The following is a 91,377-nucleotide window of genomic DNA, read 5'->3' as shown; positions in this document are numbered from 1 at the left end:
TACCCGTTATCCGTTCGCATCTACGAAGTGTTTACCACAGAGACAGGTGCAGAAGGTAAACGTCTGCTTGGCGTATTCAAGCAATAATCCGACTTTATATTTCATTTCCGGCGAAAGGCGGCCTTCTACAGGCCGCCTTTCGTCTTGCTGTGTACGCCCAGCATGGGCGTCATCTCTAGGGTGAAAGTCCCGAACGGGGGCTGGCGAGCGCCTACCGTAGCTGAGGGCAAGGGTGTCCGCCGCGAGGCGGAATCTGAAGGAAGCCGGAGGCTTGTCCCAGGCTTCTTTTTCCCGCAGGGTAAGATGCGGTTTAAGCAACGGAAAATGGGGATCGTACCTTCTGCGGTAAAGGTCCGCGAATTCACGGATTTCGGTTGACGGAAAGACGGCATGCCATAGAACATATCAATCCCACCTTTGCTTACATTATAATGGCTTCCGGTCCATCTATCCAAAAGAAAAATGGAAAATAACAGAAATAGCAGTTCGTCCACACCAGCATTCAAACGTTTACATAATATGATACGGACATCCTATTGGAGAAAAGGAGGCTATTGCCATGAGACGTCAGGTACACAGCAAGGAAGTCAAAGCCGCGGTATATCAGAAGCTGGAAGAACGCGGAGTCACTATTGAAGACATCGCTCTGATCGTCAGGGAAATCCAGCTGTCTTATGATCCCGGCTTAACGCTGCAGACGTGTATAGAGTCCGTTCATGCGGTTTTGCAAAAGCGGGAGCTGCAGCATGCCGTCTTGGTGGGCATTGAGCTGGACGTACTGGCGGAGAAAGGGCTGCTGAGCGAGCCGCTTCTATCCATTATTTTATCCGACGACGGACTGTTCGGCTGTGATGAAACGCTTGCGATTGGCTCGGTGTTCGGCTACGGGAGCATCGCTTTCACCACCTTCGGGCACCTGGATAAGCATAAAGTCGGAATCATCCGGAATCTCGATATCAAAGCGGGCTTTGGCGTTCATACCTTTCTCGACGATCTTGTGGCCAGCATAGCCGCATCCGCTTCCAGCAGGATCGCTCATCATAAGCGTGATGACGATGAACGGGAAATGGTTGTTCATGACCCTGGCACCGATTCGGAAGAGCAGGTCAGCTAACTACATGTCTTGCATCGCGCCTCATTATACTTGTTATATTTTGGAGAGGCTTCCTTAAAATAAGGCAACTTATTTTGGTTAAGCTATTAACAGAACTTTATTTTTCATCTACATCAAGCGGAGTGAGGACAATGAACTGGATTTATTGGGTGAAATTGTACGACAGTAAATTTCAGGCCGGCTGCTTGGCCAAGCGGATGGAAGAAGACTGGTGGATCTACGGTTATGAATGTCCTTCGGAGGTAGAGGTGTTTCGATCCAAAAAAGGGCGTTTTGGCGTAAGGTATATGGTATAATTTTATGCTTGACTTCAACGATTTATTTGGTGTATATTTAATTTTGTCGCTGTCGTAAGCGAAACAATAGCGCGGGGTGGAGCAGCCCGGTAGCTCGTCGGGCTCATAACCCGAAGGCCGCAGGTTCAAATCCTGCCCCCGCAACCAAATACACCAGGGCCCTTAGCTCAGTTGGTTAGAGCGGTCGGCTCATAACCGATTGGTCGGGGGTTCGAGTCCCTCAGGGCCCACCAAATAAGATCTTGCCGGAGTGGCGGAATTGGCAGACGCACAGGACTTAAAATCCTGCGGTAGGTGACTACCGTACCGGTTCGAGTCCGGTCTTCGGCAGTTCTTACAACGATTTTTATAAAGGGTTTTGCTTGGCAATCGCCAAAGCAAAACCCTTTATTCGTATTTTTTTACTATAGGCGAGTGTTTTTTCATTCCCTCGTTCATATACTTATATAATCACATGAAAGAGGAGGGGTTCCATGCCTTCGATTATTTTGGCGCCCATTAAAGTGACTGGTAACGCTGGCGAGCTGGTATTTGGCGATGTCCTGCAAATTACGCCTAAAAGCACATCCAAAGCGAACGCAGGGGCTGGAGGCAGCAATACTGGTGATTTCAGCGCTACGTTTACGCTGATCAGTTTCACGAATACGATCGATCCCGATGTAGCCGATTCGAATAATGCGGGAAACAATTAGGCCGCATATCGTGCCGGCGATGCAGCGTTAGTCCGATGCGCATCTCTCCGTACTGAACGAAAACGGACGGGATGCGCTGATTTGTATTTTACGTAAACCGGATATCGATTTCCTGGTAAGGGTTCTCCGCACTTTGCTTTCGTATGTGGAGCTGCAGAATGCCGTTTCGATAGACCGCTTTACAGCTTTCGGGAACCACCAGACTGGCCAATCGGATGGTCTGCGTTTTGTTGTCCGGCAGCCCCTCCAGGCGAACTTGGTTCAGGTTCAGCTTAACCCTCAGCTTGCGTGCTTGCGCTTTATCCGGGACATGGACTTTCACAATAACATTGTTGTGAGTATCAAAAATCTCGGTATGAAAATGATGCTTGAGTGAAGGGGAATCCATATTCGGCATCGCTTGCTTCATGACGTTCTTTACATAATTTTCAACCCATGCCATAGGTTCACTCTCCTTCCCCGGGTTCATGGGTCCTGTAAAAGGCAGCTTCCCGCCAAAAAATTGCTCGAAATTTTTCCAATTTATATCGAAGAAATTGTTGTTATTTTTGTTTTCGTCCATGATCATCCACTCTCCTTACTGCTTCAGTATATGAATGTGAAACGCAAAGGATAACCTTGATAACGAAGCAAAACACATACTTTCTGGGATCAGAACATATAATGAATCAAATCCATAACGGGTAAGGTGTTGCTGCCATGCCGGCCATCGTGGGTGCAATTAAGATTGTGAGTGTAGGTACAGGCTCCGTAGTGCACATCGGCGACGCGATCCAATTGGCTCCCAAGACGATAGCCAAAACCTTTGCAGGGGCAGGTTCTTTTAATACCGGCGAAAATGTAAGAACCTACAATGTAGTCAGTTCGACCAATACTTATGATAATGACGTATTCGATTCCAACATTTCCTCGGCGGATAAGGCAGGTGTCGTCTAATTCTATGCAGCTGACCATTCATCAGAATATCGTCATACACCAGCTCAGAATCGGCGCGGTGACGAATTCGTCCGTAGTTCAGATCGGAACAGCCGGAACGATTCGCGCCTTGGCGAATTTGTATAATACGGGAGGGTTTACCGGACCTGCTCCTGAATTGGGAGGGACGTTTGCGGTTCCGTCCGCCGTACCTTTTGTGCCTCTTCCTGCACCTTCCCGTTAACGGAGGAATATTCGATGAATTCATCCTACCCTGAGTCTTACTTTCATCAGTTAAACGAGTATTTGAGGTGGCAAACCGAACGCATCCGGAATTTGGAGGGACGTATCGAACTCATTGAACGAGAACTGGATTCGCTAAAGGGGCAGCGAGGGGTGACTATCGAAAGGATTGAATACAAATTCGACCAATTAAAAGTGGAAACATTGGAAGGCACATTAAATGTAGGCTTGTCCCCGACAGGCTTAGGGGCTCAATCATTGGATGACGCCACGGCAGGAGGGCAGGCCATCGGAACCAATACAGCCCGATCGGAATCCTTTGCCCGCATTCAGAAACAGGTCTATGATTATTTGCGGCGATCCTGCCCTGAGGAGCTGGCCGACCTTGAAGCCATGTATGGGGTGGAGTTCGGTCAGGACTTTTCGGATTTTGTCATCGGAGATTTAAAAGGGCAAGCCGCACAGAGGATCGAGTATTATTTGGATTCGATGGTAGACCCGAAGCAGGCGGTGCTTACGATGGAGCAGGAGCAGATCATTACGGATAAAGTCATTGGAGATATCCGTTTGGCGATGAAGCAGTATGTAATGAAAATGAATCAAGAGGGGGGCGCTGCGAATGATTCTAAAGGTGGAAAATAAGGCGCTTAACGTCGGGAATGTGAAGGTGACCGCTGTTGCCAGTTCGTCCGTTTTTCTCATAGGCGATACGCAGGTCATCTATTTGTCCAGTGTGTTCGATACCCCGCCGGAGTCGCTGATTATCGGGCCTCTCGAACCGCTGCCTCTGGAGGAATGAGCATGGCGCTCCCGGTCAGGACCTCGGTGGTAAACCGGGTCATGATTTATAATATCGGTTATGCTTCCGCCTTGAATGCAGGGGATCTGGGAGACTTCTCGCCGGTAACTCTCGCTTTAGCGGTTCATCGGGAGATTCCTGCGTATCACGGGAAGGAAGGCAATCTCAAAGCGTACCCGATTTTCTCGGCGCCTCTCCCGGTACCGAGACAAGCGCGTGAAGTTCATATGTCCACACATCAGGTTTCAGGTGCTATACATGTCAATAATGTGGAGGTGCTGGCCATTTCCACATCCTCTTTAGTCCAGATTGGATCGATTATATCGATCCGCTCGGAATCCCGAATCAAGCATATCCGGCAGCTGCTCCGCGGCTTACGGCCAAAGTAGACATTTGAGACCCGGGAACGGGTCTTTGTTTTTTGTTTTTGTAATGTTTCAGAACAAGCGGGAAGATGAAACTACCAAACAGCATATGGCCGCGGACTCATAAATGGCGTGAACAGCATCGCCGGTACTCCAGCCTAATGTTGATTTATGATATAATAGATGGGAATAGGATGAATGAAGAGAGGAGCGGAATAACTTGGCAGGCAGAAAGGTAGAACATGTCGGTGTCATGGTAAAGGACATCGATACTTCGGTTCGATTCTATAAAGAAGTGGTCGGATTAGAGTTGAAAGATAAGCTGGATCATTCGAATGGAGTGATCAAGCTTGCTTTCCTCGGCTTCGGACAGGCTGGCGAAACGGAGCTGGAACTGATTCAAGGCTATAACGACGGGCTTCCGCAGGAGGGCAAGGTGCATCACCTTGCATTCACGGTCGATGACATTGAAGAAGAGTGGGCCCGGATTAGCCGGATGGACGTTGAGCTCATCGATCAAGAAATTACGACACTGCCTAACGGTTCAAGATATTTCTTCTTCTACGGACCGGATGGAGAATGGATCGAATTCTTTCAATCCACCCGCTCGAGTTGATGCATGAAGAACGACAACGCTGCCGTTCAAGAGAGAATAAATTGCTTTTTGTGTAAATACTTTTATGTGACATGGGACCCGGGCTTTCCCAGAGGCTGCCGATTCTACGGATTCAAGACGAACGACCTGCCTTCGGCATTGGTAAAGCGATCCTCAGGAAAGCCGTGCATGGCGTTTGAGAAAAAAACTAAAAGCTAGGTGAACAACGTTATGCTGTTCAGCAAGAGTCAAAAAAAACTGATACTGGAGATTCTGCTTAAAGAAAGGCGCCGGTTATTTTCCAAACACAAGGGTGAACTCCTCGATCAAACGATCGATGATTTATCTCAGATGGTACGCAACGAAAATATCAACATAACCGAACCGAAAGATAGCTCCATCGATTGGAGTTCAAGGAATGGGAAACGGAAATAGCAGGTTTCATGTCCATAAGGCATCCCGTAAGGGGCGCCTTATTTTGTAAACCAACGGATGACCATCATGCCGAGCGATAAGACGACACTGATCACAATACACGTAACTATCGGAAAATAAAATTTTACATTCTCTTTCTCCACGACAATGTCGCCCGGAAGCCGGCCAAGATTCAAAAATTTTCCGCCTACGGACCACAGGAGTCCGACGACGATCATAACCACTCCGCCCCAGATCAACAGCTTGGGAATCGAATCCATACTTGCCGCTCCTTATTTTGTAATCAGCTTTAACTGCACCGCTTGTTCTTCTGTTAAAATGAACTCTTCATTAGGCAAAAAATCCTCATCCTTGTCTCTGCCGAAAAGCTTGAGCAGTTCAATCCATACTCCCTTTTCCATCGCCTCGGATGCAGAAATCACAATTTTCATAGAAATTGCCTCCTGTAAGGGTTATATGCTTTATTTTACACGAAAAGGGTTGTTGAAAACACCACTTTTTTGGATGCGGAACCTTCGTCGGATGTCTCCCGTCTACTCTATTAGGAACGTACTGGCGCTTGAAAAGAAGAGGAGAACGATATGAAAAGACAGATGTATAAAATGTTCATATATCTATTGCCCTTGCTATGGTTAGGGATGTCCTATGTAAAGCCATCCTTGGCCTGTGCATGTGCCGGGGAGGATCCGCAGCCAACCCTTTCCGACTGGCTGTATGTATCGGCAGGCGTTGTATGCTTTGCCGGGCTGGTGATCTTGACTATCGTACTAACCGTACGGGTATGGATGAATCACAATACAAAAGACGGGAAAGCTCCCGTCAACGAATGAGTGCTTGCCTGGCTTAGGCTGTCACTGATTTTTGCAATTCCTCCGGTTCGGGGACAGCCTTGCATATTCCGGCGCTGTACATAGTAGAATTAATGTAATGAAAGCCGGTCTTAAAAATTATTTCATTCTTTGTTGACAAGGGAGGATGCACCTTATTACATGCAATGCAATAGTACATAAATGATCTCCTTTCGCGTCGATGTGACAATTATAGACATATTATATGCCCAAAATTGTGATTTAAGACACATTTTTTTTATAGATTTTTCTAAATTTTTTTCATATTTAAATGGAACGATAGAAAGGCGAGCGGAAGAAAAAAAGTGCTGTCTAAAAAGTGTTGACTTTTACTCATGAGATTGGTATTATATACGCAGAAATAATATTTGATGTTATGACTTGTTAGCTCAGCTGGGAGAGCACCATCTTGACAGGGTGGGGGTCAGTGGTTCGAGCCCACTACAGGTCATCCCAAAATGTCCTTGATATTCAAGGGCTTTTTTATTTTGTGATAATTTATAATGTGGTTTCATAGAGGAGCTACTTGGATAATTGGTTAAATAACCCGAATCCAGAGCTACGGCTTCGACTTTAAAGCCGAAACGCTTTACCTGTCGGTCCAATCGTTCAACGTAAGCAGTGCATGTACATCCGTAATGATGTTGTAGTTCATATCGACGGTACGATGGTCTAAATAATAAAATCCTTCGGGCTTTCCTTCTCTAACCATATAGCCACTTTCGGGATCTGTCTTGCTCACTTTAATTTCCTTATGCTCGATCACTTCCTCTCTTGGTTTTAGAGCTTTTTCCATGATTCTTGCGATCCTCCTCCACCGCGTCGTTGAGTTCCTCTATGTAATCCTTCGTGTTTTGCAGCACCTGTTGTTTCGTGAACTTGTGTTTGTTGGCGTTGGCTTTAATATGCGTGGAGTCTGAGATGAGAACCCTACCTCCGACCATTCGATGTTGAACGGCTTGAAGGACGATTTCATCGAACACCTCTTGGAAGATCGCTGTATCCTTGAACCGTTTGCGTCGGTTCCAACTAATGGTTGTGTGGTCTGGAACGCGATCTGTTGTAACCGTCAAGACCTTTTGAACAATTTTCGCTAATTAGTTTTGAACACTACCAAGAAACCAACGATACGCTTGGTTTGAATATCTTGTTCTAAGCGCCGCTCCGAACGATTGCCGTAAAAGTAGCCGAGAAAGATCATCTTAAAGAGGATCACAGGAACAATGGCCGGTCTCCCGTTATCTTCGCAGTACAGAGGCTTTACTTTTTCTCTAATGAATTCAAAGCTGATGTATTTGTCGATCTTGCGAAGCATGTGATCTTGAGGAACGAGATCTTCGATAGATACAAATTCATAGGATTTTGTTTACCGTTATTAGAACGAAGCATGCTCTTCACCGTCTAGTTCATGTGTTACCTATATTAAATTTTTTTAGTATAAAGAAAGCTATCGAGACTTTCTCGACAGCCTGAAAATGAGGAATCAAGTTTTTTTGCTTTTTATGTACTTTTCATAAGACGTCCAAATGGCAATTGGTGCCGAAAAGAACATTTCCCGAATGCGTCCGCAGTTTCCTTCTGCATGTACGGTGTAATGTGAGCATACCAGTCCAACATCTTCACGCTTGACCATCCATACGCTCAGCTATCCGTTTATGGTTTTCTCTCATCTTTAGCGACATAACAACATGTCTACCCTCACGCTTGTTGATGAAGAAATTCGGTAATAAATTGATAATAATTTGATCATAATTAGATAACAAATTGATATAAAATTTTCAACTCGGTGTTAAAATGGATTGAGAATCTCTAGATGTAATATGACAAGGGGGATTTTCAATTGGCTCGGAGCAGCGTTATGACTAAGATAAAAGAGTGGTTTGTAGAATGGTTTATAGGTAAGAAACCTGACACCGACAAGGAAAACATGATAATTTGTAAAGCTTGCGGCGGTACTGGCGCATTAGACGTTTTTATTAATTGCGATGAATGTGAAGGAAAGGGTTATACCTTGATGACACGGCAACAGTGATGGATTTCACCATTGGGAGATTTATAGGGATATTATTAAGACTCAACCCCGAGCCGATCCGGGGTATTTTTTATGCCCGGAAAAAGGGCGAAGAGTGGTCTTCTGCAAAGATTCGTACAAACGGTGTCTAGTCTATAACCATGAAAGGAAAAAATTAGTGGAAAATCGACGCGGATTCCTATAAAATTTACTTTATATAGATAATCATAGGTTGAGGCGGTGGGAGTATGCCAGCTATCGGAAGTATTTACCCTAAAAAAGAAAATATCTTTAGCAGTAAAAAATCCCTAAAATCATTGCCAGTGTTGATTGTCAGGCTAATGAAGGGATTTTTATTTAGGAAAAAAACGGAACAATGCGGTGAATTTCTGCGTGTAGCGGGGAAAGTAAAAGTATCGGCAAGGAAAAATTCTAAGCTGATTTTAGGTGATAATGTACTGCTATACCATAATGTAGGTTTTTACCTAGATACCGACCACGCCGTTATTTCAATTGGGGACCGTACTTATATTAATCGCAGAACAGAAATTATGTGTAAGGACAATGTTACAATAGGTAGCGATTGTGCGATTTCGTGGGATGTTACTATAATGGACACGGATTATCATTCAATTGAAGGGAATAGTGATACAGCGTCTGTAACTATTGGAAATAAGGTTTGGATTGGATGTAAAGCAACCATCTTAAAGGGAGTAACTATTGGTGACGGGGCGGTTATTGCAGCCGGAGCACTGGTTACAAGAGATGTTCCTCCAAATTCCGTTGTAGCTGAGTTCCTGCGAAAGTAGTCAAAAGCAGTATACACTGGTTGTAAGACTACTTAATGATCCACACGAAACCCGTGTGCAATCTTTAACTAATAAAGTCCATAGGCTTAATAATAAGAACACCTGCTCGGAGTTAACGGGCGGGTGTTCTTATTTATTTCGGAGGTGCAGCGGTGGTTGCAAGATCATACCTCTTCGAAAAGTTTTGACAAATCAAGTTTTTTTTGCTTAAAAGACCCGCTTGCTCCTCAATCATCAATCAGAAAGAGAGGGAGAATCCCCCTTAGGAAAATTCCCCATCCATTTACCCTTTTAACGAAAGCAGCCATTCGGCATAACAAGGACTACAGAGGATTTCAAATCGTTCTTCAGTGCCGTTTTTATTATATACTGTAATACTGTGTGCAGTTTCTGCTTCCTTATTACAATAACAACAGTTGTACGACATTGAATCACACCTCTTCCTTGGTTTTAGGGCATAAGTATTATTCCCATGGATGAAGCATTTATAAATGTTATCTTCACCTAAGCCAAGTACAACATGTCAACCCTCTAACGCATGGTTAACCATGCTCCGATCTACCCCGTCATCTGCCGTAAACCCTGGGATTTTATATGAATGATAAGAGGACGGCCATCTTATAGGTCTTTTGAATATGACAAAAGTCCTTAAATTATCCGATTAATCGACATGAAAAGAAAAATATGGTACTATAGAATCAATGATTAATGAGATTGAAGGTGGAACGATGGGACTATTTATTTGGGATGTTATAGGGATCATCTTGTTTATTGGTGTCATCGGATTATGTATCAAACAGCTCACCATGACAAAATAGGGAGCTTATGCAGAAAGGCATGAGAAACATTTAAGCTGCTTTAAGGGCAGAGACAAATCGATGGATAAAAGATCAATTTCGAATTTTGATCATAACTCGGCGAATAGGGTAAAAAAAGTTCAACCGCTCAATCATCATTTCGTTGAGGCGGTTGAACTTTTTTCATTTAAATCTCAATTTCTCCGGTTGTCCGTAACAAAGAAAGGGTGAGTTCGTCACCTTCCTGCTCCAAATCTATTTTGCTGATGTTATCGTGTGTCTTCGTAATGAGGTCCGGATGTCCATCTGTCTCTTTGTCCGTTTTATCATTCGCAAGATTTTGCGCTCCTTTGAGGACATTCCGGTTCTTGACGCGCCACTCATGCCATTGAAGCTTACTTATCCAATCAAGCGTCTATGATTAGCGAAGCGCTTGCACTGTATTCCGCCGACAAATCTAAAATTCCATAAAGAGCTCGTTGAGGCGTCGGAACAGGTTTATACCAAATTATACGCCAGAGTTCCGGACTCCAAAGAATGGATTGATCACATGAAAGAACATTTTGCCAAATAAGAATGGAAAAGAAGGACCGCCTGCCTGGGAACATGAGGAGGCGGTTCTTCCGCTTGTAGGTTGTAAAATATACCAGACGGGCGGTCTTGTCCGCCAAGCTCCGGTTAAGCAGGTTGGCAAGGAATGTGGTACAATGGAAGCCGGCAAGTTAAGCTTGCGGGCCTTTGCTGTTTCATGCCGTCATTTTTCATGCATAAATTATTTTCCTTGGTAAACACTTACCGGAAAAACATTGAAAAAAAGGCGGTTGTGGCGATGGTATCCAAGAAAGCGCGACAGGTTGTTTACATACTTTTTATTGTGACAATATTTATTACGGGAGGTTGTACGAACAGGCAAACCGAGCATATCGGACTTCAAGAGCCTGCGCCAACCGGCCATACGGCTACCATGTATGTAGCCAACGTATCGACCTTGTCCAATGTCCCGGTATACAGGGAAAGCGGCGGGCTGGTCTGGGTGCCGCTGGAGGAAACGGCGAAATCGATGAATTATGATCTGCATTACGCCAACGGTTGTTTCGCCATGGGCGGCACGGATGCGGCTTATTCCGTCAACATGAACCAAACCCGGGCCATGGCAGGTGATATGCCCGTCGAACTGCCGCAGGCCCCCAAATATATTGATCATAAACCGCATCTAACTACACAGGCGTTGTCCGCGCTGTTCGGAGTCCCGGTGAACTGGAACGGGGAACGGTCGCAGGTTATTTTCTCCCCGATCGATGATCGACGGCTGTCCGACCGGCAAAACAGATTCCCATTGGAGCAATCTGAAACGGAAACCCTACGAGCAGCAGGAATCTCGGTGAACAAAAATGACTTGATCCGCTTTGCCGAAGGGTTGGTAGGAACGCCCTATCAATTTGCTGCCGGACCTTACGAAAGTACACATACATTCGATTGCTCTTCCTTCGTCCAGTATGTGTACGGCCACTTCGGAATCAAGCTTCCCAGGTCTTCACGTGCTCAGGCGGAGGTTGGTCAAAGCGTATCCGTAAATCAGCTGCAGCCCGGGGATCTCCTGTTCTTTTATACCCCTGGCCGGTTTGCCAGCAACCAAACGGTAGGTCATGTGGGAATCTATGCGGGTAACGGACAAATCATTCATACCTACGGCGATCCGGGGGTTACGTTAACGGAATTTGATACATACTGGAGAAATCGTTTTTTGTTTGCCAAGCGTGTTGTTTAACTAGATTAGCTTGGGAACGGTTGAAGGGGGACAAGATGAAGATCTGGATGAAGGTGAAGTTAGCCGACACCATCAAATCCTATTCTAAGCATCCGGATTATGATTACAAATGCAGCATAGATGTTTTGGCGTGGGATTCCATGATCGAGGAAGGCCGCAGCGAGCATGAGAATCCAGGCAGACCCGATGAGCGCGGGGAAGTTGTATCGGTCATTATAGGCATTGTCAAGGGGGAACATGCGGAGATCAGGGTGCAGTATGAGCAGGAGGATTATGAGGCGCATAAAACCAATTTACTTATACAAAGAGCGGTGAAGGAAGGCATGAAGCTGATCAAAGAAAAGCTGGATGCTTATTTAGGATATGAGCCGTTAAATCGATGAAATATGGCGGGGCCGCGGCGGCAAAAAAAATGCGCATAAAGATTTTCGGTTTGGACATCATACTATTAACGGTGACAAGAGAGGTGTGGTTCCGTTGGGCGATCTAACGAGCAATACCGTGGAAGTTGTTGTTGAATCGAGATAGAAGCGGAGGTGTGTGCCAAAGACACGTTACTGTAGTACACGTACTGCAAGATGTGAATGAGGTGTAAAACCCGAGCTAATGGAAAGATTCAAGGCAAATACCAAACACTCACCGTTGAAAAGGACTCCGAAAGGGGTCCTTTTTCTATTTTGTGCTGCCTTAAGGTCTCCTTCTTTTTCCTGCTTATTCAATGAATTTTCCATGATAAAATGGATTCGGGTGATGCATATGCTGATTAGTCCTATGCTCCTTGAGTCTCAAGACAATCCTTTCTCAGACCCGGCTTTTATATTCGAACCGAAAATGGATGGGCACCGGCTAATCTTGATCAAGAAGGGTGATGAAACACGGCTGTTTACAAGAGAGCAGACGGAATGTACACGCCAGTATCCCGAACTTCATGATGTTCCTGTGGAAGGTGACGTTATTCTTGATGGCGAGGTCTGCTGTATTGATCCGGATACGGGAGCTTCGGATTTCGAGCTTGTCATGGAACGTTTGCAGTTAACAAAGCGGGAGAAAATCCACTTTTTTGCCAAGCAGCGTCCGGTGCATTATGTGGTCTGGGATATCCTTCAACATAAAGGCCGCGACTTGCGCAATCTTTCATTAATGAAAAGAAGGTCTATCCTTGAATCCGTTATGGTGACAAATGAGCGTTTTCACATCATACTTCAAGTAAATGAAAGAGGCGAGGAGCTTTACAATCTGTTGGTTGAACAATCCATGCAGGGGATGGTTGCCAAGAAAAAAGACAGTCCGTACGTTTCCAGGCGCTCTCATGACTGGTTAAAGATCATGAATTACAAGTACGAGGATGTGTGGATTACAGGGTATCGAAAAGAGGGCATTGGCTGGTTGGCAGAGGTGGAAGATCATGGGCGGAAGCGGCCGGTCGGGATGATTGAATCCGATATATCCCCGCTGCAGAAGAAGGAGTTTTATGATGTCACTCAACAGCTGATTACAGGTGAGGACAATCAATTTGTATATATTCAACCTTTGATCAAGGCCAAAGTAAAATTTTACCATTGGACTCGCCACGGTTTTTTAAGGAAGCCTTCCTTGGTTGAATTAAAATTTTAATGTTCTTTTCATCTGTTTTAAAGATTACTTTCATGATCACCGGCCATAATGAATAACGTACCCCATCTTTTTATATACATTTTTTGAATCCCCGCTTCGCAGCCATCGACGATGCGGGGAATTTTTTGTATGAAGGGAAAATTCATTCACACGCTATACCGTCGCCATCCCTGTCCAAACCGCTGCGGTAGCCGGGGTCTCCGCGGTGAAGAGGAGCTTTGCCCGCAGCCTGGACTTCAGCGCATTTGCCGTAGTAGACCTCCTCATTCCGGGATGGCTGGGGCTCGGACGAGATCTGTGCCTTGTTGTCATCGTACCCATGATCCGAGGCATAGTCTTCGATGCTCCAGATCCCGAGCCTGGCCTTCTGGGCTTTCTTCTGGATTTCCCTGAAGCGGTCCACATATTTGACATCCGGAGGAAAAACCGAGACTCTGGCTAATCCTTTTTCAAGGAGCACCTCATTGAACATTTGATCGTCTACATATACGTAGGCCAGAATGCGTCCGTACCGGTCCCGCTGGGAAACATCGCGTTCCAGCTTGACCTCCTTGCCTTCCAGCGTTTTTTTGGCGAGTGCGGAGGCTTCGGGCCCGAACGGCTGCACTGGCTTGTTCGGATGGACGGTTTCGGGCGTATCTACCAGAATCATTCGGACCGTTTCTTCTTTACCCTCCAATTCAACTTTGATCGTATCGCCGTCGACGACCCCGGTCACTTTGGCGGTGAAGAATATCTTGTTCTCTGCTGGCGAGGCGGGAGTTGAGGCGGCTTGTAAATTGCCGCACCCTGAAATTATAATCGCAGCTGCTAATACCATGGCTGAAATTCCGGACCATTTTTTCAATTCAAGCTCCTCCTTAAAAACAAAAAACGAAATAGGCAAAGCCCCTCAGGTACTACCTCAAGGGGCTTTACCGCGTTTACGGTCATGTTAAAATTACCACGAATAACCATACAGGTCAATAAACTGATCAAAGACAGTCACCTATCAGTTCCTTTTACAATATTCTAAGGTTATAAACAGTGAAGAGGTGAACCTGATGGCTGTTGTTAAAGCTAGGGATCAAGATATTGCGCTCCTTGCAAGATTACTTCGTGCCGAAGCGGAAGGGGAGGGCGAGCAGGGCATGCTGCTGGTCGGCAACGTAGGGATTAACCGCATCCGCGCGAATTGTTCCGATTTTATCGGGATCCGCACCATTCCGCAAATGATATATCAACCTCACGCTTTTGAAGCCGTACTTCACGGGTATTTTTATCAAAATGCCAGGGAGCGGGAAAAACGTTTGGCCCGAAGATCGGTGAACGGGGAACGGCATTGGCCGGCAAAGTTCAGCTTGTGGTATTTCAGACCGCCCGGAGACTGTCCTCCGACATGGTATAATCAGCCTTTTGCAGGACGCTACAAGAATCATTGCTTCTATGAACCGACAGCAGAAGAATGTGAAAATGTATACAATACGTATTAAATCGATCGATAAGCTTATGTGGATTTGGAGCCGGCGTGCTTCTTTTTATGGGGGACAAAGCTCTCCAGCAACTTATTGCTGGAGAGCAATAATCAAATTGGCAGAGTTATCTTTTGCGTCTCTTTGCGTTGGCGATGGCTGCCCCTGCTCCATAAGGTCCGCAAGGAACGTGAGATGATATTGGTCCCACATTTCTTTCAATATAAGTGTGAACATGTTTAAAGACGGGGACACAGTGATGACGATTGATCACTTCAATAGGATGAATGACCTGAACAAGCTGCGGATGGTAAAAATCTCTAAAGATTTGAGTGGGTCTTTGGACAATGGGATCTGCTGGCGGGCAGCATTTACCTGGATGAGTCAATTGATATCCCTCCTTATCTGTTTGCAAACAGTATACGTAACATAGGGGGATATCGATTGTTCGTTCGCCTTGATTTTATGTTTTTTTTTGGGAAACAAGTATAGGTGCTGGTCTATTTTCCCCAAGTTTCATGATAAATGAGGTCCTTGAGGGATTTTCGTTTTTCCCAGTTTGCGGATTCCAAAATAGGCATGGACGGATATTGATCGGTATATCCAATCGAAATCAATGCGATCGGATCGATATGAGGCGGAATGTTCAGGATGTCGCGGACATCATTCTTTTTATAAAAGCTGACCCACCCCATGGCCAAACCTTCGGCACAAGCGGCCAGCCACATATTTTGAATAGCACAGGCTGTAGACATGATATCGGTTTCGGGAATCGAATTGCGTCCCAATACGTGTGATCCGCCGCGTGTGGGATCGCACGTAATGCAGATCGTGACAGGAGCCTCCTTGATTCCTTCGATTTTGAGACTCAGAAAGTGGTCCTGCCGATTCTCCTCGTAATGGATGGCTAATGCGCGTCTTTCTTTATCCGCCGCCCAAGCCAACCGCTCTTTAACCTCTTTGGAGGTTACCACAATAAAATTCCAAGGCTGCATGAATCCTACCGAAGGACCATGATGTGCTGCATCCAGTAGCCTCATGATGATTTCATCGGGTACCGGATCGGAAAGAAATGTGCGAATATCCCTTCGGGTATAGATAATCTTGTATAAAGCTTCTTTTTCGAATTCAGTAAACATCTCGCTCACCCCGTTCTGGAGGAATCGTTTTTTTCTCGCTGTTTTATCATATTAGCAAGAAAACGTCTTCATTGTAAATCGGCAGATGGGTCGTGTTCTTTTGCCGGAATACCATGTGTTTCCGACAAGGCTTATGCTATAATGACAACAGAAGACAAGCTTTTAGAAAGAGGGATTTCATGAGAAATGTACCTGGGATGATGCAGCTGCCTTTCGGGGTTCCGCAAGAGCAGGGAGCGGGCATTGGAACATTGGATTGGGGCGAGCAAGAGTGGGGAACTCACCGTTATCATGTGCGGAGATTAATCCGTGAGTCCGTTCAGCTGCTTGCGAAGCCGGAGAAGGCGGCAGTGCTTGGAGCGGGTAATCACGGCGATGTGGATCTCCCGGGTCTGGCCGTTCATTTTCAGCAGGTGACTGTGCTGGATACGGAAGACAATATGCTGGAAGAATGGCTCAAAGAGACGGGAGGGCTTGCGCTAAGCCGTCTGAAATCGCTCACCAGAGTCGATTATACTTGCTTGGATCACATCTCGTTTTACGAAAAATTTGAGGAAATGCTCATGAATGGGGATTCCGGTACGGAAATTGCGGACTACCTTCGGGATTGTGTATTCGAGGTACGGCGTTACGAGGCACTGCCTCATTTAAATAACACCTTCTCACTTGTCGTATCCTCCGGCGTTCATACCCAGTTGTTTTATATAGACGCGCTAACACAGCTTTACAGCCATTTGGAACGCTACGCGGAGCAGGACATTCGTCAAATCATTGAGGCGCTCGGTTACTTGCGCAACAGCTTGATATCCGATTATAACCGGCTGCTTCTCTCCCTGGTGAAACCGGATGGAAGAGTGGCGGTGTGGACAGATATGATTTTGCTGGATGAGGACAAGAAGTGGATTGCCGAGGAGTTAAGCCAGCCTCGGGGGGATCGGGAGCGGGCAAGGTTCCTGTTCGAGGCGTTTGGAAAATACGGGATGGAAACAGCCGTTATCGGATTGAAGGACCTTTATGACCGGATGCGTCCCGAGCAGCTGCTGTTTCGAAGCTGGGTATGGCATACGGAAACCGGAAAAACGTATATCGTTGCCGGAATGTCAGGCCATCCCCGTTCATAAGCGCTTAAATTCGAGAAGCTCCTCTTCCGTACAAAAGCTGCATCCGGGGAGAACCGTTTTGTTTCGCAGCTTGACGGCCATTTGGTTCAGTACGCCGGTCAGGGCAGCGATATCCGCTTCATTCCATGAGAATTGAATGCTGTATTCATCATGCTCTTCTTCCGATCTCATGCTGCGAACGATGGTGCCGACCGGTTTGAATTCTTTGTGCATGACGGTAAATTTCAGCTCGACGAGAAGGTTGTCGTCATCCGGCAGCGGAGTTGCGGTGCTGAAGCGGGCCCCGCCTGCGCTCAGGTCCAGCAGCGCGGCTTTGACGATTCTGTATTCAGGCATGAGGTCCTTGTAATCTATCATTTTTAATTCGGCGCACAGCGGATGCTGAAACGGTAAACGAAAAAAATGCCGCCTGTTCGCGTTGCTCATTTAACTACGCCCTTTACATAAATATATGCATACCTTATTCTCCCTTACTATACCGTAAGGGGTTTGTCCGAGGCAACAAGCACCGGCAGCCAAAAAACCGCTTTTCAATAAAGCCGCAATATTTTATAAAGGGAATATGGAGCGCCAATATCGAATAAATAAGGACATTGGCGCTAAACTAAATCGATTAAGGGGTTCAGACACACTATGAAAAAGCTGTATAGCCAAATGACGCCCGAGGAACTCCAAACGGAGATGAAACTGCTTCAAGAAGAGATGCAGCGGGCTGAATTTCCGAGCCAGCGTTCGGTGTTGGAGCGCAAGTATTATGCGGCCAAGGCATATACGCTGAATCCGGCCGATTTCCCGCCCGGATTATATAAAGTAGACGGCGAACAACTGCCGTTCGAGGTACATTATGTGAATGGGATTATGGCCTGGGGAACATTGGGGCAAGAACCCGACGCCAGCTTCCCGATTTCCATGCTGACCCGTTTTTCCTGAAATGCCGTTTACTTCAGGAACGATGAGGAAAAATCACCCTCACGGGTATGGAAACCAGCTGACGGCTGGATGTTCGGTTGGTTCGGCTGCACCATAGTGACTGGAAGCGCCGGTTGGATGGAGGCGGGGTTCAAGCTCATACGAAAATTTTTGTCCGGTTTGGCTGAATCTGCCGTTCAGCAGCTTCCGCGGCTGTAGCCGTTGGAAGGGTGATGGTGAATTTGGTTCCCATATTCGGTACGCTTTCCACTTCGATCGTTCCCTCGTGATCCTGTACGATCTTGTGGCAGATCGACAGCCCAAGTCCGGTTCCGGACTCTTTGGTTGTGTAAAAGGGGATGAAAATCTGATCAAGCTCCGACTCGGGGATGCCTTTGCCCGTATCGGTTACCTCAATGACGGCGTTATTGTTCTGCAGATAAAGATGAATATATACCGTACCTTGCTCAGGCATAGCCTCGAGGGCATTTTTGACCAAGTTCAGCAGCAGCTGCAGCATCTTGTCCTGATCCATAAACATGCAAACTCCGTGGCCTTCATCCTTAAAGCCGATTTGATGGCCCAAACGGGTGATTTCCGAATCAAGCAATGAAATGACGCGGCTAATGCAGCTTTCAATCGTTTGGATTTTATAATGGGTGACATGCGGCTTGGAGAATTGCAAAAATTCGGCGGTCAGCATGCTCATCCGGTTAATTTCATCCATAATCAGGTCATACCAAGGCTCGATATTGTAATTCCCCGCTCTGGACAGCTGCAAAAATCCTTTGACCGTCGTCAGCGGATTGCGTATTTCGTGCGCCATGCCAGAAGCCAGCTCGCCAACTACGCGAAGCTTCTCGGAACGCAGCATGTGCTCCTCCCGCTTCAGCCAGCTTTCCCGCTTCATCATATACAAATTATGTTCGGCTACAAGAATCAGATCGTCTTTGTTCAGTCCGTCTTCAGGATAACTGGCGATACCGAAATTGATTTCGATGCCCGTGAGCTTGGGAAATTCGGAAGCAAGCAGTTGGGTGATCGTATGTATCGTTTTCTTCGGGTCGCTTGCCGTAACCACGATGGCGAATTCATCGCCGCCGTAACGGGCAATCAGGGAAGCGTCAGGGAACATAATACGGAGCAGTTCGGCCGCTTGCTTCAATATTTTGTTGACGCCCTGAAAGCCGTTCGTCGTATTCAGTGACTTTAAATTTTTGCAATCAATCAGAACCAGAATGCTGCTTTCTTTCTGTTCCACAAAAATTCCCATCTGCCGGTGAAATTCCTGAAAGTTGTATAGACCCGTTAGTAAATCGTGGGTGCTCAGGTGCTTTTTTTCATTTGTCAACAACTGCTTCTGCTGCTCGATGGCATACATATATTTCCGGAACAGATAAGCCATGAGTATGCAGCTTGCCGCGGTGAAGACGATGTCGGTTACTGTATATATCGTTACCGTGCTGTAGGTCAGTACGGCAAGGGAATAGGCTGTCATCATCCCTAAATTATAGGATAGCGCCAATGTAAGAGAAGGCGTCTTGTAAAAAATGATGCCCATATGCAGCAAATACAGCGGCAAGATCCAATGGGTTGCGCTGAAGATATGGAGCACAATCAGCAGTACCAGTTGAACGGCATGAGGTACGGGAATGATTTTGCGGGCCGCATGGGACAGCATATAAATGAAAGTTATGCCAATGAGTAAAAGAGGGCTTTCAGTTTGCTGGAAATATAGGGAGGAAGCGCAGATAAAACCAGCATAAATGACGAAGACTGTGCTACCGTTCATAATGAAACTCCAACTCCCGACTAAATCAATTGATAATATATGGATTCTGTATTTGTAAAGTAATTCCTGCCGGGTCACTATCTTTTTTTAAGCGCTTCATTTTACTTGGTTCGTCATCGTTTGATTTTTTGGGGAGATAAATCAAAAATAAGCCGGACGGAAAACCGTGCCGGCTTATTACGGGTTAGCATCAGAACCCGGGAAGGTTATCGAGATTATTGGACGGATCGCCGTCCGCATTGGAGCGCAGATGTTCATCCCCGTCCCGTCCGCGGAACACGTTGACATTCTCCAGCTGGCCGTCTTTGGCAAGCTGTTGAGCCTCCAGGTAATCCACCACTTCGCCGTTAGACAGCTTCAGGTCTACAATATCGCCGTCGCCGTTCTTGCGTACGGCAACGACGTGCCGCTTGTTTTGACTCATCGTTGATCGCCTCCTTGTTCATAGCATGCTCAGGAAGGAGGCAAATGATGCCTGCCGTTATCCGAGCACCTCGGCAATCCGGCTGTAGGCCCAATCCAGATCGGATTTGGCGATGGTGAGCGGGGGAGCCAGGCGAATGACGTTTTCATGCGTCTCCTTGCATAATAAACCTTTGTTTTTCAACTGCTCGCAATAAGCTCTGGCCGGTACGGCCAGCTCCACACCGATGAACAAACCGCGCCCGCGGATGTCGCGGATCAGCGGATTGGTTAGCTGGCGGAGAAGGCCGAGAAAGTAGTCTCCGAGCTCCAGGGAGCGTTCGGCCAGCTTCTCGTCCTGCACGACCTGTATGGCGGCTGTCGCCACGGCGCAGGCGAGCGGGTTGCCTCCGAAGGTCGAGCCGTGCGACCCCGGCTCGAACACCTCCAGCACCTCGCGGTCTGCCGCTACGGCGGAGATGGGCAGGACGCCTCCTCCCAGCGCCTTGCCGAGGATGTAGGCATCCGGCTCCACGGATTCCGCATCGCAGGCGAAGCGGTACCCCGTTCGTCCAAAGCCGGTCTGAATTTCGTCGGCGATAAGCAGTACGCGCCGCTGCTTGCAAATGGCTGCGGCCTGCTGCAGGTAGCCGGCAGGAGGGAGCACGATGCCGCCCTCCCCCTGAATCGGCTCGACAAGGAAGGCGGCCGTTCGCGGGGTGATGGCGCGTTCCAAGGCCCCCGCATCGCCGTAGGGGATGACGACAAACCCGGGGGTGAAGGGCCCGAAGCCGCGTTTGTACTCCGGATTCGAGGAGAAAGAGGTAACGGTTACCGTTCTGCCGTGAAAGTTGCCTTCGCAAACGATGATTTCCGCCTGGTCCTCGGGGACGTTTTTACGAAAGTAAGCCCAGCGGCGGGCTGCCTTGATCGCCGTTTCCACCGCCTCGGCCCCGGTGTTCATCGGCAGGATCATCGGCTTGCCGGTATAATCGGACAAGCGCTCATAGAACCCGCCCTGCCGCTCGTTGTGAAACGCGCGCGAGGTCAGGGTAACGGAGTCCGCCTGATCCTTCAGCGCGCGGATGATACGGGGATGGCGGTGCCCCTGATTGAGCGCCGAGTAGCCGCTCAGCATATCGAGGTATTTCCTGCCCTCCGGGTCATAAACCCATACCCCCTCCGCTTTGGAAATGACCACGGGAAGCGGCTGATAATTCCGCGCCCCGAACCGGTTCGTGCGGCGAATGATATCTTCCGATGTCGGTTTCATGGTGTTCCCTCCTATAAAATACGCTGCCCCAGCAGAGAAGAAATCAGCTCTGCGGCCAGCCTTGCCGTTTGGTTATCGCGTTCCAGCGCCGGATTGACCTCTACCATCTCCGCCGATAGCACGCTTCCGGCTTCGTACAGCAGCTCCAGCGCCAAATGCGCTTCGCGGTAGCTGATTCCGCCTTTGACCGGCGTTCCCGTTCCCGGAGCCTCCAGCGGATCGAGGCTGTCGATATCGAAGCTGACGTGCAGGCCGTCCGTACCCGCGGTTGCTATACGCACCGCTTCCTCCGTGACCCTGGCGATTCCCATCCGGTCGATCTCATGCATGGTGAAGCAGGTAATGCCTTCAGCGCGAATCAGCTCCTTTTCTCCGGGATCCAGCTGCCTGGCCCCGATAATGACCGTATGCTGCGGCCGGATTTTGGGAAGAAAGCCGCCGATCCGTGTCAGCCGATGATGTCCTATGCCAAGCGACGCCGCAAGGGACATGCCGTGAATGTTGCCGGAAGGACTGGTGTCCGGCGTATTCAAATCCGCATGTGCGTCAAACCAGATGACGCCGATGCTTCTATAATGCTGCGCAAGTCCAGCCAGCGTGCCGATGGCGATGCTGTGGTCCCCGCCCAGCACCAGCGGGAAGCGTCCGCGTTCCAGCACGTCCTTTATTTGTACAGCGAGCGCTTCATTCACCTTTACCGCTTCATTCAGGTGCCTGGGCTCCGCCTGCGGCACGAAGACGCCGCTCTCCTTGGCGGTTGACGGGGCAGGGACCGGATCCGGAAGCTCGCAGGAATAGCCCAGCTGCCGCAGCTTCCGTTCCAGGCCGGCCTGAAGGATCGCATCCGGACCTCTCCTTACGCCTTTGCGCCCGGCACCCAAGTCGAACGGCACCCGCAGGATGGATAATTCCGGTTTGCCTCTCATAAATGGATACCTCCTATCCGTTCTGGCGTGGTGCTGACGGGCGGTCCCGCCAATTTTTCAATACAAACCACAGATTGGCCGGGCGTTCCGCCATGCGCCGGACGAAATACGGGTACCACATCCGTCCGTAAGGTACGTAACAGCGCACCTTGTAGCCCTCCCGGGCAAGCTGCTCCTGCAGCGGCACACGCACGCCGTACAGCATCTGGAATTCATACCTGCTTGCCGGTATCCCGTTTCTCCTCGCGTAGGTTTTCGTCCAGGCGATGATTTGTTCGTCGTGGGTCGCAACGGCAGTGTAGACGCCGGCATCCAAACGGACCCGAATCAGCCGCTTCATGTTGGCATTTACGTCGTCCATGCTCCGGTAAGTGAGATGCCCCAGTTCACGATAGGCGCCCTTGACCAGCCGCAGATTGACCTTCGCCTTGGTTAACTGCCTGACGTCCAGCCTGCTCCGGTATAAGTAGGCTTGTATAACGGTGCCGACGCGGGTTAAGCCTTCGGCATGAAGGCGGTGCACCATGGCTATAGTATCGTCGGTATATGGTGAATTTTCCATGTCGATGCGTACGAAGTTTGTGAGCTGTTGTGCTTTTTCAACGATATCCCGGATATGGGCGTAGCAGGCCGCCGGGTCTAAAGCCAATCCCATCTGGGTCGGCTTCAAAGAGACGTTTGAATCCAATGCGTCGTGGTGAATCCTCTCAAGCAGCGTGATATACTCTCTTTTAAACCGGTCCGCCTCCGCTAAATCGCGAATGCTCTCGCCAAGCAGGTCCAAGGTGGCGGAGATTCCCTTGGCATTCAAACGCCGAATTTGCAGCAGCGCCTCATCGGCTGTTTCTCCTGCGACGAACCGGCTTGCCCCGAGCTTCATCCCGTACCGGTGAGCCATCTTCCCGACGACCCGGTTTCCGGCGAGCGCAAGCAGAGCAGAACGGAACAGTCTGGTACCGATATCCAAACATGAACACCCTCTTTCCGATTTGCTTCTTGTACGCGGCGCGGCGGCATATATTATGTAGCAGAAGGGCAGCAGCGTTGGGCGTTGGATCTGTGAAGCCGGCGCCGCCGGCTCCGTGCTAATCCATTTTATTCGGCAAGCTCCCGAAATGAGACTTGAAATGAAGATGAGCTTTTCCGTAACATGGTAATTCTGAAGAGGAGGGATGATCATGGTAGAGCCTTTTTGCAACGAACCGTTCACGGATTTTAGCCAATCCGGGAACAGAGAGGCATTCGCAGCAGCGCTGAAGAAGGTACAAGCGCAGCTCGGCCAAGAATACGGGCTGCTGATCGGCGGTGAGAAGCTGATGACGGCCCGGAAGGCCGTTTCCGTCAATCCTGCCGATCCGAAGCAGGTGATCGGAACGGTGAGCCAGGCGGACACCGCGTTGGCAGATCGGGCGATCCGTGCGGCAGCGCGCGCGTTTACGTTCTGGAAATCGGTGCCTCCGGCGGGGCGGGCGCGTCTTTTATACAAAATCGCCGCGAACCTGCGCCGCCGTAAAGCCGAGTTTTCCGCCTGGATGGTGGTGGAAGCGGGGAAAAGCTGGGCGGAGGCGGATGCCGATACCGCAGAAGCGATCGATTTTCTCGAGTTTTACGGCAGGGAAACGGAACGTTTGGCGCAGCGGCAGCCGCTTACGCGAATACCGGGCGAGGACAACGAGCTTACCTATATTCCGCTGGGTGTCGGCGTAATCATACCTCCATGGAATTTTCCGTTAGCCATTATGGCGGGATTGACATCGGCAGCCGTGGCGGCCGGCAATACGGTGGTGCTGAAACCGGCCAGCGCGACACCGGTTGTGGCTGCCAAGTTTATGGAGCTGCTTCAATTGGCCGGCCTGCCGGATGGAGTGGTCAACTTCCTGCCGGGTTCCGGACAGGAGGTGGGCGATTACTTGGTGGAGCATCCGCTGACCCGCTTTATCAGCTTTACGGGATCCCGCGAGGTAGGGCTGCGGATCAACGAGCTGGCGGCCAAAACCGCACCCGGCCAGCGCTGGATCAAGCGCGTAGTCGCCGAAATGGGCGGCAAGGATGCGATTATCGTCGACAGCGACAGTGACCTGGAGCTGGCGGCGGAGGCCATTACAGCGTCCGCCTTCGGGTTTGCCGGGCAAAAGTGCTCTGCCTGCTCCCGCGCCATCGTACATGAGAGCGTATATGACGATGTGCTTCGCAGGGTGGCAGAACGCGTAAGCCGTCTGCGTGTGGGTGATCCGTCCGATCCTGAGATTGACGTGGGGCCGGTGATCGACGCCAAGGCTCACCTTAAAATTCTCGAATATCTGGAAATTGGAAGCACGGAAGGCAGGGTAGTTTGCGGAGGCGGAGCGGGAGATGCCAAGGGATATTATATCGAGCCGACAGTAATTGCCGATGTCGACGTCAAGGCGCGGATCGCGCAAGAGGAAATTTTCGGACCGGTGGTTGCGTTTATCAAAGCGGCCTCGTTTGACCAGGCGCTCGAACTGGCCAATGATTCGGAGTACGGGCTGACCGGAGCCGTTATTTCAAGAAATAGGGCTCATTTGGAGAAGGCCCGTACTGAGTTTCATGTCGGCAATCTGTATTTCAACCGCAAATGCACGGGAGCGCTGGTGGGAGTTCATCCGTTCGGCGGCTTCAACATGTCGGGAACGGATTCGAAAGCGGGGGGACGCGATTATCTGCTTCAGTTTACCCAAGCCAAGGTCGTCTCCGAACGCTTCTGACGGGAGGGGATCTGCGACAAAACCTGACCCCGGGGGTCAGGTTTTGGAATGCACCCGTTAAGTAAGCTGCGTCCATGGCGCGGTGCAAAGAATATGCTTACGACGGTAATGGATACGTTTTGAACTGTTCTATGAAGGTCATGCGGCCCGTTTTGCCGATAAATTCAGACATGTTGTCTCCGTAGTGCATAAGCAGCACTTTTTCCTGCACTTCCTCGGGCAGAGTAAGCAGCTCGTCAAGGCAAGCGTGTACGGTACCGGGACAGAACAATTGACAGTCATGCAGAATGACTTCGCAGCCTTGTTCATGCAATCCGGTCAGCAGCGTCTTGCTAAACCTCATGTCTGCGCTGTAAAACACCTTGCCGTTGAGCAGAAAGGAGTAGCTCGCTTTACCGGGGATATGATCGGTAGGCAGCAGCTCTACGGTCAGTTTCGGATGGATGGAAGTCGGCGTTCGTTCCGCCAAAGCAGCGACTTCGAAATAATCGTTCAAGCCGACAAGGCCCTCCGCCTTATTCTCAAGTCCTCCCCGAAGCGTATGCTCCCACAAGACGGCTTCCAGCGGAGCCGGGACGAGCAGCTTGATTTTACGTTTGAATACATACCTGTACTGAAAAGCAAGTTCTTCGAGCCCGCCTACATGATCCGCATGGATATGTGAGATGAGCACCGCATCGATCCGGTCGAGCGGAATGCCGAGCTCGTACAATGCTCTGGGAGCGGTAATTCCGCAGTCGATTAATAACGTGAAGCCGTCGGCATGAATCAATGCGTTGTTGTTGTAAAAGTTTTTGGCAAATGCGCTTCCCGTACCGATCATTTGAATTTGCAGGCTCATTCGCGATCCTCCACTCGCCTATGGCATACCAGCCGAATATTATTTAATCTACCATGTTTTTTATGAAGGATTCAAGAACATTTTGACAGGTTTTGGATCAGGAAAGAATGGGGGGATAAGGATTGAAAAACGAACATATGTTCTATATAATGAGGTAAAGATCATGAAATTTCGGGTGGGCGAATATGCGGAATAGTGCGATAGAGCTGTGGATTCATCAATATATAGTGACTTTGCATCTGCTTAAAGCGCTGGAGCTGGACCGCAAATACGCCGGAGCGATGAAGCTGTCCCGGATTTGGAACGGATTGTTCGAACGGCTGTCCATTCGGGTGGAGAGGGAGCACGTCGGCATAAAACAGCGGCTGCGCAAGAGCGGATGCCGCATCGTGCTTGAAGAAATCACGCCGGAGCGGAATTATCACGTCATGTACGTGTATCAGGGCTACGAATTTCACTGCTCGATCATGCCGGCCGTGCTCAGGGGCAAGTGTGAAGAGAAGCTGCAGGAACTGCTGGAAGCAAAGGAGTAGGCCCCGCAGACAGCACGGGGAAGACCGGGGAATTTCCCGGGCAAGCGCACGAAACGTCACAGCTCGTCAAAAAGACGGGACATCATTCGACATTCATGTTCGCGTCCTTATTGGCATATTTTGTATAATTAATCAGTGAATACCTTTATAAATAACTAGATATAGATTTTTTTTCAAAAAAGTTTGGGCTTTTCCCACAAACACCGCAACTCTTGCGAACCATCGGAGTATAAGATAACATACCAAGAACACGATGGAGGTTGCTTGAAATGAAGGTGCCGCGATTGCTGACGTTGATGCTGTCGCTTTCCCTCTTCGGGACGACAGGGGTCTACGCCAGTTCCATGTGGGGCGAGTTTGAAGGTTATGTGAAAGCCAAAGTGCTGATTAACAATGCGGAAAGACCGTTCAAGGACGGCGAGACACCCGCTTTTTTGATTAAAGGAAGCACCGTGCTTCCCGTTCGTGCCCTGTCCGAATCTCTGCAAGCTCTGGTCAAATGGGATGACGCCTCGAAGACCGTATCCATTTACAAGCCGAATGTACACATGTTTGTAGCGAAGAAAGTCAATGACGATTATTCCATTAATCAGCCGTTTGGCGGAGTCAAAAAGGGAGACCGGCTGGACTTTGCGGTATTTGCTCAAGTGGACAGCCTGACCATACCGATCCACTCCTTTAAGATTTCCATCATATCGCCTAGCGGCGAGGAAGTGGCGGTTCATGAGAAGGTCGTCGGCGGTCAAAGGGAAAGCTTCTGGTATCCGTGGCCGTTTAACGTATCGTTTAATGAAGCCGGCAAATATGTAGTGAAATTTTCCATTAAAGATAGCGAAACGGGCAGTTATACCGTAGTCTCGGAGAAACTGATCGTTTCCGGAGAGTAGAACCGAATGAGGATGGCGCTAAACGCCGTCCTTTTTGCTTTTTTAGGGGCTGTTGCGAAGCCTGTTTTGGCGGGCCGGATTTTTGTGCGGAGCCCCGGGCTGTACACGGTAAAGAAATCCGATGATGAGGTTTTCCTTTCATTGACTTGGGACCATGGGCGTGATACGATACGAGGGAACAATATTACTTATTATGACGAAACGAGGTTTTCCCATGAGCGAACATATTCATGACGCTTCCTGCGACCATGATCATGAGGATGATATTTTTATAGTAACCGATGAAAATGGCGTTGAACACGAGATGGTTATGGTATACACCTTTGAAGCAAACGATCGGGCCTATGCAGTGCTTCTTGACCGGAATGATGTAGAGGCTGACGGTGTTATTTTCCGCATTGAAGAAGAAAACGATGAAGCCTTCCTGGCCAGCATTGAGGACGAGGAAGAGTGGGATCGCGTTGTTCAGATTTACAACGAGATCGTGGAAGAACAGCAAGAGCAGTCATAACATCCAAAGCAAAGAACCCTTCTTGAAGGCAAGAAGGGTTCTTTGCTTGAACACGGACATGCAAGAAAAAAGCAGCCTGTCTGTTACCTGCATCATCATAAGTACGTCATTTGCCGGGAAAGATCATGCCCTATTTCCGCGGATTGAAGTACATGACGCGCCCGTTGAATAAATGAAGCTCGGCTTTCCACAGCTTGGCCAAATATTTGCAAAACTCATTGCCCTTTGCTTTATCCCCATGTGTACAGTCATCCGGCAGGACGACCTGAACATAATGGCGCTCTGTACCGGCCTGTGTTTCGGAACCGACACCCATGACGATATATTTGTAGAGGGGGTTTTTTCCTTTTAAATAAAACCATTGGCCCTCCGCCTCGGGCTTCGTTTCCAGCGTATACGGAAACCCTGCATCATCGTACTCCCATTCGAGCTGACGGCCTGTAAGGGCCAGCTGATCCCGGTAATGCATCAGCTGATTCTTCAGTTCATCCAGCGTTAACGAGGAAACGGCGGACCCTTCGACGAACTTAATATAAGCGCTTTGCGCCATGATGAATGCACCTGCCTACATAATGAACTGGAAAGGTTTTCTTGTATCAAGCACCATGACCATCATAGCATTAAGAAAAACCAAATACAATACTGCTTAAGGCTTTTGCGGACAGCTGAGCAGACAGCAGGAAAAGGGGATACCTATGAACCAAAGCGGATTGTTCAGCGATTATTTGCTGGTTACGGATATGGACGGGACGCTGCTGAACAGCGAAAAGGACATTAGCCCGGAGAATCTAGCCGCAATCGAGCGGTTTACGCAGCACGGCGGACGGTTTACCCTGGCAACGGGGCGCATAGCGTCTTCCGTCAGGCGCTATGTCAACCGGCTGCCGGTCAACGCTCCGGTCATTCTTAGCAACGGTGCCGTCATCTATGATTACGAACGTGAGAAATCGCTGTGGGTGAGGACGCTGCCTGCATCCTGCAGAAATGTGCTGAAGCGGGTCTTGGAACGGTTTCCGGAGCTGGGCGTTGAAATATACGCCAGGGACGGTCATGCGCCCTATATTTTGCAGGACAACGATACCACGGAGCGCCACCGGCGGATTGAGGGGTTTGCCCTGCAGACGATTCGGTTAACTGATGCACTGTCTGAGCCTTGGATCAAAATACTGTTCGCCTGGGAACCGGCATGGCTGGATGAAGTCGCTGCGGCCGTGAACGAGCTTACAGGGGATGCGGAGGTTGTCTGGGTCCGGTCGGACGATAAATACCTGGAGATGCTGCCGCAGGGGGCGACCAAGGGTCATGCGCTGGAGCAGCTCAGTAGGCAAGTCGGTGTTCCGATGGAGCGCTGTGTGGCGATGGGGGATCATCTGAACGATCTGGAGATGATCCGGCGGGCCGGCATCGGCATCGCCGTTGCCAACGCTCATCCGAAGCTGCTGCAGTCTGCCGTCCATTCCTGCAAGCATCATAACGAGCATGCGGTAGCCGACGTCATTGCCTGGCTGGAGGAGCGGATAAAGCAAAGAGGATGGTAAAACAGAGCAAGGCCAGCCCCAATACGGGGCGGCCATGCGGTACGTGGTTAAAAAATCGCCGGTGTTTCCACGATAACTTTGATATTTTCGATGCTGCGGTCCTCGGGTCCTTTCACAGGCAGACCGACTTCGATATGCTCCGTAATATAGTCGATCAGATCCTGGGAGATGACTTCTCCCGGCAGGAGAATCGGAATGCCCGGCGGGTACACGTAAATGAATTCCGCGATGATGCGGTCCGCCGATTCCTTGAACGGGATAATTTCGGTATCCCCGTAGAAAGCGTCGCGCGGAGACAAGCTCAGCTGCGGTATTTTCGGTATTTTGATCACCAGCTCATTCGCTTGGCGGATCGAGTAGTTCTCTTGAGAGAGTCTGCGCAGCGCGGTGAGAAGAATGTCGATGTTCTCGCGCGTATCCCCGGGGGTGACCAGGCACAAAATGTTATACATATCGCTAAGCTCGACTTCAATATTGTACTGCTCCCGGAGCCAATTTTCCGCATCGTACCCGGTAATGCCCAGATGACGCACATGGATGCTGATCTTCGTCGGGTCGTAATCGTACGTCGCTTCCTTGCCCAGAATCTCTTCTCCAAAGCAGTAAAGCCCCGGTATGCGGTTGATTTCCTCCCGAGCGTAGGAAGCCAGCTCGAGGGCCCGGTCGGCCAGCTCTTTGCCGTTCAAAGCCAAGTAGCGCCTTGCGCAGTCGAGAGAACCCAGCAAAATGTACGAGGTGGAAGTGGTCGTCAGCATACTGATAATCGTCTTGGCGCGCATGATGTTGACCCGGCCTTCACGGATATTAAGCACGGAGCTTTGCGTCATCGAGCCGCCTAGCTTGTGGACGCTCGTCGCGGCCATGTCCGCGCCTGCCTGCATAGCCGACATCGGCAGCCTGTCGCTAAAATGGATCAACACGCCATGGGCCTCGTCCACCAGCACCGGAATGTTATAGCTGTGAACGACGTCCACGATTTCTTTCAGATTGGCGCACACCCCGTAATATGTCGGATTGATGATCAGCACCGCTTTGGCATCGGGATGAATTTCAAGCGCGCGCCGTACCGACTTGGTCGTTACGCCGTGATCGATCCCCAAGGATTCGTCGCGCACCGGCTTCAGGAACACAGGCTTCGCCCCGGCGAAAATAATCGCTGCCAGCACCGATTTGTGCACGTTGCGCGGCACAATGATTTTGTCTCCTTCCGAGCAAACGGTCAAGATCATCGTCATGATGGCGCCGCTTGTTCCCTGGACGGAGAAAAAGGTGTGATCGGCTCCGAACGCTTCCGCAGCGAGCTTCTGCGACTCTTCAATGACGCCGGTGGGCTGATGCAAATCGTCGAGTGGAGCTATATTAATCAGGTCGATGGACAACGCGTTATCGCCGATAAACTCCCGGAATTCCGGGTCCATCCCGACCCCTTTCTTATGTCCTGGAATATGAAACTGCACCGGATTACGGCCGGCATGCTCCTTCAATGCGGTAAACAAGGGAGTTTTCGTTTGATCCACAGCTTATCCCTTCCCTTCTTGATCGAATTATCATAAACAAAGCGAAAAATAAACAAACAAAATGAGTATAGCAAAATGCGACAAGGATGCAAGCGGTTTTTACGAGCAATTCGGAATTTATCTCGACAAAATCTTCGGGACCTTGATAGTTTGATAATTTTGCAGGTAATTTAACCGGGGGGTTTGTCTATTTTGTTAATCTTGCCCGGGTTCGTTTCCATCGACAAATAAGATGTGGTACGATAAAGAAAGAAAACTAATGCAATCGGGAGGAACCCATTACCACATGAACAAACAGCTCGCCATCATCATGGTGCTGCTGATGACGATTTTTATCGGCTTCGGTATCATCATTCCTGTACTTCCCAACGCCGTGACGGGATCGGGAGCGGAGAATTTTCATTTGGGTATGCTGCTTTCGGTTTACTCATTGGCGTCTTTCCTGATGTCCCCGGTATGGGGAGGGCTGTCCGACCGGGTCGGCCGGCGTCCGCTCATCATGATCGGCGCACTCGGATTCAGTATCAGCTTCTTGCTTTTTGGACTTGCATTGGAAAGCCTTTGGCTTATGTACGTTTCCCGCATATTGGGAGGATTGTTTTCCGGAGCGGCCACCGCTTGCGCCGTCGCTTACGTTGCCGATGTCACATCGGACGAGGACCGGACCAAAGGCATGGGTCTTGTAGGCATGTCGATCGGTTTGGGCTTTATTTTCGGACCTGCGCTCGGAGGCATACTTAGTCAATGGGGGATTCAAGTACCGTTCTTCGCTGCCGCCGCGCTGGCTTTGGGCACCTTCGTGTTCGCCTACTTCAAGCTGCCGGAATCGTTGACGGAGGAAAAGCGCAGCAAACCGCAGGAAGCCAGGGCTTCCCGTTGGAGCGCGTTTGTAGGATCGCTCAAATATTTGTATATCCTATCGTTTTTCGTATCATTCTCGCTCGCGGGACTGGAAGCGACGTTGCTTTTGTTCCAGAGAGATCAGATCGGCGCGACGCCGGCACAGCTGGGGATTATGTTTGCGGTCAGCGGCATTGTCGGAGCCTTGATTCAAGGCGGTGTCGTACGGCGTCTCATCAAAAAAGGACAGGAGGCCCGTGTGGTCGGAATCGGCCTTGTGCTTTCGGCGCTAGGTTTCGTACTCATTTTATTCTCGTCGAACCTGCTTACGGCTTCGATCTATTTGAGCGTCTTTGCCGCGGGGAACGCGCTGATCCGCCCGTGCGTCACTTCGCTCATTACACAGAAGACCCCGGTCGGGCAGGGCGTAGCGTCCGGCTTAAGCTCGTCGATGGACAGCCTGGGACGCATCTCGGGCCCGCTGTTGGGAGCGGGAATCTATGATTACAGCAACACTTTGCCGTTCCTTACCGGAGCTCTGCTGTCTGTAGGGGCGCTCTATTTGCTGTACCGCTTCATCGTGTTGGACCGAAACGGCACCCGGGCATCCGCCCAACCGCTTTAACCGACCCAATAAGCCGCCGCATCGAATGTTTCGCAGCGGCGGCTTATTTTTTTCGCGTACGGAGTAGTGAAGAGGATAAGATGCAAATCAGCCATGAAATACATAAAAAGACGGGGAGAACCCCGTCTTTTTATGATGGATTACACGTTATTCTGTCTTTTTGTCGCCGACAGCATGCTTGCGATCAACCATTTTCTCGATCCACGGCGTCATCTCGTCCTTGATTTTGCCGATCAGCTGCTCCTTGGTTATGCCCTTGCTCTGAGCGATCTCCGCCAACGATTTGCCGGCTTTAAGCTGCGCCTTTAACTCGTCCTCGGAAATGCCGAGAATGCCGGCCAGCTTGTCCTTGGCAGGCAATATCATATGATGCTTGCCGCCGTGCATTCGAAACTTTCCTTCGCCATTCAGCTTATGGTTCACCATAAATTTCAGGTGTTCTCCCATTTTTTGTTTCAGCTTCTCCGCTTTTTCCGCGGTTAGCTTGCCGGAAGCAAGGGCCTCATCGATTTTTTTCGTCCGTTCGGCCTGAAGCTTGGCGATCAGGTCGGCTTCGCTGATCTTTTTCTCCGCTGCAAGCTGCGCCAGCGTCTTGTCCTTCAGCGACTGCTTCAGCGTCTCCTTGTCCATACCGAGAATGGCCGCGGCTTCCTCAAAGATCGGCATCGATTTACTATGTATGCCGCGTGCTTGACCGCCTTTGTTAGCCCATTTTTTATCTTCCGCCGGTTTGTCGGTACTGCCCTGCGATTGGACGGCCGCATCGGGAGTCTCCGCCCGAACGGATTGCTTTGTGCCATAGAGCGCTCCCCCGCAGAGTACCAAGGCAAGCGTCAGGGAGGAGACGATCATTTTTTTGGCGTAAGTCTGCTTCATAGCTACATACCCTCCTTAAGTAGGTTTCGGTTTTCACCAGCTATAGGATATGCAAACAAGGTTAACCTTAGTTTAAAGCAAGCTTAGGCGGAAATTAATTTTGAATGCCTAGGGATAAATGATATAAGGGCAGCAGTTGATCAAAGGTTTCGTTGGCGAGCGCTGTGAACTTCTCCCCGTCTTGCAAAACAGGGTCGTTCTTCATGATATTGCGCCCGATCAGCAGCTCTGCCTTTTTCACGTCGCGAAACCGTTCAAGCCCTTGCTTCCATTGGGCCTCGTCCAGATCGGACAGCTTCAGCGCATCTTTTTTCATGTGATCGAACGAAAGCAGCATATCCGCCGGCAAACGCCGTTTGATATCGGAGGCCTGCTTCAGAAACTTCCCGGCAATCTCCCCTTTGTTCGGAAGCTCGTATATGAATGCAAGCCAGATGAAAACCCGGTCGTCGAACAGGCCGATCTGAAAATGCGGATGCTGCTTATAGCCGCGTTTATTATTGGCTACAGCCATCCATGTGTCTACCGGCGGATTCACTTTCCTGCGGGCATGCTTTGCAATATGAAGGAACATCTCCAGTCCCGAACGGACGGAAAGAGATGGTAACAGATCATCGCCGAGCGCTTGAAATTTGGGCTGGATGCGGGTTTGAATAGCTTTCATTCTTTCTTCCAGCCCGTCAATCGTAAACGTATCGAAATCCTCCTGGTGAAACCCCTTGAACGTGGTCATGCCGTTTCCCTCCATGCTTCCTTTTTCTCCAAACAATATATCATAATCGAGGGCAGAAGGCCACGAAACGACAGCAGGAATCGACGGTTATCGCCATTTGTATGAAGCAATGGATGGTATAATGCAACGAGGATGTATTGTAAATATTTCAAAATACATGAAAGCATAGAAGTGGGCGAGGACTTATGGGGCTTTTTATTGTGATTGTTTTAGTCATTGGTTTTGCAGGTATGATTAGTAACCAATATTCCATGTTGAGAAGAATGGAACGGATGGAAGAGGTTCTACGCGAGATAAACGATAAGTTGAAAAAATAGAGTTTTCTTAACCTTTCCCCTCAGTTCAATAAATTGCTCCGTCATTCAAACACATTTGTGAGCAGAAATGATTTACAAGAAAGGGGAATTTGCAGTTTAATGAAGAAGAAGACCTTAGCATATGAACTTGGGAGGAAAAGATCATGAACATTGACTTGACAGGGAAAATCGCTTTGGTTACAGGTTCTAATGTGGGGATTGGCCGCGCTATTGCCATTGCATTAGCCGAAAGCGGTGCGAAGGTAGGTGTCAATTGCTTGCGCAGCGTGGACCAGGGAGAAGAAACGGTGGCAGCCATACGCGCCGCCGGAGGAGAAGCGGTGCTGGTTCAGGCGGATGTGACCGATCTGGCGCAAATCGACCGCTTAGTAAGCGAGGTCGAACGGGCGTTTGGAGGATCGATTGACATATTGGTGAATAACGCAGGCCACTTGGTGCAGCGCGTGGACAATGCCGGGATGACCGAAGAGATTTACGAGAAAATCATGAACGTAAATCTGAAAAGTACAGTATTCATGTGTAAACGGGTTCTTGCCGGCATGAAAGCGAAGGGAGCGGGACGGATCATCAACATGACATCCATTGCCGCGCATAACGGCGGCGGACCGGGGGCAAGCCTGTATGCGGCCAGCAAAGCAGCGATCATGGCCTATTCCAAAGGCTTGGCAAAAGAAGTGGCTTTCAGCGGAATTACGGTCAATAATGTATCTCCCGGGTTTATCGGAAATACGAGGTTTCATGATACCTTTACCACGGATGAAGCGCGTAAGGCTACAGTGGCCGGAATTCCGCTAAAGCGTGAAGGGACGCCTGAGGATGTCGCCGGCGCCGTACTGTATCTCGTTTCGGACTTGGCTTCCTATGTGACGGGAGAGACGATCGAAATCAACGGCGGGCTGCTTATGAGATGATGTAATGTGAGGCAGGTCCCTTTGCCGCCGAGCGCGGAATGAAGCGAAAGCGTATTCACATATGGCGCAAAAAAATAACGGAGCCGCGCAGCTCCGTTTTTCATTTTATTTTACTTGCCCTGCTTTACTTCATCCAATAAAGAGAGGTCGAGGAATTGGCTCAAGTCGAGCTCTTCTTTCTTAACATCCTTAATGTAGCCGGCATTGATGGAGACGGATGCCATTTCTTCAATCGCTTCCTTGCTCACATCTGTCGTCAGGTTCAGGTGGGAGAGCGCCGCCTTGATCAGGTTTACGTCCATCCCTTTGCCGCTGAGCTCCTTCAACCGGTTATTGATCAGCTCATACGATTTGTCGGGATTGTTCTTTATAAATTCAATCGCTTCAGCGTTGGCCTTGACCGCTTGCTTCGCCATTTCCCGGTTTTCTTTCAGGAATTTATCGCTCGCGACGAGAATGGTGAGCGGATAGTTCCCGTTGTTCGGTGGAATTTGGTCCCAAGGCACAATGACCTTGCCGATGCCTTCCTGTTCCATTTGCGTTCCCCACGGCTCAGGAATCAGCGTAGCTTCAATTTCCTTTTGGCGCATGGCGATGAGCGTGTCTGCCGGAGCCCGGGCGATAATTTGCACGCCGGATGTATCCGTCGTTACTTTCAAGCCGTTCTGCTCGAGCAAAAGACGCAGCGAAATTTCGTTCGTACTGCCCTTGGTCGGAATGGCCACAGTCTTGCCGACCAAATCCTTCACGCTGTTGATACCGGAATCTTTACCTGCTACAAGTACTGCGCCTCCGTTGTTGGAACCGGAGATGACGCGGAAATTTTTACTTTTGATATACTGGTTTGTTGCAGGACCCGGGCCTACGAAGCCGAGATCGATTTGATCCGTTGCCAATGCGGTGGAGAAGTCGGAACCGTTGTCGAAAGCCTGAACCTCGATTTTGACGTTATCTCCCCAGTACTTTTGGAACAACCCCTGCTCCAGGGCGATATAGCCCGGGGCATGCGTCACGTTCTTGAAAATGCCGAGACGAACCGTCTTGGCCGCGGCAGCGTCGTTTCCGGCATTATTCGGCGCTTCTGTTTTACCGCCGCATGCCGTTAGTGCCAGCACGCCGGACAGCGCTAATGCGAGTAGTGCGGATTTTTTTTTCATCTGTAAACCCTCTCCTTTTTGGTTGTGTGACCGGATCGATAAGATCCTTATTTTTTGGTGCTGATCAGGCCATAACGGACCAGCAGCTTATCCTCCAGACGCTTGAAGCAGAAATGGTCGGATATCGTACCCAGCACAGCGATGATAATGACGATGCAAAGCATCAGCGCCGTATCCGCCAGATTGCGTCCGTCCTGAAGCAGTTGGCCAAGCCCCACGCCTTTGGCGATCAATTCGCCGGCAACCAGCGCCCGCCAGGCAAACGCCCAGGCAACGCGCACACCAGTCATCATATGGGGGAAAGCGGCGGGGACCATCACCTGATAGAACATCCGCAGTCCATTCCCGGTGCCCATCGTTTGCGCTGCCTTAATATAAAGGGTCGGAATGTTCTTGATCCCGGTCCGGCTCGCCATGGCCATGGTCCAGGTCGCCCCGAGCGTGGTGATAAAGATTACGGCAAAATCGCTCATGCCAAACCAGATAATCGCAAACGGGAGCCAGGCGATGCTCGGAATCGTCTGCAGCGCAACGACCAGAAAGCCGATCGTATCGTCAATAAGACGATAGCGCGCGAACAAAAAGCCGAGCACCGTGCCGACCACGATCGCCAGAATAAAGGCCATCAGAAGTCTCTTCAAACTTTGATAGGTAGCCTCCAGCAGCTGTCCGTGAACCAGCCCGTCATAGAATGCCTGGAAGGTCTGAAGCACGGAAGGGAACTTCCAGCCCCAGTCGAAAATTCTATATCCCGCTTCCCATGCTATCAGCAGAAGAATCAGAAAGAGGCTTCTTCTTAATGCTGTACTCATCGCCCATCTCCTCCTTTACCACTTTTTCAAGTTCATCGGCCAACGCTTCCATAACGCTGGCTTCTACGTGGTGCAAGACGGAATCGGAGTAATCCCGGGGACGAGCCGCCCTCACGGCGAACTCTTTCTTAATCGTGCCCGGTCGGGTCGACATGACGAGCACACGGTCCGAGAGGACAACCGCTTCCCGGATATTATGCGTAATAAACAGAATGGTCTTGCGCGTGCGCATCCAGATTTCTTCTAATTCTTTATGCAAAATCAGTCGGGTCTGCTCGTCCAGCGCCGCGAAAGGCTCGTCCATCAATAAAATTTCAGGGTCCATAGCCAGCGCGCGGGCTATGGCCGCCCGCTGCTTCATACCTCCGGAGAGCTCATGGGGATAACGGTCGGCAAACTTGCTGAGGTGTACCGCTTTAATCTGCTCCATTGCCAAAGCTTCGCGTTCTTTTTTTCCTATGCCTTTTTGTTTTAAACCGAAGGCTACGTTATCGAGAACCGTCAGCCATGGAAACAGCGCATGTTCCTGAAACACAACGACGCGGTCGGGCCCCGGCGTACTGCACGGTTTTCCATTCACGGTAATCGTCCCTTGCTCGGCTTGCTCCAGTCCGGCAACGAGATTCAACAAGGTCGATTTGCCGCAGCCGGAAGGTCCGAGCAGCGAAACGAATTCGCCTTTGTTGATCGTGAGCGATACATTGTCTATGGCCGTAAAGGTGCCTCCCGTGCGCTGATGAAACGTTTTGCTGACGTTTTTGATTTCAATCAACGTGGTCACTCTCCTTGATATGCGAACAATCATACCAACTAATTTTATAGGAATTAAAAGTCTTGTCAACACCATTTTTTGCAGGATTTCGACAGAAATATGTCGTATTGTATATAAGTATGTCCATTATTTTCCTTATGAATAGAAAGGTTTGAATGACGATGAATCGGATTAAACGCGTTTTTTGGATGGCAGCTTTAATGGGGAGCACTTTTACCGCAGGGGTATATGCAGAGGATGTGCTGCAGAAGGTAGAGGCTTATTTGCGTCCGGATTTCCGGTTGGTGCTGGACGGCAAGCCTGTTCAATTGTCGGGCCCGCCGCTGATTTATGAAGACAAAAGCTATTTGCCTTTAGCTGAACTGGGACGCCTGATGGGGGCCAACGTCTTGTGGAGGGGCGAGACCAAAACGATTTATATTAACAGCCGGATCAACCCGGAGCAGAAGGTGGAGGAGCGGAATCCGAACTATGAATCCATCGAGCTCTATAATCCGTATTCCATCACACTGAAATATCTCGGGGCGGAATACCCGATGCTGATTACATACAACAACAGTTCGACCAACTATGCCCCGTATTACCGGGAGTCGGACGTCAAGCGAATGGGTATAGACACCAACGGTCTGAATAAGGCCAAGGAGCGCTTGACAGGCGCATTATTCATCAGTGAGAGCGAATTGAATAAAAGGCTGCGTGAGACCCCTGAACAGGTGTATTCCGCCGACTACGAATCGTATGTCATCAATGGGGAGCTTCATCCCGAGAAGCTGAAAATGCTGCGGAGCCATGTTAAAAACACCCTTGTCGCGAATTACGACAACATATATATGTATAGAAAGCCAATCATTATCGATAAAGTAACAGGCGAAGAGGATATGTACGATTATTACTATCTGGAAACGGTACGCGCGCAGGATGGCTACGTTTTCGAACGCTATTGGAAAGACCGGCTTAAGGTGAATAAAAACTCCGATTGGCTGAATACGAGCTATACAGTGAATATTTACTCGAAGACGGATCTGGAGGACGAAGCGATCAAGCGGGAGAATCCTTAAGTTTCCCGAGACTCCCGATGAAGCGTTACCGCTTGCCGTCTATACAACCCGGTATATAGCGTTGTACCGCAATAGGATAAATTCAACACGTTCTCGCTCAGGAAACAACTCCTGGGCGATGTTTTGTTTTACAAGCCTTCCGCTGTTTATCGGCCTCAGTTTCTCCTTCCTCTTGTTTCCCTGTGCCAGGCCATTCAAAAAATTAGGTTCGAATTTCGTAAAAAAAGACAATAATCCAAGTTGCTAAAACATATGATTCATAATAAGATAGAACTAAGAAACAGAAAAATCAGAAAATTCTATCAAAGATATTGCAGGTTGGATCCGCTACTCGTCGTTATCATAGACAATGTCTGACCCAGCAATGTTCAACGCAACCGATGAAACTTTGTTCTTGCTATTCTACCTGAGGAGGGATTGCCGTGAGTAAAAGTCATGAAGTGGAATATTGCAACCTTGAGTTACGATTTGATCGTCGGCTAATCCGTAACTTCATCAAAACACTTATACAAGAAGGTTATTCCTTGTATTGGAATGAAAGTGATCAGCAATTTATCGTTTCCATCCGGACCGGCCGCAAGCTGGTAAAATTAAAATTCCAAAGGATAGGAGAAAGGTACAAGATTGTTGGCAACTACTCCTTTAAGGATGAGAAGCTCGCGGAGCTCATGGAGAAAATGATCGGGGATACACGAGGTCATGCTGTCGTCAAACGCTTTAAAGACCGGCAAATCCTGATCGAAAACATCATGTTCGGCCAAATCATTCGGATGGTGGAAATCTCGGGGGTGGAGCATAAAGTGTTATTCCAAAAAGAACCTGTCGTAACGGTGGAGGAAATGATGCAGGCGTTCCGTTCCAGACGTCCGGATGAACGTATCCCGGTGTTGAGGCTGGAGCTTGATTACGAACTGGCCGTTCTGCACGAAGCGCTGCAGAACGGAGACCGCGAAACCGCCGATGCATGTAAAGAAAGGTTGAAGGAGCTAAGGCATGAAATGCTACTGCTTGAAATGTGAATACGAAATGTGAAACGGCCTGTGTATCCGCATGGGCCGTTTCGTATGTCAGCCTGAATGAAGAATGCAGCGGAAAGGAACGGTAAAAAGAGGTCTGCGTGACGAAAGAAAGATGAATAAAAAGAGCATTGTTAACGTGTGCAATTCTGTGTTATGATTACAGCAAAGAGGTGGTTGGATTATGAGCAGCGTTACGATCAAGGATATCGCCAAGCTGGCTGGCGTATCGCACACAACCGTTTCCCGGGCGCTGAACGACAGTCCGCTGATTAATCCGGAAACGAAGGAACGGATCAAAGCGATTGCCGGAAGCCTGCAGTACACGCCCAATTACAGCGCCCGCAGTTTGGTGCTGGATCGTTCCTACAACCTGGGGCTGTTTTTTTCGACTCTGCGTACGGGTACTTCCGCAGGATTTTTGTACGAGGCGATCAAAGGCGTGAATGACGTCATTAAAGATGAATATAATTTGATCGTTCGCGGGATCGACGACTACAAAAGCTTTCATCAGGTGAACCGGAAAAGCTTCGACGGCATTATCGTGATGAGCCAAAGCGCAAGCGACCAGCCGTTCATTGAATATGCCGCGGAGAAAGGCATTCCGCTTATCGTATTGAACCGTGAAATCGAGGACGTCCAGGTCATGAATGTTGTGCCGGACGATCAAAGCGGAGCCTTTCGGATGACGGAGTATTTAATTCAACAGGGGCACCGCAGAATTGCCATTATTGAAGGCAAGGAAGGCTTCAAATCGACTCAATCCCGCCGCGACGGTTATCTTGAAGCGCTAAGGAAATATCATGTTGCGTTTTCAGAAGCCATGTCGGCGCAGGGAAATTATGATCTGGAAAGCGGCTATGCCGCGATGAACCGGCTGCTGGATCTGCCGGAGCGTCCCACAGCCGTATTTTGCTGCAATGACGATATGGCTCTCGGGGCCGTGAAAGCCATAACCGAACGCGGGCTCAAGGTGCCGGACGACCTTTCGGTCGTCGGTTTCGACGATCAACTGTTCTCCGCTTTCATGACGCCGGCTTTGACGACGATCAGAAGACCGATCGAAGAGATGAGCCGGGCGGGGGCGGCAAAATTGCTTGCGTTTATTGAAAGCAAGCAATTGGAGCATGAGACCGTCTACTTTCACACGGAGCTCGTCATCCGGGACTCTGTCAAAACCATCGCAGGAGGCTGACAAGAGCAATGAGCATATTAAGAGAACTGCTTCAAGATATCCCGATTCCGCAAGTAGTCAAGATCCGGCAAAAATTCAATGGAGACAAGCTGGAGAATCCGGTCGAAGAGTTGGTTAAAGAGCTTGGGAAGCCCGGGGCGATCGACCGAATCAAGCCGGGGCAGCAGGTCGCCGTCGCTGTGGGCAGCCGGGGCGTGGCTAATATCGCCGCGTTGACCAAAACGACGATAGATGCGATTAAACAGGCGGGAGCGCACCCGTTTATCGTTCCGTGCATGGGAAGCCACGGAGGAGCAACGGCTGAGGGGCAGAGGGAGGTGCTCCATCACCTTGGCATAACCGAGGAAGCGATGGGCGCGCCGATCCGTTCCTCCATGGAAGTGGTGAAGATCGATCAGCTTCCCAACGGTCTGCCGGTGTATGTGGACAAGTATGCTTCGGAAGCGGACGCGATTATCGTTATTAACCGTGTGAAACCGCACACCGCCTTCCGCGGGCCGATCGAAAGCGGAATTATGAAAATGATTTCCATCGGCCTCGGCAAACAGAAGGGGGCGGAAGCGTGCCATCAGCTCGGATTTAAATATATGGCGGAGAATGTGCCTGCCATGGCGCGCATTATGCTGGACAAACTGCCGATCGTATTCGGAATTGCGCTGGTTGAGAACGCCTATGACCAAACGTGTATCGTCGAGGTTCTGCCCGCGGAGCAAATCGAGGAGCGCGAGATCGAACTATTGAAGATCGCCAAAGCACGGCTGCCTAAAATTTTATTCGATCAAATCGATGTGCTGGTCATTGATTATATCGGAAAAAATATTAGCGGAGACGGCATGGACCCGAACGTGACCGGCCGCTATCCTACGCCTTATGCGCATGGCGGACCGGACGTATCCAAGATGGTTGTCCTCGATACGACGCCGGAGACCAAAGGCAATGCAAACGGGGTGGGAACGGCCGATTTTACAACCCAGCGCCTGGTGGATAAAATGGATCTGGCTGCCACGTATGCCAATGGCCTGACGTCTACCGTTTGTGCGCCGACCAAAATTGCGACGACGCTCGAAAACGATTTTTACGCCATCAAAGCCGCAATAAAAACATGCAACATTCTGGATTATACCAAATGCCGCTTGGTACGGATTCAAGACACGCTGCACCTCGGTGAAATCGAGATTTCCGTGAATTTGCTGGAAGAAGCAAGGCTTCATCCGGACATTGAGATTTTAACCGAACCATACGACTTGCCATTCAACAAGGAAGGGAACTTGATTTAAATGATTGGTTCGTCAGTACAAAAGCCTTATATCATTTCAGCGGATATCGGCACCACGAGCACCAAAACGCTTGTGATCGACCGGAGCGGCAGAGTGCTTGCTTCTCATTCCGTGGAATATCCTTTGTTTACGCCTGCGCCTGATATGGCCGAGCAGGATCCGGATGAAATCTTCCAAGCGGTGCTGACCGCTGTTCGTACGGTGGTACGCAAAGCCGCCGTTCTGCCGGGGCAGGTGCTGTGTGTATCGTTCAGCTCGGCGATGCACAGTCTGATGGCGGTGGATAAGGAACTGCGGCCGCTGACACGCTGCATCACTTGGGCGGATAACCGCAGTGCAGCTTACGTGAAGGTGCTGAAAGAAGAGTTAAATGGACTTGATATTTACCGGAATACGGGAACGCCGATTCATCCGATGTCCCCGCTGCTTAAGCTGATGTGGTTCCGCGACCATCGGCCCGACCTGTTCGATCAGGCCTACAAATTTATCGGAATTAAAGAATATGTATTTGCCAGGCTGTTCGGTAAGCTGGTCATCGATTATTCCATAGCCAGCGCTACGGGGTTGTTCAATCTGCGCAGGCTGGAATGGGACGAAGGAGCGCTCGCGGCCTGCGGCGTTCGACGCGAACAGCTGTCTGACCCGGTACCCACGACCTGCATCCTGCAGGGCATGAACGCGAATGCTGCCGCTTCGATGGGGCTCGCGGAAGATACTCCATTTGTAGTGGGGGCTTCCGACGGCGTTCTGGCGAACCTCGGCGTAGGAGCCCTGGACCAGGGAGTGTATGCCGTGACTATAGGGACAAGCGGCGCTGTGAGAGGCGTCGTGCGCGAGCCGGTGACAGATCCGCAAGGCCGGTTGTTCTGCTATGCCTTAAAGGAGGATTTCTGGGTCGTCGGAGGGGCGATCAACAACGGTGGCATCATGTTCCGCTGGGTGCGAGACCAGTTAGCCACGGCGGAAGCGGAAGAAGGCCGGCGCCGCGGAATGGATCCGTATGATTACTTAACGGCGCTGGCGCGCGAAGTATCTGCGGGCTCGGACGGATTGATCTTTCTTCCGCTGCTGTCCGGAGAACGCGCGCCTTATTGGAACGCGAATGCTCGCGGCGTCTTTTTCGGATTATCCTTGTATCATCAGAAGAAACACATGATTCGCGCCGTGCTCGAAGGCGTCATGTACCGGATCCATTCGGTCGTGAAGGCTCTTGAGGAGCTGGGCGGTCCGACCAGGGAAGTGCGCGCCTCGGGAGGGTTTGCAAGATCGCCTTTCTGGCTGCAGATGATGGCCGATGTGCTTGGCACGGACGTCGCCGTACCGAATACCATTGAGAGTTCCGGTCTCGGGGCGGCCCAGTTAGGCATGCTGGCGCTTGGAGAGATCGCAGACTTCTCCAGCGTGCATGATTGGATGCATGTGGAACAGTCGCTTCAGGCCAGTGAGCGGAACCACGAAATATATCGACAGTTGACAAAAATTTATAATCGTGTGTACCATCAGTTGAAGGACGAGTTTGATGCCATCGCCGCTTTCCAATTGACGCACACGCAATCCTAAGGGGGCTTTTCGACCATGAGCATGAATTTATTCGATCTTACGGGAAAAACAGCCGTCATCATCGGCGGCAACAGTACTTTGGGCGGCGCCATGGCAGTCGGCTTGGGCGGACACGGCGCGGATGTGGCGATTGTAGGACGCAACATGGAGAAATCCGAAGAGGTGGCCAAGCGTGTGGAGGAGGCGGGAGGTAAAGCGCGATGCTTCTCTGCCGACGCGACCAACGCAGACGATCTGAGGCGGGTATTGTCGGAGGTTCTGGCTTGGACGGGCCGCTGCGACGTGCTGATGAACTGTCCCGGAATGAACAGCCCGACGCCGTTCTTTGAGCTGCAGATGGACGAATGGGATGCGATCATGGATGTAAATCTGAAAAGCGTGGTGTTGGCTTGTCAAATTTTTGGGAAGCATATGGTTGATAAAGGCGAGGGAGGCAGCATCATCAATATTTCCTCCGTTTCCTCCGAGCCTCCGCTCTCCCGCGTATTCACTTATTCCGCTTCCAAAGCGGCGGTCAACAACGTGACGCAGTTTTTGGCGCGCGAATTTGCGCCGGCGCGAGTGCGCGTGAACGCTATTATTCCAGGCTTCTTCCCGGCTGAGCAGAACCGTAAGATCCTGTCGCCCGACCGGGTTGATGCGATCATGAGGCACACGCCGATGAACCGGTTCGGCGAAGCGGAGGAGCTTCAGGGGGCTGCCGTGTATTTGGCCTCGGAGAAGGCGTCCGGCTTTGTTACGGGAGCCCTTCTTCGGGTGGACGGGGGCTTCGGGGCGATGACGATCTAGAGAGAGCTGCTTTTCTTTTTGAAATCGTCAGCAATTCAATAAGGATAAGGAAGGAAGAGAGAGACTTATGTCGAAACAACAGGTTGGCGTAATCGGACTTGCTGTCATGGGCAAGAATTTGGCTTTGAATATCGAAAGCAGAGGATTCAGCGTTTCCGTATACAACCGTTCCCGCGAAAAAACCGATGCGCTGTTGTCCGAATCGCCGGGCAAGCGATTGGTCGGTACATACAGCATTGAGGAATTCGTCGCTTCGCTTGAGAAACCGCGTAAAATCTTGATCATGGTCCAAGCCGGAAAGGCGACCGACGATACGATTAATCAGTTGATTCCCCATCTTGAGCAGGGGGATATTATCATCGACGGCGGCAACGCGTTCTTCCCGGACACGCAGCGCCGTAATAAAGAATTGCAGGCGCACGGCCTCCGTTTTATCGGTACCGGCGTATCGGGTGGCGAAGAAGGCGCTTTGAAAGGACCGGCGATTATGCCAGGAGGACAGAAGGATGCCTACGAGTTGGTGGCTCCGATTCTGACAGCCATTTCCGCTAAAGTAAACGGCGACCCTTGCTGCACATACATTGGTCCGGACGGCGCTGGCCACTACGTCAAAATGGTGCATAACGGAATTGAGTATGGAGATATGCAGTTGATTTGCGAAGCTTATCAGCTGCTGAAGGACGTCCTGGGCGTTAATACTCGGGAGCTTCATGAAATATTCGCCGACTGGAACAAAGGCGAATTGGACAGCTATCTGATTGAGATTACGGCGGATATTTTCACCAAATATGATCAGGAAACGGGCAAACCGATGGTTGATGTCATTCTCGACTCGGCCGGCCAAAAGGGAACAGGCAAATGGACCAGCCAAAGCGCACTTGATCTCGGCGTGCCGCTTTCCATCATCACCGAGTCGGTATTTTCCCGCTTCCTTTCCGCCATGAAAGAAGAACGGGTGGCCGCAAGCAAGGTGCTTAACGGTCCGAAGCTGGCAGTATTCGAAGGCGACCGCAAGGAATTTATCGAAGCCGTGCGCAAAGCGCTGTATGCGAGCAAAATTTGCTCCTACGCACAGGGCTTCGCTCAAATGAGAGCCGCAAGCGAAGAATACGGATGGGATCTGCAATACGGCAACATCGCCATGATTTTCCGCGGCGGCTGCATTATCCGCGCCCGATTCCTGCAAAACATCAAGGATGCGTATGACCGCAATCCGGAACTTAAAAACCTTCTGCTTGACGAGTACTTCAAGGGGATCGTGGAAAACTATCAGGAAGCATGGAGAACCGTGGTGGCGACCGCCATTAGCCGCGGCATTCCGGTGCCAGCCTTCGCTTCCGCGCTGGCCTATTACGACAGCTATCGGACGGAGCGTCTGCCTGCTAATCTGCTGCAAGCGCAGCGGGACTATTTTGGAGCTCATACGTTCAAGCGCGTGGACAAAGAAGGAACCTTCCATTACCAATGGATGGAAAACTAAGCCTTCTCATCATTTAGAGCGGCCTGCCTGAGCGAACGGGTTCTGGCCGGATGCAATCCGTAAGAGGCCTCGGCCAGCCAAAGCTTCAGCCGGTCGGCATCCTGATCGAATCCGTTGCGCCGTTGAATCAGCATCAGGGCGATTTCAGCAAAATAGCGAAAGTTTTGAAGCAGTCGTGGCTGGGAAAGATCTTTTAAATTCGGATCTTCCTCGGCCACCTTTTTTTTAATGAATTCGAGCATCCAGACAATGTCTTCCTTGCAAAGGGGCGTGGAAGAATCTAAGATTTGCTGGAGCTTCAGATCTGTTGCCAAGGGTGCGGGAACCTTCGGGTTCGAGAGGGCATCGGGTACCATAATAAAGGATCTCCTTTCGCAGCTATACAGCATTATCAGCTTGACTGTTTAAGCTGGGATTTATTCACATCCATCATATGTGTTCACTAAACTTTCTATTCACGTTGGGACAAGCTGTGATATGATAGGGTAAGTTTAAAGACTTTAGCCAGAGGTGCAGCATGGAAATGAACCGCAATATTGTACTGGTCGGTTTGATGGGATCGGGCAAATCGACAGTAGGACAAGCGCTGTCCGCCAAGTTGGGCTGGACCTATGTCGACACGGATTCAGAGATCGTAAGAAGCCAAGGCATGAGCATCAGCGACATGTTTGCCAAGTTGGGAGAAGAGGCGTTTCGGAAGGCGGAAAGCGAAATCATAGGGAATGTGCTGAAGCGAAGCGAGCAGGTTGTCTCTACGGGCGGCGGAGCGGTACTGCTTGAACTGAACCGCCTTGCCATGAAAGAGAACGGGTTTGTCGTTGCTCTCTTTGCCTCGGTAGAGACTATTATCGAGCGCGTTAAAGGGGATCAAAGCCGCCCGCTTCTTCAAGGTCATCTGGAGGAACGGGTAAAACACATTGCGAAAAGCAGGGAACATGCTTACGACTTTGCGGATTTGAAGGTGGATACGGATGGCTTACCGGTAGACCGCATCGTCGAGATCATATGCAGCAGAATAGGAAACGCTTAGAGCGTTTCCCATTCCAGCATCCCGCCGGTCATGTTTTTGAGTCCTTTGAAGCCTTGCGCTTCCAGGTATTCATAGGCTCTGCCGCTTCGGTTGCCGCTGCGGCAGACGAGAATCGTTTCTCCATCCTGCGGAATTTCCGCAAGCCGTTCGGGAATTTGCATGAGGGGAATCGACTTCGCGCCCGGAATCATCCCGAGAGCGATTTCTTCCGGTTCGCGGACATCAAGAATAAAAAGCTTCTCGCCGCTCTCGATTCGCTGTTTGACTTCTGCTGGAGTGATCGTCTGCATGGAATAGTCCTCCTTATGGGGATAGCCTTATGGCGAATGAATTCATCATAACGATTTCATCATAATGAAAAAATAGAAGCTGTGTCAAACCTATTCATGCCGCACACCAGGAGGGATATAGAGATGACAGCAGTATACATAGGTCTGGCGGGTGTGGCCGGAGCCTTGGCCCGCTACGGGATGTCTCTTGCTTTAAACCATGGGAACTCACATTTCCCTTGGGGGACCCTGCTGTGCAATCTTGCCGGTTGTTTGCTGCTGGGCCGATTCGCTTATTCTGTGAGACTGGGCCGGTATCCCCGGATCAGAGCTGCCGTGACGACGGGATTTATCGGATCGTTCACGACGTTTTCCGCCCTAAGCTGGGAGTTTTTTGAATTGCTTGGGCACGGACAGTATGCAAGCACCGCGGTTTACTTTTTGATCAGCTTATGGGGCGGGCTGTTGTGCGTTCATCTTGGCCGACGTTCCCATGTCCTGTTTGCGAAAAGGGGTTCTGCCGAGTGATGTCGAATACATTGCTGTATATGGTTTTGGTGGCCGCTGGAGGCTTCGGGGGAGCGATCAGCCGATATTGGATGAGCGGGAGGATCGCCAAGCGGTTTCCCGGCCCGATTCCTTACGGTACGCTTTCAGTTAATGTCCTGGGAGCCTTTTTGCTCGGCTGGCTATGGGGCCATGGGGCGGATACCCGGATGATGGCTCTGCTCGGAAGCGGATTTCTCGGGGCTTTCACCACATTTTCCACTTTCAAGCTGGAGTCTTGGGACCTGATGGCGCAAGGCCGCAAGCGTTCCGCCTGGATATATATGGGACTCACTTATACGGCGGGGATAGCCTTTGTTTATTTAGGATACATCATATAAGGAGAGATACTTACGATGAGAGCAATTGTTAAACCAACGCCGCGCCTGGAAGGAACGATCAATGCGCTGTCTTCCAAAAATTACACGACTCGCTATTTGCTGATCGGCGCACTGGCGGATGGAACGAGCACCGTGTACTACCCGGCTCACAGCGAGGACAGCGATGCGATGCGCCGATGCATCCGTGATCTGGGAGCGGTGATTGAAGAGGACGATGAGAAAATGACGATTCGCGGCTTCGGCCGCAATCCTAAACATGTGAAAGAGCTGAACGTTGGCAATGCGGGGGCTGTGCTGCGATTTTTGATGTCCGTGGCCGCTTTTTGCCCCGAAGTGACCTTTGTGAATACCTATCCGGACTCACTCGGAAAAAGACCTCATGACGACTTGATCGACGCTCTGCAGCAAATGGGTGTCCAGGTGGAGCATCGGGACGGCAAGCTTCCGATTACGATCCGCGGCGGGCAGCCGCGCGGCGGCAAGATCACGGTTTCCGGCAACGTCAGCTCGCAATTTTTAAGCTCGCTTTTGTTCATGACGCCGCTTTTGGAGGAAGACAGTGAAATTACGGTGCTTCATGACTTGAAATCCAAGGTCATTGTAGGGCAGACACTCGAAGTGATTGCGCAAGCGGGCATCCGGATCGAAGCTTCCGACGATCTGATGCATTACAAAATTCCCGGAAGACAGCAATATCTGCCGCAAAAGTATGTAGTACAAGGCGATTATCCGGGATCGGCTGCGATACTGGCTGCAGCCAGTGTTACAAATTCGGATGTCTCGGTACTTCGCCTTTCCAAGGACAGCAAGCAGGGAGAGCGAGCCGTGGTGGACGTGCTGCGGGCGATGGGCGTGAACTTGACTCACGAGAACGATGTCGTTCGCGTACGCGGCAGCCAAAAGCTGAAGGCCGGTGAGTTTGACGGCGATCATTTTACCGATGCCGTTCTGGCCATGGTGGCGGCATCCCTGTTTGCGGAAGGCACTTCCCGTTTTTACAATGTCGAGAATCTTCGCTATAAGGAATGCGACCGTATTACCGACTTCGTAACCGAGCTGCGCAAGGCGGGCGCGGATGTGGAAGAAAGACAAAGCGAAATCATTGTCCACGGTCGTCCGCAAGGCATTGCCGGCGGCGTGGAAATCAACGCGCATTACGATCACCGCGTCATTATGGCGCTGACGGTTGCAGGATTGCGTTCGGATAAGGGTCTTGTCATTAACGATGCGCATCATGTAGCCAAGTCGTACCCGCAATATTTTGAACATCTCCTCTCTCTGGGTGCGAACATCGAGCTCGTACAGGAATAAAAAAGCCAGGATGAATAATCCGTTTGCGGCCAGGCGGTGTTTAAATGATGACCATCTTGTGGAAAGGTATTCAAGTTACGTTAGGTCTCTTTCTGATTGCGGGACTGCTGTTCGCCAGCGGCGTTTTTGCCGTCCTGTTATACGGCAAAATCACCGGACAGGCATGGTTGAATGAACCCGTTTTAAGCGGACCCGTTGTCCATGCGGACCAATCGGCGCAGGGAACTCCGACCCCTAACGGGAATAACGCCGATGCTGCAGTAGAGAAGCCGGCAGAACCCAGACCCAAAAGCGTCGTGCTGGACGCGCCCGTTGTCCGCCAGCTTCCGGAGCTCCCTTCCGGCTGCGAGGTCACAAGCCTGACGATGCTGCTTCAGTATTACGGCGTGAACAAATCGAAGATGGAGCTTGCCAAAGAGATGAAGCGGGATGCAACTCCGATCCGTTACAACAAGGACGGCTCTATCGCTTATTGGGGCAACCCGAACCTGGGTTTTGTCGGAGAGGTGACGGGCGCGGGCAAAGGCTTCAGCATTTATCATACGGCATTGTTCGACCTGCTGAAGGCGTATGTGCCCACGGCTGTCGATATGACGCGGGAGCCGTTCTCTAAGCTTGAAGATCAATTGATTCAAGGCATTCCCTCTGTGGTGTGGACGACCATCGATTATAAAGTGCCGAGCAAATGGGTCGTATGGGATACGCCGATCGGACCGTTTCAATCCACCTTCATGGTGCATGCCGTATTGCTTGTGGGCTTTGACGAGGAGTATGTGTATGTGAATGATCCCCTGTCGGGAAAAGGCAAGCACAAGATTGAAAAAACACAATTTTTGGCAACCTGGGAAGCGATGGGGAGCCAGGCGCTCAGCTATACAAAATAATATGTGATAAGGAGTGAGCAGGATGCCGTTTCAAAATCCGTCTCGCGAGGCCATTAAAGAAATATTGGTGAATGCAAAGAATATTGCTGTGGTTGGCTTGTCCGACAAGCCCGACAGGGAGTCTTATATGGTGTCGGAGGCCATGCAAAAGAAGGGCTACCGCATCATTCCGGTCAATCCGATGGTCAACGGTACGATTCTGGGTGAAGCTTGCTACAAATCGCTGGCGGATATCCCGGAACCGGTCGATATCGTCAACGTCTTCCGGAGAAGCGAACAAACGGTTCCGGTGGCTGAGGAAGCGGTACGTATCGGAGCTAAGGTGTTGTGGCTGCAGTTGGGCATTTACAATGAAGAAGCGGCGGATATTGCCAAAGCCGGGGGGCTTGAAGTGATTATGGACCGCTGCATCAAGGTAGAGGATTCCATTTTGCTGCCTGGAGGGAAGTAAGTTGTTTCGGGAAAACCTGCAAAATCGTTTAGCTGTTTATTTGGTTATGGGGCTTGACGCTTATGAGGGAAGAACCGCCCTTGAAACGGCGAAGGCTGCTTTGGAAGGCGGCATTACGATGCTGCAGCTCAGAGAGAAGAAAGCGCCGTTATCCCGGGTTCTGAAGGAGGCCCGGCCGATCCGGGAATTATGCCGGGAGTTCGGCGTTCCCTTTATTGTTAATGATAGGGTAGACGTTGCCTTACTGCTTGAAGCCGACGGCGTTCATGTAGGCCAGGACGATCTTCCCGGCTCGGAGGCGCGCAGGCTGATGGGCAAGGACGCCATCGTCGGGATCTCCGCAGGGACGATGGAAGAAGTGGAATGGGCAGTGCAGAACGGGGCGGATTATCTGGGTGTCGGGGCCATCTACTCCACACTGACCAAAGGCGATGCAGGCGAGCCGATCGGCACCCGGCTTCTCGGCCAAATCAAGCAGCGCTGGAGCCGCATTCCCATGGTTGGCATAGGGGGAATCGGACACGGACAAGCCGCCCCCGTTGTAGCGGCCGGTGCGGACGGCGTAGCCGTCGTATCCGCCATTGTTCATAGCCGGGATCCGCGTCTTGCCGCCGAACGGCTGAAGCTGGAAGTGCTTGGCGCACGCTGACGATTGAAAAAAAGATCCGGCAAGGTTATAAAAAAAATCCTCCTTGAAGAAAATAAGAAAGGCTTTCGGAATAGAACGGACGAATGTGCGCCGGAACCGGAAGACTTCTTAATCTCATTCAAGGAGGATTTTCATGTATAATCAACAGGGCTTCCAAAACAATGTTCAAAATCAGGCAGGAGCTCATTACGGTTCCCAGTACCGCGGGTATGAAACCAAATACCAACCGGTGGGCTATGTTCAATCCCAGTATAACCAATCCTTGAACCAAGGAACGAACAATCAGTGGAATTCGTCTTTCGGTTCTAATCAAAACGCCGGATCTTACCACACCGCCAACTACCGCGGGAATCAAGCGGGTCATGATGCTTACCTGCGTTCGGATTCCAGCCAGCCGTCCCAAAGCCAATACAGCGGGTTTGCCAGTCAATCGAGCCAATTCGGCAGCCAGTACAACGCGGGAATAAGCCAACAATTCGGCGTTTCCAACCAACAACAATACGGACAATACCAGAACCCGCAGTCTTATCATACGGCGAACTACCGCGGGAATCAAGCGGGTCATGATGCTTACCTGCGTTCGGATTCCAGCCAGCCGTCCCAAAGCCAATACAGCGGGTTTGCCGGTCAATCGAGCCAATTCGGCAGCCAGTACAACGCGGGAATAAGCCAACAATTCGGCGTTTCCAACCAACAACAACAATACGGACAATATCAAAACCCGCAGTCTTATCACACGGCGAACTACCGTGGAGACCAACAAGGCCATGACGCCTATTTGCGCTCGGACTCCACACAGCCGTCTCAAAGTCAATTCGGGGTGAATGTCAGCAGCATCAACAGATATCAAGTCTGATTTATCGGGATTGGTTAAAAGGGACGGATATTCATTTCCGTCTCTTTTTTTCTTGCGGAGGCTTCATTTCATTGTTTGACAAAAAAGTGTCCAAGCCTTACGATCTTAATATGAAAGGGGGAGCGGCTTGCTTTGAATTGGATGGGAAACCTGCAGCAGCTTGGCCGATCTTTGATGCTGCCCACGATAACGCTTCCCGTTGCAGCCATTTTGCTGCGTCTCGGTTCGCTGCCTTGGGAACAAATGCAATTGCCCCAAATCGGGGAAATTTTAACGATGGCCGGGACGACGATCTTTACTTATTTGCCGCTGATTTTTGCCGTGGGCGTTGCGCTCGGCCTGACGGAGAGCGCGGGCATAGCGGGAATGTCGGCCTTAATTGGGCATTATATGTTCAGTGAATCGCTGAAGCATTTTTTGGGCGAATCGTTCCAGCTTGGAGTTCCGGGCGGGATTCTGATCGGTTTGCTGGCGGCGGTAATTTATCATCGGGTGAAGCATATTCAGCTTCCCGAATATATACAATTTTTCGGTGGCCCGCGGATGGTGCCGCTGCTTATGGGTCTGGCCATTTTTATTCTGATCGTGGTCATGATTCATATAGGTCCTGCTTTGGAATCGGGCATGCAAGCGCTGACGAATGTCATCTTGGGTCTGGGCGGATTCGGGACCTTCTTGTATGGAATCATTCACAGGCTGTTGGTGCCTTCAGGTCTTCATCACGTGTTTAATAATTTTTTCTGGTTCCAGCTAGGGGCTTACGACGCTAACGGTCAGCCGGTGTTCGGAGACCTGCCCCGTTTTTTTGCCGGCGATCCCGAAGCAGGGTTCTATATGGCCGGGTTATATCCGATCATGATGTTTGCGCTCCCGGCCATTGCGCTGGCCATTATCCATGAAGCGCGCGAAGACTTGAAGCCGAAAGTTCGCGCCACATTTTTAACCGCGGCGTTTGCCTGTTTTTTAACCGGTGTGACGGAGCCGATCGAGTTCGCCTTTTTATTCGTGGCGCCGTATCTTTTTATTGTGCATGCCATTCTCTCCGGTTTTGCGATGTGGATTGCATTTGCTCTGGACATCCACCACGGGTTCTCCTACGCGGCAGGCGCGATCGACTTTTTAATCAACCTGCACCTGGCGAAAAACGGCTGGCTCCTCATCCCGATCGGTCTGGCATACGGAATGGTCTATTACGTCTTGTTTCGTTGGGCGATACGCCGATTCCGCATCCCTACACCCGGCCGCGAGGAAGGCTCGCAGCTGGAAGAGTGGGCAGGGGATATTCCTTATCGTTCCCCGCTGATTCTGCAGGCCCTGGGGGGAAAGAACAACATCAAGAACATTGAAGCCTGCATTACCCGCCTTCGTCTGACTCTCGTCAACGATCGTCTGATGGACACCGCGGCGCTTAAGCATCTGGGCGCAGCCGGAGTCATCCGGTTGGGCGGGGGGAACGTGCAGGTGGTTTTCGGCACCTATTCCGAGCTGATCCGTGAGGAAATCAATAAGGCGCTGCGCAGGGACATTAAGCAAGTCCTGTTCAACTCGCCCATGCAGGGCCGCATGATTCCGCTGGAAGAAGTGCCGGACAAAATTTTTGCCGGGAAGATCGTCGGCAACGGGGTAGCTTTTCTCCCTGAAAAGGGGGAACTCGTAGCTCCTGTGGGCGGTAAGATCATCCATGTATATCCGTCGCTTCATGCGATTGGTATCGAAACGGAACATGGTCTTCAGGTACTGCTGCATATCGGTATCGACACGTCTCATCTTCAGGGGAAATATTTCACCTGCTTCGTTAAAGAAGGAGACCAGGTGGAGCCTGGTCAGCTGCTGGTTCGGTTCAATTTGAACAGGGTGAAAAAGAACAGTAAATCGCTGGCGACGCCAATGCTGATCACCAACGTCGATAAGGTCAAGTCATGGAGCTTTGCGCCTTATAAAACGGTGAAAAAAGGCCAGGCGTCCGTTATGTCGGTCGTACTCAAGGATGCCGTCACAGAGGGAGGGAACGCTTTTGATTGAGGGAATCGGAGCATCATCCGGTATTGCCATGGGCAAAGCTTTTGTCATCCCGACATGGGAATGGGACTTTCCCGATAAGCTGATCGACGTTGCGGATTTGGCTTATGAATTCGAACGGTTATATGACGGGATCCATCATTCCAAGGTGGAGATCGAGCAGATCAAGCAAGAGTTCGTCAGTGTACTGGGCGAAGAGCAGACGCAAATTTTCGACGCTCACCTGGCGATCCTTGAAGACCCGATCTTTATGAGCGAAGTGCAAGGGATCATGCAGCGCCAGTATAAGGCTGCGGAGGTAGCGGTCAAGGAAGCGATTGATAAATTTGTCAACATGTTCGATCTGTTGGACGATCATTACATGAAGGAGCGGGCGCTGGATATTAAGGATGTCGGCAACCGACTGCTCAAGCATTTGCTCGGAGCGCTCGAAGAGACGCTCCCTCCTAAGGATCAGCCGTATATTCTGGTAGCTAAAGAATTAATTCCTTCCCAAATGGTTCATCTTGACGTCAATCAAACGATGGGGATTGTTACGATGATGGGGGGCAAAACCTCGCACGTGGCCATCATGGCCCGCGCCATGAGCGTGCCTTATGTGCTTGGGCTTGAGGGAAAGCTGCAAACGCCGATTCAAAACGGAGATTACCTTATCATCGACGGAGATGAAGGGATCGTTTACGTCAATCCGGAGGAAGAAATTATTCGGCAGTACGAAGCGCGAAGGGAATCTTGGAAGGCGATCCAGGAACAGCTGCAAAAATTGGCGCACCTGCCTTCCCAAACCGAAGACGGCTGGCAGATGAATCTTGCAGCCAACATCAGCTCGGTGAAGGAGCTGGATTTAGTGATCCGCAACGGGGCATCCGGCGTGGGTCTGTTCCGGACGGAATTTTTGTACATGGACCGGAGCACCTTCCCGCAAGAAGAGGAGCAGTTTGTTGTTTACCGTGAGGTCGCCGAGCGGCTTCAAGGGAAGCCGGTCGTGATCCGCACGCTCGACATCGGCGGCGACAAGCATTTGGATTATTTGGCATTGCCCGAAGAGGAGAATCCTTCGCTTGGATACCGCGCGATACGAGTGATGCTGGACCGGACCGATTTGTTCAAGACGCAGCTGCGTGCCATCCTCCGGGCCAGTCATTACGGCAGCGTCAAAATCATGTATCCGATGATCAGCAGCCTAGAAGAACTGCATCGGGCAAATGAATTGCTGGAAGAAGCCAAGCAGGAGTTGAGGGAAGCTAAAGTGCCCTTCAGCGAGGAGGTTGAGGTAGGCATTATGATTGAGCTGCCGGCATCGGTCATGATCTCCGACCTGCTGGCCCAAGAGGTTGATTTCTTCAGCATCGGTACGAACGATTTGGTACAGTACGTACTGGCTGTAGACCGGATGAATGAACAGGTGGCTCATCTGTACGATCCTTATCATCCTGCGGTGCTGCGTATGCTGAAGATGATCGTAGATAACGCCAAGCGGTTCAAAACGCATGTCAGCGTATGCGGCGAGCTCGCAGGGGATATACGCGCCCTGCCGATCTGGCTGTCGCTTGGAATTAAGGAATTAAGCATGTCGGTCCAAGCCATATTGAAGGTGAAAAACAGCTTGCTGCAAAGCAAATACAGCGATACCGAGGGCATATGGGACGAGTTGTCCAAATGTACGTCCAGCTCCGCTGTCATCAAGGTGCTCGGCCGCTATCTGGAGACTGATTTGGCGGAGGAAACCAAACCTCATTGGCCGGCAAGCGGCTGCTGTTAACCCGCTCGCCGTTGCAAGAGACGATCCATAAATTTGTGGGAGGAAAACGAAGATGGAATTAAAAGGCCGCAAAGTGCTTGCTTTTGTAGACGAGGATTTTGAAGATTTGGAGATGTGGTATCCGGTGCTGCGGCTGAAGGAGGCCGGAGCGGAGGTGCACCTCGCCGGTCCCAAAGCCAATACGGTATATCACGGCAAATACGGGGTTCCGCTGACAACCGACCATGCTCTGGATGAAGTTCGTTCCGAGGACTATATTGGCTTGTATATCCCCGGCGGCTGGGCCCCTGACAAATTGCGCCGTTATGCATCCGTGCTTCGGCTCACCAAGGAATTTCATGCTGCCGAGAAGCCGATTGCCCATATTTGTCACGCCGGCTGGGTGTTGGCATCCGCCAAAATTTGTAAGGGCTATACCATGACCTCGACCCCGGGGATTAAGGACGACCTGGAGAACGCCGGAGCCATCTGGGTGGATCAAGAGGTTGTAGTGGACCGGAATATCGTCTCCGGCCGCAGGCCCCCGGATCTTCCCGCATTTACGAAAACGTTCGTCGACGTATTGGCCGGGTATATCCGCAAATAAAGCTTCGGCAAGTTGATAGCAGTTAGGAGCCAAAACGGAATGCATGTATTCATTCGATGGCTGCCTTCCCTGCTGTGGATGGCGGTCATTTTTTATTTGTCTTCCCGGACAGGGGAAGATGTGGGCGGCTGGCTGGACATCGTCCGCCGCTTTGTTCCGATGATGGAAGGCTTTGATTGGGGACATTTTGCGGCCTATTTTATTTTGGCCTGGACATATCTATGGGCATGGCGTCCGAAGCGGTTAAGCCTTGGAGTTAAGCTTGCCGTTATACTGCTTTGTGTTCTGTACGGCGTGACCGATGAATACCACCAATCGTTCGTTCCGGGGCGGACGCCCGATCTCAAGGATATTCGCAATGACGCTATCGGAGCCGCACTAGCCATGCTGCTGCTCTATATTCCTTTTGTCCGGCGCTGGTACGGCCGGCTCTCCGGTGCTAAATATTACTAACCGCCTTTCGGAAGGAAAAGTTGAACCAAGGTAGAATATCTGAACCTATGGAGAAAGGGTTGGCTGTCGTCATAAAGGAGTGGTATCGTTGCAGAAGCAGTGCAAATGCGGTGAATACATGGGTATCCGCCTCCGCACCGTGATTTATCAAAACAAAGTTGAAATCGAAAACGTCCCTGTTTTTTCTTGTGAAGCTTGCAGCCGAAGTGAAGTATATCCCGAGGTGAAGCCGGAGCTGACCGGATTAATCGGAACGCTTGGCAGCAAGCCGGAAAAGCAGCAGCTGCAATTCGAGGAGGTCAGCGAAGTCGCCCATCTGATGGTAAAAGTGACGGATAAGAATCGGGCTTCCGATCCGGTGGAAGCCATCATCCAGGAACGCATCAACGAGCTGCTGGATTTGCTGCTTCTTGCCCAGTCGCTTAACGACGGGCCGTGGGTGGATGATATTAGAAAACGCTTGTCTCAAATCGCCAAACATGCCATAACAGTACACGATTTTTGAAAGCCGCTGCCCTGCAGTTGGCTTTTTTTGATGTAATTTGATACTATGAACATAGGATTAAGCCTATATTCGTTGCGAAATCAGGCATTTTGTCGTATGATAAGGCTAAATGACATGATCGCATTATAATTTTTAACATTGGAGAGAATGGCCGTGACTGTGACAATTTATGATGTAGCAAGAGAAGCGGGCGTTTCCATGGCGACCGTTTCCCGAGTAGTCAACAACAATCCCAACGTGAAGCCGCAAACACGGAAGAAAGTTTTTGAAGCCATTGAGCGTTTAGGCTATCGTCCGAATGCGGTGGCCAGAGGCTTGGCCAGCAAGAAGACGACAACCGTCGGCGTGGTCATTCCCGATATTTCCAACTCGATATTCTCCGAGGTCGCAAGAGGCATTGAAGATATCGCCAACATGTATCACTACAATATTATCCTTTGCAATGCGGACAAAAAGAAGGATAAAGAAATACGCGTCATCAACACCCTTCTCGAGAAGCAGGTTGACGGACTTCTCTTTATGGGCGGCGCTATCACGGAAGAGCATATTGAAGCGTTCAAGACCTCTTCGGTTCCGGTCGTGCTTTGCGCGACGGCGGATGAACAGAAGACCATCCCGTCGGTCGATATCGACCATGAGAAGGCCGCTTACGATGCGGTGCAATTGCTGATTCAGAAAGGCCATCGTCAAATCGCCATGATATCCGGAACTCTGCAGGATCCGACGAACGGATATGCGCGTTACCAAGGCTACAAGAAGGCGTTGGAGGAGGCCGGGATTCCGCTGCGTGAGGATTATGTCCGTATCGGTAATTACCGTTACGAATCAGGTCTTGAGGTCACGAAATATTTCATGGAGCTGGACGAGCGTCCTACGGCTATTTTTGCGGCGACGGACGAAATGGCGATCGGCGCGATTCATGCGCTTCAGGACAACGGGCTGAAAGTGCCGGATGATGTATCCGTCATCAGTGTGGATAATATCCGGATGGCGTCCATGGTTCGGCCTCAGCTGACGACGGTAGCTCAACCGATGTATGATATCGGCGCCGTGGCGATGCGTCTTTTGACCAAGCTGATGAACAAGGAAACCAAGGATGCCTCGGAGCTGACGCAGGTTACGTTACCTCACGATATCATTCAAAGAAATTCGGTGGCTTCACGCTAAACGTGAGCCACTTCTTTTTGTAAAGGAGGACTTGGCTTGGCTTATTCAAAAATCGGCGTCATCGGGGCGATGAAGGAAGAGGTCGAACTGTTCCATAACCATATGGATCAGGTAAACGAATCGGTAAAGGCGGGCGTGGTGTTCTATGAAGGACAATTTCATGGCCGGCCGATCGTGCTCTGCAAATCGGGTGTGGGCAAAGTAAACGCTGCCGTAACGACGCAAATTTTGATTGATACATACGGGGTGGACTCCATTGTGTTTACCGGAGTGGCCGGGGCGGTAGATCCGGATCTGAACGTGGGGGATATCGTCGTATCGACGGAATGCCTGCAGCACGATATGGACGTAACGGCGCTTGGCTTCCCCCGGGGCACGATACCTTATGAAGAGACATCGTTGTTTGCCGCAGACGACCATTTACGGAAGCTTGCTGTGGAAGTGAGCGGCGAGTTATTCGGCGGACGGGTGAAAGAAGGGCGTGTGCTTTCCGGAGACCAGTTTATCGCGAGCCGTGAAACGGTGGCGCAGCTGTACACGGAGCTCGGGGGAGCCTGCACGGAGATGGAGGGCGCGGCTGTAGCTCAAGTCTGCACCATGAACGGGGTTCCTTTTGTCGTCATTCGCTCCATGTCCGATAAAGCGGATGGTTCGGCGCATGTGAACTTTGCGGAATTTACCGTCCAGGCTTCAGAGAATTCATACCGTATTGTAGATCAATTACTGAAGCGGCTGCAATAAAAAACTGCCGCAGCGCTTTAAAATAGATAAGGAGAGTCGTTCAATCATGTCATCGGTAACAATGGATCAAATTGTCGCTCTGGCAAAGCACAGAGGGTTTATTTTTCCCGGCTCCGAAATTTACGGAGGCCTCGCGAACACTTGGGATTACGGTCCACTGGGAGTGGAGCTCAAAAACAACATCAAACGCGCATGGTGGAAAAAGTTTATTCAAGAATCGCCTTATAACGTAGGTTTGGATGCGGCTATTTTGATGAATCCTCAGGCTTGGGTCGCTTCGGGCCATGTAGGCAATTTTAACGACCCGATGATCGACTGCAAAAAGTGTAAGGTGCGTCACCGTGCGGACAAGCTGATCGAGAATGCTTTGTCGGAAAAAGGGATCGAGATGATTGTGGACGGATTATCCTTTGCCGATATGGAAAAGCTGATTGCCGAGCACAGCATCGTTTGTCCGGACTGCGGGGCTATGGATTATACAGAAATCCGCCAGTTCAATCTGATGTTCAAAACATTCCAGGGCGTGACGGAATCAAGCGCCAACATCGTGTATCTGCGTCCGGAGACAGCGCAGGGCATCTTCGTCAACTTCAAGAATGTACAGCGTACGATGCGCAAAAAGCTTCCGTTCGGCATCGGCCAAATCGGCAAAAGCTTCCGAAATGAAATTACACCGGGCAATTTTACGTTTCGGACCCGTGAATTCGAACAGATGGAGCTGGAGTTTTTCTGCAAGCCGGGGGAAGATCTGCAATGGTTTGAGTACTGGCGTTCTTTCTGCCGTGACTGGCTCCTGTCTCTAGGCATGGCGGAAACTAGCATTCGTCTGCGGGATCACTCCGAGGATGAGCTGTCCCATTACAGCAATGGTACTACCGACATTGAATATAAATTCCCGTTCGGATGGGGCGAGCTTTGGGGTATCGCTGACCGCACGGATTATGATTTGAAGCAGCATATGGCGCATTCCGGCGAGGATTTCCATTATATCGATCAAGAAACGAACGAGCGCTACATTCCTTACTGTATCGAGCCTTCGCTTGGTGCAGACCGTGTGACGCTGGCCTTCTTGATCAACGCCTACGAAGAACAGAAGCTTGAAGGGGATGACAGCCGTACGGTGCTGCACCTGCATCCGGCACTGGCGCCTTACAAAGCGGCGATTTTCCCGCTGTCCAAGAAGCTTTCGGAAGGGGCGAATAAAGTATTTGCCGACTTATCCAAGCATTTCCTGGTGGATTACGACGAAGCCGGATCGATCGGCAAGCGGTACCGTCGCCATGATGAGATCGGTACCCCGTTCTGTATCACATATGATTTCGACTCCGAGCAGGACGGACAGGTGACCGTTCGCGACCGCGATACGATGGAGCAGACACGGATGCCGATCAGCGAATTGAAAGCATTCCTTGAATCAAAAATCGAATTTTAACAGGCAAAGCCCGCTTGAACCGGTTGTCGCAGGTCAGCGGGCTTTTTCTTTATTCGGCGGATCATCGCCGATCTTCCGTTCAGCACATTTATTTGGGCAAATACAGCATGGCAAGCTCTTTGGTTTGCCTATTTTTTTGTGTAATTTCGTTTCGGCGAGGTATCGGCTCCCAGGTTTCTACAGGATCTAGCCATGTGGAAGGAAGCGCTTCACTGCAGTAGGGCTGCCATTCCTTAAGCCATGAAGACGGCAGAGCCAGCTCCGGGTCCTTCTCCAGCTGCCCGATGATCGCGTGCTCGCTCATTTCAAGCCAAAGCAGGCTCCAGGCCCGCGGAACGACTCGCCAAATCTCATACCCGCCTCCGCCGAGCGCCACCCAACGACCGCCGCAATATTGATGTGCGAGTTGGTGAATGAAGCGCGGCATCGCCCGGTATATTTCCATACTGCAGTGCATGTGTGCCAACGGATCGAAGGCATGCGCGTCGCAGCCGTGCTGTGAAACGATTAAATCAGGCTTGAACTGCTCCGCCACTTTGCCAAGCACTTCGCTGAAGCATTCCATCCACGATTCGTCTTCGGTGTAGGGTTCCAGCGGCACATTGACGGTTGTCCCGAACCCGGAGTCGGCTCCCCGTTCATTCACCGCTCCGGTTCCCGGGAACAAATACTTCCCTGTTTCATGAATGGAGAATGTGCATACGGAAGGGTCCGTATAGAAGCTCCACTGCACGCCGTCACCGTGATGCACGTCCGTATCGATATAGAGTACTCGACTGCCGTAAGCGCTTTTAGCATGCGCAATGGCAATCGCCGCATCGTTATATACACAAAAGCCCGACCCTTTGCTGGGCATGGCGTGATGCAGTCCGCCGCCCAAATGCAGCGCATGCACCGTTTCCCCGGTCATGACAGCGTCCACAGCTCGAATCGACCCGCCGACCAAGCCCATGGTAATGTCGTTCATGCCTGGAAAGAAGGGGGTATCCTCCGTAGCCAGCCCGTATTTTTCCGCTTGCTGCAGCCATTTCTGTTCAGGTTCCGGATAACTAAGGGCGGTGACGGCTTGAACATATTCCCTGGAATGCACATGGTAAAGCTGTGCTTCCGCTGCTTTACCGGGGGAAATGACGGATTCGGGGGGCAGAGCCCCCGCTTTTCGCAGCAGGTCCACGGTCAAAATTAATCTTTTTTGATTAAACGGATGGCTGTCATTAAAACGGTATGCGGTTTCATTCTCGTCGTAAATGAACAAGGCTTTGGCATTCATGACTTTTCACGCCTCCATCAGTACATAAACCGCTGCCGGAACCGAACACGGTCGAATTTCTCGACAGAGGACAACGGTACGTTTTTGCCGATGCGTACCATCAGACAGTTTGCAGGATGAGAGCAAATCTCCGGATCGTCGGTGGCATACCAGACCATATCCACGCTTTTCATCAGCTGCTCCATCATATTGCGATACTGCCAGACCGTGAGCCCGGTAGCTTCCAAATCCCAATGCCAATAATATTCCGTTGTAAATGTGATGACGTTCTCCAATTGCTCACCTTCAAATGCCAGCTTGATCAGCTTTTTGCCCAGTCCGATACCGCGGAAATCGTTAGCGACCTCGATGGCTCCAAGCTCGATCAGATCGTCCATCCCGCCTTCGGACCAACGCTCCAGCTCATCCGGATAATGGAAGGTGACATATCCTATGATTTGATCGGAGATTCGTGCGGCAATGATCCTTCCTTCCGGCAGTTCGGCTATTTCTACCAAGGCTTCCCACTGATCTTTCGGCCGCCGAAACGCATCCAGATCCGGATGAAGGGAGTATGTGCGAAGCCGTTCAGGCGGTATAGGGCCCTCAACGATCATCTCGGTGTTCTGATACGGGATAACCAGGGAATGATATATTTTGATATGTTCCATCTGTGCAGACCGACTCCCTTCCAGAACCTTCACTACGTAGTAGCATAACAAAAAATTGGTCGAATAAAAAGGGTTATGGTATAATAAAATAGAGCTTTATGAAAGCGTTTTAAATTAATGGGTAAGCTGGATTTTGGGAGGTATGTGTAGTGGACCGCGCGAATATAGAAAGCATTGCACCCGTATCATCATCATCCAATATGAAAAATTATGAAGAAGAGCGTGCCGGCTTCAACTGGGAAGCCGTCGAAAAGACGTTTACCTGGTCGGATACGGGAAAAGTCAATATGGCCCACGAGGCGATTGACCGTCATGCCGATTCGACCCGGAGAGACAAGGTAGCGCTGTATTACAGCGATGACCGAAGAGACGAGAAATACACTTTCCTCGATATGAAGCTGCAGTCCAATCGCTTTGGCAACGTGCTTCGCAAGCTCGGGATAGGGAAGGGCGACCGTGTATTTATTTTCATGCCGCGCACGCCGGAGCTGTATTTTGCACTGCTGGGATCGATCAAAATCGGCGCTGTCGTTGGACCGCTTTTCGAAGCATTCATGGAAACCGCCGTCAAGGATCGTTTGGAGGACAGTGAAGCGGTTGCCATCATCACGACGCCTGCTTTGCTCTCGAGGGTTCCTGCGGCGGAACTGCCGCATTTGAAGCACATCATTCTAGTGGGGCAGGATATCACGCTTGCTGAAGGCCAAGTTGATTTTTATAAAGAGATGGCCTCCGCTTCCGAGGAGCTTGAGCTGGAATGGGTAGACCGCGAAGACGGGCTTCTAATCCATTACACTTCCGGTTCCACGGGTAAGCCGAAAGGCGTATATCACGTTCATAATGCGATGCTGCAGCACTATTACACCGGACGGGTCGTGCTTGACCTTCAGGAGCAGGATGTGTACTGGTGTACGGCCGACCCCGGTTGGGTTACAGGCACTTCCTACGGTATTTTTGCGCCATGGCTTAATGGTGCGACCAATGTCATCCGCGGAGGAAGGTTCAGTCCGCAGGACTGGTACAAGACGATCGAGAAATACAAGGTCACGGTATGGTACAGCGCCCCGACCGCATTCCGCATGCTGATGGGTGCGGGGGACGAGACTGTAAAGCAATTTGATTTGTCCTCACTTCGCCATGTGCTTAGCGTTGGAGAGCCTTTGAACCCGGAGGTCGTGCGTTGGGGGCTGAAGGTATTTGGTCAGCGAATCCACGATACGTGGTGGATGACCGAAACCGGCGGCCACCTGATTTGTAACTATCCGTGCATGGCGATCCGTCCCGGTTCGATGGGCAAGCCGCTGCCCGGTATAGAAGCGGCGATTCTCGACGATGCAGGCAACATACTGCCGCCTTACCGTATGGGCAATCTGGCCGTGAAGACGCCGTGGCCGTCGATGATGCGTAAAATATGGAAAAATCCGGCTAAATACGAGGAGTACTTCCGTATCCCGGGATGGTATATTTCCGGAGACTCCGCGTATATGGATGAGGATGGGTATTTCTGGTTCCAAGGCCGAATCGACGATGTCATCAACACGGCCGGGGAGCGTGTGGGCCCGTTTGAGGTGGAAAGCAAGCTGATCGAGCATCCGGCTGTCGCAGAAGCGGGCGTTATTGGCAAGCCGGATCCGATGCGCGGAGAAATTATTAAGGCGTTCATTGCCCTGAGGGAAGGCTATACTCCTTCTGAAGAGTTGAAGGCCGATATTGCACAATTCGTTAAGGTAGGGCTGTCTGCGCACGCTGCTCCTCGTGAGATTGAATTCAAAGATAAGCTGCCGAAAACCCGCAGCGGTAAGATCATGCGCCGCGTGCTTAAAGCATGGGAGCTCAATTTGCCGACAGGCGACCTCTCGACGATTGAAGATTAATAACAAATCAAAGCTGCATAAACAAACCCGGTCTTCGTTGACCGGGTCTGTTTGCTGTAAATCACAACGTATCACTTTTTATATTTTACGGGCGCGGAATGCTTGGATTCCCCCAGATCGTTTGTTGCCGAGACCTTGTAATACCCTTCATACGAGACCGCATAGTAGCGGAATTGTGTTGCCCCGGTCACGGTGCCGATTTTGGAATAGCTTCCGTCTTCTTTGTCGCTGTAGTAAACGGTATATTGATTCACACGGTCTTTGCCGGGGTTGGCTTTCCACTTCATCTCAATCCCGCCGCCGCTGGATCTTACGCTCAGGCCCGATGGAGCGGAGGGAACCTGGTCAGGCTTTTCCGCACTTCCGGAATCAGAGCCCGGCGGCTGATCTTCTTTGCCCGAAGACGATAGGGGCTGCCCCAGCGATCCATCCGTATAAGCCGCTTGGCTTGGCGCGGATTCTTTGCCGGCTACATCTACCGCCGTGATGTAATATCCGAATACGCCTGCGCCAGGCGTGGTGTCCGTAAACTTCGTTTCCTCTCCCGCAATGACCACTTTGCCGTTCACCCGTTGGAACGGTCCGCCGTTGGAAGAACGATAGAGACGATATCCGACGATATCCGCGCTGCCGCTGGCCTGGAACGTAATGACACTTGTATCTCCCGAGCGGGTGGAGACAACGGTTGTCGGCGCTGCAGGGGGTTTCCCGTCATCTGTTCTCGGATCATTCTTTGACGGTGCGTCCATATCATAGTCAGTCGGGCGATAGAAGCTTAAACTTCTTTTACGGCTTGCCGGGAGCTTGCTAATGACGCTCTCCAGCTCTGCAAACAGTTCGTTGAGCGGTTTTTCCCTGCGGATCACCATTTTCTCCTGAACGAAATCGGCCGGGGTTTCGGCTTGGGCAATATAATTGATTCCGTTATAAGTAATGATCGGCAGTTTAACGAGCACATTGTCTTCCTCGGTCGGCAGGAATTTCTTGTTAAACAAGTCCGTTACCTGTTTCCCCGCCTCTATGGTCGCTTGACTCGGAAGCTTGCCTGATAGGCTGGATACCGTCATCTGTACGATATTGTCCGGGCGATTGAATTTCTTGGTAGGGAACAGCTCAGGACGCTTATCGATCGCCATGTTCATAGTGAGCGCCCATATATTTTTGGCGCGGTTCGTCCCGCCGGTTTGTTTGCTCAGCTTATGGATCGGCAGCTCGTACCCGGCCCACACGCCTAAGGTAATATCCGGGGTGTACCCCATAAACCACGCATCCGCATCGTCCTGTGTGGAACCCGTTTTCCCGACAATCGGTACTTTTCCATAATGTTTGAATTTCTTCATCAGATCTGTCGCCGTTCCCGAAGTAATCACGGTACGCATCATATCCGTCATGAGATAAGCCGTTTGTTCGGAAAAAGCGGTGGACGGATTCAACTGGTGCTCGTAGATGACCTTGCCATTGGAGTCCGTTATTTTTTGGATCAAGTACGCTTCGTTATAAACTCCGTTGTTGCCGATCGTTGCATAGGCGTTGGTTAATTCTTTTACCGTTACACCGTATTTTAAGCCGCCGATAACACCGGTTTGCGCAACATAATCCGCTTCCGTGATGGATTTAATCCCCATTTTTCCGGCAAATTCCCATGCTTCCTTAATGCCGACAACGTCCAAAAACAGTTTGATCGCCGGAATGTTGTACGATTGGTCGAGAGCTCTTCTGGCAGTAATCAGCCCGCGATATTTGTTGTCCCAGTTTTCCGGGATGTGATAACCCCGGGTACCGTCCTTAAGGATGATCGGAGAGTCATCGATCACTGATGCGGGCTGAAGGCCTTTTTCCATGGCGGGCAAATAGGCGGCGATCGGCTTCATCGTGGACCCCGGCTGGCGGTAAGCTTGAGTGGCGTGATTCAACTGCTCTTTAAAGAAATCCCTGCCTTCCATCATGCCAAGAATCGCACCTGTCCTGCTTTCTATCATGACCGCTCCGATTTGTTCCATTCCTTTGACTTTATCGTCCGGTGAGAAGTTTTTCGGATCCTGAGCGATGTCACGCATCGAGTCGTAAATTTCTTTATCGATCGTTGTGTAAATATGATATCCGCCGCGCTTGAGCTGCGCCTGAATCTCTTTGAGCTCTTCGTTATAGAGCTCCGGATTTTCTTTCTGGTCCAAATCCGGGTGTTCTGCTTTCAGCAGCACTTTCGCGGCTTCCTTCTCCACCTCGATCATCAAATAAGGATAGGTGGAGTAAGCTTTCTTCACCCGTTCAGCGAGCGAGCCTTTCAAATCGAACTGAAGTGCCTCCTGATACTGCTGATCGTTTATTTTTCCTTCCTCCAACATTCGGCGGAGCACCAGCTGCTGGCGCTGCACCGCGCGTTTGAAGGCGGCGCCGTCGAACACCCCGCTGCTGTTGAAGGTGGAATAATTGCTCGGCTGCTGGGGAAGGCCAGCCAGAAATGCCGCTTGGGCAACATTCAGCTGGTTTAAGTCTTCAATGTTGAAAATCCCTTTCGCAGCCGCTTTGATCCCATATAGATTGTAGCCGGAAGAACCGTTGCCGTATGGAATTTTGTTCAAATAAGCGAGCAGAATCTGGTCCTTGGACATAATGCGTTCCATTCGCATCGCAAGCAGTATTTCCTTGGCCTTCCGGCTGTCGGCTTTATCTAATGACAGGTAAACGCGTCTGGCCAGCTGCTGGGTAATGGTGCTGCCCCCGGTTTGGACGTCTTCATTCAGCAGCTTTTGGATAACGGCGCGCATCGTCCCTTTAACGTCAACCCCGTTATGTTCATAAAAATGATTATCTTCAATGGCGAATACGGCATCAATCACCAGTTGAGGAATTTCGTTCAAATTGGCCAAACGGCGGTCTTCCTCCGTACGGATTTGACCAACGAGCGTATTATCGCGAAAATAGACGAATCCGGTTTGTGCATCGTCTTGCATCTGGGCGACCATGGCTTCCTTGCTGCGGACGGGATCGTCCTTGACTAAAGCGGATACGTATCCGAACGCGGCCCCTCCCCCGAGAAATCCGGCGATCATTCCAACGATAAACATCCATTTGAAAGTGAGCAGCGTGTATTTACCGATGGACTGCAGAACCTCTTTATAGTTTTGAGGCTTTTGTTCCTTTTCCATAACTACGGTTTCCTCCCGATTGGAAAACATTACTTAAACATTATAGCATATAGAGTCAAGCCGAACAGCGGCATTAGGCTCTCAGGATCACTGTTCATGATGTTTGGCTTATGCCGCAAGCACAAACGGGGCCGTTTGACACCGATAGCAAACGTATGGTATAACTAAGCTTAATTGCATCAGATCCAAATGCGTTGAAGGACATCAGTAGGATAAGGAGACAAGCTTTCAGAGAGCCGGTGGACGGTGGAAACCGGTACTTGACCTTATACCGAATTACAGTCCGGAGCAGCGGAAGGGAACGCCCGATGGCCGTATCATACGGTATCAGGCCGGTAGCTTCCGATCGGGCAACCCCCGTTATCCTGCTGAAGTGAAAGCCAAGACTGGCGTTTATCTGTTTAGCAGCGGAATTCGCACTACAGGTTTCGTCTGTCTCGCTTTAATTAGGGTGGTACCGCGAGCTAAACCTTCTCGTCCCTTGAGGATGAGAAGGTTTTTTTGTATTTTTGATACTTGGGAGGAATGAAGCAAATGACAAAATGGGAACAACTGACTGCGGAACAGCAGAACGAAGTGAACCGACAATTGGAAACCATCCGGCGCGGTGTGGTCGAAATCGTTCCGGAGGACGAATTGAAGCAAAAAATCATCGACTCGGTTGCTACGGGAAAACCGCTTAAAGTAAAGCTTGGACTGGATCCGTCCGCGCCGGATATTCATGTTGGGCATACGGTTGTGCTGCATAAGCTGCGCCAATTTCAAGAGCTTGGTCATCAGGTGCAGCTCATTATCGGTGACTTTACGGGCCGCATCGGGGATCCGACCGGGAAATCGGAAACGCGGAAGCAGTTGACGGAAGATGACGTGAAGCGCAACGCTTTGACGTACCAGAAGCAAATCTACAAAATTCTCGATCCGCAAAAAACGCAGCTCTTTTATAATTCCGAATGGCTCGGGCCGCTTACGTTTGCTGATGTCGTTCAACTGTCCGCCAAGGTGACCGTGGCGCGGATGCTTGAGCGGGATGACTTCTCCAAGCGCTATGCCGGAGGTTTGCCGATTCATATTCATGAGTTCTTTTATCCGCTCATGCAGGGCTATGACTCGGTTGCTTTGAAAAGCGATATCGAGCTCGGAGGAACCGACCAGAAATTCAATCTGCTGATGGGCCGAACGCTTCAGAAGGAATATGGCTTACCCGCTCAAATTGCGATTATGAATCCGCTGCTTGAAGGCCTTGACGGGGTACAGAAAATGAGCAAAAGCCTCGGCAACTATATCGGTATCGATGAAGAGCCGAACGAAATATACGGAAAGGCGATGTCTGTACCGGATGAATTGATGCTCAAATATTACGAGTTGGCCACGGATATTTCGAACGAGGAGCTGCTGCAGCTGCGTGAGGGCATCGCACAGGGCACGATCCATCCTCGCGACGCCAAAATGCGTCTGGCTCACATGTTCGTCCGCATGTATCACGGAGAGCAGGCGGCAGACGATGCACAGCAGCATTTTGTAACCGTATTTCAGCAACGGGCGCTGCCGGACGATATTGAAGAGGTAACGCTTCCGCCTGAAGCGCTCGAGGGCGGGAAAATCCGAATCGCCAAGCTGCTTGTGACGCTGGGATTGCAAAGCTCAAACAGCGAAGCAAGACGGAGCGTACAGCAGGGCGCAGTGAAGGTGAACGAACGGAAGATCGTTGACCCGAACGAGGAGCTGACGCCCGAAGGCGGCGAAATCGTACAGGTTGGCAAGCGTAAATTCGCCAAAATCAAGCTTGGCTGAAACAACAAAAAACCTTGGTTCTTCCGAAGAAGAGCCAAGGTTTTTTCGTATCGTTAAGATTAACGGCTGTAAAACTCGACGATTTGCTTTTCATCGATCTCTTGAGCAAGCTCGGCACGCTCAGGCAGGCGGACATATTTGCCTTCCATTGCGTTTTCGTCGAACTCAAGGTAAGCCGGCAGGTAGTTGCGGTTAGCCAAAGCTTCTTTAACAACAGACAGGTTGCGGCTTCTTTCGCGAAGGCCGATCACATCGCCAGGCGTTACGAGGTAAGAGGCGATATCTACTTTTTTGCCGTTTACCGTGATGTGACCGTGAGCAACGAGCTGACGGGCACCTGCACGGGAGTTGGACAGACCCAGACGGTAAACCAGGTTGTCTAAACGGCTTTCGAGCAGGAACATGAAGTTCTCACCGGCGATACCTTGCATTTTAGTTGCCTTGTCAAACAGGTTGCGGAATTGCTTCTCGTTCAGACCGTACATGTGGCGCAGCTTTTGTTTTTCTTGCAGCTGTAAACCGTATCCGGAGATTTTTTTGCGCTGACCCGGGCCGTGTTGGCCAGGCGGGAAAGGACGTTTCAATTCTTTGCCGGTACCGCTCAAGGAGATGCCGAGACGGCGGCTTAATTTAAATTTAGGACCAGTGTAACGTGACATGGATTAGAGTGCTCCTTTGTTCATAAAGTAAGATAGTTTTGGTTTTAATAACGGGTGAAGCGTGTGCCCGACTTTGTTTCTCATGCCCATGTGGCGTCCGAAGGGAAAAAACCAGCCGCGGTCCCGTCGGCAACAAAATCAACAGAGGGTGACACAAGCTTCCACAATAAGCATACTTGGGTAAAGTCCCGGTGGCATGCCTATTCTCGACAATTAATTTTATAAGATATAACAGGGCTGTGTCAAGCTGCAATCCCGTTCGAGAATCTCTTCTTTTTTTGATACAATGGGAAAAGCTTGAAGTGGGAGGTTACAGCATTGGGGCAATGGAATGTTCAGCACATGTCGGACGTTCTGAATTCGTATGGTGTCGTCGGTCATCTCGGAGGTGCGCTGCTTGCCGTACTGCAGACCGTTTTTCCTTTTGTTCCATTTGTGCTTGTGGCTGGGATGAATGTTCTGTTATTCGGGTTATGGGGCGGGCTGGCCATTAATTATTTGGGTGCCTGCCTCGGCGCGGTCATCGCCTTTTATGCTGCCAGGCACTGTGGAAGAAGCTGGGTTCAGAAAAAGCTGGTGAAATACAGAAATATCGAAAAGCTTAACGTGCAGCTGGAACGGCGCGGCATGCTGTTCATTGCCTTAAGCCGCTTGATACCGGTGCTCCCGTCCTTCGCGATCAATTATGGCGCGGCGGTGATGAAAGTAAGGGCGAGAGATTTCATTGCAGGAACCCTTATCGGTAAAGCGCCGATGATATGGCTCGAATCATTGATCGGGCACGATCTTCTGCATTTTGCCAGATATAAGGGGCGGCTCTTGGTCCTTCTGGCGGCGTTCGCCGTGATGATCGTGATCGGCAACCGATTCAAAAATAAGTGGATGAAAAACGAAAATGGAATGTAGACCGTCAAAAAGTCCAACGGTAAGATGTCAAGTCCCTGATTCGTGAGAATTGGAAATTTTCTTGGCTGCAGAGCGCAGGGGTCAGGAAAAATGGCAGCACCAAACTAAACCCAGTCGAAAATCGAGTCAATTACCAGATTTTAACTGGGAATCCGTGAAGGACTTTGGCAAAGGAGGCATAAACCTTCGCAGTTGTCACCTTCCTTCGAGGCGTGTAGAGTTGGCCGTTGCGTAGCAGCACATCGACCAGACGCACAAGTTTTCTTGCCGTTAAGACGAGGCGCGTTTGTGTTGGCGCTTGGGTACTTCGTTGTACTTCTTCCGGTAGTACTCGCCGAATTAACGGATCGCGGTTTTTCACCGAGTTGGCAGCTTCAACCAGGTAGTACCGCAGGAATCGGTTGCCGGAACGAATGCGTTTGGTATCCTCAGCCTCGAACGGGCCGGACTGGTGCCAGGAGAGAGACGAATTTCCCCGAATGGAAATACTATACGAGGAGAGAGGTTTATGCGCGATCCGAGACTGCAGCAGTTAGCCCGCAATATCGTCGGCTATTCTTTGGATGTTCAAGCCGGAGAGAAGGTACTGATCGAAATGGCCGGTTCCGAGCGTGAAATCGTTAAATGTCTGGTAGAGGAAGTTCATGCCAGGGGCGGGTATCCGTATATAGAGCTGGCGGATAACAGCATTCGCGCGGCTGTGCTGCGTTCGGCCACAAAAGAGCAGATGGAACACTGGGCGAATATGGACCTTCAGCGAATGAAGGAGATGGACTGCTATGTCGCCATTCGGTCGGGTGACAATGTCAGCGAGCTTTCCGATGTGCCGGACGGAAAGATGAAGCTGTACAATCAAATTTATCGTAAAAAAGTTCATTTGGAGCAGAGGGTCAAGCGGACGCGATGGGTGGTGCTGCGCTATCCGAACGCTTCCATGGCTCAATTGGCCGGTATGAGCACCGAGCGGTTCGAAGATTTTTATTTTGATGTATGCAATCTGGATTACGCCAGAATGGCCGATGCGATGGAGCCGCTCCAGGAGCTGATGAAAAAAACCGACCGTGTCCGCATTACAGGGCCGGGCGCAACGGACATTACGTTTTCGATTCGCGGAATCGGATCGGTCAAATGCTGCGGCCGCCGGAACATACCGGACGGGGAACTGTATACGGCTCCGGTGCGGGATTCGGTGAACGGTATCATCGCCTACAATACTCTGTCCGTTTATTCCGGAGTAACGTTCGAGAATATCAAGTTCCGATTTGAACACGGAAAAATCGTAGAGGCGTCGGCGAACGATACCGCCCGTCTTCTGGAAGTGTTGGATACGGATGAAGGAGCAAGATATATCGGTGAATTCAGCCTGGGCTTTAACCCTTATATTTTACACCCGATGAAGGATACGCTGTTTGACGAGAAGATCGACGGAAGTCTTCATTTTACGCCGGGGCAAGCGTACGAACAGGCGGATAACGGGAACCGTTCCTCCGTTCACTGGGATTTGGTGCTGATTCAACGGCCCGAGTACGGGGGTGGAGAAATCTATTTTGACGACCGTTTGATCCGCAAGGACGGCCGGTTCGTCATTCCTGAACTAATGGGCTTAAACCCTGAAAATTTAAAATAACCGGGTGTGAAAATGTAGTTGCATGTTATTCTCTTCCCATGTATCATAAGCTAAAACAACGTAATTTTTGGAGGGATTGTTATGCCTAACGCAAACAATGCGGCAATCGTGGAAATTTCTCAAACAGCAAATAAATTCAGATCTTCAATCGTTTTGCAGTATGACAATAAATATATCGATGTGAAGAGCATTCTTGGCTTGTTTACCACATTGCTTGCATCCGGCACTTACGACCTTCACGTCCACGGTCCTGATGCGGAGGAAGCGAAGAAAGCCATGGCCGAGGTGTTTGAGAAGCACGGACTGAAGATCAATAGCATTCAGGACTAACAACAAAGCGATGCGAAACAAGGAGGGGCATTTCCGCACGGCGGAAAATGCCTTTTCTTCCTCTATGACTTGTGTATTCCGCCATTTTCGACTAAAATTGAATTATGAAGCGTGAATGATATCCATTCGCGTCATTTCGGGAGAACCGGGAGGGCGAAACGAATTTGAAAATGGTAAGCCGGGTTTCGCTTCATGGCGTATTACAGGGGGGAAGCTTCATGTCATCGGATGTGCTGCTCAGCTTGTCGCAGAGAGCGCTGAATCTGCTTCAGGAGGATGCGGACAAGATTGAGAAGCTGATTGAAGTGCAAATGGAAAACTTGACTACGCGCAAATGTCCTCTCTATGAAGAGGTATTAGATACGCAGATTTACGGGCTGTCCAGAGAAATCGATTTCGCTATTCGAGCCGAACTCATCAATGAGGCAGCCGGTAAGCATATCCTGATGAAGCTCGAACGCAATTTGGCCGAGCTGTATGAAGCCATGAACCAAAATAAAGAGTAACCTTCGTCCGAAGGTTACTCTTTTTTTATTATGCGGGCCTTTACACCAAGTAAAATGCAATCCCGAGGATCAGATAAACCACCAGCAGCAGGACGCCTTCATACCAGGTGGTGCTGCCATCCCTTGAGATCGACGTAGCGATGATGGCGGCCACGCCGATAGCTACAAGCTCATAGACAGTAAATATAATGTTCATAGGGTTGCCAAACCACAGCGATAAAAGGACAAGCACCGGTGCGACGAAGAGCGAGATCTGCAGACTGCTTCCGACGGCAATTTCCACAGCGGCGCCCATTTTATTTTTGCGGGCCATAATAATCGCTGCGCTGTGCTCTGCCGCGTTGCCTACTATGGCAATCAGGAAGGCGCCGACAAACAGGTCGGACAGACCGTACTGATGGCTGAAGGGCTCCAGCGTGCTCACCAGCCATTCGCTCTCGATAGCCACCATCGTGGTGGCAAGCAGTAAAAACAAGACGGATGTTCCCTTGGACCATACCGCTTCTCCGTGTTCCAGAGCCTGGTCTGACAGCTCGGTCTTATGCGTGATCATGGAAAAAAACAGCCACAGCAAATAGGCAACGATCAGAATAACGGAGACGATAATGCTTAAGGTTTGCGTTTCCATTGTCGTCAGGCTTCGAGTGAAAGCGGCGGGGATGAACAAGGCGATGACCGCCAGCAGCATCAGGGAAGCATTGTGACCGGCGAGCTTCACATTAAAGTGCTGTTCCTTGTATTTCAATCCGCCGATCAGAACACTGAGCCCCAGAACAAGCAGCATATTCCCGATGATCGATCCGGTGATGCTTGCTTTAACGGTATTGAATAACCCATCCTTCACTAGAAATATGGCGATGATCAATTCCGCCGCATTGCCGAAAGTGGCGTTCAGGAAACCGCCCAGCCGCTCTCCCGCGTATTGAGCCACGCTTTCGGTCGCCTTGCCGAGAAAGCCGGCGGCAAATATAATGGCGACCGCCGCAATCAAAAACTGCAGCGTGGGATTGAATGCGGGAGATCCAACATAATGCGCCGCCGCACTAAGCGCAAAACTCAAAATTAGACAAATGGCAAAACCGTGGCGTTTCATCATTATCACCTCATGTGGTAAAGTATACCTGAATGGATCAAAACCTATTCTCAAATATCCCGTTATCGGCAAAAGGAGGAGCATTCGAATGGATTTGCGGCTGAAGGGAAAAAAAGCGGTTGTTACCGCTTCCAGCAAAGGATTGGGACGAGCTATAGCCGAGCAGTTGGCAGCGGAAGGCGCCAGCTTGCTGCTGTGCAGCAGGGATGAACAAGCGATCTGTGATGTCGCCGCACAGCTTGCGCAGAAGTATGGCGTGGAAGCCACCGGTTTGGGTATGGATTTGAGCAGCCCTGAACAAATCTCTTGGCTTGTACAGCAAGCCCAGGATCGGTTCGGACAGGTGGACGCACTGGTATGCAACGCAGGCGGCCCGCCGGGCGGCAGTTTTTTGTCGCTGGATGAAGAGGCCTGGCTTCATGCCATCCAGCTGAATCTGATGAGCGTCGTCCGTTTGGTGAAAGGGTTTCATCCATTAATGAAGGAACAGGGGGGACGGATCGTTACGATTGCGTCGTCTTCCGTGAAGATACCGATTCCCGGGCTTGTACTATCCAACACCCTGCGCACGGGACTCATCGGGTTAATGAAGACGCTCTCGATTGAATGGGGTCCGGACGGCATCCTCTTGAATACGGTGTGTCCAGGACGAATTATGACCGACCGGCTCATCGAACTGGATTCCTTCAATGCTTCCCGGCAAGGAAAAACGGTGGAAGACATACAGGAGAACATGATCAAGGACATTCCGCTGGGACGCTACGGTGAGCCGGAGGAGCTGGCATCGATGGCTGCCTACTTATTATCGCCGCGCAACAGCTACATGACCGGTTCTGTCTTCTATGTGGACGGAGGCATGGTAAAGGCGATTTAAAGTTGAAGGTCAGTTCATTGGATCCGATCGGATACGGCGCATTTGCTTTCCGTGTGGGAAGTTATTACAATAGAGCTATAATCCTTGAAGGAGTGATCCTCTTGAGCGAAGACATTCAAACAGGTCTTATCCGTATTTCAGATGATGTTGTGGCGACGATTGCAGGACTAGCCGCACTCGAAACTCCAGGGATCGCCGCCATGTCGGGAGGCATTTCGGAAGGATTGGCCAAGCGCTTGAGCGGAAAGAACGTCCAAAAGGGCGTCTCGGTTGAAGTGGGTCAAGTGGAAGCGGCAATCGATTTGAGAGTGATTGTCAACTATGGAAGCCGGATTCATGAAGTTTGCCGTGATTTGCAGGAAAACGTCCGCGAGGCGGTAGAGAATATGACGGGCTTATCCGTTGTAGAGGTCAATGTGAAGGTGGAAGGGGTAGCCTTTCGGGAGGAAGAGACGGCAGCAGTGGAAGATCCGCACAACCGGGTTAAATAACCAAAAGAGAGCCTTTTGTCAGGCTCTCTTTTTCATATCGCGTTCTTTTTCCGGTTTATTATGCTCTCTGGAGATGCTTAGCAGAATTCCGAGGCTCATCAGCGTCATCAGCATGGAAGTGCCGCCATAACTAATCAGCGGCAGCGTTACCCCTGTCATCGGAATCGTGTTGGTTACTCCGCCGATATTGATGAACGCCTGAATCCCTATCATTCCTACGATTCCTACACCCACCAGGGTACCGAAGGTTTCCTTGCATCGGAGAGCTACAATGAGTCCTCTTAGCAAAAAAGCCAGGTACACCAGTAAAAAGAGAGAGGTTCCGATAAATCCAAGCTCTTCCCCGATAATGGAAAAAATAAAATCGTTGTGAGCTTCAGGCAAATAATGCAGCTTCTGTATACTCTGGCCAAAGCCGGCGCCTGTCAGTCCCCCATGACCGAACGCATAAAGCGACTGAATGAGCTGATGCCCGGAGTCAAGCGGATCCGACCAAGGATCCAGAAAGGCGGTAAAGCGGGCGATTCGGTAGCTGTCACCGCCGGTCTTCATAAAATAAATAGCAATGACGACGGACAATGCTCCGGCAGCGGCTCCGACAAGATAAAAAACATGCTTCAGATTGGCTCCGCCCACGATGATGACAAGCAAGGCAGACAGGATAAGTATCATCGTTGAGCCCAAATCCGGCTGCAGCATAATCAGCGCGGCAATGAAACCTACTACGACCAAGGGAGGAACCAGTCCTCGTTTAAAGTCACGGATCCGATCCCCTTTTTTGCTGATAATGGCGGCCAAGTATAGAATAACCGCCAATTTGGCAAATTCCGTTGGTTGAAGCCCAAAGCTGCCGATATATATCCAGCTTTGCGCACCGTTTCTTTCCGGAGCTATGATCGGCACCAACAACAGCAGGAAAACGGTAACGGCTAAAAACGGAACGATCCATTTTTGCAGCTTGCGGTAGTCTATATTCATACAGAAAAACATGGCCACCGTTCCTAGACCGATGGCGAATGCCTGGCGGATTGCCAAATACCAAGGCTCGCTTGACCTGTAAGCCATGCCTGCGCTAAATACGAATGCCAAACCAAAACACACAAGCGAAAACGTCAAAAACAGCAGTAAGAAATCGGGCGTTCCTCGTCTCGGTTTCGGTTTCGGTGAAGTCATAAGCTTTTATTCCCCGATTATTGGGACAGCTTTGCTTTCAACTCCGCTAATTTACCGTTGACCGTTTTCATGATGGCATCGGGTACAGGCGCTTGATAATCCAGGCCATGCGGGAAAGTAGCTTTGCCGATATAGACTTCTTCGATGTAAAGAATGGCATAAGGGGATTCCAGCTTGCCGGATTCAGCCCGAGTATTAATGCGCAGGTAATAATCGCTTTGCGTAGCTTTATCTTCAAGCTTCAGGTCGTAAGTTGCCCGGTTATATTCCCACTGCCAGCGAACGAAACCGAGCTGCTCCATAGACTCGTCCAAATGGGCGAGATCACTTTTTAAGCCTTTTAATCCACTGTTTTCAATAATCACTGCAAGCCCTCCTAAATATGTACAACTCAGCTAATTATCCTTTATTCATGATAGTATGTTTCCCTTACTTGTGCAAGCCTAATGCATATGGCTCCAAAAGCGGTGCTGTAAAGTTTGAATTTCTTGTGACACATGGATGAAACCGCTCTTTAGATTTGATAAAATTAAGATTAATATGCCAATGAAAGGATCGCCATTATATGATGACGCTGCAAAGAGCGGAGGGGGTACTATGATGATAAAAGATACACTGGATACGATAGTTCCCGAGATGATCGCTTGGCGCAGGTATTTGCACCGGCATCCGGAGCTGTCGTTTCAAGAATCGGAAACCGCTGCCTACATTGCAAAACTGCTTCGGGGATGGGGGCTTGAGGTACGGACGGGGGTTGGCGGACACGGTGTGACAGCCAGACTGCAGGGCGGAAAAGCCGGACCGACCGTTGCGCTCAGGGCCGATATCGATGCTCTGCCCATACAAGACGAGAAAGCTTGCGAGTATGCCTCAAGCGTACCCGGTGTCATGCACGCCTGCGGTCATGATGCTCATACGGCCACCTTGCTCGGTGTAGCTAAAACGCTCAGCAGACACAGGGAGCTGCTGCGCGGAAATATTGTCTTTGTGTTCCAGCCTGCGGAGGAAGTGACTCCGGGAGGGGCGCTCGGAATGATCAAGGATGGTGTGCTGGATGGGGTGGACGTCATCTATGGCATTCATTTGTGGACGCCGTTTGAGGTTGGGACCGCGTATTGCAAGGCGGGTCCCATCATGGCGGCAGCCGATGAGTTCACCATTGAAATCAAAGGCAAAGGCGGGCACGGCGGTCTGCCCCACGAAACGGTGGACAGCGTTTTTGTGGCTTCTCAGCTGGTAGTCAATTTACAATCGATTGTCAGCCGCAGTACGGATCCCACTGAGCCATGCGTCGTTTCCGTCGGCTCGATCCACAGCGGAACCAATTTTAACGTCATTGCAGAAACAGCCGTATTGAAGGGAACGGTGCGTACATTCAACGCTTCTTTACGAATGGATGTGAAGGCCCGTCTGGAAAATATCGTCCGACAAACCTGTCTTATGCAGGGAGCCGATTATACGATAGACTACAAGCTGGGATATCCGCCTGTCGTGAATCACGCGGAGGAAGAGCAGCGGTTTTATCGGGCGGCCAAGGCGGCTTTGGGCGAGGCGGGGGCGAAGACTTCGCCGCTGATCATGGCGGGGGAGGACTATGCCTATTATTTGCAGCAGGTGCCGGGATGCTTCATGTTTGTCGGAGCGGGAAATCCGGACCGCGGCATCGTATACCCGCATCATCATCCCCGGTTCGATATTGACGAAACGGCAATGACCCATGCTGCAAAGCTGTTCATAGCGCTGGTCGAAGATTATATGTCGGAACATTCCCGGTAAGTGACAGTGATCGGGCGAATGGAAAGCAAGGGAAAGGGAAAACCTAATTCTGCAGCAGCTTGGGTACGCCGGGCAGGGCGATGCTTCAGGCTGCCAGTTCCTTTCAGGAGGGATTTCCCTTGAGTTCGAGAACACTTCGCGAGATCATGACTACAGACTGCGCTACAGTCACGTTACAGGATAACGTGTATGAAGCTGCGGTGAAGATGAAGCAGGAAGATACGGGCTTTATTCCTGTCGTTGACGGCAAGAAGCTAATCGGCGTTCTGACCGACCGGGACATCGTTATTCGCGGTTTGGCTGAGAAAAGGGAAGGATCTGCCGCTATTAAAGAAGTGATGAGCGACAAAGTCGTATCCGTAACTCCGGAAACGACAGTGGATGAAGCGGCAAAAATCATGGCTGATGAACAGATTCGCCGTCTGCCTGTTGTCGAGAATGGGAACCTGGTCGGGATCGTATCCATCGGCGACCTCGCAGTCCGCAGCATTTATGAGAACGAAGCAGGCGAGGCGTTGAGCCAAATTTCCGAACAGAACCAGCACGCCTTGCATTAAGCTCTTATCGTTCTTCCGAACTTTTTTTTCGGAAGAACGATTTTTTATTTACACAGGTGTACGGAGATGAAGCGGAAGCCTCCGCTTTTCATCTCCGTTTTTTGCCGTCCTTCCTCCGCCATATCTTTTCGGGCGTCTTTCTTCGCTTATAATTTACATGTTTAAATCCGCCGCCAATCCAACATAATAACAGTATCTGTAAAAGTTTGGAGGGATCGGTATGCAATTTCATAAAGATCGGCCGCTCGTCGTACAGAGCGATTTCAGCATTTTGCTGGAATCCCGGCATCCCGCATTCGATGATGTGCGAAAGGGCCTGGCAAGATTTGCCGATCTTGTCAAATCTCCCGAAAACCTGCATACATATCGAATGTCCTCGCTGTCGCTTTGGAATGCGGCGGCAGCGGGAATGACGGCGGAGGAAATCATAACATTTTTGGAGCTGTGGTCCAAATTCGGTATTCCTGCATCCGTAAAGCAGGATATTCGCCGTTTTGTGCAGCGTTACGGCCTGGTTCGAATGGAACGTCTTGGAGAAGACCTGCTTTTAATATCCGACGATGTCGATGTCATTAAAGAGATGGTTTCCTATAAATCGCTTCAATCCTATGGCCTCTGTCAGCTGGATTCGCGGACCCTGCGTTTTTCATCGCTTTACCGGGGACATCTCAAGCAGGAACTGGTCAAAATGGGTTTTCCGGTTGAGGATTTGGCGGGATACAGCCAAGGAGAGCGGCTGCCAATCCGGCTCAGGACGAAAATGAACGGAGGGCGAACCTTTGAACTCCGGGATTATCAGCAATCTGCCGTGGAGTCATTCTACCGTGAGGGCAGCGCGCAGGGAGGAAGCGGTGTTTTGGTACTGCCTTGCGGGGCGGGGAAAACTGTCATCGGCATCGCCGCTATGGGACGGCTAAACTGCGCTACCCTCATATTGACTTCGAACAGTACATCCGTACGTCAATGGAAAAGGGAGATTTTGGAGAAAACCGATGTTACTGAAGAGATGGTGGGAGAATATACCGGGCAGCATAAAGAGGTCAAACCCATTACCATCGCAACGTATCAAATTTTGACCTACCGCAAATCGAAGGATGATCTTTTTGTCCATATGGACTTGTTTAACAAACGGGACTGGGGACTTATCGTGTATGATGAAGTTCACTTGCTGCCTGCGCCGGTATTTCGGGTGACTGCGGATATTCAAGCGACCCGCCGCTTGGGCTTGACAGCTACGTTAATCCGCGAAGACGGCCGGGAAGAAGATGTTTTTTCCCTGGTCGGTCCTAAAAGGTACGAGATGCCCTGGAAGGATCTTGAAACGAAGGGGTGGATCGCCTCGGTGGAATGCATCGAGGTGCGGGTGCCCATGCCTCCGGCAGAAATGGACGTGTATCGTACGGAGGAGGCAAGGCAGAAAATGAAATGCGCAAGCGTCAATTCGGCTAAGCAGGCAGTGGTAGAGGAATTGCTGCGTAAGCATGAAGGCGAGCAAATCTTGATCATTGGCCAGTATCTGGAGCAGCTTCAGGAACTGACCAGGCGAACGGGGGTTCCCTTGATCAGCGGAGAAGTGGCTCACGACAAGCGGGAAAAGCTGTATAACGCTTTCCGGAACGGCGAACTGAAGGTGCTGATCGTTTCCAAAGTAGCCAACTTTGCCGTAGATTTGCCGGACGCCTCCATAGCTATCCAGGTATCGGGGAGCTTTGGTTCCCGCCAAGAGGAGGCTCAGCGGCTCGGACGCATTTTGCGGCCTAAATCAGGGGATAATAAAGCTTACTTTTATACGCTCGTCAGTGAGAACACGAAGGAGCAGGAGTTTGCCATGAACCGGCAGTTATTTCTCATCGAGCAGGGCTACAACTATGTGATCGATCGGGCGGATAGGCAGGAGGAGGCGGTCCTGAAATGAATTATTCGGAAATTTGCGCCCGAATGCCCTGGGAGCTGCGAAGCCGGATACAAGCAGAGACGGTATACGCTCCCTGGCTTGGGCAAGGATACGGTCTGGAGGACATTTGGGCCGATCCGGTTGTGCTGGAAACGATCTTTAATCAGATGGGCCCGGACGAACGGACGGTGCTTGAAGGGATTGTACGGGACATCGGCTCCGAGCTTTTTGACGCGGCTCGGCTGGAGAAATCGGCGAGGGGCTTGTTGTCCGGAGCCGAGATGAAAGCGGGCTTGGCCGGTCTGCTGCGCAAAGGTTTTATTTTCGCTTTTCGAAAAACGTGGGGTGAACTGGTTTACCTGCTTCCGGAAGACAGCTTCGGTCTGTGGCAGCAAATTATGTTTCCTGAGCTTGCCGTTGTTCCGCCGGATGGCACTGCTCTTTCCGGTATCGAACCGATTGAAGCCGTCAAGACCGATATTCGCAGGGGGCTTTTTCAGGCGCTTGTCTTCGCGGCGCAGCAGGAACTGAAGCTGACCCAAAACGGAATCCTGCACAAAAAACAACTGCAAAAATGGCTTGAGCTTATTCCTCTGAACGAAACGCTGTTGCAGGGGACGACGATAAAATATGCGTATGCTGATGCGTATCCGATGAAAGCAGCGATCATGCTCGATATGCTTTTGCGGCTTCAGTTGATCGTGCCGGACGGAGAAACGCTGAAGCTTCAATCCAAAGCGCTCAAAACCTGGCTGAACCGGTCTGTTAACGAACAACATCTCGTGTTGTACAGCATATGGAAGCGGCTGACCCTTCCGGCGGAAGCCTGGCTGCAGCATGCGGTTTCACTTCTTGAAAGGAGCGATCACGGGCATTGGTTTTCTCCGCTTGGGCTTTTGACCGGGCTTGAAAGGCAAGGCCTGATGCCTGTACCGGCTGAATCAGGGCTGGAAGAGCGGCTTGGCCGGCTGCAGCAGAAGTGGCTGGACCCGTTGGCTGCCATGGGCTGGCTTGAAAAAGGCACGGAGGCTCTGGGCGGAAGGGTACATTATCGTTGGTGTGTTAGGCTATTTCAAGCAAGCCGTACTCCGCAGGAGTCTGAGGAACCTGGGCGGTTTATGGTGCAGCCGGACTTCGAGATCATTGTGCCGCCGGACGTGACGGATGAGGTTTGCTGGGAATTGTGCTGTATAGCCGATCCGGTTGCGCACGATCAGGTCAGCGTTTATAAATTGTCCAAAGCCAGTATTCGGCGTGCTTTGGAGAACGGAAGGACGGCTGAAGAGATGGCGGAGTTTCTGGAAGCTCATGCGCTTTACGGAGTTCCCGATCATCTCCTCCCGGCGATAGAAGGATGGGCGAGGCCCTTCGGCAAGTTGACTTTCGTTAACTCGCTGTTGCTCCGCTGTGATGATGAAGAGACGGCGTTAACCGTAGCTAAGCTGCCTGGTGCGGCGCCCTATATTCAAGAAGCCGTCGGAACCAAGGATTATATTATTGCTTTGGACGACCTGCAGCCTCTTGCGGCAGTGCTGGAAAAAGCGGGGTATATGCCGGGGATGCCGCTTTTGCTCAACGGTAAGAACGGTTCCGGCCGCGGAAGGTCTTACCCGAAGCTGGCGGATGTAAATCTGCAGGAAGACGAAGCAGATGCCGAGTTCCAGCTGTCGATGGATAGGGGGCTGATTTACTCCAGAAATTCAGCTCATTATTTGCAGCTGGAGTCGCAGCTGCCCGAGCCGGCCGATTTGTATCCCGACTTAAAGGACATTCCCCCGATGTGGCTGAAGGATTATCGGACCTATCACGTTTCTACCCGAAAAGAAATCGTGGAAAAGGCGATCGAGATGAAGACGCTGCTGCAAGTCCGAATGAACGGCACCGATTACCGGGTCGCTCCGCGAAAAGTACAGGATACCCGGGGAACCTGGTGGATGACGGGGGTAGAACAGCGGAAGGACAGGCTCCCTCAAGCATTGGAGGTTCGTTGGCATGCCGGCGAATGGGACGAAATGAAGCTGATTTTGCCAGGAATCAATGATAAATATTAGATCGGCACACCGCTGCCGGATATGATATGATAAATAGGTAGGCCACCATGGTCCAACCTATAGAAAGGCGGTGCTGCATATGGCAGTCATGGAATCCCAGACGATCGATATGTCTGCAATCCTTCTCGGAGCCTATGAATTGGCTGACATGATCAAGCTTTCCGCGGAAACTGCGGATTATTTATATTGGAAGCGGCGTGTAGAGGAGGACGAGGAAGTCGGCAGGCTGACCAAGGAATTTGCCAAACAAAAAGAGCGATTCGCCGAATGCGAACGTTTCGGGCATTACCATCCGAACTATCATGAAGCGCTGGAGCAAGTCAAGAAGGTTCAAGCTCAGCTGGATGCTTTGGAGCCGGTACGCCGTTTTAAGGAAGCGGAGAACCGGCTGGATCAACTGCTTTACGAAATATCGCAGTTGGTAGCGCACTCCGTTTCCGACACGATCAAGGTTCCTTCCAATGACCCGCTGGCCGCAAGCGGCGGCTGCTCTTCAGGCGGCAGCTGCAGCGGCAAGTGCGGTTAAGGCGGCGGAAGAAGCCTTATGACGGTCGTTAATGCCATCTTAAGGCTGCCGAAGCTGAAATGACGGACGGATAGAGCCTACGGTCTCGCCTCGCCGGTTCATGACCTTGGGGTAATGAAATTCGGCAAGCCGTCCGGCTTCCTCCCGGGTCAGGGCTCCAAGCTGCATTAAAGCCTCGGCTGCTGTCGGATAGAGGGCGCGTTCGGCGCCGTCCTCAATCTTGACAGCCAGACCGATCCCGCGATCCGGGACAGCCAGGGCATACACCCCTTCGGCACCCATTTTGCCGATGACGCGGCCTTGCGTTACTTCGGCAAGCCGGGTGTCGAACCGGTTGGTGCCTGCTACATAGTAAGGATGTCGGCCGATGACATGGATGATCTTACGGCACGCCGCGGCGCGCTGGGCTGCAAGCTCGTCAGGGGCGCCCAGACGGGCGTATGCATAGGCGAGTGCAGACAGCGGCACTGCAAATACGGGCACGCCGCAGCCATCGGTGCCGACACCGATATTCTCTGTTGATACGCCGCACATGAATGAGATGATGTGCAGCATTTTTTGTTGGACAGGATGCTCCAAACGGGTATACTGTTTTATAGATACATTCATTGCCTTTGCCAGGACCAGCATGCCGGCATGCTTGCCGGAGCAAGTGTTGTGGAGCTGCGACGGCTGCAGCGCCTTTTGTTTCAGCTCGTCGGCCGAGGGCTTATATAGCGGTTCCTGCCGGCCGCATGCTAGAGCGCTTTCAGTTAGTCCGAGCTTATGCAGAATCGATTGCACCGCCGCGGTGTGCTCCGGTTCCCCGCCGTGGGAAGAGCAGCACAAAGCCGTTTCGGCTTCGGTCAGCCCGAATTGTTCGTCGCCCCGGGCTTCCAGCAGCGGAATGGCCTGAAGCAGCTTGGCGGTTGAACGCATATATCCGTAATGCCGGGGGTTGCCGGCGCAAGCGATCAGCTTGCCTTTGTTGTCCACCACGGCAATATGACCGCGATGCATGCTTTCCGTCAGATTGCCGCGGGTTACCTCACAGAGGTTGTCTTGGTCAAAGGATTGCATTATTGCTTTCATCCTTTCATCATTAGATTAAAGATCCGTACCACCAGTATGGGTTTAAGAAAGAAGGTTATGAGCTATGTTTCCTGAGCGCAGCGGAATCATCGTTTGGTTTAGCGATTTAAAAGCGGCTAGCAAACATTTGGAGAAATACGGCAATGTGCATTACCTCTCCAAAAAGCTGCATTATGCCGCCATGTACGTATATTCCAGCCGTTTGGACGAAACGGTAAAGCAGCTGCAAAAGCTGCCCTTCGTCAAAAAAGTCGAGCGGTCGTACCGCAATGAAATCAAAACCGAGTATAATAATAATATTCCTGATAAAACAAGATTCTACACGTTATAACGGCGGAACTTGCGTCTGCATATGTTATATCATACGCCCGGAGCGGAGCTCTGCCCGGCGTATTTTTTTGTTTTTTCCAAACAGCCCTTTTGTTTTTTGTTATAATAGGCTGAAGGATCGATTTGAACTGGAGGTTCACCTTTCTGATTGCCCAAGATGTTTTTTAAGACTCGTCAGACGTTCTTTTGATCTTCGATTATAAGCTTCTCATATGATGGGTACCAAGTAGGCGGAGGATTCGATATAATGGCGCTAAATTTTCACCAGCTTCATATTTTTTATACGGTTGCGGAGAAGGGCAGTTTTTCTCATGCCGCGCAGGCGCTTCATATGACTCAACCGGCTGTTACGATGCAGGTGCAGTCGCTCGAAGATTATTTTGGAACGAAGCTGTTCATCCGTTCGACCAAGCGGGTCGAGTTGACGGAGGCGGGACGCACGCTGCTGCCGTTTGCTTTGCGCAGCATTGAGCTGATGAAGGAAACGGACATCAGTATGTCCAAGTTCACGCATATGCTGGAAGGCAGACTTCATTTGGGAGCAAGCTTGACGGTAGGGGAATATATTTTGCCCAGACTGCTCGGGCCGTTTAGCGCCGAATATCCGAATATATCGGTTAGTATGAAAGTCAACAACACGAAGCTGATTCTTGAAGAAGTCCTGAACCATCAGTTAACCTTCGGTTTAGTGGAGGCCGAAGTGAAGCATCCCGATGTGCATACGGAAGCGGTGCTCAGCGACGAGCTGAAGCTGATTGTCCCGCAGAATCATCCTTTGGCGGAACGGGAGCGTATTCCGTTGGAAGAGATGCTGAAGTATCCCTTTGTGCTCCGGGAGCAGGGCTCGGGTACGCGAAGGGTGATGGAAGAGGAACTGGCAAAGGCGGGATGCGACGTATCCATGCTCAAAATCGTGATGGAGCTTGGCAGTACGGGAGCGGTCAAATCGGCGGTGGAAGCGGGCCTCGGGATTTCCATCCTGTCCCAATCCTCGGTAAGGCACGAGGCGGCTCTTGGAGTGCTGAAAGTAAAGGATGTCGAAGGCATTCGCTTTACGCGGAGTTTCTATGCGATCTATTTGAGCTCCACACTGCTTCCCATTTCTGCGGTGACGTTCTTGACGTTCTTGAGAGAGCGGGATCTGAGCCAATGGTTATAACAGACCGGACAGACCGGACGGATCCAAAAGCAAGCCGGGTACGGCCCAACGGAAATCTGTGACAACGAAACAGATAAAATAGGCATGTTAAGGGGAGGTATTCATGATGTCTTACGCCGATTTGCATACTCATACGCTGGCATCCGACGGCACCGGCTCTCCGTCCGACAACGTCAGGTTGGCCTCGGAAGCAGGCTTAAGCGCCGTAGCCGTAACGGATCATGATACGGTGGGAGGGCTGGCCGAGGCTCAGGAGGCCGGATTGAAGTATGGCATAGCCGTTATCCCCGGAGTGGAAATCAGTACGGTGCATAACGGGCAGGACATTCATGTGCTCGGGTATTGGATCGATGAAAAGGATTCGCTATTCTTGTCCAGGTTGGCAGACCTGAGACAGGTTCGGGACCGGCGCAATGAAATGATGGTCGCCCGTTTGCAGGAGCTTGGCATCTCCATTACGATGGAAGACGTTCTAAAGTCGGTACAGGCTTCGAAAAAAGAGGGAGATACGATCGGAAGGCCGCATATCGCGGATGCCCTCGTACGTCTCGGAGCGGCAGATTCCATGGCCGACGCTTTCAACCGTTATTTGGCCAAAGGGGCGGCGGCCTATGTCAATCCGCCGCGGATTACGCCGTTTGAGGCCGTTCGCTGGATTATGGAAGCGGGAGGCGCCGCGGTGCTTGCCCATCCGGGGCTATACGGACAGGATGATTTGATCCCGCAGCTTGCGCAGGCCGGAATGATCGGCTTGGAGGCCTACCATTCGGATCATTCGCCGGAACAGGAAGAACATTATGCGGCATTGGCGCAAGAGCATGATTTGCTCATTACAGCGGGGTCCGATTATCATGGCGAACGGGGCGGCGTTGTGTTTCATGCGCCCATCGGGGCTCGCCGAATCGACGCGGATGTGGTGGACCGGTTGTTCGAGCGGAAAGGATTGCGGCCATGAAGATCCGCAAATGATGACCCCGGTTTGGTCGCTGGCCGAAGCCCGGAACTTAGTTTCAAAATATTGTCTTGAGAATCAATGGTTACGCCAAAGAGATCACTCACTTTAATAATGATTTCAATGCTCGGATAATTTTGACCATTTTCCCATTTGGAAACCGACTGTCGACTTACAAAAAGTTTTTCCGCCAATTCTTCTTGAGACCAGCCTTTTTTCTTTCTCTCGTTTTTTAACTTCTCCGCAAAAATCATTTCGGCAGTCACCTTTCTGCATCATATACATCCATTATTGTTAAACCCCATGTGAAAAGTAAAGATAGCTTTGGTTGCAGCTGCCCAGCAACCCCAAGTTGCATCCTCTATAACAGCCGTTTGCACCGGCGTACGCATGCCGCCATCTTGCGCATTTGCATTTCTGCCAGTCAGCTTCATCCTGCTGTCCGTTGGCGGCGCTCAAGAAACGGCGAGGAAAATGAAACGCAGGCGTGAATTGGTGTAGAACCGCCTTCGGTGGCGGATTGTCTCTGTTATGCTGAACATCAGCGTAACAGAGATCTGCCGACGATGACCATGGAAATGATTCCCATACCCTTACTCCTGCCAATGTGAGATGTATTATTTGAACACGTACAGTAACTTTAATGAGCTGCAAAGGGACATTGATGCGTACATCTTCTTTTACTAACGAATGGTTACAAGCCAAATTAAACGGCCTCAGTCCGAAGGAATTCAGGACGAAGGCCGCTTAACTGATTTTTATTTTAGTACTGTCTATTTGACAGGGTACAGTTCATCCATCAGGTTGACTTATGGGACAGCCCCTTTTTACTTTACCGTAACCGGCATCTGTTTGATGGCTTCGGCGTCGGGCGTAACGAACAGCGTTTTTTGATGCTCGTAAATGACGAACCCGGGTTTGGCGCCGTTGGGTTTGCGTACATGCCTGATCAGCGTGTAATCGACAGGCACTTGACTCGATTCCCTGGCCTGGCTGTAATAAGCGGCCAGCCGGGCGGCTTCATGCAAAGTGGCTTCGCCGTATTCGGAGCTGCGGATGACGACGTGGGACCCTGGAATGTCTTTGGTGTGCAGCCACGTATCCCCCGAATGGGCGAGACGGTTGGTCAAGTATTCGTTCTGGGTGTTATTTTTGCCGACATAAATAGGTACGCCTTCGCTGGAAGTATAGCAAGAAAGAAGCGGCTTTTGATTCGGCTTTTTTTTGCGTCCCTTCTTGCCGCGGCTGCGAAGGTATCCTTGTTCCTCCAGCTCCTCGCGAATCTCCTCGATATCTGCAAGTCCTGCGCTCGACAGCTGCTGTATCAGATTGTCCAAATAACCGATTTCCTCGTGCGCTTGCGCCATCTGCTCCTCTACGGCGATCAGGCTGTTTTTGCTTTTCGTATATTTTTTGAAGTAGCGCTGCGCGTTTTCCGAGGCGGTCAGTAAAGGATCAAGCTCGATCGTAATTGGGCGCTGCTCCTCATCATAATAATTGATGACCTCGATTTGCCGCTCGCCTTTGGTGACCAGGTGCATCGATGCCGTAAGCAGCTCCCCGAGAATGCGAAACTTATCGGCCTCGCGCGCTTCCTTCAGCGTCTCCTCGAGCTTTTCCAGCTTCTTGACGTTTTTGCTCCGTTCATTGGAAAGGAGCCTGAGCAGGTCGGACGCCTTTTGCTTGACGGCATCCCGTTCGGCCTTGTCCCCATAATAAGCTTCCAGACAAGCGCTGACCGTCTCGTAACGGCGAACCTCTCCGGGAATGTGGGTGAGAGCGGTGACGGAAAAAAAGGTTTTCCCGGTTTGCTCCTGCTCCACAATCACCGGATCGAGCACTCCGCTGCGGACCTGATCCGTCAGCAAGCGCAGGGGCTCCCACAATTTCTCCGCCATATCGGCAGGGGACATAACGGCAGGACCGTCTCCCAAAGCTCGATAAACGAGCTCGCGGGCGCCCAGCGGGCTAAAACCGCTTAGGCGCTGCACCAGCGTCTGCTCCCAGAAGCGGCGTGAGGCCGCCTCCTCAGGCGGGACACCCTCGGCGCTTTCCGCCATCAGTGCAATAAACCGGTCTTTGTTCAAGTCGAACGGCAACGTCTTGTGCTGTTCCGGGGGCGCAATATAGCTGCTGCCGGGCATGACTACGCGGTAGCTGCTGATCGCCGGCGTAACGTGATGAATCCCGTCCAAAATCACGCCGGTGGCCGGGTCCATCAAGATGATGTTGCTGTGGCGGCCCATGATTTCCACAATGAGCGTTTTGACGCTCAGGTCGCCCAGTTCATCGCGCTGGCGGATGCGGAAGTGAAGAATCCGTTCAAGCCCGGGCTGTTCGATCGCTTCGATGATGCCTCCTTCACAGTGCTTGCGCAGGAGCATGCAAAACATGGGCGCTTCCAGCGGATTCATAAAGCTTTGTTCCGTGAGATGGACACGCGGGTAAGTCGGGTTGGCCGACAGAAGCAGCTTCACGGTGCGGCCCGCCGCGCGGATCTGCACAATAATATCGTTATTGGAAGGCATTTGTATTTTATTGATTCGGCCCATGACGCAGCTTTGCAGCTCGCGGGAGAGGCCGTGAACGACGAGACCGTCTAATGACATGTTAAGAACAACTCCAATCGTGCGAGGATGAGTCTGTTTTTAAGTGCTACCCTTTATCATGCCATATTTTCTCTTCGAAGGAAAACGTGATATTTTGTGGCTTGTCTGAATACATTTAGCCTAGACGACCTTTTGGGAGGGAAAGAGCAGATGAGTCAGAAACATTGGTATCAAATGACGGCCGAGGAAACGCTGCAGTCGTCGGGGACGGAGCCCTCAAAAGGGCTGGCTGCGGAAGAAGCGGACAAGCGGCTTGCCGTTTACGGCAAAAATGAGCTGGCGGATGGACAAGGCATATCGGCGCTCACGCTTTTTTTGAACCAGTTTAAAGATTTCATGGTTCTGGTACTCGTTGGAGCTACATTAATATCCGGCTTGCTCGGTGAATATTTGGATGCCATCACGATTATCGCCATCATCATTATGAACGGAATTCTTGGCTTCGTGCAGGAGTTTCGTGCAGAGCGTTCCTTGCGCGCGCTAAAGGAGCTTTCCGCACCCAATGCCAAGGTGATCAGAGACGGAAAGCTGGAGCAGCTTCCGGCCCGCGAGCTGGTTCCGGGCGATATTGTCGTGCTGGAAAGCGGCGACCGCATTCCGGCCGATATCCGTTTTATCGAGGTATACAGCACGTATGCGGAAGAGTCGGCGCTCACGGGGGAGTCCGTTCCGGTAGCCAAGCATATCGGGGCGATTCACGGAGAAGGCGTAACTCTCGGAGATCAGCGCAATCTGGGATTTATGGGAACCCTGCTGACGAGGGGCTCGGCTA

The 91,377-nt window shown here is 50.8% G+C and carries 95 protein-coding genes, 4 tRNA genes, 3 pseudogenes and 1 other annotated feature (1 of these 103 running past the window's edge); of the genes and pseudogenes, 69 read left to right on the top strand and 33 right to left on the bottom strand.

What is annotated here, in order from left to right; translation table 11 throughout:
- Positions 1-559 precede the first annotated feature (559 nt).
- The 6 genes from BLT35_RS12665 (at position 560) to BLT35_RS12645 (ending at position 2,102) form a co-directional block, all read left to right on the top strand.
- Positions 560-1,114, top strand: coding sequence for a phosphatidylglycerophosphatase A (locus tag BLT35_RS12665; protein WP_062407750.1), 555 nt, complete (start codon positions 560-562; stop codon positions 1,112-1,114).
- Between the two features lie 131 nt (positions 1,115-1,245).
- A complete protein-coding gene (locus tag BLT35_RS26955) occupies positions 1,246-1,410 on the top strand; it encodes a hypothetical protein (protein WP_171006049.1) in 165 nt (54 codons plus the stop codon).
- Between the two features lie 70 nt (positions 1,411-1,480).
- Positions 1,481-1,557, top strand: a tRNA-Met gene (locus tag BLT35_RS12660).
- 9 nt (positions 1,558-1,566) lie between these two features.
- Positions 1,567-1,643: transfer RNA gene (locus tag BLT35_RS12655), tRNA-Ile, on the top strand.
- 11 nt (positions 1,644-1,654) lie between these two features.
- Positions 1,655-1,740, top strand: a tRNA-Leu gene (locus BLT35_RS12650).
- A 143-nt stretch (positions 1,741-1,883) separates the two neighbouring features.
- Entirely contained in the window at positions 1,884-2,102 is a 219-nt protein-coding gene (locus tag BLT35_RS12645) for a spore germination protein (protein WP_062407752.1), read from the top strand.
- Between the two features lie 88 nt (positions 2,103-2,190).
- Here BLT35_RS12645 and BLT35_RS12640 read toward each other — a convergent pair whose 3' ends face one another.
- Complete coding sequence (locus tag BLT35_RS12640) at positions 2,191-2,664, bottom strand: Hsp20/alpha crystallin family protein (RefSeq protein ID WP_062407754.1); 474 nt, start codon at positions 2,662-2,664, stop codon at positions 2,191-2,193.
- Positions 2,665-2,801: 137 nt separating this feature from the next.
- Here BLT35_RS12640 and BLT35_RS12635 point away from each other — a divergent pair, with 137 nt between their 5' ends.
- From BLT35_RS12635 to BLT35_RS12610, 6 genes are all read left to right on the top strand, one after another.
- Positions 2,802-3,038 (top strand): spore germination protein, encoded by a 237-nt coding sequence (locus BLT35_RS12635; protein ID WP_054820064.1) that lies wholly within the window; start codon positions 2,802-2,804, stop codon positions 3,036-3,038.
- A gap of 4 nt (positions 3,039-3,042) precedes the next feature.
- On the top strand, positions 3,043-3,261 hold the full coding sequence (locus BLT35_RS12630) for a spore germination protein GerPB (protein WP_062407756.1): 219 nt from the start codon (positions 3,043-3,045) through the stop codon (positions 3,259-3,261).
- A gap of 14 nt (positions 3,262-3,275) precedes the next feature.
- Complete coding sequence (gene gerPC / locus BLT35_RS12625) at positions 3,276-3,902, top strand: spore germination protein GerPC (protein WP_062407758.1); 627 nt, start codon at positions 3,276-3,278, stop codon at positions 3,900-3,902.
- Positions 3,880-4,059, top strand: a complete 180-nt coding sequence (locus BLT35_RS12620) for a spore germination protein GerPD (RefSeq protein WP_054820062.1) — start codon at positions 3,880-3,882, stop codon at positions 4,057-4,059. The genes gerPC and BLT35_RS12620 overlap by 23 nt, the downstream gene beginning before the upstream one ends.
- A gap of 2 nt (positions 4,060-4,061) precedes the next feature.
- Positions 4,062-4,448, top strand: coding sequence for a spore germination protein GerPE (locus BLT35_RS12615; RefSeq protein WP_054820061.1), 387 nt, complete (start codon positions 4,062-4,064; stop codon positions 4,446-4,448).
- Between the two features lie 196 nt (positions 4,449-4,644).
- Positions 4,645-5,040: a VOC family protein gene (locus tag BLT35_RS12610; protein WP_054820060.1), complete on the top strand. Its 396-nt coding sequence runs from the start codon at positions 4,645-4,647 to the stop codon at positions 5,038-5,040.
- A 452-nt stretch (positions 5,041-5,492) separates the two neighbouring features.
- Here the strand turns inward: BLT35_RS12610 and BLT35_RS12595 are convergent, their stop codons facing one another.
- On the bottom strand, positions 5,493-5,714 hold the full coding sequence (locus BLT35_RS12595; protein WP_054820058.1) for a DUF2905 domain-containing protein: 222 nt from the start codon (positions 5,712-5,714) through the stop codon (positions 5,493-5,495).
- 12 nt (positions 5,715-5,726) lie between these two features.
- On the bottom strand, positions 5,727-5,885 hold the full coding sequence (locus BLT35_RS26950) for a hypothetical protein (RefSeq protein WP_171006050.1): 159 nt from the start codon (positions 5,883-5,885) through the stop codon (positions 5,727-5,729).
- A gap of 150 nt (positions 5,886-6,035) precedes the next feature.
- On the opposite strand from BLT35_RS26950, the gene BLT35_RS12590 reads away from it, so the two are divergent.
- Positions 6,036-6,284, top strand: a complete 249-nt coding sequence (locus tag BLT35_RS12590; protein ID WP_054820057.1) for a hypothetical protein — start codon at positions 6,036-6,038, stop codon at positions 6,282-6,284.
- A 13-nt stretch (positions 6,285-6,297) separates the two neighbouring features.
- Here the strand turns inward: BLT35_RS12590 and BLT35_RS27905 are convergent, their stop codons facing one another.
- Positions 6,298-6,462 (bottom strand): DUF3973 domain-containing protein, encoded by a 165-nt coding sequence (locus tag BLT35_RS27905; protein ID WP_137671281.1) that lies wholly within the window; start codon positions 6,460-6,462, stop codon positions 6,298-6,300.
- A gap of 218 nt (positions 6,463-6,680) precedes the next feature.
- Here BLT35_RS27905 and BLT35_RS12585 point away from each other — a divergent pair.
- Positions 6,681-6,753: transfer RNA gene (locus tag BLT35_RS12585), tRNA-Val, on the top strand.
- Between the two features lie 82 nt (positions 6,754-6,835).
- Here the strand turns inward: BLT35_RS12585 and BLT35_RS12580 are convergent.
- Positions 6,836-7,617 (bottom strand): annotated as a pseudogene (locus BLT35_RS12580) (transposase); the annotation flags it as partial.
- A gap of 543 nt (positions 7,618-8,160) precedes the next feature.
- Here BLT35_RS12580 and BLT35_RS26945 point away from each other — a divergent pair.
- The 5 genes and pseudogenes from BLT35_RS26945 to BLT35_RS12555 all read left to right on the top strand — a co-directional run bounded on the left by BLT35_RS26945 (position 8,161) and on the right by BLT35_RS12555 (position 13,301).
- On the top strand, positions 8,161-8,334 hold the full coding sequence (locus BLT35_RS26945) for a hypothetical protein (protein WP_160327346.1): 174 nt from the start codon (positions 8,161-8,163) through the stop codon (positions 8,332-8,334).
- 320 nt (positions 8,335-8,654) lie between these two features.
- A pseudogene (locus BLT35_RS27815) lies at positions 8,655-9,148 on the top strand (acyltransferase).
- A 1,534-nt stretch (positions 9,149-10,682) separates the two neighbouring features.
- The gene (locus BLT35_RS12565; protein WP_175471981.1) at positions 10,683-11,687 is read left to right on the top strand and encodes a C40 family peptidase; all 1,005 of its coding nucleotides are present in this window, start codon (positions 10,683-10,685) and stop codon (positions 11,685-11,687) included.
- A 35-nt stretch (positions 11,688-11,722) separates the two neighbouring features.
- Entirely contained in the window at positions 11,723-12,070 is a 348-nt protein-coding gene (locus BLT35_RS12560) for a hypothetical protein (protein ID WP_054820047.1), read from the top strand.
- 346 nt (positions 12,071-12,416) lie between these two features.
- Complete coding sequence (locus BLT35_RS12555; RefSeq protein ID WP_254777553.1) at positions 12,417-13,301, top strand: ATP-dependent DNA ligase; 885 nt, start codon at positions 12,417-12,419, stop codon at positions 13,299-13,301.
- Positions 13,302-13,443: 142 nt separating this feature from the next.
- On the opposite strand, the gene BLT35_RS12550 is transcribed toward BLT35_RS12555, so the two are convergent.
- The gene (locus BLT35_RS12550; protein WP_083351282.1) at positions 13,444-14,148 is read right to left on the bottom strand and encodes a thermonuclease family protein; all 705 of its coding nucleotides are present in this window, start codon (positions 14,146-14,148) and stop codon (positions 13,444-13,446) included.
- A gap of 196 nt (positions 14,149-14,344) precedes the next feature.
- Between BLT35_RS12550 and BLT35_RS12545 the strand changes: the two genes are divergently transcribed.
- Positions 14,345-14,773, top strand: coding sequence for a cell wall hydrolase (locus BLT35_RS12545; RefSeq protein ID WP_054818020.1), 429 nt, complete (start codon positions 14,345-14,347; stop codon positions 14,771-14,773).
- Positions 14,774-15,252: 479 nt separating this feature from the next.
- Here the strand turns inward: BLT35_RS12545 and bluB are convergent, their stop codons facing one another.
- Positions 15,253-15,891, bottom strand: coding sequence for a 5,6-dimethylbenzimidazole synthase (gene bluB / locus BLT35_RS12535; RefSeq protein ID WP_062407767.1), 639 nt, complete (start codon positions 15,889-15,891; stop codon positions 15,253-15,255).
- Positions 15,892-16,070: 179 nt separating this feature from the next.
- On the opposite strand from bluB, the gene BLT35_RS12530 reads away from it, so the two are divergent.
- Positions 16,071-17,012 (top strand): hypothetical protein, encoded by a 942-nt coding sequence (locus BLT35_RS12530; RefSeq protein ID WP_254777552.1) that lies wholly within the window; start codon positions 16,071-16,073, stop codon positions 17,010-17,012.
- On the opposite strand, the gene BLT35_RS12525 is transcribed toward BLT35_RS12530, so the two are convergent.
- Positions 17,007-17,438 carry a PilZ domain-containing protein gene (locus BLT35_RS12525; RefSeq protein WP_074728212.1) on the bottom strand — a complete coding sequence of 144 codons (432 nt, stop codon included), beginning with the start codon at positions 17,436-17,438 and terminating at the stop codon, positions 17,007-17,009. The two genes, BLT35_RS12530 and BLT35_RS12525, sit on opposite strands and share 6 nt — an antisense overlap.
- A 207-nt stretch (positions 17,439-17,645) precedes the next feature.
- On the opposite strand from BLT35_RS12525, the gene BLT35_RS12520 reads away from it, so the two are divergent.
- Complete coding sequence (locus BLT35_RS12520) at positions 17,646-17,942, top strand: YfhH family protein (protein ID WP_062407769.1); 297 nt, start codon at positions 17,646-17,648, stop codon at positions 17,940-17,942.
- 136 nt (positions 17,943-18,078) lie between these two features.
- Here BLT35_RS12520 and BLT35_RS12515 read toward each other — a convergent pair whose 3' ends face one another.
- From BLT35_RS12515 to BLT35_RS12495, 5 genes are all read right to left on the bottom strand, one after another.
- Positions 18,079-19,602, bottom strand: a complete 1,524-nt coding sequence (locus BLT35_RS12515; protein WP_254777551.1) for an ATP-binding protein — start codon at positions 19,600-19,602, stop codon at positions 18,079-18,081.
- A gap of 301 nt (positions 19,603-19,903) precedes the next feature.
- Complete coding sequence (locus tag BLT35_RS12510; protein WP_054818024.1) at positions 19,904-20,137, bottom strand: DUF3892 domain-containing protein; 234 nt, start codon at positions 20,135-20,137, stop codon at positions 19,904-19,906.
- 57 nt (positions 20,138-20,194) lie between these two features.
- Positions 20,195-21,388, bottom strand: coding sequence for an ornithine--oxo-acid transaminase (locus tag BLT35_RS12505; RefSeq protein ID WP_074728210.1), 1,194 nt, complete (start codon positions 21,386-21,388; stop codon positions 20,195-20,197).
- A gap of 11 nt (positions 21,389-21,399) precedes the next feature.
- Positions 21,400-22,314 carry an arginase gene (rocF, locus tag BLT35_RS12500; RefSeq protein WP_074728208.1) on the bottom strand — a complete coding sequence of 305 codons (915 nt, stop codon included), beginning with the start codon at positions 22,312-22,314 and terminating at the stop codon, positions 21,400-21,402.
- Positions 22,315-22,327: 13 nt separating this feature from the next.
- The gene (locus BLT35_RS12495; protein ID WP_062410868.1) at positions 22,328-23,281 is read right to left on the bottom strand and encodes a proline dehydrogenase family protein; all 954 of its coding nucleotides are present in this window, start codon (positions 23,279-23,281) and stop codon (positions 22,328-22,330) included.
- A gap of 211 nt (positions 23,282-23,492) precedes the next feature.
- Here BLT35_RS12495 and pruA point away from each other — a divergent pair, with 211 nt between their 5' ends.
- The gene (gene pruA / locus BLT35_RS12490) at positions 23,493-25,040 is read left to right on the top strand and encodes an L-glutamate gamma-semialdehyde dehydrogenase (RefSeq protein WP_074728206.1); all 1,548 of its coding nucleotides are present in this window, start codon (positions 23,493-23,495) and stop codon (positions 25,038-25,040) included.
- 97 nt (positions 25,041-25,137) lie between these two features.
- Here the strand turns inward: pruA and BLT35_RS12485 are convergent, their stop codons facing one another.
- Entirely contained in the window at positions 25,138-25,881 is a 744-nt protein-coding gene (locus tag BLT35_RS12485) for an MBL fold metallo-hydrolase (RefSeq protein ID WP_054818026.1), read from the bottom strand.
- A 185-nt stretch (positions 25,882-26,066) separates the two neighbouring features.
- Between BLT35_RS12485 and BLT35_RS12480 the strand changes: the two genes are divergently transcribed.
- The 3 genes from BLT35_RS12480 to BLT35_RS12465 all read left to right on the top strand — a co-directional run bounded on the left by BLT35_RS12480 (position 26,067) and on the right by BLT35_RS12465 (position 27,812).
- Entirely contained in the window at positions 26,067-26,414 is a 348-nt protein-coding gene (locus tag BLT35_RS12480; RefSeq protein ID WP_054818027.1) for a YhjD family protein, read from the top strand.
- A 269-nt stretch (positions 26,415-26,683) separates the two neighbouring features.
- The gene (locus tag BLT35_RS12475) at positions 26,684-27,301 is read left to right on the top strand and encodes a stalk domain-containing protein (protein ID WP_062407777.1); all 618 of its coding nucleotides are present in this window, start codon (positions 26,684-26,686) and stop codon (positions 27,299-27,301) included.
- A 214-nt stretch (positions 27,302-27,515) separates the two neighbouring features.
- A complete protein-coding gene (locus BLT35_RS12465) occupies positions 27,516-27,812 on the top strand; it encodes a DUF1292 domain-containing protein (RefSeq protein WP_054818028.1) in 297 nt (98 codons plus the stop codon).
- Between the two features lie 130 nt (positions 27,813-27,942).
- Here the strand turns inward: BLT35_RS12465 and BLT35_RS12460 are convergent, their stop codons facing one another.
- Entirely contained in the window at positions 27,943-28,362 is a 420-nt protein-coding gene (locus BLT35_RS12460; RefSeq protein WP_054818029.1) for a DUF1885 family protein, read from the bottom strand.
- A gap of 145 nt (positions 28,363-28,507) precedes the next feature.
- Between BLT35_RS12460 and BLT35_RS12455 the strand changes: the two genes are divergently transcribed.
- Positions 28,508-29,350, top strand: a complete 843-nt coding sequence (locus BLT35_RS12455) for a Cof-type HAD-IIB family hydrolase (RefSeq protein WP_074728201.1) — start codon at positions 28,508-28,510, stop codon at positions 29,348-29,350.
- Positions 29,351-29,397: 47 nt separating this feature from the next.
- Here BLT35_RS12455 and BLT35_RS12450 read toward each other — a convergent pair whose 3' ends face one another.
- Entirely contained in the window at positions 29,398-30,867 is a 1,470-nt protein-coding gene (locus BLT35_RS12450) for an aminotransferase class I/II-fold pyridoxal phosphate-dependent enzyme (RefSeq protein ID WP_074728199.1), read from the bottom strand.
- 259 nt (positions 30,868-31,126) lie between these two features.
- On the opposite strand from BLT35_RS12450, the gene BLT35_RS12445 reads away from it, so the two are divergent.
- Positions 31,127-32,332, top strand: coding sequence for an MFS transporter (locus tag BLT35_RS12445; RefSeq protein ID WP_254777554.1), 1,206 nt, complete (start codon positions 31,127-31,129; stop codon positions 32,330-32,332).
- A gap of 147 nt (positions 32,333-32,479) precedes the next feature.
- On the opposite strand, the gene BLT35_RS12440 is transcribed toward BLT35_RS12445, so the two are convergent.
- Together BLT35_RS12440 and BLT35_RS12435 are read right to left on the bottom strand one after the other, a co-directional pair.
- Positions 32,480-33,208, bottom strand: a complete 729-nt coding sequence (locus BLT35_RS12440) for a hypothetical protein (RefSeq protein WP_074728194.1) — start codon at positions 33,206-33,208, stop codon at positions 32,480-32,482.
- Positions 33,209-33,302: 94 nt separating this feature from the next.
- Complete coding sequence (locus BLT35_RS12435) at positions 33,303-33,941, bottom strand: DUF1054 domain-containing protein (RefSeq protein ID WP_082660979.1); 639 nt, start codon at positions 33,939-33,941, stop codon at positions 33,303-33,305.
- A 460-nt stretch (positions 33,942-34,401) separates the two neighbouring features.
- Between BLT35_RS12435 and BLT35_RS12430 the strand changes: the two genes are divergently transcribed.
- Entirely contained in the window at positions 34,402-35,169 is a 768-nt protein-coding gene (locus BLT35_RS12430; protein ID WP_062407797.1) for an SDR family NAD(P)-dependent oxidoreductase, read from the top strand.
- A gap of 110 nt (positions 35,170-35,279) precedes the next feature.
- On the opposite strand, the gene BLT35_RS12425 is transcribed toward BLT35_RS12430, so the two are convergent.
- Genes BLT35_RS12425 through BLT35_RS12415 form a run of 3 tightly spaced genes read right to left on the bottom strand, consistent with a single transcriptional unit; the run spans position 35,280 to position 37,910 of the window.
- On the bottom strand, positions 35,280-36,326 hold the full coding sequence (locus BLT35_RS12425; RefSeq protein ID WP_054818059.1) for an ABC transporter substrate-binding protein: 1,047 nt from the start codon (positions 36,324-36,326) through the stop codon (positions 35,280-35,282).
- 47 nt (positions 36,327-36,373) lie between these two features.
- Complete coding sequence (locus BLT35_RS12420; protein WP_217437343.1) at positions 36,374-37,138, bottom strand: ABC transporter permease; 765 nt, start codon at positions 37,136-37,138, stop codon at positions 36,374-36,376.
- Entirely contained in the window at positions 37,071-37,910 is an 840-nt protein-coding gene (locus BLT35_RS12415; RefSeq protein ID WP_062407799.1) for an ABC transporter ATP-binding protein, read from the bottom strand. The genes BLT35_RS12420 and BLT35_RS12415 overlap by 68 nt, the downstream gene beginning before the upstream one ends.
- A gap of 188 nt (positions 37,911-38,098) precedes the next feature.
- On the opposite strand from BLT35_RS12415, the gene BLT35_RS12410 reads away from it, so the two are divergent.
- The 7 genes from BLT35_RS12410 to gnd all read left to right on the top strand — a co-directional run bounded on the left by BLT35_RS12410 (position 38,099) and on the right by gnd (position 46,285).
- Positions 38,099-38,968 carry a stalk domain-containing protein gene (locus BLT35_RS12410; protein WP_254777550.1) on the top strand — a complete coding sequence of 290 codons (870 nt, stop codon included), beginning with the start codon at positions 38,099-38,101 and terminating at the stop codon, positions 38,966-38,968.
- A 422-nt stretch (positions 38,969-39,390) separates the two neighbouring features.
- Positions 39,391-39,987 carry a YkzI domain-containing protein gene (locus BLT35_RS12405; RefSeq protein ID WP_054818031.1) on the top strand — a complete coding sequence of 199 codons (597 nt, stop codon included), beginning with the start codon at positions 39,391-39,393 and terminating at the stop codon, positions 39,985-39,987.
- Positions 39,988-40,168: 181 nt separating this feature from the next.
- Entirely contained in the window at positions 40,169-41,179 is a 1,011-nt protein-coding gene (locus tag BLT35_RS12400) for a LacI family DNA-binding transcriptional regulator (RefSeq protein ID WP_054818032.1), read from the top strand.
- Between the two features lie 8 nt (positions 41,180-41,187).
- A complete protein-coding gene (locus BLT35_RS12395; protein WP_062407803.1) occupies positions 41,188-42,456 on the top strand; it encodes a nickel pincer cofactor-dependent isomerase, group 22 in 1,269 nt (422 codons plus the stop codon).
- On the top strand, positions 42,457-44,016 hold the full coding sequence (gntK, locus tag BLT35_RS12390; RefSeq protein ID WP_074728192.1) for a gluconokinase: 1,560 nt from the start codon (positions 42,457-42,459) through the stop codon (positions 44,014-44,016).
- Between the two features lie 21 nt (positions 44,017-44,037).
- Positions 44,038-44,805 carry an SDR family oxidoreductase gene (locus tag BLT35_RS12385; protein WP_171005874.1) on the top strand — a complete coding sequence of 256 codons (768 nt, stop codon included), beginning with the start codon at positions 44,038-44,040 and terminating at the stop codon, positions 44,803-44,805.
- A 67-nt stretch (positions 44,806-44,872) separates the two neighbouring features.
- Positions 44,873-46,285, top strand: a complete 1,413-nt coding sequence (gene gnd, locus BLT35_RS12380) for an NADP-dependent phosphogluconate dehydrogenase (RefSeq protein WP_062407809.1) — start codon at positions 44,873-44,875, stop codon at positions 46,283-46,285.
- On the opposite strand, the gene BLT35_RS12375 is transcribed toward gnd, so the two are convergent.
- Positions 46,282-46,641 carry a hypothetical protein gene (locus tag BLT35_RS12375; RefSeq protein ID WP_062407812.1) on the bottom strand — a complete coding sequence of 120 codons (360 nt, stop codon included), beginning with the start codon at positions 46,639-46,641 and terminating at the stop codon, positions 46,282-46,284. The genes gnd and BLT35_RS12375 overlap by 4 nt on opposite strands.
- 167 nt (positions 46,642-46,808) lie before the next feature.
- Here BLT35_RS12375 and BLT35_RS12370 point away from each other — a divergent pair, with 167 nt between their 5' ends.
- Positions 46,809-47,315: a shikimate kinase gene (locus BLT35_RS12370; protein WP_062410871.1), complete on the top strand. Its 507-nt coding sequence runs from the start codon at positions 46,809-46,811 to the stop codon at positions 47,313-47,315.
- Here BLT35_RS12370 and BLT35_RS12365 read toward each other — a convergent pair.
- Positions 47,312-47,605: a rhodanese-like domain-containing protein gene (locus tag BLT35_RS12365; RefSeq protein ID WP_054818034.1), complete on the bottom strand. Its 294-nt coding sequence runs from the start codon at positions 47,603-47,605 to the stop codon at positions 47,312-47,314. The genes BLT35_RS12370 and BLT35_RS12365 overlap by 4 nt on opposite strands.
- A 123-nt stretch (positions 47,606-47,728) precedes the next feature.
- On the opposite strand from BLT35_RS12365, the gene BLT35_RS12360 reads away from it, so the two are divergent.
- The 15 genes from BLT35_RS12360 (at position 47,729) to BLT35_RS12290 (ending at position 61,287) form a co-directional block, all read left to right on the top strand.
- Positions 47,729-48,112: a FluC/FEX family fluoride channel gene (locus BLT35_RS12360; protein ID WP_062407814.1), complete on the top strand. Its 384-nt coding sequence runs from the start codon at positions 47,729-47,731 to the stop codon at positions 48,110-48,112.
- A complete protein-coding gene (crcB, locus tag BLT35_RS12355; protein ID WP_074728190.1) occupies positions 48,112-48,471 on the top strand; it encodes a fluoride efflux transporter CrcB in 360 nt (119 codons plus the stop codon). The genes BLT35_RS12360 and crcB overlap by 1 nt, the downstream gene beginning before the upstream one ends.
- 15 nt (positions 48,472-48,486) lie before the next feature.
- Positions 48,487-49,782: a 3-phosphoshikimate 1-carboxyvinyltransferase gene (gene aroA, locus BLT35_RS12350; protein ID WP_074728188.1), complete on the top strand. Its 1,296-nt coding sequence runs from the start codon at positions 48,487-48,489 to the stop codon at positions 49,780-49,782.
- Positions 49,783-49,829: 47 nt separating this feature from the next.
- On the top strand, positions 49,830-50,666 hold the full coding sequence (locus BLT35_RS12345) for a C39 family peptidase (protein WP_082660980.1): 837 nt from the start codon (positions 49,830-49,832) through the stop codon (positions 50,664-50,666).
- Between the two features lie 22 nt (positions 50,667-50,688).
- On the top strand, positions 50,689-51,117 hold the full coding sequence (locus BLT35_RS12340) for a CoA-binding protein (protein WP_062407818.1): 429 nt from the start codon (positions 50,689-50,691) through the stop codon (positions 51,115-51,117).
- 1 nt (position 51,118) lies between these two features.
- Positions 51,119-51,766 carry a thiamine phosphate synthase gene (thiE, locus tag BLT35_RS12335; protein ID WP_054818037.1) on the top strand — a complete coding sequence of 216 codons (648 nt, stop codon included), beginning with the start codon at positions 51,119-51,121 and terminating at the stop codon, positions 51,764-51,766.
- Between the two features lie 133 nt (positions 51,767-51,899).
- Positions 51,900-52,622 carry a hypothetical protein gene (locus BLT35_RS12330; protein WP_062407820.1) on the top strand — a complete coding sequence of 241 codons (723 nt, stop codon included), beginning with the start codon at positions 51,900-51,902 and terminating at the stop codon, positions 52,620-52,622.
- A 132-nt stretch (positions 52,623-52,754) separates the two neighbouring features.
- The gene (locus BLT35_RS12325; RefSeq protein ID WP_062407822.1) at positions 52,755-54,644 is read left to right on the top strand and encodes a glucose PTS transporter subunit IIA; all 1,890 of its coding nucleotides are present in this window, start codon (positions 52,755-52,757) and stop codon (positions 54,642-54,644) included.
- On the top strand, positions 54,637-56,403 hold the full coding sequence (gene ptsP / locus BLT35_RS12320; protein WP_074728186.1) for a phosphoenolpyruvate--protein phosphotransferase: 1,767 nt from the start codon (positions 54,637-54,639) through the stop codon (positions 56,401-56,403). The genes BLT35_RS12325 and ptsP overlap by 8 nt, the downstream gene beginning before the upstream one ends.
- A gap of 52 nt (positions 56,404-56,455) precedes the next feature.
- The gene (locus BLT35_RS12315; protein ID WP_074728184.1) at positions 56,456-56,989 is read left to right on the top strand and encodes a type 1 glutamine amidotransferase domain-containing protein; all 534 of its coding nucleotides are present in this window, start codon (positions 56,456-56,458) and stop codon (positions 56,987-56,989) included.
- A gap of 39 nt (positions 56,990-57,028) precedes the next feature.
- Positions 57,029-57,442 carry a VanZ family protein gene (locus tag BLT35_RS12310; RefSeq protein ID WP_062407827.1) on the top strand — a complete coding sequence of 138 codons (414 nt, stop codon included), beginning with the start codon at positions 57,029-57,031 and terminating at the stop codon, positions 57,440-57,442.
- A gap of 88 nt (positions 57,443-57,530) precedes the next feature.
- On the top strand, positions 57,531-57,947 hold the full coding sequence (locus BLT35_RS12305; RefSeq protein ID WP_054818040.1) for a hypothetical protein: 417 nt from the start codon (positions 57,531-57,533) through the stop codon (positions 57,945-57,947).
- Positions 57,948-58,094: 147 nt separating this feature from the next.
- On the top strand, positions 58,095-59,114 hold the full coding sequence (ccpA, locus tag BLT35_RS12300) for a catabolite control protein A (protein WP_074728182.1): 1,020 nt from the start codon (positions 58,095-58,097) through the stop codon (positions 59,112-59,114).
- A 36-nt stretch (positions 59,115-59,150) separates the two neighbouring features.
- Positions 59,151-59,855, top strand: coding sequence for a 5'-methylthioadenosine/adenosylhomocysteine nucleosidase (locus BLT35_RS12295; protein WP_074728180.1), 705 nt, complete (start codon positions 59,151-59,153; stop codon positions 59,853-59,855).
- A gap of 46 nt (positions 59,856-59,901) precedes the next feature.
- A complete protein-coding gene (locus BLT35_RS12290) occupies positions 59,902-61,287 on the top strand; it encodes a glycine--tRNA ligase (protein ID WP_054818042.1) in 1,386 nt (461 codons plus the stop codon).
- An 88-nt stretch (positions 61,288-61,375) separates the two neighbouring features.
- On the opposite strand, the gene BLT35_RS12285 is transcribed toward BLT35_RS12290, so the two are convergent.
- Together BLT35_RS12285 and BLT35_RS12280 are read right to left on the bottom strand one after the other, a co-directional pair.
- On the bottom strand, positions 61,376-62,557 hold the full coding sequence (locus BLT35_RS12285; protein WP_074728177.1) for an acetoin utilization protein AcuC: 1,182 nt from the start codon (positions 62,555-62,557) through the stop codon (positions 61,376-61,378).
- Between the two features lie 17 nt (positions 62,558-62,574).
- Positions 62,575-63,207 carry a GNAT family N-acetyltransferase gene (locus BLT35_RS12280; protein ID WP_054818043.1) on the bottom strand — a complete coding sequence of 211 codons (633 nt, stop codon included), beginning with the start codon at positions 63,205-63,207 and terminating at the stop codon, positions 62,575-62,577.
- Positions 63,208-63,356: 149 nt separating this feature from the next.
- Between BLT35_RS12280 and acsA the strand changes: the two genes are divergently transcribed.
- Positions 63,357-65,081, top strand: coding sequence for an acetate--CoA ligase (gene acsA, locus BLT35_RS12275; RefSeq protein WP_062407832.1), 1,725 nt, complete (start codon positions 63,357-63,359; stop codon positions 65,079-65,081).
- Positions 65,082-65,152: 71 nt separating this feature from the next.
- Here the strand turns inward: acsA and BLT35_RS12270 are convergent, their stop codons facing one another.
- Entirely contained in the window at positions 65,153-68,230 is a 3,078-nt protein-coding gene (locus tag BLT35_RS12270) for a transglycosylase domain-containing protein (RefSeq protein ID WP_074728175.1), read from the bottom strand.
- A gap of 185 nt (positions 68,231-68,415) precedes the next feature.
- Positions 68,416-68,715: a binding site (T-box leader), on the top strand.
- Positions 68,716-68,764: 49 nt separating this feature from the next.
- On the opposite strand from BLT35_RS12270, the gene tyrS reads away from it, so the two are divergent.
- Positions 68,765-70,021, top strand: a complete 1,257-nt coding sequence (gene tyrS, locus BLT35_RS12265) for a tyrosine--tRNA ligase (RefSeq protein WP_074728173.1) — start codon at positions 68,765-68,767, stop codon at positions 70,019-70,021.
- Between the two features lie 59 nt (positions 70,022-70,080).
- Here the strand turns inward: tyrS and rpsD are convergent, their stop codons facing one another.
- Positions 70,081-70,680 carry a 30S ribosomal protein S4 gene (gene rpsD, locus BLT35_RS12260; protein WP_054818045.1) on the bottom strand — a complete coding sequence of 200 codons (600 nt, stop codon included), beginning with the start codon at positions 70,678-70,680 and terminating at the stop codon, positions 70,081-70,083.
- Between the two features lie 318 nt (positions 70,681-70,998).
- Here rpsD and BLT35_RS12255 point away from each other — a divergent pair, with 318 nt between their 5' ends.
- The 4 genes from BLT35_RS12255 to BLT35_RS12235 all read left to right on the top strand — a co-directional run bounded on the left by BLT35_RS12255 (position 70,999) and on the right by BLT35_RS12235 (position 74,049).
- Complete coding sequence (locus BLT35_RS12255) at positions 70,999-71,586, top strand: TVP38/TMEM64 family protein (protein WP_074728171.1); 588 nt, start codon at positions 70,999-71,001, stop codon at positions 71,584-71,586.
- A gap of 508 nt (positions 71,587-72,094) precedes the next feature.
- Positions 72,095-73,213, top strand: coding sequence for an aminopeptidase (locus tag BLT35_RS12245; protein ID WP_074728169.1), 1,119 nt, complete (start codon positions 72,095-72,097; stop codon positions 73,211-73,213).
- Positions 73,214-73,294: 81 nt separating this feature from the next.
- Positions 73,295-73,543, top strand: a complete 249-nt coding sequence (locus tag BLT35_RS12240; protein WP_054818047.1) for an HPr family phosphocarrier protein — start codon at positions 73,295-73,297, stop codon at positions 73,541-73,543.
- A 218-nt stretch (positions 73,544-73,761) separates the two neighbouring features.
- Complete coding sequence (locus BLT35_RS12235; protein WP_054818061.1) at positions 73,762-74,049, top strand: Fpa/YlaN family protein; 288 nt, start codon at positions 73,762-73,764, stop codon at positions 74,047-74,049.
- Between the two features lie 40 nt (positions 74,050-74,089).
- On the opposite strand, the gene cax is transcribed toward BLT35_RS12235, so the two are convergent.
- Positions 74,090-75,142, bottom strand: coding sequence for a calcium/proton exchanger (gene cax / locus BLT35_RS12230; RefSeq protein ID WP_171005875.1), 1,053 nt, complete (start codon positions 75,140-75,142; stop codon positions 74,090-74,092).
- Positions 75,143-75,230: 88 nt separating this feature from the next.
- Between cax and BLT35_RS12225 the strand changes: the two genes are divergently transcribed.
- Together BLT35_RS12225 and BLT35_RS12220 are read left to right on the top strand one after the other, a co-directional pair.
- On the top strand, positions 75,231-76,016 hold the full coding sequence (locus BLT35_RS12225) for an SDR family oxidoreductase (protein WP_074728167.1): 786 nt from the start codon (positions 75,231-75,233) through the stop codon (positions 76,014-76,016).
- A gap of 101 nt (positions 76,017-76,117) precedes the next feature.
- Positions 76,118-76,507, top strand: coding sequence for an Asp23/Gls24 family envelope stress response protein (locus tag BLT35_RS12220; protein ID WP_054818062.1), 390 nt, complete (start codon positions 76,118-76,120; stop codon positions 76,505-76,507).
- An 18-nt stretch (positions 76,508-76,525) separates the two neighbouring features.
- On the opposite strand, the gene ftsW is transcribed toward BLT35_RS12220, so the two are convergent.
- The gene (gene ftsW / locus BLT35_RS12215; RefSeq protein ID WP_062407841.1) at positions 76,526-77,680 is read right to left on the bottom strand and encodes a putative lipid II flippase FtsW; all 1,155 of its coding nucleotides are present in this window, start codon (positions 77,678-77,680) and stop codon (positions 76,526-76,528) included.
- A gap of 17 nt (positions 77,681-77,697) precedes the next feature.
- Positions 77,698-78,045, bottom strand: coding sequence for a YugN family protein (locus BLT35_RS12210; protein ID WP_062407843.1), 348 nt, complete (start codon positions 78,043-78,045; stop codon positions 77,698-77,700).
- A gap of 232 nt (positions 78,046-78,277) precedes the next feature.
- Between BLT35_RS12210 and BLT35_RS12205 the strand changes: the two genes are divergently transcribed.
- From BLT35_RS12205 to BLT35_RS12185, 5 genes are all read left to right on the top strand, one after another.
- Positions 78,278-79,456 (top strand): M20 metallopeptidase family protein, encoded by a 1,179-nt coding sequence (locus BLT35_RS12205; protein WP_054818050.1) that lies wholly within the window; start codon positions 78,278-78,280, stop codon positions 79,454-79,456.
- A 146-nt stretch (positions 79,457-79,602) separates the two neighbouring features.
- Positions 79,603-80,013, top strand: a complete 411-nt coding sequence (locus BLT35_RS12200) for a CBS domain-containing protein (protein ID WP_254611370.1) — start codon at positions 79,603-79,605, stop codon at positions 80,011-80,013.
- Positions 80,014-80,233: 220 nt separating this feature from the next.
- A complete protein-coding gene (locus tag BLT35_RS12195) occupies positions 80,234-81,928 on the top strand; it encodes a DNA repair helicase XPB (RefSeq protein ID WP_074728165.1) in 1,695 nt (564 codons plus the stop codon).
- Positions 81,925-83,958 carry a helicase-associated domain-containing protein gene (locus BLT35_RS12190; protein WP_074728163.1) on the top strand — a complete coding sequence of 678 codons (2,034 nt, stop codon included), beginning with the start codon at positions 81,925-81,927 and terminating at the stop codon, positions 83,956-83,958. The genes BLT35_RS12195 and BLT35_RS12190 overlap by 4 nt, the downstream gene beginning before the upstream one ends.
- A 79-nt stretch (positions 83,959-84,037) precedes the next feature.
- Entirely contained in the window at positions 84,038-84,484 is a 447-nt protein-coding gene (locus BLT35_RS12185) for a YlbF/YmcA family competence regulator (RefSeq protein WP_054818054.1), read from the top strand.
- 39 nt (positions 84,485-84,523) lie between these two features.
- Here BLT35_RS12185 and BLT35_RS12180 read toward each other — a convergent pair whose 3' ends face one another.
- Positions 84,524-85,555 (bottom strand): asparaginase, encoded by a 1,032-nt coding sequence (locus BLT35_RS12180; protein ID WP_254777549.1) that lies wholly within the window; start codon positions 85,553-85,555, stop codon positions 84,524-84,526.
- Positions 85,556-85,619: 64 nt separating this feature from the next.
- On the opposite strand from BLT35_RS12180, the gene BLT35_RS12175 reads away from it, so the two are divergent.
- The 3 genes from BLT35_RS12175 (at position 85,620) to BLT35_RS12165 (ending at position 87,999) form a co-directional block, all read left to right on the top strand.
- Positions 85,620-85,886, top strand: coding sequence for a YlbG family protein (locus tag BLT35_RS12175; protein ID WP_062407854.1), 267 nt, complete (start codon positions 85,620-85,622; stop codon positions 85,884-85,886).
- 246 nt (positions 85,887-86,132) lie between these two features.
- Positions 86,133-87,044, top strand: coding sequence for a selenium metabolism-associated LysR family transcriptional regulator (locus BLT35_RS12170; protein WP_062407856.1), 912 nt, complete (start codon positions 86,133-86,135; stop codon positions 87,042-87,044).
- Positions 87,045-87,150: 106 nt separating this feature from the next.
- Positions 87,151-87,999 carry a PHP domain-containing protein gene (locus BLT35_RS12165; protein ID WP_082660695.1) on the top strand — a complete coding sequence of 283 codons (849 nt, stop codon included), beginning with the start codon at positions 87,151-87,153 and terminating at the stop codon, positions 87,997-87,999.
- A 74-nt stretch (positions 88,000-88,073) separates the two neighbouring features.
- Here the strand turns inward: BLT35_RS12165 and BLT35_RS12160 are convergent.
- Both BLT35_RS12160 and BLT35_RS12150 read right to left on the bottom strand, forming a co-directional pair.
- Positions 88,074-88,250, bottom strand: a pseudogene (locus BLT35_RS12160) (helix-turn-helix domain-containing protein); the annotation flags it as partial.
- Between the two features lie 573 nt (positions 88,251-88,823).
- A complete protein-coding gene (locus tag BLT35_RS12150) occupies positions 88,824-90,605 on the bottom strand; it encodes an Rqc2 family fibronectin-binding protein (protein ID WP_062407860.1) in 1,782 nt (593 codons plus the stop codon).
- 150 nt (positions 90,606-90,755) lie between these two features.
- On the opposite strand from BLT35_RS12150, the gene BLT35_RS12145 reads away from it, so the two are divergent.
- Positions 90,756-91,377: the 5' end (the start) of a calcium-translocating P-type ATPase, SERCA-type gene (locus BLT35_RS12145; RefSeq protein WP_062407862.1), read on the top strand. The gene runs 2,168 nt beyond the window's last position; only the first 622 of its 2,790 coding nucleotides appear in the window; it begins with the start codon at positions 90,756-90,758; its stop codon lies beyond the right edge, outside the window.

The sequence above is a fragment of the Paenibacillus naphthalenovorans genome, from assembly GCF_900099895.1.
GTDB lineage: Bacteria > Bacillota > Bacilli > Paenibacillales > NBRC-103111 > Paenibacillus_G > Paenibacillus_G naphthalenovorans.
The sequence above is the reverse complement of the archived record's forward strand: the minus strand, read 5'-3'. Positions and strand labels throughout refer to the sequence as shown.

Bases quoted from the DNA above. Each gene is read 5' to 3' on its own strand.
- BLT35_RS12665 (WP_062407750.1), top strand. From the start codon at position 560: ATGAGACGTCAGGTACACAGCAAGGAAGTCAAAGCCGCGGTATATCAG.
- BLT35_RS26955 (WP_171006049.1), top strand. From the start codon at position 1,246: ATGAACTGGATTTATTGGGTGAAATTGTACGACAGTAAATTTCAGGCC.
- BLT35_RS12645 (WP_062407752.1), top strand. From the start codon at position 1,884: ATGCCTTCGATTATTTTGGCGCCCATTAAAGTGACTGGTAACGCTGGC.
- BLT35_RS12640 (WP_062407754.1), bottom strand. From the start codon at position 2,664: ATGGACGAAAACAAAAATAACAACAATTTCTTCGATATAAATTGGAAA.
- BLT35_RS12635 (WP_054820064.1), top strand. From the start codon at position 2,802: ATGCCGGCCATCGTGGGTGCAATTAAGATTGTGAGTGTAGGTACAGGC.
- BLT35_RS12630 (WP_062407756.1), top strand. From the start codon at position 3,043: ATGCAGCTGACCATTCATCAGAATATCGTCATACACCAGCTCAGAATC.
- gerPC (WP_062407758.1), top strand. From the start codon at position 3,276: ATGAATTCATCCTACCCTGAGTCTTACTTTCATCAGTTAAACGAGTAT.
- BLT35_RS12620 (WP_054820062.1), top strand. From the start codon at position 3,880: ATGATTCTAAAGGTGGAAAATAAGGCGCTTAACGTCGGGAATGTGAAG.
- BLT35_RS12615 (WP_054820061.1), top strand. From the start codon at position 4,062: ATGGCGCTCCCGGTCAGGACCTCGGTGGTAAACCGGGTCATGATTTAT.
- BLT35_RS12595 (WP_054820058.1), bottom strand. From the start codon at position 5,714: ATGGATTCGATTCCCAAGCTGTTGATCTGGGGCGGAGTGGTTATGATC.
- BLT35_RS26950 (WP_171006050.1), bottom strand. From the start codon at position 5,885: ATGAAAATTGTGATTTCTGCATCCGAGGCGATGGAAAAGGGAGTATGG.
- BLT35_RS12590 (WP_054820057.1), top strand. From the start codon at position 6,036: ATGAAAAGACAGATGTATAAAATGTTCATATATCTATTGCCCTTGCTA.
- BLT35_RS27905 (WP_137671281.1), bottom strand. From the start codon at position 6,462: ATGTACTATTGCATTGCATGTAATAAGGTGCATCCTCCCTTGTCAACA.
- BLT35_RS26945 (WP_160327346.1), top strand. From the start codon at position 8,161: ATGACTAAGATAAAAGAGTGGTTTGTAGAATGGTTTATAGGTAAGAAA.
- BLT35_RS12565 (WP_175471981.1), top strand. From the start codon at position 10,683: ATGCATAAATTATTTTCCTTGGTAAACACTTACCGGAAAAACATTGAA.
- BLT35_RS12560 (WP_054820047.1), top strand. From the start codon at position 11,723: ATGAAGATCTGGATGAAGGTGAAGTTAGCCGACACCATCAAATCCTAT.
- BLT35_RS12555 (WP_254777553.1), top strand. From the start codon at position 12,417: ATGATAAAATGGATTCGGGTGATGCATATGCTGATTAGTCCTATGCTC.
- BLT35_RS12545 (WP_054818020.1), top strand. From the start codon at position 14,345: ATGGCTGTTGTTAAAGCTAGGGATCAAGATATTGCGCTCCTTGCAAGA.
- bluB (WP_062407767.1), bottom strand. From the start codon at position 15,891: ATGTTTACTGAATTCGAAAAAGAAGCTTTATACAAGATTATCTATACC.
- BLT35_RS12530 (WP_254777552.1), top strand. From the start codon at position 16,071: ATGAGAAATGTACCTGGGATGATGCAGCTGCCTTTCGGGGTTCCGCAA.
- BLT35_RS12525 (WP_074728212.1), bottom strand. From the start codon at position 17,438: ATGAGCAACGCGAACAGGCGGCATTTTTTTCGTTTACCGTTTCAGCAT.
- BLT35_RS12520 (WP_062407769.1), top strand. From the start codon at position 17,646: ATGAAAAAGCTGTATAGCCAAATGACGCCCGAGGAACTCCAAACGGAG.
- BLT35_RS12515 (WP_254777551.1), bottom strand. From the start codon at position 19,602: ATGCTGTCCCATGCGGCCCGCAAAATCATTCCCGTACCTCATGCCGTT.
- BLT35_RS12510 (WP_054818024.1), bottom strand. From the start codon at position 20,137: ATGAGTCAAAACAAGCGGCACGTCGTTGCCGTACGCAAGAACGGCGAC.
- BLT35_RS12505 (WP_074728210.1), bottom strand. From the start codon at position 21,388: ATGAAACCGACATCGGAAGATATCATTCGCCGCACGAACCGGTTCGGG.
- rocF (WP_074728208.1), bottom strand. From the start codon at position 22,314: ATGAGAGGCAAACCGGAATTATCCATCCTGCGGGTGCCGTTCGACTTG.
- pruA (WP_074728206.1), top strand. From the start codon at position 23,493: ATGGTAGAGCCTTTTTGCAACGAACCGTTCACGGATTTTAGCCAATCC.
- BLT35_RS12485 (WP_054818026.1), bottom strand. From the start codon at position 25,881: ATGAGCCTGCAAATTCAAATGATCGGTACGGGAAGCGCATTTGCCAAA.
- BLT35_RS12480 (WP_054818027.1), top strand. From the start codon at position 26,067: ATGCGGAATAGTGCGATAGAGCTGTGGATTCATCAATATATAGTGACT.
- BLT35_RS12475 (WP_062407777.1), top strand. From the start codon at position 26,684: ATGAAGGTGCCGCGATTGCTGACGTTGATGCTGTCGCTTTCCCTCTTC.
- BLT35_RS12465 (WP_054818028.1), top strand. From the start codon at position 27,516: ATGAGCGAACATATTCATGACGCTTCCTGCGACCATGATCATGAGGAT.
- BLT35_RS12460 (WP_054818029.1), bottom strand. From the start codon at position 28,362: ATGGCGCAAAGCGCTTATATTAAGTTCGTCGAAGGGTCCGCCGTTTCC.
- BLT35_RS12455 (WP_074728201.1), top strand. From the start codon at position 28,508: ATGAACCAAAGCGGATTGTTCAGCGATTATTTGCTGGTTACGGATATG.
- BLT35_RS12445 (WP_254777554.1), top strand. From the start codon at position 31,127: ATGCAATCGGGAGGAACCCATTACCACATGAACAAACAGCTCGCCATC.
- BLT35_RS12440 (WP_074728194.1), bottom strand. From the start codon at position 33,208: ATGAAGCAGACTTACGCCAAAAAAATGATCGTCTCCTCCCTGACGCTT.
- BLT35_RS12435 (WP_082660979.1), bottom strand. From the start codon at position 33,941: ATGACCACGTTCAAGGGGTTTCACCAGGAGGATTTCGATACGTTTACG.
- BLT35_RS12430 (WP_062407797.1), top strand. From the start codon at position 34,402: ATGAACATTGACTTGACAGGGAAAATCGCTTTGGTTACAGGTTCTAAT.
- BLT35_RS12425 (WP_054818059.1), bottom strand. From the start codon at position 36,326: ATGAAAAAAAAATCCGCACTACTCGCATTAGCGCTGTCCGGCGTGCTG.
- BLT35_RS12420 (WP_217437343.1), bottom strand. From the start codon at position 37,138: ATGAGTACAGCATTAAGAAGAAGCCTCTTTCTGATTCTTCTGCTGATA.
- BLT35_RS12410 (WP_254777550.1), top strand. From the start codon at position 38,099: ATGGCAGCTTTAATGGGGAGCACTTTTACCGCAGGGGTATATGCAGAG.
- BLT35_RS12400 (WP_054818032.1), top strand. From the start codon at position 40,169: ATGAGCAGCGTTACGATCAAGGATATCGCCAAGCTGGCTGGCGTATCG.
- BLT35_RS12395 (WP_062407803.1), top strand. From the start codon at position 41,188: ATGAGCATATTAAGAGAACTGCTTCAAGATATCCCGATTCCGCAAGTA.
- gntK (WP_074728192.1), top strand. From the start codon at position 42,457: ATGATTGGTTCGTCAGTACAAAAGCCTTATATCATTTCAGCGGATATC.
- BLT35_RS12385 (WP_171005874.1), top strand. From the start codon at position 44,038: ATGAATTTATTCGATCTTACGGGAAAAACAGCCGTCATCATCGGCGGC.
- gnd (WP_062407809.1), top strand. From the start codon at position 44,873: ATGTCGAAACAACAGGTTGGCGTAATCGGACTTGCTGTCATGGGCAAG.
- BLT35_RS12375 (WP_062407812.1), bottom strand. From the start codon at position 46,641: ATGGTACCCGATGCCCTCTCGAACCCGAAGGTTCCCGCACCCTTGGCA.
- BLT35_RS12370 (WP_062410871.1), top strand. From the start codon at position 46,809: ATGAACCGCAATATTGTACTGGTCGGTTTGATGGGATCGGGCAAATCG.
- BLT35_RS12365 (WP_054818034.1), bottom strand. From the start codon at position 47,605: ATGCAGACGATCACTCCAGCAGAAGTCAAACAGCGAATCGAGAGCGGC.
- BLT35_RS12360 (WP_062407814.1), top strand. From the start codon at position 47,729: ATGACAGCAGTATACATAGGTCTGGCGGGTGTGGCCGGAGCCTTGGCC.
- crcB (WP_074728190.1), top strand. From the start codon at position 48,112: ATGTCGAATACATTGCTGTATATGGTTTTGGTGGCCGCTGGAGGCTTC.
- aroA (WP_074728188.1), top strand. From the start codon at position 48,487: ATGAGAGCAATTGTTAAACCAACGCCGCGCCTGGAAGGAACGATCAAT.
- BLT35_RS12345 (WP_082660980.1), top strand. From the start codon at position 49,830: ATGACCATCTTGTGGAAAGGTATTCAAGTTACGTTAGGTCTCTTTCTG.
- BLT35_RS12340 (WP_062407818.1), top strand. From the start codon at position 50,689: ATGCCGTTTCAAAATCCGTCTCGCGAGGCCATTAAAGAAATATTGGTG.
- BLT35_RS12330 (WP_062407820.1), top strand. From the start codon at position 51,900: ATGTATAATCAACAGGGCTTCCAAAACAATGTTCAAAATCAGGCAGGA.
- BLT35_RS12315 (WP_074728184.1), top strand. From the start codon at position 56,456: ATGGAATTAAAAGGCCGCAAAGTGCTTGCTTTTGTAGACGAGGATTTT.
- BLT35_RS12310 (WP_062407827.1), top strand. From the start codon at position 57,029: ATGCATGTATTCATTCGATGGCTGCCTTCCCTGCTGTGGATGGCGGTC.
- ccpA (WP_074728182.1), top strand. From the start codon at position 58,095: ATGGCCGTGACTGTGACAATTTATGATGTAGCAAGAGAAGCGGGCGTT.
- BLT35_RS12290 (WP_054818042.1), top strand. From the start codon at position 59,902: ATGTCATCGGTAACAATGGATCAAATTGTCGCTCTGGCAAAGCACAGA.
- BLT35_RS12285 (WP_074728177.1), bottom strand. From the start codon at position 62,557: ATGAATGCCAAAGCCTTGTTCATTTACGACGAGAATGAAACCGCATAC.
- BLT35_RS12280 (WP_054818043.1), bottom strand. From the start codon at position 63,207: ATGGAACATATCAAAATATATCATTCCCTGGTTATCCCGTATCAGAAC.
- BLT35_RS12270 (WP_074728175.1), bottom strand. From the start codon at position 68,230: ATGGAAAAGGAACAAAAGCCTCAAAACTATAAAGAGGTTCTGCAGTCC.
- tyrS (WP_074728173.1), top strand. From the start codon at position 68,765: ATGACAAAATGGGAACAACTGACTGCGGAACAGCAGAACGAAGTGAAC.
- rpsD (WP_054818045.1), bottom strand. From the start codon at position 70,680: ATGTCACGTTACACTGGTCCTAAATTTAAATTAAGCCGCCGTCTCGGC.
- BLT35_RS12245 (WP_074728169.1), top strand. From the start codon at position 72,095: ATGCGCGATCCGAGACTGCAGCAGTTAGCCCGCAATATCGTCGGCTAT.
- BLT35_RS12240 (WP_054818047.1), top strand. From the start codon at position 73,295: ATGCCTAACGCAAACAATGCGGCAATCGTGGAAATTTCTCAAACAGCA.
- BLT35_RS12235 (WP_054818061.1), top strand. From the start codon at position 73,762: ATGTCATCGGATGTGCTGCTCAGCTTGTCGCAGAGAGCGCTGAATCTG.
- cax (WP_171005875.1), bottom strand. From the start codon at position 75,142: ATGAAACGCCACGGTTTTGCCATTTGTCTAATTTTGAGTTTTGCGCTT.
- BLT35_RS12225 (WP_074728167.1), top strand. From the start codon at position 75,231: ATGGATTTGCGGCTGAAGGGAAAAAAAGCGGTTGTTACCGCTTCCAGC.
- ftsW (WP_062407841.1), bottom strand. From the start codon at position 77,680: ATGACTTCACCGAAACCGAAACCGAGACGAGGAACGCCCGATTTCTTA.
- BLT35_RS12205 (WP_054818050.1), top strand. From the start codon at position 78,278: ATGATGATAAAAGATACACTGGATACGATAGTTCCCGAGATGATCGCT.
- BLT35_RS12200 (WP_254611370.1), top strand. From the start codon at position 79,603: ATGACTACAGACTGCGCTACAGTCACGTTACAGGATAACGTGTATGAA.
- BLT35_RS12195 (WP_074728165.1), top strand. From the start codon at position 80,234: ATGCAATTTCATAAAGATCGGCCGCTCGTCGTACAGAGCGATTTCAGC.
- BLT35_RS12190 (WP_074728163.1), top strand. From the start codon at position 81,925: ATGAATTATTCGGAAATTTGCGCCCGAATGCCCTGGGAGCTGCGAAGC.
- BLT35_RS12185 (WP_054818054.1), top strand. From the start codon at position 84,038: ATGGCAGTCATGGAATCCCAGACGATCGATATGTCTGCAATCCTTCTC.
- BLT35_RS12180 (WP_254777549.1), bottom strand. From the start codon at position 85,555: ATGAAAGCAATAATGCAATCCTTTGACCAAGACAACCTCTGTGAGGTA.
- BLT35_RS12175 (WP_062407854.1), top strand. From the start codon at position 85,620: ATGTTTCCTGAGCGCAGCGGAATCATCGTTTGGTTTAGCGATTTAAAA.
- BLT35_RS12170 (WP_062407856.1), top strand. From the start codon at position 86,133: ATGGCGCTAAATTTTCACCAGCTTCATATTTTTTATACGGTTGCGGAG.
- BLT35_RS12165 (WP_082660695.1), top strand. From the start codon at position 87,151: ATGTCTTACGCCGATTTGCATACTCATACGCTGGCATCCGACGGCACC.
- BLT35_RS12150 (WP_062407860.1), bottom strand. From the start codon at position 90,605: ATGTCATTAGACGGTCTCGTCGTTCACGGCCTCTCCCGCGAGCTGCAA.